112 protein-coding genes and 4 pseudogenes (1 of these 116 running past the window's edge) are annotated in these 111,977 nt (G+C 67.4%); 79 read left to right on the top strand and 37 right to left on the bottom strand.

The genetic code is table 11. The features are described from left to right. Nucleotides 1-1,135, top strand: the 3' portion of a protein-coding gene (tuf, locus tag K9D12_RS03420) for an elongation factor Tu (protein WP_047310397.1). Its footprint begins 62 nt before the window's first position; 1,135 of the gene's 1,197 nt are visible here — the last part of the coding sequence; its start codon lies off the left edge, out of view; it ends in the stop codon at nucleotides 1,133-1,135. A 333-nt stretch (nucleotides 1,136-1,468) separates the two neighbouring features. After that, a complete protein-coding gene (locus tag K9D12_RS03415; RefSeq protein ID WP_223059492.1) occupies nucleotides 1,469-3,469 on the top strand; it encodes a hypothetical protein in 2,001 nt (666 codons plus the stop codon). A 28-nt stretch (nucleotides 3,470-3,497) separates the two neighbouring features. Here K9D12_RS03415 and K9D12_RS03410 read toward each other — a convergent pair whose 3' ends face one another. Then, complete coding sequence (locus K9D12_RS03410; protein ID WP_223059491.1) at nucleotides 3,498-4,460, bottom strand: glycosyltransferase family 2 protein; 963 nt, start codon at nucleotides 4,458-4,460, stop codon at nucleotides 3,498-3,500. Between the two features lie 162 nt (nucleotides 4,461-4,622). On the opposite strand from K9D12_RS03410, the gene K9D12_RS03405 reads away from it, so the two are divergent. The 33 genes from K9D12_RS03405 to truA all read left to right on the top strand — a co-directional run bounded on the left by K9D12_RS03405 (nucleotide 4,623) and on the right by truA (nucleotide 24,164). Continuing rightward, on the top strand, nucleotides 4,623-5,894 hold the full coding sequence (locus tag K9D12_RS03405) for an aminotransferase class I/II-fold pyridoxal phosphate-dependent enzyme (RefSeq protein ID WP_223059490.1): 1,272 nt from the start codon (nucleotides 4,623-4,625) through the stop codon (nucleotides 5,892-5,894). A gap of 436 nt (nucleotides 5,895-6,330) precedes the next feature. Next, nucleotides 6,331-6,639, top strand: coding sequence for a 30S ribosomal protein S10 (gene rpsJ, locus K9D12_RS03400; protein ID WP_006946210.1), 309 nt, complete (start codon nucleotides 6,331-6,333; stop codon nucleotides 6,637-6,639). A gap of 15 nt (nucleotides 6,640-6,654) precedes the next feature. Beyond that, nucleotides 6,655-7,311: a 50S ribosomal protein L3 gene (gene rplC / locus K9D12_RS03395; protein ID WP_193642425.1), complete on the top strand. Its 657-nt coding sequence runs from the start codon at nucleotides 6,655-6,657 to the stop codon at nucleotides 7,309-7,311. Between the two features lie 2 nt (nucleotides 7,312-7,313). Further along, nucleotides 7,314-7,970, top strand: a complete 657-nt coding sequence (gene rplD, locus K9D12_RS03390) for a 50S ribosomal protein L4 (RefSeq protein ID WP_223059489.1) — start codon at nucleotides 7,314-7,316, stop codon at nucleotides 7,968-7,970. Continuing rightward, the gene (rplW, locus tag K9D12_RS03385) at nucleotides 7,967-8,266 is read left to right on the top strand and encodes a 50S ribosomal protein L23 (protein ID WP_193642423.1); all 300 of its coding nucleotides are present in this window, start codon (nucleotides 7,967-7,969) and stop codon (nucleotides 8,264-8,266) included. The genes rplD and rplW overlap by 4 nt, the downstream gene beginning before the upstream one ends. Before the next feature lie 52 nt (nucleotides 8,267-8,318). Then, entirely contained in the window at nucleotides 8,319-9,155 is an 837-nt protein-coding gene (rplB, locus tag K9D12_RS03380; protein WP_047310390.1) for a 50S ribosomal protein L2, read from the top strand. Nucleotides 9,156-9,170: 15 nt separating this feature from the next. Beyond that, on the top strand, nucleotides 9,171-9,452 hold the full coding sequence (rpsS, locus tag K9D12_RS03375; protein WP_047310389.1) for a 30S ribosomal protein S19: 282 nt from the start codon (nucleotides 9,171-9,173) through the stop codon (nucleotides 9,450-9,452). A gap of 47 nt (nucleotides 9,453-9,499) precedes the next feature. Continuing rightward, nucleotides 9,500-9,868, top strand: coding sequence for a 50S ribosomal protein L22 (gene rplV, locus K9D12_RS03370; protein WP_047310388.1), 369 nt, complete (start codon nucleotides 9,500-9,502; stop codon nucleotides 9,866-9,868). Continuing rightward, nucleotides 9,868-10,698, top strand: coding sequence for a 30S ribosomal protein S3 (gene rpsC, locus K9D12_RS03365; protein WP_047310387.1), 831 nt, complete (start codon nucleotides 9,868-9,870; stop codon nucleotides 10,696-10,698). The genes rplV and rpsC overlap by 1 nt, the downstream gene beginning before the upstream one ends. Next, nucleotides 10,698-11,117 carry a 50S ribosomal protein L16 gene (rplP, locus tag K9D12_RS03360; RefSeq protein WP_047310386.1) on the top strand — a complete coding sequence of 140 codons (420 nt, stop codon included), beginning with the start codon at nucleotides 10,698-10,700 and terminating at the stop codon, nucleotides 11,115-11,117. The genes rpsC and rplP overlap by 1 nt, the downstream gene beginning before the upstream one ends. Next, entirely contained in the window at nucleotides 11,117-11,353 is a 237-nt protein-coding gene (gene rpmC / locus K9D12_RS03355) for a 50S ribosomal protein L29 (protein ID WP_047310385.1), read from the top strand. Before rplP ends, rpmC begins: the two co-directional genes overlap by 1 nt. Before the next feature lie 2 nt (nucleotides 11,354-11,355). Next, on the top strand, nucleotides 11,356-11,646 hold the full coding sequence (gene rpsQ, locus K9D12_RS03350) for a 30S ribosomal protein S17 (protein ID WP_223059488.1): 291 nt from the start codon (nucleotides 11,356-11,358) through the stop codon (nucleotides 11,644-11,646). A gap of 191 nt (nucleotides 11,647-11,837) precedes the next feature. Then, nucleotides 11,838-12,206, top strand: coding sequence for a 50S ribosomal protein L14 (gene rplN, locus K9D12_RS03345; RefSeq protein WP_006946197.1), 369 nt, complete (start codon nucleotides 11,838-11,840; stop codon nucleotides 12,204-12,206). Between the two features lie 3 nt (nucleotides 12,207-12,209). Next, entirely contained in the window at nucleotides 12,210-12,572 is a 363-nt protein-coding gene (rplX, locus tag K9D12_RS03340) for a 50S ribosomal protein L24 (RefSeq protein WP_047310383.1), read from the top strand. Further along, nucleotides 12,572-13,135 (top strand): 50S ribosomal protein L5, encoded by a 564-nt coding sequence (rplE, locus tag K9D12_RS03335; RefSeq protein ID WP_047310382.1) that lies wholly within the window; start codon nucleotides 12,572-12,574, stop codon nucleotides 13,133-13,135. Before rplX ends, rplE begins: the two co-directional genes overlap by 1 nt. 2 nt (nucleotides 13,136-13,137) lie before the next feature. Continuing rightward, nucleotides 13,138-13,323, top strand: coding sequence for a type Z 30S ribosomal protein S14 (locus K9D12_RS03330; RefSeq protein WP_047310381.1), 186 nt, complete (start codon nucleotides 13,138-13,140; stop codon nucleotides 13,321-13,323). Between the two features lie 85 nt (nucleotides 13,324-13,408). Further along, nucleotides 13,409-13,807, top strand: a complete 399-nt coding sequence (rpsH, locus tag K9D12_RS03325; protein WP_047310380.1) for a 30S ribosomal protein S8 — start codon at nucleotides 13,409-13,411, stop codon at nucleotides 13,805-13,807. A gap of 24 nt (nucleotides 13,808-13,831) precedes the next feature. Then, nucleotides 13,832-14,371, top strand: coding sequence for a 50S ribosomal protein L6 (rplF, locus tag K9D12_RS03320; RefSeq protein ID WP_118912233.1), 540 nt, complete (start codon nucleotides 13,832-13,834; stop codon nucleotides 14,369-14,371). A 3-nt stretch (nucleotides 14,372-14,374) separates the two neighbouring features. After that, complete coding sequence (gene rplR / locus K9D12_RS03315) at nucleotides 14,375-14,749, top strand: 50S ribosomal protein L18 (protein ID WP_187035886.1); 375 nt, start codon at nucleotides 14,375-14,377, stop codon at nucleotides 14,747-14,749. Nucleotides 14,750-14,786: 37 nt separating this feature from the next. Beyond that, nucleotides 14,787-15,434 carry a 30S ribosomal protein S5 gene (gene rpsE / locus K9D12_RS03310; RefSeq protein ID WP_047310377.1) on the top strand — a complete coding sequence of 216 codons (648 nt, stop codon included), beginning with the start codon at nucleotides 14,787-14,789 and terminating at the stop codon, nucleotides 15,432-15,434. Continuing rightward, nucleotides 15,434-15,616, top strand: a complete 183-nt coding sequence (rpmD, locus tag K9D12_RS03305) for a 50S ribosomal protein L30 (RefSeq protein ID WP_047310376.1) — start codon at nucleotides 15,434-15,436, stop codon at nucleotides 15,614-15,616. Before rpsE ends, rpmD begins: the two co-directional genes overlap by 1 nt. Before the next feature lie 2 nt (nucleotides 15,617-15,618). Further along, nucleotides 15,619-16,089: a 50S ribosomal protein L15 gene (gene rplO, locus K9D12_RS03300; protein WP_047310375.1), complete on the top strand. Its 471-nt coding sequence runs from the start codon at nucleotides 15,619-15,621 to the stop codon at nucleotides 16,087-16,089. 218 nt (nucleotides 16,090-16,307) lie between these two features. Next, complete coding sequence (gene secY / locus K9D12_RS03295; protein WP_187035884.1) at nucleotides 16,308-17,621, top strand: preprotein translocase subunit SecY; 1,314 nt, start codon at nucleotides 16,308-16,310, stop codon at nucleotides 17,619-17,621. After that, nucleotides 17,621-18,199, top strand: a complete 579-nt coding sequence (locus tag K9D12_RS03290; RefSeq protein ID WP_193642422.1) for an adenylate kinase — start codon at nucleotides 17,621-17,623, stop codon at nucleotides 18,197-18,199. Before secY ends, K9D12_RS03290 begins: the two co-directional genes overlap by 1 nt. Beyond that, nucleotides 18,199-19,116, top strand: coding sequence for a M24 family metallopeptidase (locus K9D12_RS03285; RefSeq protein WP_129664302.1), 918 nt, complete (start codon nucleotides 18,199-18,201; stop codon nucleotides 19,114-19,116). Before K9D12_RS03290 ends, K9D12_RS03285 begins: the two co-directional genes overlap by 1 nt. A gap of 191 nt (nucleotides 19,117-19,307) precedes the next feature. Further along, on the top strand, nucleotides 19,308-19,529 hold the full coding sequence (gene infA, locus K9D12_RS03280) for a translation initiation factor IF-1 (protein WP_006946284.1): 222 nt from the start codon (nucleotides 19,308-19,310) through the stop codon (nucleotides 19,527-19,529). An 89-nt stretch (nucleotides 19,530-19,618) separates the two neighbouring features. Continuing rightward, nucleotides 19,619-19,732 (top strand): 50S ribosomal protein L36, encoded by a 114-nt coding sequence (gene rpmJ / locus K9D12_RS03275; RefSeq protein ID WP_007928044.1) that lies wholly within the window; start codon nucleotides 19,619-19,621, stop codon nucleotides 19,730-19,732. A gap of 280 nt (nucleotides 19,733-20,012) precedes the next feature. Further along, nucleotides 20,013-20,387 (top strand): 30S ribosomal protein S13, encoded by a 375-nt coding sequence (gene rpsM / locus K9D12_RS03270; RefSeq protein WP_047310371.1) that lies wholly within the window; start codon nucleotides 20,013-20,015, stop codon nucleotides 20,385-20,387. Nucleotides 20,388-20,452: 65 nt separating this feature from the next. Further along, on the top strand, nucleotides 20,453-20,860 hold the full coding sequence (rpsK, locus tag K9D12_RS03265; RefSeq protein WP_047310370.1) for a 30S ribosomal protein S11: 408 nt from the start codon (nucleotides 20,453-20,455) through the stop codon (nucleotides 20,858-20,860). Nucleotides 20,861-20,907: 47 nt separating this feature from the next. After that, complete coding sequence (gene rpsD, locus K9D12_RS03260; RefSeq protein WP_047310369.1) at nucleotides 20,908-21,516, top strand: 30S ribosomal protein S4; 609 nt, start codon at nucleotides 20,908-20,910, stop codon at nucleotides 21,514-21,516. Nucleotides 21,517-21,671: 155 nt separating this feature from the next. Further along, a complete protein-coding gene (locus K9D12_RS03255; RefSeq protein WP_223059487.1) occupies nucleotides 21,672-22,691 on the top strand; it encodes a DNA-directed RNA polymerase subunit alpha in 1,020 nt (339 codons plus the stop codon). 60 nt (nucleotides 22,692-22,751) lie between these two features. Then, nucleotides 22,752-23,222, top strand: a complete 471-nt coding sequence (rplQ, locus tag K9D12_RS03250) for a 50S ribosomal protein L17 (protein WP_047310367.1) — start codon at nucleotides 22,752-22,754, stop codon at nucleotides 23,220-23,222. 105 nt (nucleotides 23,223-23,327) lie between these two features. After that, on the top strand, nucleotides 23,328-24,164 hold the full coding sequence (gene truA / locus K9D12_RS03245) for a tRNA pseudouridine(38-40) synthase TruA (protein WP_223059486.1): 837 nt from the start codon (nucleotides 23,328-23,330) through the stop codon (nucleotides 24,162-24,164). Nucleotides 24,165-24,166: 2 nt separating this feature from the next. Here the strand turns inward: truA and K9D12_RS03240 are convergent, their stop codons facing one another. Continuing rightward, nucleotides 24,167-24,733 (bottom strand): helix-turn-helix domain-containing protein, encoded by a 567-nt coding sequence (locus tag K9D12_RS03240; RefSeq protein WP_223059485.1) that lies wholly within the window; start codon nucleotides 24,731-24,733, stop codon nucleotides 24,167-24,169. A 250-nt stretch (nucleotides 24,734-24,983) separates the two neighbouring features. Here K9D12_RS03240 and rplM point away from each other — a divergent pair, with 250 nt between their 5' ends. The 4 genes from rplM to K9D12_RS03220 all read left to right on the top strand — a co-directional run bounded on the left by rplM (nucleotide 24,984) and on the right by K9D12_RS03220 (nucleotide 28,790). Continuing rightward, complete coding sequence (gene rplM, locus K9D12_RS03235) at nucleotides 24,984-25,433, top strand: 50S ribosomal protein L13 (protein WP_223059484.1); 450 nt, start codon at nucleotides 24,984-24,986, stop codon at nucleotides 25,431-25,433. 30 nt (nucleotides 25,434-25,463) lie between these two features. Then, nucleotides 25,464-25,973: a 30S ribosomal protein S9 gene (rpsI, locus tag K9D12_RS03230; protein WP_047310364.1), complete on the top strand. Its 510-nt coding sequence runs from the start codon at nucleotides 25,464-25,466 to the stop codon at nucleotides 25,971-25,973. Between the two features lie 115 nt (nucleotides 25,974-26,088). Continuing rightward, nucleotides 26,089-27,444 (top strand): phosphoglucosamine mutase, encoded by a 1,356-nt coding sequence (glmM, locus tag K9D12_RS03225; RefSeq protein ID WP_223059483.1) that lies wholly within the window; start codon nucleotides 26,089-26,091, stop codon nucleotides 27,442-27,444. Between the two features lie 161 nt (nucleotides 27,445-27,605). Next, the gene (locus K9D12_RS03220; protein ID WP_223059482.1) at nucleotides 27,606-28,790 is read left to right on the top strand and encodes an aminotransferase class I/II-fold pyridoxal phosphate-dependent enzyme; all 1,185 of its coding nucleotides are present in this window, start codon (nucleotides 27,606-27,608) and stop codon (nucleotides 28,788-28,790) included. A 142-nt stretch (nucleotides 28,791-28,932) separates the two neighbouring features. On the opposite strand, the gene K9D12_RS03215 is transcribed toward K9D12_RS03220, so the two are convergent. The 3 genes from K9D12_RS03215 to K9D12_RS03205 form a co-directional block, all read right to left on the bottom strand. Beyond that, nucleotides 28,933-29,916 (bottom strand): malate dehydrogenase, encoded by a 984-nt coding sequence (locus K9D12_RS03215; RefSeq protein ID WP_187035871.1) that lies wholly within the window; start codon nucleotides 29,914-29,916, stop codon nucleotides 28,933-28,935. A gap of 223 nt (nucleotides 29,917-30,139) precedes the next feature. Then, a complete protein-coding gene (locus K9D12_RS03210) occupies nucleotides 30,140-30,760 on the bottom strand; it encodes a carbonic anhydrase (protein WP_006946116.1) in 621 nt (206 codons plus the stop codon). Between the two features lie 30 nt (nucleotides 30,761-30,790). Next, the gene (locus tag K9D12_RS03205; RefSeq protein ID WP_223059481.1) at nucleotides 30,791-32,515 is read right to left on the bottom strand and encodes a fumarate hydratase; all 1,725 of its coding nucleotides are present in this window, start codon (nucleotides 32,513-32,515) and stop codon (nucleotides 30,791-30,793) included. 258 nt (nucleotides 32,516-32,773) lie between these two features. Between K9D12_RS03205 and K9D12_RS03200 the strand changes: the two genes are divergently transcribed. The 4 genes from K9D12_RS03200 to K9D12_RS03185 are packed head-to-tail and all read left to right on the top strand — an operon-like array spanning nucleotide 32,774 to nucleotide 37,209. Next, complete coding sequence (locus K9D12_RS03200) at nucleotides 32,774-34,078, top strand: extracellular solute-binding protein (RefSeq protein ID WP_129664316.1); 1,305 nt, start codon at nucleotides 32,774-32,776, stop codon at nucleotides 34,076-34,078. After that, entirely contained in the window at nucleotides 34,075-35,043 is a 969-nt protein-coding gene (locus K9D12_RS03195; protein WP_129664318.1) for a carbohydrate ABC transporter permease, read from the top strand. Before K9D12_RS03200 ends, K9D12_RS03195 begins: the two co-directional genes overlap by 4 nt. Next, nucleotides 35,043-35,909 carry a carbohydrate ABC transporter permease gene (locus tag K9D12_RS03190; protein WP_118912221.1) on the top strand — a complete coding sequence of 289 codons (867 nt, stop codon included), beginning with the start codon at nucleotides 35,043-35,045 and terminating at the stop codon, nucleotides 35,907-35,909. Before K9D12_RS03195 ends, K9D12_RS03190 begins: the two co-directional genes overlap by 1 nt. Nucleotides 35,910-35,937: 28 nt before the next feature. After that, entirely contained in the window at nucleotides 35,938-37,209 is a 1,272-nt protein-coding gene (locus tag K9D12_RS03185; RefSeq protein ID WP_187035866.1) for an ABC transporter ATP-binding protein, read from the top strand. Between the two features lie 96 nt (nucleotides 37,210-37,305). Here the strand turns inward: K9D12_RS03185 and K9D12_RS03180 are convergent, their stop codons facing one another. The 5 genes from K9D12_RS03180 to glpX form a co-directional block, all read right to left on the bottom strand. Then, the gene (locus K9D12_RS03180) at nucleotides 37,306-39,651 is read right to left on the bottom strand and encodes a GNAT family N-acetyltransferase (RefSeq protein WP_223059480.1); all 2,346 of its coding nucleotides are present in this window, start codon (nucleotides 39,649-39,651) and stop codon (nucleotides 37,306-37,308) included. Next, nucleotides 39,644-40,921 (bottom strand): lysine N(6)-hydroxylase/L-ornithine N(5)-oxygenase family protein, encoded by a 1,278-nt coding sequence (locus K9D12_RS03175; protein WP_223059479.1) that lies wholly within the window; start codon nucleotides 40,919-40,921, stop codon nucleotides 39,644-39,646. Before K9D12_RS03175 ends, K9D12_RS03180 begins: the two co-directional genes overlap by 8 nt. After that, a complete protein-coding gene (locus tag K9D12_RS03170) occupies nucleotides 40,918-42,354 on the bottom strand; it encodes an aminotransferase class V-fold PLP-dependent enzyme (RefSeq protein ID WP_223059478.1) in 1,437 nt (478 codons plus the stop codon). Before K9D12_RS03170 ends, K9D12_RS03175 begins: the two co-directional genes overlap by 4 nt. Before the next feature lie 85 nt (nucleotides 42,355-42,439). Further along, nucleotides 42,440-43,378, bottom strand: coding sequence for a carbohydrate kinase (locus K9D12_RS03165; protein WP_223059477.1), 939 nt, complete (start codon nucleotides 43,376-43,378; stop codon nucleotides 42,440-42,442). A gap of 55 nt (nucleotides 43,379-43,433) precedes the next feature. Then, nucleotides 43,434-44,438 carry a class II fructose-bisphosphatase gene (gene glpX, locus K9D12_RS03160; RefSeq protein WP_182434603.1) on the bottom strand — a complete coding sequence of 335 codons (1,005 nt, stop codon included), beginning with the start codon at nucleotides 44,436-44,438 and terminating at the stop codon, nucleotides 43,434-43,436. 116 nt (nucleotides 44,439-44,554) lie between these two features. On the opposite strand from glpX, the gene K9D12_RS03155 reads away from it, so the two are divergent. After that, nucleotides 44,555-45,148 (top strand): DUF4245 family protein, encoded by a 594-nt coding sequence (locus K9D12_RS03155; RefSeq protein WP_129664330.1) that lies wholly within the window; start codon nucleotides 44,555-44,557, stop codon nucleotides 45,146-45,148. Between the two features lie 63 nt (nucleotides 45,149-45,211). On the opposite strand, the gene K9D12_RS03150 is transcribed toward K9D12_RS03155, so the two are convergent. Both K9D12_RS03150 and xseA read right to left on the bottom strand, forming a co-directional pair. Then, on the bottom strand, nucleotides 45,212-45,514 hold the full coding sequence (locus K9D12_RS03150) for an exodeoxyribonuclease VII small subunit (protein WP_047310351.1): 303 nt from the start codon (nucleotides 45,512-45,514) through the stop codon (nucleotides 45,212-45,214). Then, nucleotides 45,511-46,824, bottom strand: a complete 1,314-nt coding sequence (gene xseA, locus K9D12_RS03145; RefSeq protein WP_370633446.1) for an exodeoxyribonuclease VII large subunit — start codon at nucleotides 46,822-46,824, stop codon at nucleotides 45,511-45,513. The genes K9D12_RS03150 and xseA overlap by 4 nt, the downstream gene beginning before the upstream one ends. Before the next feature lie 55 nt (nucleotides 46,825-46,879). Between xseA and K9D12_RS03140 the strand changes: the two genes are divergently transcribed. Then, nucleotides 46,880-47,890: a 4-hydroxy-3-methylbut-2-enyl diphosphate reductase gene (locus tag K9D12_RS03140; RefSeq protein WP_118912214.1), complete on the top strand. Its 1,011-nt coding sequence runs from the start codon at nucleotides 46,880-46,882 to the stop codon at nucleotides 47,888-47,890. Nucleotides 47,891-48,060: 170 nt separating this feature from the next. Beyond that, a complete protein-coding gene (locus K9D12_RS03135) occupies nucleotides 48,061-50,058 on the top strand; it encodes an acyltransferase family protein (protein ID WP_223059476.1) in 1,998 nt (665 codons plus the stop codon). 35 nt (nucleotides 50,059-50,093) lie between these two features. Here K9D12_RS03135 and K9D12_RS03130 read toward each other — a convergent pair whose 3' ends face one another. Both K9D12_RS03130 and K9D12_RS03125 read right to left on the bottom strand, forming a co-directional pair. Beyond that, nucleotides 50,094-51,266 (bottom strand): DNA recombination protein RmuC, encoded by a 1,173-nt coding sequence (locus K9D12_RS03130; protein WP_223059475.1) that lies wholly within the window; start codon nucleotides 51,264-51,266, stop codon nucleotides 50,094-50,096. Nucleotides 51,267-51,330: 64 nt separating this feature from the next. Further along, nucleotides 51,331-52,305 carry a DUF389 domain-containing protein gene (locus K9D12_RS03125; protein WP_223059474.1) on the bottom strand — a complete coding sequence of 325 codons (975 nt, stop codon included), beginning with the start codon at nucleotides 52,303-52,305 and terminating at the stop codon, nucleotides 51,331-51,333. Nucleotides 52,306-52,381: 76 nt separating this feature from the next. On the opposite strand from K9D12_RS03125, the gene ychF reads away from it, so the two are divergent. Then, nucleotides 52,382-53,455 (top strand): redox-regulated ATPase YchF, encoded by a 1,074-nt coding sequence (gene ychF / locus K9D12_RS03120; protein WP_223059473.1) that lies wholly within the window; start codon nucleotides 52,382-52,384, stop codon nucleotides 53,453-53,455. A gap of 529 nt (nucleotides 53,456-53,984) precedes the next feature. Then, nucleotides 53,985-55,172 (top strand): protein kinase, encoded by a 1,188-nt coding sequence (locus K9D12_RS03115; protein WP_129664346.1) that lies wholly within the window; start codon nucleotides 53,985-53,987, stop codon nucleotides 55,170-55,172. Nucleotides 55,173-55,233: 61 nt separating this feature from the next. Here the strand turns inward: K9D12_RS03115 and K9D12_RS03110 are convergent, their stop codons facing one another. From K9D12_RS03110 to K9D12_RS03095, 4 genes and pseudogenes are all read right to left on the bottom strand, one after another. Continuing rightward, entirely contained in the window at nucleotides 55,234-56,157 is a 924-nt protein-coding gene (locus tag K9D12_RS03110; RefSeq protein ID WP_223059472.1) for a toll/interleukin-1 receptor domain-containing protein, read from the bottom strand. 167 nt (nucleotides 56,158-56,324) lie between these two features. After that, nucleotides 56,325-56,567 (bottom strand): annotated as a pseudogene (locus K9D12_RS03105) (transposase); the annotation flags it as partial. A 278-nt stretch (nucleotides 56,568-56,845) separates the two neighbouring features. After that, the gene (locus K9D12_RS03100) at nucleotides 56,846-56,992 is read right to left on the bottom strand and encodes a hypothetical protein (protein WP_223059471.1); all 147 of its coding nucleotides are present in this window, start codon (nucleotides 56,990-56,992) and stop codon (nucleotides 56,846-56,848) included. A gap of 379 nt (nucleotides 56,993-57,371) precedes the next feature. Beyond that, nucleotides 57,372-57,647, bottom strand: a complete 276-nt coding sequence (locus K9D12_RS03095) for an EamA family transporter (RefSeq protein WP_240730144.1) — start codon at nucleotides 57,645-57,647, stop codon at nucleotides 57,372-57,374. A 542-nt stretch (nucleotides 57,648-58,189) separates the two neighbouring features. Between K9D12_RS03095 and K9D12_RS03090 the strand changes: the two genes are divergently transcribed. From K9D12_RS03090 to K9D12_RS03075, 5 genes and pseudogenes are all read left to right on the top strand, one after another. Then, nucleotides 58,190-58,969 (top strand): BPL-N domain-containing protein, encoded by a 780-nt coding sequence (locus K9D12_RS03090; RefSeq protein WP_223059470.1) that lies wholly within the window; start codon nucleotides 58,190-58,192, stop codon nucleotides 58,967-58,969. 259 nt (nucleotides 58,970-59,228) lie between these two features. Next, nucleotides 59,229-59,613: pseudogene (locus K9D12_RS15215) on the top strand (site-specific DNA-methyltransferase); the annotation flags it as partial. Nucleotides 59,614-60,614: 1,001 nt separating this feature from the next. Continuing rightward, nucleotides 60,615-61,448 (top strand): aldo/keto reductase, encoded by an 834-nt coding sequence (locus tag K9D12_RS03085; protein ID WP_223059469.1) that lies wholly within the window; start codon nucleotides 60,615-60,617, stop codon nucleotides 61,446-61,448. 96 nt (nucleotides 61,449-61,544) lie between these two features. Further along, nucleotides 61,545-62,729 (top strand): low temperature requirement protein A, encoded by a 1,185-nt coding sequence (locus K9D12_RS03080; protein ID WP_223059468.1) that lies wholly within the window; start codon nucleotides 61,545-61,547, stop codon nucleotides 62,727-62,729. A gap of 187 nt (nucleotides 62,730-62,916) precedes the next feature. Then, on the top strand, nucleotides 62,917-63,381 hold the full coding sequence (locus tag K9D12_RS03075) for a DinB family protein (RefSeq protein ID WP_225910880.1): 465 nt from the start codon (nucleotides 62,917-62,919) through the stop codon (nucleotides 63,379-63,381). 247 nt (nucleotides 63,382-63,628) lie between these two features. Here the strand turns inward: K9D12_RS03075 and K9D12_RS03070 are convergent, their stop codons facing one another. Continuing rightward, the gene (locus tag K9D12_RS03070; protein ID WP_223059466.1) at nucleotides 63,629-64,309 is read right to left on the bottom strand and encodes a LysR substrate-binding domain-containing protein; all 681 of its coding nucleotides are present in this window, start codon (nucleotides 64,307-64,309) and stop codon (nucleotides 63,629-63,631) included. A gap of 57 nt (nucleotides 64,310-64,366) precedes the next feature. Between K9D12_RS03070 and K9D12_RS03065 the strand changes: the two genes are divergently transcribed. Continuing rightward, nucleotides 64,367-64,726 (top strand): DUF5997 family protein, encoded by a 360-nt coding sequence (locus tag K9D12_RS03065; RefSeq protein ID WP_223059465.1) that lies wholly within the window; start codon nucleotides 64,367-64,369, stop codon nucleotides 64,724-64,726. 557 nt (nucleotides 64,727-65,283) lie between these two features. Then, a pseudogene (locus K9D12_RS03060) lies at nucleotides 65,284-65,484 on the top strand (HigA family addiction module antitoxin); the annotation flags it as partial. Between the two features lie 142 nt (nucleotides 65,485-65,626). Here the strand turns inward: K9D12_RS03060 and K9D12_RS03055 are convergent. The 4 genes from K9D12_RS03055 to K9D12_RS15050 all read right to left on the bottom strand — a co-directional run bounded on the left by K9D12_RS03055 (nucleotide 65,627) and on the right by K9D12_RS15050 (nucleotide 68,095). Further along, on the bottom strand, nucleotides 65,627-66,343 hold the full coding sequence (locus K9D12_RS03055; RefSeq protein WP_205744825.1) for a MerR family transcriptional regulator: 717 nt from the start codon (nucleotides 66,341-66,343) through the stop codon (nucleotides 65,627-65,629). A 65-nt stretch (nucleotides 66,344-66,408) separates the two neighbouring features. Next, the gene (locus K9D12_RS03050) at nucleotides 66,409-66,687 is read right to left on the bottom strand and encodes a hypothetical protein (protein WP_223059464.1); all 279 of its coding nucleotides are present in this window, start codon (nucleotides 66,685-66,687) and stop codon (nucleotides 66,409-66,411) included. Continuing rightward, entirely contained in the window at nucleotides 66,684-67,742 is a 1,059-nt protein-coding gene (locus tag K9D12_RS03045; RefSeq protein WP_223059463.1) for an AMP-binding protein, read from the bottom strand. Before K9D12_RS03045 ends, K9D12_RS03050 begins: the two co-directional genes overlap by 4 nt. Beyond that, on the bottom strand, nucleotides 67,736-68,095 hold the full coding sequence (locus K9D12_RS15050) for an AMP-binding protein (RefSeq protein ID WP_223059462.1): 360 nt from the start codon (nucleotides 68,093-68,095) through the stop codon (nucleotides 67,736-67,738). Before K9D12_RS15050 ends, K9D12_RS03045 begins: the two co-directional genes overlap by 7 nt. 287 nt (nucleotides 68,096-68,382) lie before the next feature. Here K9D12_RS15050 and K9D12_RS03035 point away from each other — a divergent pair, with 287 nt between their 5' ends. From K9D12_RS03035 to gdhA, 8 genes are all read left to right on the top strand, one after another. Then, nucleotides 68,383-69,603: an acetyl-CoA C-acetyltransferase gene (locus K9D12_RS03035; RefSeq protein WP_129662489.1), complete on the top strand. Its 1,221-nt coding sequence runs from the start codon at nucleotides 68,383-68,385 to the stop codon at nucleotides 69,601-69,603. 13 nt (nucleotides 69,604-69,616) lie between these two features. Next, nucleotides 69,617-71,815 carry a 3-hydroxyacyl-CoA dehydrogenase NAD-binding domain-containing protein gene (locus K9D12_RS03030; protein WP_223059461.1) on the top strand — a complete coding sequence of 733 codons (2,199 nt, stop codon included), beginning with the start codon at nucleotides 69,617-69,619 and terminating at the stop codon, nucleotides 71,813-71,815. Next, complete coding sequence (locus tag K9D12_RS03025; RefSeq protein ID WP_129662493.1) at nucleotides 71,812-72,654, top strand: CaiB/BaiF CoA-transferase family protein; 843 nt, start codon at nucleotides 71,812-71,814, stop codon at nucleotides 72,652-72,654. The genes K9D12_RS03030 and K9D12_RS03025 overlap by 4 nt, the downstream gene beginning before the upstream one ends. Before the next feature lie 22 nt (nucleotides 72,655-72,676). Then, the gene (locus tag K9D12_RS03020; RefSeq protein WP_129662495.1) at nucleotides 72,677-73,837 is read left to right on the top strand and encodes an acyl-CoA dehydrogenase family protein; all 1,161 of its coding nucleotides are present in this window, start codon (nucleotides 72,677-72,679) and stop codon (nucleotides 73,835-73,837) included. Between the two features lie 152 nt (nucleotides 73,838-73,989). After that, nucleotides 73,990-74,430, top strand: coding sequence for an anthrone oxygenase family protein (locus tag K9D12_RS03015; RefSeq protein ID WP_129662497.1), 441 nt, complete (start codon nucleotides 73,990-73,992; stop codon nucleotides 74,428-74,430). A 317-nt stretch (nucleotides 74,431-74,747) separates the two neighbouring features. After that, nucleotides 74,748-76,805 carry a multicopper oxidase domain-containing protein gene (locus K9D12_RS03010; protein ID WP_223059460.1) on the top strand — a complete coding sequence of 686 codons (2,058 nt, stop codon included), beginning with the start codon at nucleotides 74,748-74,750 and terminating at the stop codon, nucleotides 76,803-76,805. Nucleotides 76,806-76,904: 99 nt separating this feature from the next. Beyond that, a complete protein-coding gene (locus K9D12_RS03005) occupies nucleotides 76,905-77,669 on the top strand; it encodes an NAD-dependent deacylase (protein ID WP_223059459.1) in 765 nt (254 codons plus the stop codon). 58 nt (nucleotides 77,670-77,727) lie between these two features. Continuing rightward, complete coding sequence (gdhA, locus tag K9D12_RS03000) at nucleotides 77,728-79,077, top strand: NADP-specific glutamate dehydrogenase (RefSeq protein ID WP_370633445.1); 1,350 nt, start codon at nucleotides 77,728-77,730, stop codon at nucleotides 79,075-79,077. A 57-nt stretch (nucleotides 79,078-79,134) separates the two neighbouring features. On the opposite strand, the gene K9D12_RS02995 is transcribed toward gdhA, so the two are convergent. After that, nucleotides 79,135-79,734, bottom strand: coding sequence for a hypothetical protein (locus tag K9D12_RS02995; RefSeq protein WP_223059458.1), 600 nt, complete (start codon nucleotides 79,732-79,734; stop codon nucleotides 79,135-79,137). Nucleotides 79,735-79,805: 71 nt separating this feature from the next. Between K9D12_RS02995 and K9D12_RS02990 the strand changes: the two genes are divergently transcribed. Further along, nucleotides 79,806-81,074 (top strand): alpha-hydroxy-acid oxidizing protein, encoded by a 1,269-nt coding sequence (locus tag K9D12_RS02990; RefSeq protein ID WP_223059457.1) that lies wholly within the window; start codon nucleotides 79,806-79,808, stop codon nucleotides 81,072-81,074. A 31-nt stretch (nucleotides 81,075-81,105) separates the two neighbouring features. Here K9D12_RS02990 and trpB read toward each other — a convergent pair whose 3' ends face one another. Together trpB and K9D12_RS15140 are read right to left on the bottom strand one after the other, a co-directional pair. Beyond that, nucleotides 81,106-82,311, bottom strand: a complete 1,206-nt coding sequence (gene trpB / locus K9D12_RS02985) for a tryptophan synthase subunit beta (protein WP_223059456.1) — start codon at nucleotides 82,309-82,311, stop codon at nucleotides 81,106-81,108. 120 nt (nucleotides 82,312-82,431) lie between these two features. Next, nucleotides 82,432-82,593: pseudogene (locus tag K9D12_RS15140) on the bottom strand (hypothetical protein); the annotation flags it as partial. 342 nt (nucleotides 82,594-82,935) lie between these two features. Here K9D12_RS15140 and K9D12_RS02980 point away from each other — a divergent pair. Further along, nucleotides 82,936-84,267, top strand: a complete 1,332-nt coding sequence (locus K9D12_RS02980; RefSeq protein ID WP_225910879.1) for an MFS transporter — start codon at nucleotides 82,936-82,938, stop codon at nucleotides 84,265-84,267. 20 nt (nucleotides 84,268-84,287) lie between these two features. Here the strand turns inward: K9D12_RS02980 and K9D12_RS02975 are convergent, their stop codons facing one another. Continuing rightward, nucleotides 84,288-85,502, bottom strand: a complete 1,215-nt coding sequence (locus tag K9D12_RS02975; protein WP_225910878.1) for an MFS transporter — start codon at nucleotides 85,500-85,502, stop codon at nucleotides 84,288-84,290. Between the two features lie 36 nt (nucleotides 85,503-85,538). Between K9D12_RS02975 and K9D12_RS14785 the strand changes: the two genes are divergently transcribed. Together K9D12_RS14785 and K9D12_RS02960 are read left to right on the top strand one after the other, a co-directional pair. Then, nucleotides 85,539-86,516 (top strand): DUF664 domain-containing protein, encoded by a 978-nt coding sequence (locus K9D12_RS14785; RefSeq protein WP_225910877.1) that lies wholly within the window; start codon nucleotides 85,539-85,541, stop codon nucleotides 86,514-86,516. Between the two features lie 60 nt (nucleotides 86,517-86,576). Continuing rightward, nucleotides 86,577-87,323, top strand: coding sequence for an SDR family oxidoreductase (locus tag K9D12_RS02960; RefSeq protein ID WP_047310334.1), 747 nt, complete (start codon nucleotides 86,577-86,579; stop codon nucleotides 87,321-87,323). Nucleotides 87,324-87,412: 89 nt separating this feature from the next. On the opposite strand, the gene K9D12_RS02955 is transcribed toward K9D12_RS02960, so the two are convergent. Both K9D12_RS02955 and K9D12_RS02950 read right to left on the bottom strand, forming a co-directional pair. Further along, nucleotides 87,413-88,141 (bottom strand): trypsin-like serine protease, encoded by a 729-nt coding sequence (locus tag K9D12_RS02955; RefSeq protein ID WP_223059454.1) that lies wholly within the window; start codon nucleotides 88,139-88,141, stop codon nucleotides 87,413-87,415. 130 nt (nucleotides 88,142-88,271) lie between these two features. Next, on the bottom strand, nucleotides 88,272-88,673 hold the full coding sequence (locus tag K9D12_RS02950; RefSeq protein WP_129662520.1) for an SMI1/KNR4 family protein: 402 nt from the start codon (nucleotides 88,671-88,673) through the stop codon (nucleotides 88,272-88,274). A 156-nt stretch (nucleotides 88,674-88,829) separates the two neighbouring features. Between K9D12_RS02950 and fumC the strand changes: the two genes are divergently transcribed. Continuing rightward, the gene (fumC, locus tag K9D12_RS02945; protein WP_223059453.1) at nucleotides 88,830-90,227 is read left to right on the top strand and encodes a class II fumarate hydratase; all 1,398 of its coding nucleotides are present in this window, start codon (nucleotides 88,830-88,832) and stop codon (nucleotides 90,225-90,227) included. A gap of 78 nt (nucleotides 90,228-90,305) precedes the next feature. Here the strand turns inward: fumC and K9D12_RS02940 are convergent, their stop codons facing one another. The 3 genes from K9D12_RS02940 to K9D12_RS15210 all read right to left on the bottom strand — a co-directional run bounded on the left by K9D12_RS02940 (nucleotide 90,306) and on the right by K9D12_RS15210 (nucleotide 93,702). Beyond that, entirely contained in the window at nucleotides 90,306-91,250 is a 945-nt protein-coding gene (locus K9D12_RS02940) for an L-lactate dehydrogenase (RefSeq protein WP_223059452.1), read from the bottom strand. Between the two features lie 48 nt (nucleotides 91,251-91,298). After that, complete coding sequence (locus K9D12_RS02935; RefSeq protein WP_129662526.1) at nucleotides 91,299-91,967, bottom strand: HAD-IA family hydrolase; 669 nt, start codon at nucleotides 91,965-91,967, stop codon at nucleotides 91,299-91,301. Nucleotides 91,968-92,058: 91 nt separating this feature from the next. After that, nucleotides 92,059-93,702: a VWA domain-containing protein gene (locus K9D12_RS15210; RefSeq protein ID WP_223059451.1), complete on the bottom strand. Its 1,644-nt coding sequence runs from the start codon at nucleotides 93,700-93,702 to the stop codon at nucleotides 92,059-92,061. Nucleotides 93,703-93,972: 270 nt separating this feature from the next. Here K9D12_RS15210 and panD point away from each other — a divergent pair, with 270 nt between their 5' ends. Next, entirely contained in the window at nucleotides 93,973-94,383 is a 411-nt protein-coding gene (gene panD, locus K9D12_RS02925) for an aspartate 1-decarboxylase (protein WP_118912186.1), read from the top strand. Between the two features lie 50 nt (nucleotides 94,384-94,433). On the opposite strand, the gene K9D12_RS02920 is transcribed toward panD, so the two are convergent. After that, nucleotides 94,434-95,156, bottom strand: a complete 723-nt coding sequence (locus K9D12_RS02920) for a VIT family protein (protein ID WP_047310326.1) — start codon at nucleotides 95,154-95,156, stop codon at nucleotides 94,434-94,436. A gap of 251 nt (nucleotides 95,157-95,407) precedes the next feature. Here K9D12_RS02920 and typA point away from each other — a divergent pair, with 251 nt between their 5' ends. The 7 genes from typA (at nucleotide 95,408) to K9D12_RS02885 (ending at nucleotide 105,440) form a co-directional block, all read left to right on the top strand. Beyond that, the gene (typA, locus tag K9D12_RS02915; protein ID WP_047310325.1) at nucleotides 95,408-97,321 is read left to right on the top strand and encodes a translational GTPase TypA; all 1,914 of its coding nucleotides are present in this window, start codon (nucleotides 95,408-95,410) and stop codon (nucleotides 97,319-97,321) included. 115 nt (nucleotides 97,322-97,436) lie between these two features. After that, nucleotides 97,437-98,384 (top strand): PIG-L family deacetylase, encoded by a 948-nt coding sequence (locus tag K9D12_RS02910; RefSeq protein WP_223059450.1) that lies wholly within the window; start codon nucleotides 97,437-97,439, stop codon nucleotides 98,382-98,384. Next, on the top strand, nucleotides 98,381-98,884 hold the full coding sequence (locus tag K9D12_RS02905) for a flavin reductase family protein (protein ID WP_047310324.1): 504 nt from the start codon (nucleotides 98,381-98,383) through the stop codon (nucleotides 98,882-98,884). The genes K9D12_RS02910 and K9D12_RS02905 overlap by 4 nt, the downstream gene beginning before the upstream one ends. Before the next feature lie 108 nt (nucleotides 98,885-98,992). Continuing rightward, complete coding sequence (locus K9D12_RS02900; RefSeq protein ID WP_223059449.1) at nucleotides 98,993-100,711, top strand: VanW family protein; 1,719 nt, start codon at nucleotides 98,993-98,995, stop codon at nucleotides 100,709-100,711. An 81-nt stretch (nucleotides 100,712-100,792) separates the two neighbouring features. Beyond that, a complete protein-coding gene (locus K9D12_RS02895; RefSeq protein ID WP_223059508.1) occupies nucleotides 100,793-103,705 on the top strand; it encodes an FAD-binding and (Fe-S)-binding domain-containing protein in 2,913 nt (970 codons plus the stop codon). 868 nt (nucleotides 103,706-104,573) lie between these two features. Then, a complete protein-coding gene (locus K9D12_RS02890) occupies nucleotides 104,574-104,831 on the top strand; it encodes a hypothetical protein (protein WP_223059448.1) in 258 nt (85 codons plus the stop codon). Between the two features lie 123 nt (nucleotides 104,832-104,954). Next, complete coding sequence (locus tag K9D12_RS02885; RefSeq protein ID WP_193644331.1) at nucleotides 104,955-105,440, top strand: hypothetical protein; 486 nt, start codon at nucleotides 104,955-104,957, stop codon at nucleotides 105,438-105,440. Nucleotides 105,441-105,479: 39 nt separating this feature from the next. Here the strand turns inward: K9D12_RS02885 and K9D12_RS02880 are convergent, their stop codons facing one another. Genes K9D12_RS02880 through K9D12_RS15205 form a run of 4 tightly spaced genes read right to left on the bottom strand, consistent with a single transcriptional unit; the run spans nucleotide 105,480 to nucleotide 108,844 of the window. Next, nucleotides 105,480-106,346 carry a biotin-dependent carboxyltransferase family protein gene (locus K9D12_RS02880; protein WP_193644330.1) on the bottom strand — a complete coding sequence of 289 codons (867 nt, stop codon included), beginning with the start codon at nucleotides 106,344-106,346 and terminating at the stop codon, nucleotides 105,480-105,482. After that, nucleotides 106,343-106,966: an allophanate hydrolase subunit 1 gene (locus K9D12_RS02875; RefSeq protein ID WP_223059447.1), complete on the bottom strand. Its 624-nt coding sequence runs from the start codon at nucleotides 106,964-106,966 to the stop codon at nucleotides 106,343-106,345. The genes K9D12_RS02880 and K9D12_RS02875 overlap by 4 nt, the downstream gene beginning before the upstream one ends. Continuing rightward, complete coding sequence (locus K9D12_RS02870; RefSeq protein WP_223059446.1) at nucleotides 106,963-107,745, bottom strand: LamB/YcsF family protein; 783 nt, start codon at nucleotides 107,743-107,745, stop codon at nucleotides 106,963-106,965. The genes K9D12_RS02875 and K9D12_RS02870 overlap by 4 nt, the downstream gene beginning before the upstream one ends. 31 nt (nucleotides 107,746-107,776) lie before the next feature. Beyond that, complete coding sequence (locus K9D12_RS15205; protein WP_223059445.1) at nucleotides 107,777-108,844, bottom strand: GNAT family N-acetyltransferase; 1,068 nt, start codon at nucleotides 108,842-108,844, stop codon at nucleotides 107,777-107,779. A 119-nt stretch (nucleotides 108,845-108,963) separates the two neighbouring features. On the opposite strand from K9D12_RS15205, the gene fdxA reads away from it, so the two are divergent. The 3 genes from fdxA (at nucleotide 108,964) to K9D12_RS02850 (ending at nucleotide 111,927) form a co-directional block, all read left to right on the top strand. Then, on the top strand, nucleotides 108,964-109,287 hold the full coding sequence (gene fdxA / locus K9D12_RS02860) for a ferredoxin (RefSeq protein WP_047310317.1): 324 nt from the start codon (nucleotides 108,964-108,966) through the stop codon (nucleotides 109,285-109,287). Nucleotides 109,288-109,427: 140 nt separating this feature from the next. After that, nucleotides 109,428-110,543, top strand: coding sequence for a succinyldiaminopimelate transaminase (gene dapC / locus K9D12_RS02855; protein ID WP_223059444.1), 1,116 nt, complete (start codon nucleotides 109,428-109,430; stop codon nucleotides 110,541-110,543). 121 nt (nucleotides 110,544-110,664) lie between these two features. After that, nucleotides 110,665-111,927, top strand: coding sequence for a citrate synthase (locus K9D12_RS02850; RefSeq protein ID WP_223059443.1), 1,263 nt, complete (start codon nucleotides 110,665-110,667; stop codon nucleotides 111,925-111,927). Nucleotides 111,928-111,977 lie beyond the last annotated feature (50 nt).

Here is a 111,977-nt window from a genome sequence, read left to right as displayed (position 1 = left end):
CGACCACGGCAAGACGACGCTGACGGCAGCAATCTCTAAGGTTCTGCACGACAAGTACCCGGAACTCAACCCCTTCACGCCGTTCGACGAGATCGACAAGGCGCCGGAGGAGAAGCAGCGCGGTATCACGATTTCGATCGCGCACATCGAGTACCAGACGGAGAAGCGTCACTACGCTCACGTCGACTGCCCCGGTCACGCTGACTACGTGAAGAACATGATCACCGGTGCTGCTCAGATGGACGGCGCCATCCTCGTGGTCGCGGCCACCGACGGCCCGATGCCGCAGACGAAGGAGCACGTCCTCCTGGCCCGCCAGGTCGGCGTTCCCTACATCGTCGTCGCGCTGAACAAGGCTGACATGGTCGACGACGAGGAGATCATGGAGCTCGTCGAGATGGAGGTCCGCGAACTGCTGTCCTCCTACGACTTCCCGGGTGACGACCTGCCGGTCGTTCAGGTCTCGGCGCTCAAGGCGCTCGAGGGCGACGCCGAGTGGGGCGACAAGCTCATGGAGCTCATGAACGCTGTCGACGACTCCATCCCGGAGCCGGAGCGCGACATCGACAAGCCGTTCCTCATGCCGGTCGAGGACGTCTTCACGATCACCGGTCGTGGAACCGTCGTCACGGGCCGCATCGAGCGCGGTGTCCTGAACGTCAACGAGGACGTCGAGATCGTCGGCATCCACGAGGGCCCGGCCACCAAGACGACCGTCACGGGCATCGAGATGTTCCGCAAGCTGCTCGACGAGGGTCGCGCCGGTGAGAACGTCGGTCTGCTCCTTCGCGGTGTCAAGCGCGAGGACGTCGAGCGTGGCCAGGTTGTCGTCAAGCCGGGTTCGATCACTCCGCACACGGACTTCGAGGGTCAGGTCTACATCCTCTCGAAGGACGAGGGTGGCCGTCACACGCCGTTCTACGACAACTACCGTCCGCAGTTCTACTTCCGTACGACGGACGTCACGGGTGTCGTTCACCTGCCCGAGGGCACCGAGATGGTCATGCCCGGCGACAACACCGACATGACGGTGGAGCTCATCCAGCCCATCGCCATGGAGGAGGGCCTGAAGTTCGCCATCCGTGAGGGTGGTCGTACGGTCGGCGCCGGTCGCGTCACCAAGATCATCAAGTGATCTGATCCCCGCACGGGGATGATCGCAGGGAAGGGTCCCGAGACTTCGGTCTCGGGGCCCTTTCGTCGTTCACGCCAGGGTGCGGGTGGCACGTAGGATGTGCCGGTGCTGAAACGCAAGGAATTCGTAGTTGCTCTCCTTCTGACGATGCTGGTGTTCGGCACACCCGCACTGCTGGATGTGAGCATCTTGTCCGCCACGCGCTACGCCCTGTGGACACTCGTGTGGTCCGTCCTCGGTTACGCCGTGGTGAGCCGGCGCGTGGCAGGCAAGCTCGAGCGCTGGGTTCTCGGTTCCGTCGTCGGCGTGGCGGCGCAACTCGGGAACTGGGTCGTGTGGCAGACGATCGGTCTTCCACGTTTCACGGTGCTAGGCGCCCTGGTCGCGCTCGTGTGCGCGATTCTGCGGCTTCGTCGCACGTCACGGACTCGTCGCGAGGCCGGCCCGGCGGAGTCTGCCGATGCCGTGACGGCGACGCCCTTCAGTTCCCTGAACCTCCTCGTCGGCGCAACGGCCTGGATGGCCGTCGCCTTCATCGGATTCGCGCGCCACCAGTCCCGTCCGCCGGGTCCTAGCACCATGTATCAGGACCTGTACTGGCACCTCGGCATCGCTGCTGAACTGAAACGGTCTGCCCTCCCCACGATCCCTCAGGCAGAGGTCCTCGGCCGTCTCAACTATCACTGGCTGAGCGACGCGTACATGGCGTCCGGCAGCTTGGGTTCGTTCACTTCCACCGCAGACGTCGTGCTGCGCCTCTGGTACCTGCCCGTGGTCGCCTTGACGTTCGGCCTGTGCCTGGTCGTGGGCAAGCGACTCAGTGGGGGATGGGTTGCGGGCAACGTGACCATCCTGCTCACAGTGATCCCCGCGTCTGTGCTCCCCTTCGCCTGGATGGGCGGCGTGGGCCCCTCGTCCCCGTTCTTGTGGCTCAGCCCGTCACAGATCTTCGGCTTGGTCTTCACGCTCGCGGCGACATGGCTCTTCATTCCGGTACTGCGATCAGGGCGCCTCGGCGCCGGCGAGGCGGCCCTGCTCGTCGTCACGGTGTTCCTGTGCGCCGGAGCGAAGTCGAGCATCCTCCCCGTCTTCCTCGGAGGCGCCTTCTGCGTCGCACTGCTCTTCATCCGGCGCTCGCCGATCCGCCGCGGCGCGCTCATGGTGGGTGGCCTGTGCCTGGTCGGCATCGCGATGGCCGTGCCGCTCTTCGCCGGCGGTTCGGCCGGCTCCAAGATTCGGCTGCTTTCCAGCTTCCGACGCTTGAGCGCCTACCGGCAGTACGTCGGCCTCGACGTCCCGCTGGATCACGGTCCCTTCGTCATGCCGTATCTCGCCACAGGCGGAGTGCTCGTGCTCGTCGCTGCCCTGTGCATCGCACTGCTTGTGCAGTACGCCTATGTGGCAAGCAGCCTTTCCCTCGGTCGCACCTGGGTCGAGGATCCGCTCCCCGTCTTCTTGCTTGGTGGTTTCGCCGCGAGCATCGCAGCATTCCTGCTCATTGATCACACAGGCTTCTCGCAAGCCTATTTTCCGCTCGGTGCCCTCCCGCTGATCGCGCTGCTCGCCGGATGGGGCGTCGCGGCGGCGTGGGAGCGCGGTGGCTCCCGGCATAGGTGGGGTCGGATGCTGGCCGGTGCGGCGGCGGGTGCCGTGGTCATCGCGTTGATGCGCCTCGTCAGCGGATCGGAAGTGCCCGCGAAGAACTCGCTTCCGGCAGCAGTATTCGTCATCGCCTGCCTGGCCCTTGCAGCGGTCGTCGCGGCGATGGTGCTCCGGCGTCGTACGCCCGTGCTCGCGGTCGGTGCCCTGCTCGGGGCCGCCTTGGTGCAGCCGGCGATCACTACGGTGACCGCGTCGGTCGCCGCCGCGTCTTCGTCGCTCACCGACGACAAGCCTTGGACCGTCACCGCGCAGGAAACCGCCGCAGCAGAGTGGCTCAGGGTCCATTCGAACGAACACGACGTGGTGGCGACCAATGTGCATTGCCGCACGGTGACGGCAATCGCCAAGTGCGATTCGCGGGCTTATTGGGTCAGTGCCTTCACCGAACGCCGTGTGTTCATCGAGTCGTGGGGATACACGGACCAGGCCCAGCGCGACGCAGGCAAGGGGGGAGTGGCCGCTACGAACCAACCCTTCGCTGACCACGAGCTCTACATGACGAACGAGAACCTCTTCCACGCGCCGAGCGCGCAGGCCGTCGCACAGCTGAAGAGCCACGGCGTCCGTTGGCTGTTCGGTGATTCACGTGCGAGCAAGGTCTCGTCCGATCTGGACACGTTCGCGGAGCTTGCTCACCGGCAGGGAACCGTGTCGATCTACCGGCTGAGGTGATGTCGCGGAGTCCCCGTCCGGGAGCAGCTCAGAACTCGCGGTTCGCCTCGCTCGTTTCGAGCGAGTCGTAGGCGATGTAGTGCGTCGGCCGGGCCTGGAGCGACGTGTACATCCGGCCGACGTATTCACCGAGGATGCCGAGGCACAGCAGCTGGAACGCGCCGAAAACGCTGATGATCACGATGGTCGAGGCCCAACCGGTGATCGAGTGCCCCGACAGCTTGCTGATGATCGCGAAGAGCATAACGGCGAAGGCGATGACGAACCCGGCCAGGCCGAACCACGTGGCGAACCGCAGCGGTGCGTGGCTGACCCCGGTGATGGAGTCGAGGGTCAGCTTCAGCATCTTGCTCAGCGGGTACTTGGACTCACCGGCGGCCCGCTGCTCGCGCTTGTACCCCACCTCCGACGAGGGGAAACCCAGCGTTGGAACGGCGAGGCGAAGCACGCGGTTCTGCTCGGGCAGGGCGAGGACGGCGTCGACCGTCGCCCGGGACATCATGCGGAAGTCGCCGGCGTTCATCGCTCCCTGTGCGCCGAGCTTGTTCATCACCTTGTAAAAGCCCTCGGCGGTCGTGCGCTTGAAACGGGTGTCGGTGGAACGGTCGGTCCGCACGCCGTAGATGACATCGACATGTTCCCGCTTGCCGGTCTCGAGCATCTCCGCGATGACTTCGGGCGGATCTTGGAGGTCGGCGTCGATCGTGACCATCCAGTCGCCACGGGCGCGGGCAAGACCGGCGCTGATGGCAGCCTGGTGGCCGGAGTTGGCTCGCAGACGAACGACGCGCAGCTGATCCCAGTCCCTGCGGTATCGCTGAAGAAGAACCGCAGTCGCGTCCGCGGAGCCGTCATCCACGCACACGACTTCGTAGGCGACGCCCATCTCGTCCAGGACGGGGCGGAGGCGTTCCACGAAAAGGGGGAGGACATCCTCCTCGTTGAACATCGGCACGACGACGGAAAGCTCAGGTCTCACGTCGACCAGCATATTCGTCGCAGGCGCCACCACCGGTACGCCGCGCGGGGCGCGCTGCCGCGCCGGCACACCAGGCACACCAGGCGCAGCACACCGACAGCGTCGAGACACCCTGGCTGGCCCGGATGCGACGTGGAAGGATGGGGATGCCCGTCAGTGACCGGAAGGAACCCGATGACCCTGGCCGAGATGTCCGCTGCGCAGCTCGCGGACCTGCTTCAGGACCTGCGTGACGAGTACGAGCAGTTGAAGGGACGTGGCTTGTCGCTCGACCTGACGCGTGGCAAGCCTTCCTCGGCGCAGCTCGACCTTGCCAACGGGTTGCTGACGCTGCCGTCGACGACGAAGGACGAGTCGGGAGTCGACGTACGCAACTACGGCGGGCTCGCGGGCCTCCCTGAGATCCGCAGCATCTTCGCCGAACTGCTCGGTGTGGGGCTCGACCAGATCGTCGCGGGCAACAACTCGAGCCTCACGATGATGCACGACACCCTCGTGTACCACCTCCTGCGTGGCGGCCTCGACTCCCCGCGCCCCTGGGCACAGGAGGAGAAGGTTCGCTTCCTGGCCCCTGTGCCCGGCTACGACCGCCACTTCGCGCTCCTGGAGTCGTTCGGCATCGAGATGATCACCGTCCCGATGAACGACGACGGCCCCGACGCCGACGAGTGCGCCCGCCTCGTGGCGACCGACCCGAGCATCAAGGGCATGTGGGTCGTGCCCACCTACGCCAACCCCACGGGGGCCGTCTGCTCGCAGGAGGTCGCGGCCGCGCTCGCCGCGATGCCGACCGCAGCTCCCGACTTCCGAATCTTCTGGGACAACGCCTACGCCGTGCACCACCTCGACGGCGTGGAGGCCAAGACGGCGGACATCGTCAGCCTCGCGCAGGCCTCGGGTCACCCGAACCGCCCGATCATGTTCGCCTCGACGTCGAAGATCACCTTCGCCGGTGCCGGTGTCGCCTTCCTCGCGGGCTCGCGCGACACCGTGGCCTGGTACCTCGAGAACCTGGGCAACGGTTCCATCGGACCGGACAAGGTCAACCAGCTCGCCCACGCCGAGTTCTTCGGTGACGCAGCCGGGGTGCGCGCACACATGGCCAAGCACCGCGACATCATGGCGCCGAAGTTCGCCGCCGTCGGAGCAGCCCTCGAGGCTCGGCTCGGAAGCTACGACGTCGCGCGATGGAACACGCCGCACGGCGGCTACTTCGTCAACCTCGACGTCGTGCCCGGCACGGCCTCACGCGTCGTGGAACTCGCCAAGGAAGCCGGCATCGCGCTGACACCCGCCGGCTCGTCGTTCCCCTACGGCAAGGACCCGAAGGACGAGAACATCCGTCTCGCACCGTCGCTCCCTCCGCTCGACGAGGTACGCACGGCCATGGAGGGTGTCGCCCTCTGTGTGCTGCTCGCAGCGGCCGAGGCGAAGAACACAGCCTGAACACGACACACGACCGAACCACGGTCCTGTGCCGGGGTTCGACAGAACGGGCCCGCCCGGGGCGCACCGTGCTCGAACCGAGCGGTGCGCTCCGAGGTGGGCTCGGTCGGTGTGTGAGGGCAAGGCGCGGTGTGGCCATCGCCACGGCCGCCCCGATTTGGCCATCGCCGGGGCATCTGGCACTATGGACAAGTTGCTTGACGCGTGGTGAAGGTCCGTACCTGCACTGCCGCCTCTGAAACGCACCTGTTCTGCGCCTCCTGAAGGTGCGACCACCCCGAGCGGGTGACGTGCGATTCAGGGAAAGCGCAAGCACCGGCTGAAAAGCCCTCGCCTCCACGACGGAGGCGACGGCCCGAAGGGGTCGCGACACGCCCGAGCGCGTGGGTGGGGAGCCGGCACTGAACATGATTGGCGAGAAGAGAGACTCACGCGAATGGCGGGACAGAAGATCCGCATCCGACTGAAGTCGTATGACCACGAGGTCATCGACAGCTCGGCGCGCAAGATTGTCGACACGGTGACCCGTGCAGGCGCAACGGTCGTCGGACCGGTGCCGCTGCCGACGGAGAAGAACGTTTTCTGCGTCATCCGGTCGCCGCACAAGTACAAGGACAGCCGCGAGCACTTCGAGATGCGTACGCACAAGCGCCTCATCGACATCGTTGACCCGACGCCGAAGGCCGTCGACTCGCTCATGCGACTCGACCTTCCGGCTGACGTCAACATCGAGATCAAGCTGTAAGCGAGGGTTTGACTCATGACTGCAACCACTGAGCGCTCCGTGAAGGGGCTCCTCGGCGAGAAGCTCGGCATGACCCAGGTCTGGGACGCCGACAACCGCCTCGTCCCCGTCACGGTCGTCGCCGTCGGTCCCTGCGTCGTCACGCAGGTCCGTAACGCTGACGCCGACGGCTACAACGCGGTCCAGATCGGCTACGGCCAGATCGACCCGCGCAAGGTCACCAAGCCGCTGACCGGCCACTTCGAGAAGGCCGGCGTCACGCCGCGTCGTCACCTGGTCGAGCTGCGCACCTCCGACGCCGGCGAGTACTCGCTCGGCCAGGAGATCACGGCCGAGGCTTTCGAGGCCGGCCAGAAGGTCGACGTCGTCGGCCGCACCAAGGGCAAGGGTTTCGCCGGTGTCATGAAGCGTCACGGCTTCGCCGGTGTCTCGGCCTCGCACGGTGCGCACCGTAACCACCGCAAGCCGGGCTCGATCGGTGGCTGCGCCACGCCGGGTCGTGTCTTCAAGGGCATGCGTATGGCCGGTCGCATGGGCGGCGTTCGCCAGACCACCCAGAACCTCCAGATCCACGCCGTCGACGCCGAGAAGGGTCTGCTGCTCATCAAGGGTGCCGTTCCCGGCCCCGCGGGCGCTGTCGTTCTCGTGCGTACGGCACTCAAGGGAGCCTGAGCATGACTACCGTTGACATCCTGAGCCCTGAGGGCAAGAAGTCCGGTTCTGTCGAACTGCCGGCTGACATCTTCGACGTTGTCACCAACGTGCCGCTGATCCACCAGGTCGTGGTGGCTCAGCTCGCAGCAGCTCGTCAGGGCACGCACGCCACCAAGACCCGCGGCATGGTCCGCGGCGGTGGCCGCAAGCCTTACCGCCAGAAGGGCACCGGTCGCGCCCGCCAGGGCTCGACCCGCGCGCCGCAGTTCGCCGGCGGTGGCACCGTCCACGGCCCGCAGCCGCGTGACTACGGACAGCGCACGCCCAAGAAGATGAAGGCCGCCGCTCTGCGTGGCGCCCTGTCGGACCGTGCACGCTTCGAGCGCATCCACGTTCTCGAGTCGGTCGTCGCGGGCGAGACCCCGTCGACGAAGGCCGCCGCGAAGTTCCTCGCGTCGCTGTCCGACCGCAAGAACCTGCTCGTCGTCATTGATCGCTTCGACTCGGTCTCCGAGCTCAGCGTTCGCAACCTGCCGAACGTTCACGTTCTGTGGGCCGACCAGCTCAACACGTACGACGTGCTGTGCGCCGACGACATCGTCTTCACGAAGGCTGCGTTCGACGGCTTCGTCGCCGGCGGCGCCGCCGCTCAGAAGGTGGAGGAGGAGAACAAGTGAGCACGCTGAACAAGGACCCGCGCGACGTCATCATCAAGCCGGTGGTGTCGGAGAAGTCTTACGCGCTCCTCGACGAAGGCAAGTACACGTTCATCGTTGACCCCCGTGCGAACAAGACGGAGATCAAGATCGCCATCGAGCAGATCTTCGACGTCAAGGTCGCTTCGGTGCACACGCTGAACCGCAAGGGCAAGACGCGCCGTACGCGTTTCGGCATGGGTAAGCGCAAGGACACCAAGCGCGCCATCGTCTCGCTCACGGAAGGCAACATCGACATCTTCGGTCAGGCTTCCTGACCAATAGATGACGATCGCCGAATCAATCCAAGACTGAGGACGACTTAGACCCATGGCTATTCGCAAGTACAAGCCCACGACCCCCGGTCGTCGTGGCTCGAGTGTGGCCGACTTCGTCGAGATCACTCGCTCCACGCCCGAGAAGTCGCTGGTGCGCCCGCTCTCCAAGACCGGTGGCCGCAACGCTTCCGGTCGCATCACGACCCGTCACATCGGTGGTGGCCACAAGCGCGCCTACCGTGTGATCGATTTCCGCCGCGCGGACAAGGACGGTATCCCGGCCAAGGTCGCTCACATCGAGTACGACCCCAACCGCACCGCCCGCATCGCGCTGCTTCACTACGCCGACGGCGAGAAGCGCTACATCATTGCGCCGAACCGCCTCAAGCAGGGTGACCGCATCGAGAACGGCCCCGAGGCCGACATCAAGCCGGGTAACAACCTGCCGATGCGTCACATCCCCGTCGGTACGGTCATCCACTGCGTCGAGCTCCGCCCCGGCGGTGGCGCGAAGATCGCCCGTTCCGCGGGCGTTCGCGTTCAGCTCGTCGCCAAGGACGGCCCCTACGCCCAGCTGCGTATGCCCTCCGGTGAGATCCGCAACGTCGACGTCCGCTGCCGCGCGACGATCGGGGAGGTGGGTAACGCCGAGCAGAGCAACATCAACTGGGGTAAGGCCGGCCGCATGCGTTGGAAGGGCAAGCGCCCGACCGTCCGCGGTGTCGCCATGAACCCGGTGGACCACCCGCACGGTGGTGGTGAGGGTAAGACCTCTGGTGGTCGTAACCCCGTCAGCCCGTGGGGCCAGAAGGAAGGCCGCACCCGCCGCCCGAACAAGGACAGCGACAAGCTCATCGTGCGTCGCCGTCGCACTGGCAAGAAGCGCTGATAGGAGCCTTTCGAAATGCCTCGTAGCCTCAAGAAGGGCCCCTTCGTCGACGATCACCTCGCGAAGAAGGTCGAAGCCCAGAACGCCGCCGGCACGCAGAACGTCATCAAGACGTGGTCGCGCCGCTCGATGATCACCCCGGACATGCTCGGCCACACCCTGGCCGTGCACGACGGCCGCAAGCACGTCCCGGTCTTCGTGACCGAGAGCATGGTCGGCCACAAGCTGGGTGAGTTCGCTCCTACTCGTACCTTCAAGGGTCACGAGAAGGACGACAAGAAGGGTCGCCGTCGCTGACGCGGCGGGGGTACTCCACCATGACTGACGAAAGTAAAGGGACAGCGATGGAAGCCAAGGCGCAGGCGCGGCACGTCCGCGTAACGCCGATGAAGGCCCGCCGCGTCGTGGACATGATCCGTGGCAAGCAGGCCGCTGACGCGATCGCGCTGCTGCAGTTCGCTCCGCAGGCGGCCAGCGAGCCGGTTCTCAAGACGCTCAACAGCGCCATTGCGAACGCACGATTCACGGCGGACAAGAACTCCGTGGCCTTCGACGAGAACGCGTTGGTCGTCAAGACCGCGTTCGTCGACGAGGGTCCGACCATGAAGCGATTCCGTCCGCGCGCTCAGGGTCGCGCAAGCCGCATCCTCAAGCGCACGAGCCACATCACGATCGTTGTGGGCGAGCGCGACTCGAAGGGAGGTAACCGCTGATGGGTCAGAAGATCAACCCGAACGGTTTCCGCCTCGGTATCACCACCGAGCACAAGAGCCGCTGGTTCGCCGACTCGACCAAGCCGGGTCAGCGCTACAGCGACTACGTCAAGGAAGACGTCGCGATCCGCAAGCTCCTCTCCGAGGGCATGGAGCGCGCCGGCATCGCCCGCGTCGACATCGAGCGCACGCGTGACCGCGTTCGCGTCGACATCCACACCGCTCGCCCGGGCATCGTCATCGGTCGCCGCGGCGCCGAGGCCGACCGCCTGCGCGGTCGCCTGGAGAAGCTCACGGGCAAGCAGGTCCAGCTGAACATCCTCGAGGTCAAGAACCCCGAGGCCGACGCTCAGCTCGTCGCCCAGGGCATCGCCGAGCAGCTCTCGGCACGCGTGTCCTTCCGACGCGCGATGCGCAAGGGCATCCAGTCCGCACAGCGCGCCGGCGCCAAGGGCATCCGTGTCCAGTGCTCCGGCCGTCTGGGCGGCGCAGAGATGAGCCGTTCGGAGTTCTACCGCGAGGGTCGTGTGCCGCTGCACACGCTGCGCGCGAACATCGATTACGGCTTCTTCGAGGCCAAGACGACGTTCGGTCGCATCGGCGTCAAGGTCTGGATCTACAAGGGTGACCTGACGGCCAAGGAGCTCGCTCGCGAGCAGGCCGCCGCCCCGCAGCGTCCGCAGCGCGGTCGTCGTGGCGACGGTCCCCGCGGTGAGCGTGGAGAGCGCGGTCGCGGTCGCGGCCAGCGTTCGGAGCAGACCGCACAGGCGAACGACGTGGCCACCGAGACCACCGAGTCCGCCCCGAAGACCGAGGGAGCTGAAGCCTGATGCTTATTCCCCGTCGTGTGAAGCACCGCAAGCAGCACCACCCGAAGCGTACGGGTATGGCCAAGGGCGGCACCGAGGTGACGTTCGGCGACTACGGCATCCAGGCTCTCGAGCCGGCCTACGTCACCAACCGTCAGATCGAGTCCGCTCGTATCGCCATGACGCGCTACATGAAGCGTGGCGGAAAGGTGTGGATCAACATCTACCCGGACCGTCCGCTCACGAAGAAGCCGGCCGAAACCCGCATGGGTTCCGGTAAGGGTTCGCCGGAGTGGTGGGTCGCCAACGTCAAGCCGGGCCGCGTCATGTTCGAGGTCAACGGTGTGTCCGAAGAAGTTGCTCGTGAGGCCATGCGCCTGGCGATGCACAAGCTGCCGATGAAGTGCCGCTTCGTCGCGCGTGAAGGTGGTGACATCTGATGGCCAAGGGTTCGGAGGACCTGCAGCCGCAGGCACTGCGCGAGATGACGGACGAGGTGCTGGCTACGAAGCTCGCAGAGGCGAAGAAGGAACTCTTCAACCTGCGCTTCCAGTCGGCTACCGGCCAGCTCGAGAGCTCGGCACGTCTGCGTTCCGTCCGCACGGACATCGCGCGTATCTACACGGAGATGCGTGAGCGCGAGCTCAACATCGGCCGTGACGAGAAGGTTGGCTGAAGATGAACGACAAGCAGGAGACCGCCGTGAGCGAGAGCGTCGAGCGTAACTACCGCAAGACGCGCCAGGGCTACGTCGTCAGCGACAAGATGGACAAGACGGTCGTCGTCGAGGTCGAGGACCGCGTCAAGCACGCGCTCTACGGCAAGGTCATGCGCCGTAGCAGCAAGGTCAAGGCCCACGACGAGCAGAACAGCGCCGGCATCGGCGACCGTGTGCTCATCATGGAGACCCGCCCGCTGTCGGCAACCAAGCGCTGGCGCATCGTCGAGATCCTCGAGCGCGCCAAGTAAGCCGGATGGCACAGCCGGAGCCGGGGAAGTTCTGAGCCACGCACACCGCGGGGGACGAGGCAACTCGTCCCCCGCGGGAGGGCGCAGATTACCCCGGTTTTTGGCTGTGCGGACCGGTATGAGACCATTAAACGTTCCGCAAGGCTCGCTCAGGTAGGGCGAGAACCAGTGAGACGACAGGAGTAGAAACTGTGATTCAGCAGGAGTCGCGACTTCGTGTCGCCGACAACACCGGTGCCAAGGAGATCCTGTGCATCCGCGTGCTCGGTGGCTCTGGCCGCCGGTACGCCGGCATCGGTGACACCATCGTGGCCACCGTCAAGGACGCCATCCCCGGTGGCAACGTCAAGAAGGGTGACGTCGTCAAGGCCGTCATCGTTCGCACCAAGAAGGAACGCCGTCGCGCAGACGGTTCCTACATTCGCTTCGACGAGAACGCGGCCGTCATCCTCAAGGGCGACGGCGACCCGCGTGGTACGCGCATCTTCGGCCCGGTCGGGCGCGAGCTGCGCGACAAGAAGTTCATGAAGATCATTTCGCTTGCCCCGGAGGTGCTCTGAACCATGGCGGCCAAGATGAAGATCAAGAAGAACGACCTCGTCCAGGTCATCAGCGGCCGTTCCGAGAAGAACGGTGGCGACAAGGGCAAGCAGGGCAAGGTCATTGCCGTGTTCCCGGAGACGCAGCGAGTCCTCGTCGAGGGCATCAACCGCGTCACGAAGCACGTCAAGGCCGGTCAGCCCGGTGCCGGCACCGGCGGCCTCACGGTCGTCGAGGCGCCGATCCACGTCTCGAACGTGGCCCTGGTCGACCCTGAGACGAACAAGCCCACCCGTGTGCGCACCCGCGTCGAGCAGGTCGAGCGCGACGGCAAGACCAAGAACGTGCGTACCCGCGTGGCCGTGCGTTCCGGTAAGGACCTGTGATGTCTGAGACCACCAAGACCACCCCGCGTCTCAAGACGCGCTACGCCGACGAGATCAAGGGCCAGCTGCAGGGCGAGTTCAACTTCGCCAACGCGATGCAGGTTCCGGGTGTCGTCAAGGTCGTCGTCAACATGGGTGTCGGCGACGCCGCGAAGGACAGCAAGCTGATCGAGGGCGCCATCCGCGACCTCGAGGCGATCACCGGTCAGAAGCCGGCCGTCACCAAGGCGCGCAAGTCCATCGCTCAGTTCAAGCTGCGCGAGGGTATGCCCATCGGTGCGCACGTCACGCTGCGTGGCGACCGCATGTGGGAGTTCCTCGACCGTCTTGTCTCGGTTGCGCTCCCGCGTATCCGTGACTTCCGCGGCCTGTCGCCGAAGCAGTTCGACGGCAACGGCAACTACACGTTCGGTCTGAACGAGCAGTCGATGTTCCACGAGATCGACCAGGACAAGATCGACCGCGTGCGCGGCATGGACATCACCGTTGTGACCACGGCCGCCAACGACGACGAAGGCCGCGCCCTGCTGCGCGCCCTCGGATTCCCGTTCAAGGAGAAGTGACGATGGCGAAGACCGCACTGATCAACAAGGCGAACAAGAAGCCGAAGTTCGGCGTCCGTGCCTACACGCGCTGCCAGCGCTGTGGCCGTCCGCACTCGGTTTACCGCAAGTTCGGCCTCTGCCGTATCTGCCTGCGGGAAATGGCGCACGCCGGCGAGCTGCCCGGCGTCACCAAGTCCAGCTGGTAAGAACTCACAACTCCCACAATTCTCTCTACACCGTAGGTCGACCAGGACTGGTTGAAACCCCGGTGAGGAAGGGCGGAGAAGCCCAATGACCATGACCGACCCGATCGCGGACATGTTGACGCGAGTCCGGAACGCCAACTCGGCGCACCACGACTCGACGTCCATGCCGTTTTCGAAGCTGAAGTCCCACATCGCTGAGATTCTCGAGCGCGAGGGTTACATCGCCGGCTGGACCGTCGAGGACGCCCGCGTCGGCAAGACGCTCACGATCAACCTGAAGTACGGCCCGAACCGTGAGCGCGCCATTGCCGGCGTGCGTCGCGTGTCGAAGCCCGGTCTTCGCGTGTACGCCAAGTCCACGAACCTCCCGCGGGTTCTCGGTGGCCTCGGTGTTGCCATCATTTCCACGTCGTCCGGCCTCCTGACCGACAAGCAGGCAGCCGCGAAGGGTGTGGGCGGGGAAGTCCTCGCCTACGTCTGGTAAATCAGGAATTAGGAGGAGAAACAGATGTCACGTATTGGACGTCTCCCGGTTCCTGTCCCGTCCGGTGTCGAGGTGACCATCGACGGCCAGGACGTCACGGTGAAGGGCCCCAAGGGTACCCTCGACCTGACGGTTCCCGCGCCGATCACCGTCGCCAAGGGCGAGGACGGTTCCGTCGAGGTGACGCGTCCGAACGACGAGCGCGACTCGCGCTCGCGTCACGGCCTCACGCGTAGCCTTATCAACAACATGGTCGTCGGTGTCACCGACGGCTACACCAAGAAGCTCGAGATCCACGGCACGGGTTACCGCGTCACGGCCAAGGGCAGCGACCTGGAGTTCGCCCTGGGTTACTCGCACCCGATTCTCGTCAAGGCGCCCGAGGGCATCACCTTCGCCGTCGAGAACCCCACGCGCTTCTCGGTCTCCGGTATCGACAAGCAGCTCGTCGGCGAGATCTCGGCCAACATTCGCAAGCTGCGCAAGCCCGACCCGTACAAGGCGAAGGGTGTCCGCTACGAAGGCGAGCACATCCGCCGCAAGGTCGGAAAGGCTGGTAAGTAAGCCATGGCAAAGATCGTCAAGCGTTCTTCGTCCAAGTCCGCAGCTCGTGGCCGTCGCCACCTGCGTCTGCGCAAGAAGGTCACGGGTACGGCTGTCCGTCCCCGTCTGGTCGTCTCGCGTTCCAGCCGTCACGTCTTCGTCCAGGTCGTCGACGACACCGTCGGTAAGACGGTTGCGTCCGCTTCCACCATGGAAGCCGACCTGCGCACCTTCGACGGTGACAAGTCCGCCAAGGCCCGCAAGGTCGGTGAGCTCGTCGCCGAGCGCGCGAAGGCTGCCGGCATCGAGGCCGTCGTCTTCGACCGTGGTGGTAACCGGTACGCCGGTCGCGTCGCCGCGATCGCCGACGGTGCCCGCGAGGGTGGCCTGAGCCTGTGATGACCAACAAGAACAACGCCGAGAAGAGGAATGTCTGATGGCTGGACCCCAGCGTCGAGGCGCCGGTACCGCTCAGACGGGCGGCGAGCGCGACAACAACCAGCGTGACAACCGTCGTGACGGCGGTCGTCGTGACGGCGGCCGTGGCCGCGGTCGCGAGGAAGAGCGCAACCAGTACGTCGAGAACGTCGTCACCATCAACCGTGTCGCCAAGGTCGTGAAGGGTGGTCGTCGCTTCAGCTTCACCGCCCTCGTGGTCGTCGGTGACGGTGACGGCACCGTGGGTGTCGGATACGGCAAGGCCAAGGAAGTTCCGGCCGCCATCGCCAAGGGTGTCGAGGAGGCGAAGAAGAACTTCTTCCGCGTCCCGCGCATCCAGGGCACCATCCCGCACCCCGTCCAGGGTGAGGACGCCGCAGGCGTCGTCCTGCTGAAGCCGGCTTCGCCGGGTACCGGTGTCATCGCCGGTGGTCCGGTTCGCGCCGTGCTCGAGTGCGCAGGTATCCACGACGTCCTGTCGAAGTCCCTGGGTTCGTCGAACTCGATCAACATCGTCCACGCGACGGTCGCGGCCCTCAAGGGTCTCGAGCGTCCGGAGGCTGTCGCCGCCCGCCGTGGTCTGCCGCTCGACGCGGTTGCCCCGGCAGCGATGCAGCACGCGATGTCGGCAGGAGCTGATGCGTGATGGCTAAGCTCCAGGTGACCCAGATCCGTTCCGAGATCGGTGGCAAGCCGCAGCACCGCGAGACCCTGCGTTCGCTGGGCCTCAAGCGCATCGGCCACACGGTCGTCAAGGAGGACCGCCCCGAGTTCCGTGGCATGGTCCGCGCGGTCGCGCACCTCGTGACCGTCGAGGAGGTTGACTGACAATGGCTGACACCAAGGCAGCTACGGGCGGTTCGACCCTGAAGATCCACAACCTGCGTCCCGCCCCGGGAGCCAAGACCGCGAAGACCCGTGTCGGTCGCGGTGAGGGCTCGAAGGGTAAGACCGCAGGCCGTGGTACCAAGGGTACGAAGGCTCGTTACCAGGTTCCCGCCCGCTTCGAGGGTGGCCAGACGCCGCTGCACATGCGTCTGCCCAAGCTCCGCGGCTTCAAGAACCCGTTCAAGGTCGAGTACCAGGTTGTGAACCTGGACAAGATCTCGGCTCTCTTCCCGAACGGTGGCGACGTCGACGTCGCTGCGCTCGTCGAAAAGGGTGCGGTCCGCAAGGGCCAGCCGGTCAAGGTGCTCGGCACCGGTGACATCACCGTCAAGGTGAACGTCACGGCCCAGAAGTTCTCGGCTTCGGCCAAGGAGAAGATCGAGGCCGCCGGCGGTTCCGTCACCGCTGAGTGACGCACTGTTCGACCGATGAACCCCGGTCCGGGGGAGTCACGATGTGACCGCCCGGGCCGGGGTTCTTCGCATTACGGGGGAACGGACAGGTATCGTTCATCCGTTGATGCTTGCGCCCGGCGTACCCGCGCCCGAGTCGCGAACTCACCTGACGGCCTCCTGGCCCGACGGATCGATCCAAACACCTGCCACGTAAGCGCGTGGCGCAGGAGGTTGTAGTGCTCACCAGTTTTGGACGCGCCTTCCGGACGCCCGAACTGCGGAACAAGATCCTGTTCACGCTGGCCATCATGGCGCTGTTCCGGCTCGGGTCGCACATTCCGACGCCCGGCATCAGCTTCGACCTGGTGAAGAAGTGCCAGGAGGCGGCTACCGGATCGGGCAACCTCCTCGGCCTGGCCAACCTGTTCTCCGGTGGCGCGCTGCTCCAGCTGTCGATCTTCGCGCTCGGCATCATGCCGTACATCACCGCGAGCATCATCGTTCAGTTGCTCACCGTGGTCATTCCCCGCTTCGAGCAGTTGAAGAAGGAAGGCCAGAGCGGCCAGGCCAAGATGACGCAGTACACGCGTTATCTGACGATCGCTCTCGCTCTGTTGCAGAGCTCGACGCTCATCACGGCGGCCCGCAACCCGTCCTCGATCCTGGGTGGCTCGCCGGCGACGTGTTCGACGATCATGCCGGACGACTCGATCCCGACGATCCTCATCATGATCATCACGCTCACGGCGGCCACGGGCCTCATCATGTGGCTCGGTGAGCAGGTCACGGAGCGTGGAATCGGCAACGGAATGTCGCTGCTCATCCTCACCGCCGTCGCCGCCAGCGTGCCGCAGAGCATCTGGGCGATCCGCGATCAGGGTTGGGGCAAGTTCCTCATCGTCGTCGTCATGGGTTTGGCCATCACCACGGCCGTCGTCTTCGTCGAGAACAGCCAGCGTCGCATTCCGGTGCAGTACGCCAAGCGCATGATCGGTCGCCGTTCCTACGGCGGGACGACGACGTACATCCCGCTCAAGGTCAACATGGCCAACGTCATCCCGATCATCTTCGCGACGTCGTTGCTCTCGTTGCCCATGCTCGTCGCGCAGTTCCAGGGATCTTCGACCAACCCGCCGAAGTGGGTGGAGATCATCAACACCTACTTCGCGCGAGGCGACCACCCGCTGTACATGGCCGTGTACACGGTGCTCATCGTGTTCTTCACGTTCTTCTACGTCTCGATCACGTACCAGCCCGACGAGGTTGCCGACAACCTCAAACAGGCCGGCAGCTTCATCCCGGGCGTGCGCGCCGGATCCTCGACGGCGAAGTACCTCAGCTACGTGCTGAACCGCATCACGACGGTGGGTGCCATCTACATCGCGGTGCTTGCGCTCATTCCGCTCATCGCCCTCGCGCTCGTCAACGCGAACCAGAACTTCCCGTTCGGTGGCGCGTCGATCCTCATCCTCGTCGGTGTGGGTCTTGAGACCGTCAAGCAGGTCGACTCCAAGCTCCAGCAGCACAACTACGAAGGGTTCCTCCGATAATGCGACTCATCATTCTCGGCCCTCCCGGGGCCGGCAAGGGAACTCAGGCCGAGCGACTCGCGGCCGGACGCGGTATCCCGCACATCTCGACCGGTGACATCTTCCGGGCGAACATCAAGAACGAGACCGAGCTCGGTCTCAAGGTGAAGGACATCCTCGCCTCGGGCGGTTACGTCACGGACGAGATCACCAACGAGATCGTCAAGAACCGTCTGGCCGAGGACGACGCGAAGGCCGGCTTCCTCCTCGACGGCTACCCCCGCACGGCGAACCAGGTGGATGCTCTCGACGCCATGCTCGCGGAGAAAGGTGAGGCGCTCGACGCCGTCCTCGAGCTCACGGTCGACGCGGAGGAAGTCGTGCAGCGACTCGTCAAGCGCGCCGAGACCTCGGGTCGTAGCGATGACACCGAAGAGGTGATTCGCGAGCGCCAGGAGCTGTACGTGCGTGAGACTGCACCGCTCGCGGAGGCGTACACGCAACGCGGGTTGCTCGTGCAGATCGACGGCATGGGTTCCATGGACGAGGTCGAGGCTCGTATCAACGCGGCGCTCGATCAGGTTTCCTCGGCACGCTGATGTTCGGACGCACTCGCCTTCCCCTGAAGTCGAGCGACGACATCCGCGCGATGCGCCGGGCCGGTCTCGTGACCGGCTCGGCGCTTCGTGCGTCCGCGCTCGCCGCCCGTCCCGGCATGACGACGCAGGACGTCGACGCCGTCGCCCACGACCACATGCGTGAGCGTGGCGCCACGCCCTCCTTCCTCGGCTACCACGGCTTCCCGGCCACCTTGTGCATCTCGGTCAACGACGAGGTTGTTCACGGCATCCCCGGGCCCCGGGTCCTGAGCGAGGGCGACGTCGTCTCCCTCGACTGCGGTGCGATCGTCGACGGCTGGCACGGCGACTCCGCGCTGACGTTCGTCGTCGGCGCGAGCGACGACAACCCGGCCGGCGCCGCACGGGTTGCGGCTCGTCACGCGGGGGAGGACCCCCACCTCGACGAAGCAGGGCTGATCGCGGCCGCCGGGGGCGATGCCGTGCGTTCCCTCGTCCTCGCGACCGAAGGTTCGATGTGGGCCGGCATTCGAGCCCTTGCCGCCGGCAAGCGCCTCAACGACGTCGGCTCCCAGGTCGAAGCCGCCCTGCGCACGGGGTACGCCGAACTGGCCGACTTCGAGATCGTCGACGGGTACACGGGCCACGGCGTCGGGCGCGAGTTGCACCAGGAGCCGACGGTCTACAACGAGGCAGTCTCGGAGCGGCTGCCGAAGGTCGAGACCGGCCTGGTTGTCGCCGTCGAGCCGATGGTGACGCTCGGAACGTACGAGACCCACGAACTCGACGACGGCTGGACGGTCAAGACCGACGACGGCTCGCTCGCCGCCCACTTCGAGCACACGGTCGCCGTCACCGAGCGCGGCCTGTGGGTTCTCACCGCGCACGACGGCGGGCGCAGCGCGCTCGGCGACCTCTACGGAGGGCTCGACGACTGAGGTGTCCGTGCGCCCTCGCAGGCGTGTGCCTCGGCGCCCGCCGTCCCCGATTTGAGGATGGCGGACGCTGATCGTAGACTGGTGAACGGTCTGTTTGTCACACCCTGCCCGAACCTGGGTCACGGCGTGTCGCGGACCTGCACGAGATCACACCCAACCGGGGTGGGATCGCTCAGCGAAATGCGGAGGACATGGCCAAGAAGGACGGTGTCATCGAGATCGAGGGCACGATCGTCGAGGCTCTCCCGAACGCAATGTTCCGGGTCGAGTTGACGAACGGTCACAAGGTGCTCGCTCACATCTCGGGCAAGATGCGTCAGCACTACATCCGAATCCTCCCTGAGGACCGGGTCGTGGTGGAGCTCTCGCCGTACGACCTGACCCGCGGCCGTATCGTTTTCCGTTACCGCTGATTCAACCCAGTCCCTGGCCGGCGCGCTGCTCCCTCGCGGATGCAGCGCGGCTCGCGTGTCAGGGGCGCGATCGACAAGACAGCAGGCAGATGAAGGTTCAGCCGAGCGTCAAGAAGATCTGCGACAAGTGCAAGGTGATTCGCCGTAACGGGCGCGTCATGGTGATCTGCGACAACCTGCGCCACAAGCAGCGCCAGGGCTGATCATCCCCTAGAGCATCTTGCTCGCAGCGTCTTCCACAGGACGCAGCAAAAACAACTGCAGCACCCGGCCCCACTGGGCTCTGACGAGATCCGCACGCGGATCGTCGTCGAGATCTCATCAGAGCGATGGAAACAGCGATCTGTTCACGAGACACGCCAGTGGACGTCACCCCCGGCGCGGAGGCCGGGGACCCGCGGACCCGCCGACATCGGCAACGGGGTTCACGCCATAGCGGGACCGGTGTTGCTCCAGACCTCCGCTCATGATTCAGGAGAACTCATGGCACGTCTCATCGGTGTCGACCTGCCGCGCGAGAAGCGCGTCGAGGTCGGCCTCACTTACATCTTCGGCGTCGGACGCACCCGCGCTCAGGAGACGCTGGCAGCAACCGGCGTCAACCCGGACACCCGTGTCCGCGACCTCACCGAGGAAGATCTCGTCAAGCTGCGTGACCACCTCGAGGCCAGCTTCCGCCTCGAAGGTGACCTGCGCCGTGAAATCGCCGCCGACATCCGCCGCAAGGTCGAGATCGGTAGCTACGAGGGTCTGCGCCACCGCCGTGGCCTGCCCGTGCACGGTCAGCGCACCAAGACGAACGCTCGTACCCGCAAGGGTCCGAAGCGCACCGTGGCCGGCAAGAAGAAGGCCAAGTAAGTCACTCAGCTCACGCTGAGCACGACTACTTCCTCTAACGAGCGTCGAAACAGGAGATTCGAACTATGCCTCCCAAGAGCCGTACGGCCGCGGGCGCCAAGAAGGTGCGCCGCAAGGAGAAGAAGAACGTTGCTGCGGGCCAGGCCCACATCAAGAGCACGTTCAACAACACCATCGTTTCCATCACGGACCCCACCGGTGCCGTGATTTCGTGGGCGTCCGCGGGCCAGGTTGGCTTCAAGGGCTCCCGCAAGTCGACCCCCTACGCAGCGCAGATGGCCGCCGAGGCCGCCGCGCGTCGTGCCATGGACCACGGCATGCGCAAGGTCGACGTCTTCGTCAAGGGCCCGGGTTCCGGTCGTGAGACCGCCATCCGCTCGCTCACCGCAACCGGCCTCGAGGTCGGCGCGATCAGCGATGTCACGCCCACGCCGCACAACGGCGTCCGCCCGCCCAAGCGTCGTCGCGTCTGATCACCAGATCCGCACGACCTTCCTGACGAACTAGGAGACAACCCACCATGGCCCGTTACACCGGCCCGATCACCAAGAAGTCGCGTCGACTCAAGACCGACCTCGTCGGTGGCGACAAGAACTTCGAGATGCGCCCCTTCCCGCCCGGACAGCACGGCCGCGGCCGCGTCCAGGAGAAGGAGTACCTCCACCAGCTGCAGGAGAAGCAGAAGGCTCGCTTCACCTACGGCGTCATGGAGAAGCAGTTCATCCGTTACTACAAGGAGGCCGCGCGCCGTCCTGGTAAGACCGGTGAGAACCTGCTCGTCATCCTCGAGTCCCGCCTCGACAACGTCATCTACCGCGCAGGCCTTGCCCGCACCCGTCGTGCCGCTCGTCAGCTCGTGACGCACGGTCACTTCGAGGTCAACGGCAAGCGCGTCGACGTTCCGTCCTACCGCGTGGAGCAGTACGACATCATCACGGTCCGTGAGAAGTCGCGCGAGGCTTTCCCGATCCAGCTCGCTCGCGAGACGTTCGGCGAGCGTCCGGTTCCGGCGTGGCTGCACGTCGTGCCCGGCACGCTGCAGGTGCTCATCCACCAGCTGCCGACCCGTGAGCAGATCGACAGCCAGCTCACCGAGCAGCTCATCGTCGAGCTCTACTCGAAGAACTGATCCTTCTTCACGTCGGACGGCGGCAGGCCGCACCCAGTGCGCCCGCCGCCGTCCACCGGCCGGTTCGAGAGACAGAGCTCGTTCCGGCGCAGGACTCGATTCCTGCTCGTTCACCCGGCGTCAAATAGCGGTCGCCGTAGGAAAGGACATCGACAGTGCTCATCGCACAGCGCCCCACCCTGTCGGAGGAAGTTGTCTCCGAGAGCCGTTCGCGGTTCGTCATCGAGCCCCTGGAGCCGGGCTTCGGCTACACGCTCGGCAACTCCCTGCGTCGCACCCTGCTCTCGAGCATCCCCGGTGCCGCCGTCACCAGCCTTCGCATCGACGGTGTGCAGCACGAGTTCTCGACGATCCCGGGCGTCAAGGAAGACGTCACCGAGGTCATCCTCAACATCAAGGGTCTGGTCGTCTCCTCGGAGCACGACGAGCCCGTGGTGATGTACCTGCGCAAGCAGGGCCCCGGAGTGGTCACCGCCGCTGACATCGCGCCCCCGGCCGGTGTCGAGGTGCACAACCCGGACCTCGAGATCGCCACGCTCAACGACAAGGGCAACATCGAGATGGAGCTGACGGTCGAGCGCGGCCGCGGTTACGTCTCGGCAGCGCTGAACAAGTCGGCGGAGCAGGAGATCGGCCGCATCCCGGTCGACTCCATCTACTCGCCCGTGCTGGCCGTGACCTACAAGGTCGAGGCCACGCGAGTCGAGCAGCGCACCGACTTCGACAAGCTCATCGTCGACGTCGAGACGAAGACCTCGATGGCTCCGCGTGACGCCATGGCTTCGGCCGGTTCGACGCTCGTCGAGCTGTTCGGTCTGGCCCGTGAGCTCAACGTCGAGGCCGAGGGCATCGACATGGGCCCGTCGCCGACCGACGCCGCGCTCGCCGCGGACCTGGCTCTGCCGATCGAGGACCTCGACCTCACCGTCCGCTCCTACAACTGCCTCAAGCGCGAGGGCATCCACACCGTGGGTGAACTCGTGTCCCGCAGCGAGGCCGACCTGCTCGACATTCGTAACTTCGGTTCGAAGTCGATCCACGAGGTCGCCGACAAGCTCCGTGACATGGGCCTCCAGCTGAAGGACAGCCCGCCCGGGTTCGACGCCAGCGTCATCGCCGACCGCTACGACGAGGACGCCGACGGCGCGGACCTCGCCGAGGACGAGCAGTACTGAGCAGCTTTTCGGATCGCTCCGAGCCCACTCGGAGCGGACCGGTAGACCAAGGAGAAACACATGCCTACCCCCACGAAGGGTGCCCGCCTCGGCGGTAGCCCGGCGCACCAGCGGCTGATCCTGGCCAACATGGCCACGCAGCTGTTCGCCCACGACCGCATCACGACGACGGAAGCCAAGGCCAAGCGCCTGCGTCCGTACGCCGAGCGCCTCGTGTCGTTCGCCAAGCGCGGTGACCTCGCCTCGCGTCGTCGCGTCATGCGTTCGATCGGCGACAAGGGCGTCGTCCACCGCCTCTTCACGGAGATCGCGCCCGACATGGCCGAGCGTCCGGGCGGTTACACGCGTATCACCAAGATCGCTCCCCGTAAGGGCGACAACGCCCCCATGGTCGTCATCGAGCTCGTGCGTGAGGCCTACTCCGCCAAGCAGTCGACGGTCAAGGAGGCCGAGGCTGCCACGCAGCGTGCGGCCAAGGACGAGCAGGCCGCTCCGGCCGCGACTGAGGCTCAGAAGGTCGACGAGGCCTGAGCATCACGCTCGTGATTCCCGCCTTGCGGTGATCATCTCGGACGGAGCCCACCCTTCCTCTTCGGAGGTCGGGTGGGCTCCGTCGTTGTCGGTAGGCTTTCGCCCATGCGCTTTCGGATCGACTTCGCCTACGACGGCACCGAGTTCAGCGGGTGGGCGGCGCAGCCGGGGCGCAGGACGGTCGAAGGCGAACTGACCTCGGCGCTCGAGACGGTGTGCCGCGTCGACGGCCTCAAGCTCACCGTGGCCGGCCGGACGGATGCCGGTGTCCACGGCCGTGGGGGCGTCTGCCACGTCGACCTCGACCAGGTGGTGGCTGAGCGTCTTCCGGGACGCAGCGATCGCACGCCCGCCGAGGCGCTCGTCACCCGCCTCAACGGAGTTCTCGCGCCTGACGTCGTCGTGCGACGCGTGGCGAACGTCTCCGAAGACTTCGACGCGCGCTTCTCGGCGACACAGCGGCGCTATTCGTATCGCATCCTCGACCGACCGGAGCAGCTCGACCCGTTGCGCCGCCACGACACGGTCGTCGTGAAGCGGGGCCTTGACGTCGAGGCCATGAACGAGGCAGCCGCGCGACTCGTCGGGCTGAACGACTTCGCGGCGTTCTGCAAGAAGCGCGAGGGAGCCACGACGATTCGCACTCTCCTGCACTACGGCTGGAGCCGGGACGACGAGGGTGTCGTCGTCGGGCGGATCGAGGCCGATGCCTTCTGCCACTCGATGGTGCGGGCCCTCGTCGGCGCGGTGGTGCCTGTGGGGGAGGGGCGCAGGGATGTCGGCTGGCCACGCGAGGTGATGGCATCCGGCCGTCGTGACCCGGGCGTCGTCGTCATGCCGGCGCACGGCTTGTGCCTCGAGGAGGTCTCGTACCCGCCGGCCGAGGAGTGGGCAGCGCGCGCGGAGGCGTCGCGTGTCATGCGCGAGCTGCCACACGCCTGAGCTCAGCTCGGCGGCAGGGGCAGCGGGATGACGGTGACGGCCACCCGGCGAGCGCCGGGTGTACCTGCACCCATGCGGCGGTAGCGCCCGAGCAGCGCCTCCATCTCGGAACGCAGCGCGCTCATCTGCTCCTCGCTCACCAGGACGGGAGCGTCGAACGCGCGGCACTCCTCCTGCCACACGTAGGTCCAGCCCTCCTGCTCGTCGACCCAGGCGTGGGCGCGTTCGCTGACGTGGGTGACGTAGTCGTGCTCGAGCCACCGCGCGTCCTCCGCGTCGGCCTCGTCGATGAAGCCGAGAGCATCGGTCGTCGGACCGTCGTCATCGTCGGATTCGTCGTCGGCGATCGCCCACACCCGGGTCTTGGCGCTGCCGAGCCCGGTGTCCTCGACGAGGCCCGCCGATTCGAGGACACGCACGTGGTAGCTCGTGGCGCCGGTGTGTGTGCTGAGTGCGCGGGCGAGCTCGGCGGAGGTCGAGCCACCGTGCAGACGCAGATGGGCGAGGATGCGTGAGCGCAGAGGGTGAGCGAGCACTCGGTAGGTGTCTGCGGCAGCCGTGGGCTCCATGGCATCCAGGGTACGACGCGTGAAGATTTTGCACAAAAGTTGTGCAAAGAGTGACTCGTGCGCGGAGGTGGCCCACTGAGCGGCGATGAAAAGCGTTGGGCCGCAATGGTTGTCACGGTTTGCGCTCGATTGGTTCAGGTCAGCAGGGCCGCGTAACATTGACATCTGTTGCTTCGCAGCGCGCCCTGCACAGGGTGTGACGTGCGAAGTGGCCGCCCCCATCGTCAACGACAGAACGAAGGGAACGACCGTGCGTACGTTCACCCCCAACCAGGAGTCGGCTCAGGCCGACCGCGCCTGGCACGTCATCGACGCCACCGACGTCGTTCTGGGTCGCCTCGCGTCCCAGACCGCGGCGCTGCTGCGCGGCAAGCACAAGCCGACGTTTGCTCCGCACATCGACACCGGTGACTTCGTCATCATCATCAACGCCGACAAGGTTGCCCTCACCGGCGCCAAGATCGAGAAGAAGAAGGCCTACCGCCACTCCGGTTTCCCGGGTGGTCTGACGGCGACTTCCTACACCGAGCTCATGGCGAAGGACCCGGAGAAGGCCGTCGAGAAGGCCGTCCGAGGCATGCTGCCCAAGACGAAGCTGGGCCGCGCCCAGATCGCCAAGCTCAAGGTGTACCGCGGTGCCGAGCACCCGCACGCCGCGCAGCAGCCCAAGCCGTTCGAGATCACCCAGGTCGCGCAGTAATCGCGCCTGCCAAGAATTCTTAGGAGAAACGTGGCAGACCAGAATGTCGAGCTCGACGCCCTCGAGACGGACGAGCCGCAGCTGACGGAGTACACGAGCGAGTCGACCGGCCCGGTCGGCGAGGACGGCGAGGTTCGTCGTCCGTCCGCATCCGCACCGGGTGCGGCCACGGGCCGTCGCAAGCAGGCCATCGCCCGCGTGCGCATCGTCCCGGGCACGGGTGAGTGGAAGATCAACGGCCGCTCGCTCGAGGAGTACTTCCCGAACAAGGTGCACCAGCAGATCGTCAACGAGCCCCTCGTTGCCCTCGAGCTGAACGGCGCGTACGACGTCCTCGTGCGCGTGCACGGCGGTGGCCCCTCGGGCCAGGCCGGTGCTGTTCGCCTCGGTGTCGCTCGTTCGCTGAACGGCGTCGACGAGGAGCTGAACCGTCCGGTGCTCAAGAAGGCCGGCTTCCTCACGCGTGACGCACGCGTGCCGGAGCGCAAGAAGGCCGGTCTCAAGAAGGCCCGCAAGGCTTCGCAGTTCAGCAAGCGCTGATCCACGCGCTGCACTGCTCGAATCGCTCCGTATCCGGCCCATGCGCCGGGTGCGGAGCGATTCGCGTACCGCCGCGTATTGTGGAGAGAGATTCCGAAGACCTCAGGAGGGGCACATGGGCCGCATGTTCGGCACTGACGGTGTGCGTGGCGTCGCCAACCAGGACGTCACGGCAGAGCTCGCACTCGGGCTGTCCGTCGCAGCAGCACGGGTACTCGTCGAGGCCGGGGAGGTCTCGGCCGATCACGAGCGTCCCGTCGCCGTCGTCGGACGCGACCCGCGCGCGTCGGGGGAGTTCCTCGGTGCGGCCACCGTCGCCGGGCTCGCAAGCGCGGGCGTCGACGTCTACGACGCGGGCGTGCTGCCGACGCCGGCCATCGCCTACCTGACGGCGACGATGAACGCCGACCTCGGCGCGATGCTGTCCGCCTCGCACAACGCGATGCCCGACAACGGCATCAAGTTCTTCAGCCGCGGCGGCCACAAGCTGCCCGACGCGCTCGAGGACGCGATCGAGGCGCACCTGCATGAGGAATACGAGCGTCCGACGGGTGCGTCGGTCGGTCGTGTGCATTCCTACGCCGAGGGCGGTGAGAAGTACATCGGTCACCTGCTCGGGGCGCTTCCGCACCGCCTCGAGGGCCTCAAGATCGTCGTCGACTGCGCGCACGGCGCGGCCTCCGTCGTCGGGCCCGAGGTGTTTCGCCGCGCGGGCGCGGACGTCGTCGTCATCGGTGCGACGCCGGACGGGCTCAACATCAACGACGGCTACGGCTCGACGCACCTGGAGAAGCTGCAGGAGGCGGTCGTCGCGAATGGAGCCGACTTCGGTGTGGCCTTCGACGGTGACGCGGACCGCTGCCTCGCCGTCGACGGAACGGGTGAGGTGGTCGACGGTGACCAGATCATGGCGATCCTCGCGCTCGACCTCAAGGAGCGCGGCGTGCTCGCCGAGGACACGCTCGTCGCGACGGTCATGAGTAACCTCGGCATGATCAAGGCGATGGAGCGCGAGGGCATCACCGTCAAGCAGACCGGTGTCGGCGACCGCTACGTGCTCGAGGAGATGCGCCGCGGGTCGTACTCGCTCGGGGGCGAACAGTCCGGGCACGTCATCGCACTCGACCACGGCACGACCGGTGATGGCGTGCTCACCGGCCTGCTCCTCGCTGCGCGCGTGGCCTCGAGTGGGCGCTCGCTCGCCCAGCTCGGCGCCGTCATGCAGCGGATGCCGCAGAAGCTCATCAACGTCAAGGGCGTCGACAAGTCGGCCGTCGATTCGCACGAGGGCGTCCAGGCCGCTGTGCGCGCCGCCGAGAGCGACCTCGCCGGCGCCGGGCGCGTGCTGCTGCGCAAGTCGGGCACCGAACCGGTCGTGCGCGTCATGGTCGAGGCCGACACCGCCGAACGCGCGCACGCCGTCGCCTCGCACCTCGCCGACGTCGTCAAGCGCGAGCTGTCGATGGACTGAACTGCCGGCTACGCGCTTTCGTCCTGCGCCCAGATGCACCGGGTGCATCTGGGCGCAGTCGTCTGCCTCCCAGTCGTGTGGTGGCCCGGCGAGCTATCGACGGGAGCTGACGAACAGCGCCGACGGCCGTCACGCGTGCGGGGTGTGTCACAGTGGCAGGCATGAGCCTGCCAGCCGCCCAGCCGAGTCGACGCAGCGACGTCGAGCCGTTCCACGTCATGGAGGTGCTCGCCGCGGCAGCGGAACGTCAGCGCACACGTGGCGACGTCATCAGCCTGTGCGCCGGCCAGCCCTCGACGGGCGCGCCCCGTGCAGCCCGGGAGGCGGCCGTCGCGGCGATCGAGGCCGATGCGCTCGGGTACACCGAGACGGTCGGCATCCGGCCGCTGCGTGAGGCGATCGCCGCGTATCACCGCGACCTCGGCGTCGACGACGTGAGTGCTGACGACGTCGTCGTCACGACCGGGTCGTCGGGCGCGTTCACGCTGCTGTTCCTCGCTGCGTTCGACGGCGGCGACGAGGTGTGGATGACCCGCCCGGGCTACCCCGCCTACCGCAACACGCTGCGGGCGCTGGGGACGTCCGTCGTGGAGCTCGCGTGCGGCGCCGAGGTGCGCTACCAACCCACCGTCGCGATGCTCGAGGCGGAACGTGCCGCGCGCGGCGCCGCGCCGAAGGGGCTCGTCGTCGCGAGCCCCGCCAACCCGACGGGCACGATCATCGACGCGGACGAACTCGCAGCTATCGCGCGCTGGTGCGACGCACACGGCGTGCTGCTCGTCAGCGACGAGATCTACCACGGCATCTCGTTCGGGCGCGCGACGTCGAGCGCGTGGCAGACGTCGCGCCAGGGCGCCGTCATCGGTTCGGTGTCGAAGTTCTTCTCGATGACGGGTTGGCGCGTCGGGTGGATGCTCGTGCCCGCGCACCTGCGCCGACGCGTCGCCATTCTCGCCTCGAATCTCACGATCTGCCCGCCGGCCGTGTCACAGCATGCGGCGCTCGCGGCCCTCGGCGAGGCGGCACGCGGTGAGCTGGAGGAGCACGTCGAGACGTACCGGCGCAATCGTGAGTTGGTGCAGCGGCGCCTTCCCGAGATCGGGGTGACGACCTACGCGCCACCGGACGGCGCGTTCTACGCCTGGTGCGACGTCGCGCACCTCACCGACGACTCCGCGCGCTGGTGCGCCGACGTGCTCGCCGCGACGGGCGTCGCCATCACGCCAGGGGTCGACTTCGACCCCGCCGACGGGCACCGGTTCATGCGGATGAGCCTCGCCGTCGCGAGCGATGAGCTCGACGAGGCGTTCGACCGGATGGTGAGGTTCGTCGATAGCTCGTCATGACGCTGTGACGTCCTGCGGTTCACCAGTCGTGCCGGCTACGTCAGACGGCCCCGGTCGCTCGGGCCCTACTGTTCGTGGGATGCACGTCGGCGCGTCAGGAACCCCCCTGGTCTCCTGACGCGCCGACGCGCGGTCTCGACGCTCAGATGAGCCCGAGGGCTCGGACGGCGTCTCGCTCACTCGCGAGTTCGGCGACGCTCGCATCGATGCGGGCGCGGCTGAACTCGTCGATCGTCAGGTCCGGCACGATGCGCCAGGCGCGGTCACGCACCGTCACGGGGAAGCTTGACACGAGGCCCTCGGGGACCCCGTAGGAGCCGTCCGACGGAACGGCCATCGAGACCATCGCCTCGGTGCCGAGCGCCCAGTCGCGCGCGTGATCGATGGTTGCGCTCGCCGCGCTCGCGGCCGAGGACGCTCCGCGCGCCTCGATGATCGCGGCACCGCGCTTGGCGACGGTGGGAATGAAGACGTCGTTGAGCCAGGCGTCGTCGCCCACCTCGAGGCGCGCGGCACGGCCATGGACCGTCGCGTGCGTGACGTCCGGGTACTGCGTCGCGCTGTGGTTGCCCCAGATGATGACGTCGTGGATGTCGGTGACGCTCGCACCCGTCTTCGTGGCGAGCTGCGCGACGGCGCGGTTCTGGTCGAGGCGCGTCAGCGCGCTGAAGCGCTCGTTCGGGATGTCCCGCGCGGCGTGCATCGCGATGAGGCAGTTCGTGTTCGCGGGGTTGCCGGTGACGGTGACCTGCACGTCATCGGACGCCGCGTCGTTGAGCGCCTCACCCTGCGGGCCGAAGATCCGGCCGTTGACCTCGAGCAGATCACCGCGTTCCATGCCCGGGCCGCGCGGCTTAGCCCCGACGAGCAACGCGTGGGAGACGCCGTCGAACATGCGGCGCGCGTCGGAGCCGGTCTCCATGCCCGCGAGCAACGGGAACGCGCAGTCCTGCAGTTCCATGACGGTGCCCTCGAGCGCGCCGAGCGCCTCGTCGACCTCGAGCAGGCGCAGCTCCACCGGCTGATCGGGCCCGAGCAGCTCACCCGCCGCGATGCGGAACAGGAGGCTGTATCCGATGGCACCTGCAGCTCCGCTGACGGCGACGCGGACGGCGGGCTTGGGCATGACGGCTCATTTCGTCGGCGGGTTCTCGGACGAGACCTCGGGTCACCACTGACGGTAGGCCGAGCCGGCCCGCCGCGTCAGGGCCGAACGTCCCTGCGGGCCCGCCCGAGGCCCCCGAGTGTGCGAGTGGCCCGGGAGGGGCGCACAGCAGCCTGTGCGTGCCGCGACATCAGGCGTGCCGCCACTCGCTGGGGGACGGCGGCACGGTGACAGCGTCGGACGATCAGGCCGTGATGTCACCCAGGGTGCCGACGACGTGCGCCTCGCCCTCACCGATGTCGTAGTGCACGGCGACGACGGCGAGCCGGCCGGCGTCGATGCGATCACGGATCAGCTGACTGCGCTGGGGGAGGAGCTCGCTCGTCGCCCGGGCATGCTCGGCCTCGAACTGCTCGCCGGTCGTCAGCCCGTGCTTGCGCCCGTGCAGGATCGACGGCATGACGCGCTCGATGATCGTGTGGAGGTATCCCGGCGGCATGTCGCCGGTCTCCTCGGCGGCGAGCGTCGCGTTGATGGCGCCGCAGCTCTTGTGCGCGAGCACGACGACGAGCGGTGCGCGCAGCACCTCGGTGCCGAACTCGATCGAGCCGAGCACGCTGGGGTCGAGCACGTGGCCCGCGGTGCGCACGACGAACAGATCGCCGAGGCCCTGGTCGAAGATCATCTCGGCTGGCACGCGGGAGTCGCCGCACCCGAAGATGACGGCCTGGGGTGCCTGCCCGGCGACGAGCTCGCGCCGGCGCTCGCCGTCACTGTGCGGGCGCTGCGTCGTGCCGGAGACGAAGCGTCGGTTGCCCTCGACGAGGGTGTCCCAGGCCTGCTGCGGCGTGAGGGTGCTGCTCATGGTGGCTCCTTGGTGATGTCGCCGACGCCGTCAGCTCAGGCCGGGGCGGGTGGTGATGGTCATGGCGGTGGGCTTCGCGGTGGCCGCGAAGAAGTCGTCGCCCTTGTCGTCGACGACGATGAAGGCGGGGAAGTTCTCGACCTCGATCTTCCAGACGGCCTCCATGCCGAGCTCAGGGTGCTCGAGCACTTCGACCTTCGTGATGCAGTCCTGCGCGAGGCGAGCCGCGGGGCCACCGATCGAGCCGAGGTAGAAACCGCCGTGCGCCTTGCACGCCTCGGTCACCTGGGCGCTGCGGTTTCCCTTGGCGAGCATCACCATCGAGCCGCCGGCGGCCTGGAACTGCTTGACGTACGAATCCATGCGGCCGGCCGTCGTCGGCCCGAACGAACCGGACGCCATGCCCTCCGGCGTCTTCGCGGGGCCTGCGTAGTAGACCGGGTGGTTCTTTAGGTAGTCGGGCATCTCCTCACCCGCGTCGAGGCGCTCCTTGATCTTGGCGTGCGCGATGTCGCGCGCGACGACGAGCGTGCCGGTCAACGACAGGCGCGTCTTGACGGGGTGCTTTGTCAGCTCGGCCAGGATCTCGGGCATCGGGCGGCTCAGGTCGATGTCGACGGCGGCGCCCTTGCCGGTCGAGCCCGCGCCGATTGCCGCGTCGCCGCTCTCGATGAGGTGCGCCTCGGTGACGTCGGGCAGGAACTGCGCCGGGTCGGTCTCGAGTTGCTCGATGAAGACGCCCTCGGGCGTGATCTTCGCGAGGCACTGACGGTCGGCCGAGCAGCTGACGGCGATGGCCACCGGAAGCGACGCACCGTGACGCGGCAGGCGCACGACGCGTACGTCGTGGCAGAAGTACTTGCCGCCGAACTGGGCGCCGATACCGAAGTTACGGGTGAGCTCGAGGATCTCCTCCTCGAGCTGCGGGTCGCGGAAGCCGTGACCCGTGGCCGCGTCTCCGGACGTGGGCAGTTCGTCGAGGTACTTGGCGCTCGCGTACTTGGCGGTCTTGAGCGCGAACTCGGCGCTCGTGCCGCCGATGACGACGGCGAGGTGGTAGGGCGGGCACGCGGCCGTGCCGAGGCTGCGCAGCTTCTCGTCGAGGAACTCGAGCATGCGCTTCGGATTCAGGATCGCCTTCGTCTCCTGGTAGAGGAACGACTTGTTCGCGCTGCCGCCGCCCTTGGCCATGAAGAGGAACTTGTAGGTTGTCTCGTGCCCCGGCTGGCTGTCGGCGTAAACCTCGATCTGTGCGGGCAGGTTGGAGCCGGTGTTCTTCTCGTCCCACATCGTCACCGGAGCCATCTGGCTGTAGCGCAGGTTGAGCTCGGTGTACGCGTCGAAGATGCCCTTCGACAGTGCCTCTTCGTCGGGCGCCGACGGGCTGTCGACGAGCACCTGCGAGCCCTTCTTGCCCATGACGATGGCGGTGCCGGTGTCCTGGCACATCGGCAGCACGCCCGCGGCCGCGATGTTCGCGTTCTTCAGCAGGTCGAGTGCGACGAACTTGTCGTTGTTGCTCGCCTCGGGGTCGTCGAGGATGCGGCGCAGCTGGGCGAGGTGAGCGGGGCGCAGGTAGTGGGCGATGTCGTGCATCGCCGTCTTCGCGAGCAGTTCGAGGGCGCTCGGGTCGATCTCGAGGAAGGTTCGTCCGCCGGGGCCCTCGACGGTTCGGACGCTCTCGTCGGTGAGCTTGCGATAGGTCGTCGTGTCCTCGCCGATCGGAAGGAGGTCCGAATACGCGAAATCTGCCATGCGCGGAGCCTATCGGAGCGGTCGTCGTGTCCCCGGTGCGCCGCCATCCCGAATGCCGTCGTCGCGAGGGCGCGCCGAGGGCGGACATCTGTCCACAACTCACCCCTTGGAGGGTGACTGTTCGACCCTTATCGCCGCTCGCATAACGGGCCGGTTGCTTCTGCGTAACCGTTTGGTCTCGGTGCTCACCTGACTATGGCGATCGTCACATGAGCAGGTGATCATGAAACGTCAATCATCAAGGATGGAGCGGTGTTCATGAACACATCCAAGTCTCGCCGACGGGTAGCCGTCGCAGCATCGATGGCGATGCTCGCGACGGGCGTGCTCGCCGGTTGCGGCGGGGACAGCGGCGGGGGCAGCACGCCCACGCTGACCTGGTACATCAACCCTGACGTCGGTAACTCCGACGCCAGCAAGGGTGGCCAGGCCACGTTGGCCGCTAACTGCACGAAGAACTCGGGCGGCAAGTACAAGATCAAGGTCGAACTGCTGCCGAACTCGGCCTCGGATCAGCGCACGCAGCTGCTTCGTCGTCTCGCGGCGGGTGACAGCTCCATGGACATCATGAGCGCCGACCCCGCCTTCGTCACGGAGTTCGCGGCCGCGGGTTACCTCGCGCCGATTCCGGCCGGGATGGAGAAGAACTTCACCGAGGACCGTGTGCAGAGCTCCATCGACGCCTCGATGTACAAGGGCAAGCTGACGTCGGTTCCGTTCTGGGCCAACACCCAGCTGCTCTGGTACAAGAAGTCCGTCGCCCAGAAGGCCGGCCTCGACATGAGCAAGCCCGTCACCTGGGACCAGCTCGTCAGCGCCGCGCAGAAGACGAACACCAAGGTCGGTGTCCAGGCCAAGCTCTACGAGGGCTATGCGGTGTGGATCAATGCGCTCGTCGCGGGTGCCGGTGGCAAGCTCGTCGAGAACCCCAGCGCCACGTACGAGAACATCAAGCTCGGTCTCGACTCCGAGGCGGGCAAGAAGGCCGCCACGATCATCAACAAGGTCACCACGAGCGGCGTGGGTGGCCCGGCCGTCGGCTCTTCCGACGAAACGGCCTCGCTGACGCTCTTCCAGGCACCCAACGGTGGCTTCCTCGTGAACTGGCCGTACACCTACGGCGCGTACACGGGTGACAAGAAGGACGTTGCCGCGGCGATCTACCCGCGCACGGTAGCGGACAAGGACTCCGCGCCGCCGTTCGGTGGAATCCAGCTCTCGGTCGGCAAGAACTCCAAGCACACGGACCTCGCCTACCAGGCCATCGACTGCATCACGAACCAGGAGAACACCACGGCTTACATGGTGGCCTCGGGCAACCCGAGCAGCCGCAAGAAGTCGTACGACGACGCCAAGGTGAAGGAGGCCTTCCCGAACGGGATCGCCGCCCAGATCCGCACGTCGCTCGACAAGGCCGTCCCGCGTCCGCTCTCGCCTTACTGGGGTGACATCTCCGGTGCCCTTCAGCTGAAGTTCTCGCCGCCCAGCGCCGTCAACCAGCAGACCCCGGCCACGGCTCAGAAGTACATCCTTGACGTTCTGAAGGGGAAGGCACTGCTGTGAGTTCCGCTGCTGTAGACACCAAGAAGTCGGCCGCAGCCGACTCGGGAAAGCCCAAGAAGGCGCGCCTTTCCGACCGCGCGAAGGCCGAGCGCAATCTCGGCTGGAAGCTCGCGGGCCCGGCGTTCGTCGTCATGGTTCTCGTGACGATGTACCCGATCCTCAACGCGCTGTACCTGTCGTTCTTCAAGTACCGTCTCACCGACCCGGCGGGAAAGAAGTTCGTCGGTCTGCAGAACTACGTCTCCGCTTTCAAGGACTCGCTGTTCTGGGAGGCCATGTGGACGACGCTCATCATCACGCTCGTGACGGTCGTCGTCGAGCTGATCCTCGGCTTCGCCATCGCGATGCTGATGAACAAGATCGTCATGCCGCGTCGCACGCTGCGCACCGTCGTCCTGCTGCCGTACGCGATCATCACGGTCGTCTCCGCGTTCGCGTGGAAGTTCGGCTTCGACGTCTCGACGGGCTTCGTCAACCACTGGCTGCACACGCTGTCGTTCGGTAGCTTCCCGCTCGACTACGACTGGTTCGGCGACCGCTGGAGCGCGCTGTTCGTCATCTGCCTGTCGGAGATCTGGAAGACGACGCCGTTCATGTCCCTGCTGCTCCTCACGGGTCTCGCCCAGGTCGACTCCTCCATGGAGGAAGCGGCCAAGGTCGACGGCGCCACGTGGTGGCAGCGCCTCACGAAGGTGATCCTGCCGAACATGAAGGCCGCCATCATGGTCGCCCTGCTGTTCCGCACGCTCGACGCCTTCCGCATCTTCGACAACCCGTACGTCATGACCGGCGGTGCCAACAAGACGACGTCCCTGTCGATGCTCGTCTCGCGTGAAGCCATCGACCGAGTGGAGATCGGCATGGGCTCGGCCCTCGCCGTCATCCTCTTCCTCTGCGTGCTCATCATCGCGGCGATCTTCGTCAAGGGCTTCAAGGTCGACCTGGCCGCTGGGAGGAACAACTGATGGATACCAACGTCTCCAACAAGGCCAAGTGGGGAATGCTCGGCTTCGCCATTCCCGTCATGATCTGGACGCTGCTGCCGCTCGTGTGGATCTTCGCCCTGTCGCTCAAGAGCGACAAGGCCCTGACCGACACGACGGGCAAGGAGAACACCTTCGGTAACTTCTTCCCGACGAACCCGAGCTTCGAGAACTACGAGCTGATCCTCAAGGGCGGTGCGTCCGACCTGTTCATGCCGGCGCTGCGCAACTCGATCATCGTCTCGCTGCTCGCCACGGTCATCTCGGTCATCCTTGCGACGTTCTGTGCGTACGCGATCGCCCGCCTGGACTTCCCGGGCAAGAAGGTCATCCTCACGATGGCCCTCGCGGTCTCGTTCTTCCCGGTCATCGCCATGGTGACGCCGCTGTTCAACATGTGGCGTCAGATCGGCCTGTTCGACACGATCCCCGGCCTCGTCATTCCGTACCTCGCGCTGACGCTGCCGCTGTCGATCTGGACGCTCTCGGCGTTCTTCCAGCAGATCCCGTGGGAGATGGAGCAGGCGGCTCAGGTCGACGGCGCCTCCTCGTGGGAAGCGTTCCGCAAGGTCATCGCTCCGCTGGCCGGCCCGGGCGTCTTCACGACGGCGATCATCACGTTCTTCACGGCGTGGAACGACTTCGTCTTCGCCATCTCGCTGACCTCTGGCAACGCCCGCACGGTTCCCGCCGCGCTGAGCTTCTTCACCGGTGCCAGCCAGTTCACGCAGCCGACCGGCGCCATCGCCGCGGCGGCCGTCATCGTGACGATCCCCGTCATCATCCTCGTCCTGATCTTCCAGCGTCGGATCGTCTCCGGCCTCACGTCCGGCGCCGTCAAGGGCTGACGCCCGGCCCTCTTAGGAGAGACAGAAAATGTCAAGCATTCAGCTCAAGAACATCGTCAAGAAGTACGGCGACGGCTTCCCGGCCGTGAACGACGTCAGCCTCGACATCGCCGACGGCGAGTTCATGATCCTCGTCGGTCCGTCCGGCTGTGGTAAGTCCACCCTGCTGCGCATGGTCGTCGGCCTCGAGGACATCACCTCCGGTGACCTCGAGATCAACGGCAAGCGCGTCAACGACCTGGCCCCGCGCGACCGCAACCTCGCTATGGTGTTCCAGAACTACGCCCTCTACCCGCACCTGACGGTCTTCGAGAACATCGCGTTCCCGCTGCGCCTTTCGAAGGGCACGCACTCCGAGGACGAGATCCAGCGCAAGGTGCGCGAGGCGAGCAAGATGCTCGAGCTCGACGACCACCTCGACCGCAAGCCGGGCAACCTCTCCGGTGGTCAGCGTCAGCGAGTCGCCATGGGCCGCGCCATCGTCCGTGAGGCCGAAGCGTTCCTCTTCGACGAGCCGCTGTCGAACCTCGACGCCAAGCTGCGTGGCCAGATGCGTACCGAGATCGCTCGCATGCAGCGTCGCCTCGGCATCACGACGATCTACGTCACCCACGACCAGACCGAGGCCATGACGCTGGGTGACCGCGTCGCCGTCCTCAAGAAGGGCGTCCTGCAGCAGTGCGCGAGCCCACGTGAGCTGTACGAACAGCCCGTCAACCTCTTCGTCGCCGGCTTCATCGGCTCCCCGCCGATGAACTTCGTCCCGGCTCGCGTCGAGGGCGACCAGCTGCGTCTGCCCTTCGTCTCGGTTCCGATGACGCCGCAGCTCGCTGCCGACGTCAAGGGCAAGGACGTCGTCATCGTCGGTATCCGCCCCGAGTACATCAAGGACGCCGAGGTCAACCCGGTCTCCGGCGGTGCCACGTTCCGTGCGCTCGTCGACCAGACGGAGTGGCTGGGTAACGAGCAGTACGCCTACATCCCGTTCGAGCAGGACGCTTCGGTCCAGGGCCACCTCGACAACCTCGAGAAGGAGCTCGACGGCGAAGGCGCTCGCAGCCAGATCGTCGTCAACCTCGACGCTCGCTCGCAGATCTTCGAGGGTGACGAGGTCGAGTTCGCGTTCGACCCGGCACACATGCACGTCTTCGACCCGGAGTCGGGCCACAACTACACGCGCAACGAGGAGAAGGCGGCTCGCATCGCCGAGGCCTCGGAGAAGCAGCGCAAGGCTGCTCTCAAGCGCGCGCAGGAGCGTGACGCCAAGGGCGCCATCTCGCGTGGCAACGACGTCGCCTGAGTGGTGAACGCCGATCGCCTGATCCACTGACGAGGGCCGCATCCTCCCGAAGGGGAGGGTGCGGCCCTCGTCATGCCCGGTTGTGGCTCGGGGCGATCAGCCGGCGATCGGGTTGGCGATCTCTCCTGTCTTGATGAGCGAGCCGACGGTGTCGTCGAGGCTCACCATCTCGAGCGGGTTGCGCAGCTGGAGTCGGTTGAGGCAGCTGCGGGCGAACGACGGCGCTCGCAGCGGCAGCGACGTGGGGTACTCGGGGTGCTCACGCTCGTACGTGGCGACGACGTCGCTCACCTCGTTCCAGAATTCGACCTCGGTGAGCAGCCCGTCCTCGACGAGGATCGGCGCGAGGAAGCGCAGGAATCCGTCGAAGACGTCGGTGAAGAGCCCGAGCGCGATGTCGGCGCTGCTTGCCTCGACGACGATGCGGCGGATCTCCGCGGGGAGAGCCTGGACGCGCTCGGGTGAGGTGCCGTCGTCCATGAGGCCGACCTCCTCGCCGATGTCCTTGAGGAAGGCGCCGACGACGCGGTGATCGCGAAGACGCAGGATGATGTTCTCGCCGTGCGGGATGAACGCCAGTCGGCGCGCCGACAGCATGTGCACGACCGGCAGGACGTACGCGTCGAGGTATCCACGCAGCCACTCGCGTGCCTTGAGGCCCGACGCTTCGACGAGTTCGGTGACGAACGCCCGCCCGTGCGGATCGCGGTGGAGCAGCGCCGCCATCGTCATGGCCTGCTCTCCCTCGGGGGTGCGGGAGGCAGCGGACTCGCGCCACAGCCCCGCGATCATCTTCGTCTGCGGGCCGGTGAGGTTCTCTCGGTGGAAGACGTCGCCGGTGTAGCCGATGGCGGCGAACTCGGTGAGGACGTCGAAACCGGCTGCTTCGAGCGTGGCGTCATGGCGGACGATGCGCGCGACGTAGTCGTTGATCGCAGGCGTCGCGCGCATGTAGGCGGGTGACAGCCCACGGACGAACCCCATGTTGCGCACTGCCAGGGCAGTCTTCACGTAGGGACGGGCCGGGTCGTCGACGTTCGTCCAGGTTCGGATCGACTGGCAGGCGCGGTGGTTGTCCGTGTCCTCGCCGAGCAGGACGATGCGCCGACGCGCCACGTCCTCGGCGAAGGTCGTCCGGACCCGCTCGCTCCACTGCCACGGGTGCAAAGGCATGACCCGGTGGGTGCTCGGCTCCACGCCAACCTCCCGCATGCGCTCCTGCAGACGCTCGTACTGCGCGTCACCGAGCGCGAGACGGTAAGCGCGCTCCTCGTCGAGCTGATCGCTGTGCGACAGGTGTGAGACGTCCTTCGGTACGGCAGCCCACAGCGGCCGCACGTCCGCTCCGGCCTCGGGGGAGTAGGCCGCGAGGTCGTCGGCGGAGAAGCCGATGCGCCCGTTCGTCGCGACGAAGCACGGGTGGCCCTCGGCCATGGCCGCCTCGACGACGTGGGCGGGGGCATCGAGCAGGTCCGCGCTCGTCGGACGCGACGGGTCGCTCGTGCGCACGCGGTGAGCGACGGTTGAGGAGAGTTCCTCGAGATAGGTGGTGAGCAGGTCTCCGTCGAGGGTCAGAGCGTCGCGCAGGTCGAGGACGAGCGTCGTGGCGCTCGCCGGGCCGATGCGCCCGTCGAGGGTGCGGCGTTCGATGCTGCGCGGGTCGACGTGCCAGTGCTCGAGCGCGTAGCGCCGCGCGCGGAAGTACCAGTCGACGGCTTGCCGGTCGTCACTCGCGGGGATGCGGAGGGCGTAGGCGCCGGATTCGAGCGGCTCTGGAGTGATGAGCAGCTCGTGGGCGAACTCGCCGATCGCCTTGGCTGTGACGAGGCGTTCGGCTTCGTCCCACGCACGGTTCGTCGGGGAGCACGCGCGGGTGAACGCGTCGCGGGTGCAGACGCTGAACGCAGCCCGCTTGTCGGGAAGCTGAACGTCGGCCACGCGCTCGAACCCGACTTCGGCGTTCTTCGCGTGGACGGCGGTGTTGCGCACATCGGGTTCGACGACGATGCGGTCGGCGCCGCGGGAGAAGCAGAACCCGACGACGGCTTCCATGACGGCGCTCGTCAGGCCGCGGCGTGTTTCACCCTCCGGCGGGGCGACGAGCAGGTGTATGCCGAGGTCACCGTCACGCACATCGGCGCCGACTGCCGGGTCGGAGAGGGGGTGGTGCGCGGGATCGTACGTCTCGACGAGAACGATCGGCATGCCGTCGATCTCTCCGATCCAGGCGTCCTCGTGCGGGGATTCGGCGGTGCGGCGGTAGCCGGCAGCAACGTCGTCACGCGTGGCCTCCTGCATGTCCCAGAAGTGCGAGCGCGGGTGAGTCAGCCAGCTGTGCACGAGCGGGACGTCCCGCTCGACGTCGAGTGGCCTGAAGTCGACGTCCTGGGCGCGGACGCTCTTGCCGGCGTGGCGGTTGGGGCTGGTCTGGGTGTCAGTCATGGAGCGGACCGAACGTCTGGAACGCGATGCGCTCTTCGACGCGGTATGCCTCCCGTCCGAGGATGCGGTTGAGGATGACGCTGTTGCGGTGGGCACCCATGCCGAGGTCGGGCGCGGTGAGCGAGTGGGTGTGCTCCTCCCCGTTCTGGACGAAGATGCGCCCGCGGCCGTCGTCGAGCGTGAAGTCGCGGGTGACGGCGGGGCGACCCCGCTCGTCGAGCTGTACGTTCGGCAGGCCCTCGACGAGGGAGTCAACACGGGAGGCGTAGCCCGTGGCCGCGACGATGCGCTCGCTCGTGAGCGTCGAGGTCTCGTCGGTGTCGAGGTGGCGAAGCTGAAGGAGCTGGCCGTCCGCTGTCGTCTCGGCGGCGACGACCTCCTGTGCGGTGCCGAGCCGGGCCGGCACGCGTCCGTGCAGCGACGCCTCGTAGAGCGTGTCGTAGATGGCGTCGATGAGGTCACCGCTGATGCCCTTGAACAGGTTGCGCTGATCGCGCCCCAGAGCGTCACGACGAGCGCTGGGCAACGCGTGGAAGTGGTCGACGTAGTCGGGCGACGTCATCTCCAGCGTCAGCTTCGTGTACTCCATCGGGAAGAAGCGCGGAGACCGTGTCACCCACGTGAGGTCGCCGGGAGCGTCCTCACCGCGCCGCACGAGCAGGTCGTGGAAGACCTCCGCGGCACTCTGGCCACTGCCGACGATGGTGACGCGTTCGGTTTCGGCGAGCTCGTCGCGGTGGTCGAGATACTCGGCGGTGTGAATCACGCCGTCGAGGTCGGCCAGTGATTCCGGCACGTGCGGCGCGGTGCCGACACCGAGGACGAGATGCCTTCCGTAGCGGGTGACCTGAGTGCCGTCGGCGAGAGTGCAACGGGCCTCGAAGGCGTCGCGTCCTTCGTCGTAGGTCACGCGATCGACGTGGTGCCCGAACTCGACGGACTCGAGCTCGCTCGCGACCCAACGGCAGTAGGCGTCGTACTCGGCGCGCAGCGGGTAGAACGACTCACGGATGTAGAAGGGGTAGAGCCTCTCGTGGTGCTTGAGGTAGTTGAGGAACGACCAGCGCGACGTGGGGTCGGCCATCGTCACGAGATCGGCCATGAACGGAACCTGGATCGTGGCGCCCTCGAGCATCATGCCGGGGTGCCAGGAGAACTCGTCGCGTGCCTCGAGGACGGCGACGTCGAGGTCAAGTGGTTCCGCAAGGGCCGCGAGGCCGAGGTTGAACGGTCCGCAGCCGACCGCGAGGACGTCGTGAACCGTGCTCATGCGCTCACCTCCGCACTCAGGTCACCGGCCAGGAGGTGGCCGGTGCGCACGACGTCGTCGAACGTCGCGCGCAGATCGGCCGCGTCGGCCATCGGGTTGAGCAGCGTGAGCTTGAGCCACGTCTCACCGCCCCAGCGGGTGCGGGCGATGACCGTGCGGCCCTCCATGAAGAGGGTCTCGCGGATGGCGTCATTGACGTCGTCGCGCTGTTCGAGGTCGACGGCCGTGAAGCGGAAGAGCAGCATGTGGGTCGACGGGCGCTCGAAGACCTCGAGATCGGGCATTGCCTCCGCGATCGTGTGGGCCTCCTGCGCGAGGTCGAGCGAGGCGTCCAGCCACGATCCGATGGCGTCGGCGCCGTGGGTGCGCAACGTGATCCACGGCTTGAGCGCATCGAAGCGACGCGACGTGGCGAGGCTCTTGTCGACGAGGTTGGGCACACGCGCGTGCTCGGGGTTGAGGTAGTCGGCATTCATGCGCGAGTGCGCGAACATGCGGCGGTCCCGCACGAGCAGGGCGCTCGCGGCCACGGGCTGGTACCACGTCTTGTGGAAGTCGACCGTGACCGAATCAGCGCCACCGATCCCGTCGAGCAGCGAGGAGTGGCGGCTCGACGTCACGAGCGCGCCACCGACGGCGGCATCGACGTGCAGCCACAGCCCGCGTCCGTGCGTGATCTGTGCCAGCGCGGCGAGCGGGTCGACGGCCCCGCGGTCGGTCGTCCCCGCAGTGGCAGAGACGGCCATGACCGTGAGGCCAGCTTTCTCGGCGTCGTCGATGGCGCTCTCCACGCCGTCGGGGCGCAGGCGGCCGCGCTCGTCGGTGGGGCAGTGGACGACGGCGTCGGCTGCGAGGCCGAGGGTTCGGGCGGCCTTCGTCACGCTGAAGTGGGCCTCGGGTGAGGTGAGGATGCGTAGCGCGTCGAGGGGAGTGCCGTCGGCGGTGGAGTGTTCCCGAGCGAGCAGGAGCGCCTGGAGGTTCGACGCCGTGCCGCCGCTCGTGAAGACGCCGTCGGCGAGATCGCCGAGTCCGAGTCGGCCGGCCAGCCACTCGAGCAGATGCGTCTCGATGTGGGTGGCAGCGAGGCTCTGATCCCACGTGTCCACCGACGTGTTGACGCTCGAGGCGATGACGTCGGCCGCGATGGCGGCCGTGGCGACGGGGCAGTTGAGGTGGGCTTGGTAGCGGGCGTCGTGGAACCACACCGCGTGCTCGAGGAAGAGGTCGCGTGATTCCTCCAGTGCCGAACTCAGCTCACCGAGGGGGCGATCGAGGTCGACCTGGCGGACGACGGAGCGCAGGTGAGCCGGTGGCCGTGGTGTGGCCGGGTGGTTCGCCGAGGCCACGGCGTCGGCAACGACGGCCCCTGCTTCGCTGATCGCCTGCTCGTACTCGGGCAAGCTCTTGCCGCTGAAGAGTGCGTTGGGACGCACGGCACCTCCTGAATTAGTTAGGTAAGGCGAACCTAACTAAACCAAAGGGTGGAATGCATCCGTGGGAGGCGCGGGGTGAGAAGTCTCACGACTCGTCGGCGACGACCTCGTGGCGGTGAGGTGGGTTCGAACCGGCGCGCGTCACCGTCGTGGCCGAGGTGAGGAGGGCGCGCTCGAGGGCGGGGCGCACGTCGTCGGCCTGCGCCATCTCGAGGCGGCTACGGGCTTCCGCGCCACCCAGCAGGCCGGCGTCGAGGAGGCCGGAGATGAGACCGGACATGAACGAGTCGCCGGCGCCGACCGTATCGGTGACCTCGACGGAGTGGCCCGCGAACTCGAGCTCCTCGCCGTTGCCCACGACGACGAAGGCGCCGTCGCCACCGCGCGTGATGACGACGAGTCGCGGGCCGAGTTCGGCCCAACCGTGCGCGATCTCGCGCAGGCTACGGTCCGGGTAGATCCACTGTGCGTCCTCGTCGGACGACTTCACGACGTCGATGTGGTGGAAGAACTCCTCGACGCGAACCCGCTCGTCCTCGGGGGACTTCATGAGGGAGGGCCGCACGTTCGGGTCGAACGACGTCGTCGCGGCGCTGCGCGCAGCCTTGAGCGCGTCGAGAACGGAAGCGGCCCCCGGGTCGAGAGAGGCGCCGATCGAGCCGGTGTGGAGGTGTTCGGCGTCGTGCGGAATGCCGGTGACTGGAGGCCACTCGATGGCGAACTCGTACTCTGCGGCACCGTCCTCGCCGAGCGTGGCCTGGGCCGTCGAGGTCGACTCGAGGTCGAAGCTCGACATCGTGACGTCGACGCCCTCGTCCGTGAGTAGGTCACGGATGCGCTCGCCACGTGCGTCGTTGCCCAGGTGCGTGGCAAGCACGGCGGTGTGCCCCAGCCGAGCGAGGCCCACGGCGACGTTGAGCGGGCTGCCGCCGACGTGCTCGGTCACGTCACCGTCGAGTGCGTGGACGACGTCGATGAGTGCCTCGCCGATGACGAGCGTGGTGCGGGTGTTCGGCTGGGACATGCGGCTCCTCGTGGGGGCGTGAACCCCCACGAGGGGCGCGGGGGACGGGTCGTGCTTACTGGTACTGCTCGGAGGCGTACTCGGCCACCTTGCTCAGGCGGTGTTCGCCCTCGATGGCTCGTACGGTACCGCTCTTGCTGCGCATGACGAGGGAGCTGGTCGTGCAGCCGTCCTCGCGGTAGCGCACGCCGCGCAGCAGTTCGCCGTCGGTGACGCCGGTGGCGACGAAGAAGCAGTTGTCGCCGCGCACGAGGTCGTGCGTCGTGAGGACGCGGTTGATGTCGTGGCCGGCGTCGAGAGCGCGCTGCTTCTCCTCGTCGTCCTTCGGGGCGAGACGGCCCTGGATGACGCCGCCGATGCACTTGATCGCGCAGGCGGCGATGATGCCCTCGGGGGTGCCGCCGGTGCCCAGGAGCAGGTCGACGCCGGTGTTCGGGCGGGCGGCCATGATGGCGCCGGCGACGTCACCGTCGGAGATGAACTTGATGCGGGCGCCGGCGTCACGGATCTCCTGGGCAAGGCCCTCGTGGCGCGGGCGGTCGAGCAGGACGACGGTGACGCCGTTGTTCGAGGTGCCCTTGGCCTTCGCGATGCGCCGGATGTTCTCGGCGACAGGCAGGCGGATGTCGACGACGTCCGCAGCCTCGGGGCCGGTGGCCAGCTTGTCCATGTAGAACACGGCGCTCGGGTCGTACATCGAGCCACGCTCGCTCACGGCGAGCACGGAAACGGCGTTCGGCATGCCCTTGGCAGTGAGCGTGGTGCCGTCGATCGGGTCGACGGCGACGTCGACGTCCGGGCCCGTACCGTCCCCGACGCGCTCGCCGTTGAACAGCATCGGCGCCTCGTCCTTCTCGCCCTCACCGATGACGACGGTGCCGTTCATGCTCACCGTCGAGATGAGCGTGCGCATGGCCTCGACGGCGGCACCGTCGGCTGCGTTCTTGTCGCCGCGGCCCACCCACGGGCCGGCGGCCATCGCGGCGGCCTCCGTGACGCGCACGAGTTCGAGCGCGAGGTTGCGGTCGGGGATCTGATAGGTCGGCAGGGACGTGGTCACGTCGATGTCTCCTCGGGGTTGGAATGACGGCGTCGAACGGCTCGGCATCGCACCGCCGTGAGCGCTCGGACGGACCCGGTTCGCTCCGACGGGGCATTGTCGGAGACCATAGGGGCGTGAGCACGCCCCCCGAAACCGCCACGAACGACAACCCGACACCCCAGCCGCCGAAGCGGCGTGGGATGCAGGGCAATGCCAAGAGCATGGTCCTGTCCATGATCGCCTGTATCGCGGGGTGTTTGGTGCTTTTGGCCCTGATTCCTCGTCAGGGTGCGACGAAACTCGCCACGGTCGACGCGGCAGGCGTGGCCGGGCAGGTCTCGCAGTCGAAGAAGTGGGACGTCGCTGTTGCCGACGGCCTCGGTTCGCCCTGGCGTCCCGTTCACGCGGCGATGATCCCCGGCGACAAGGAGAACCCGGAGCGTTGGCGCGCCGGATACCAGGGTGCGGGCGAGGACTACCTCTCGATCCAGCAGCGCAAGGACGGTGGCGCGGCGTGGTTCGCGAAGGTCGCCAAGGGCACGAACTCCGGTGAGCTCAAGGCTGGAGGTGCCACGTGGCGCAAGGTCGAGATGGACGGCGACCAGAAGGCGCTCGTGCGCACGACGCCGCTGGCGGGCCTCGACACCGTCGTCACCGGCAAGGGCACGTGGAATCAGCTCGAGCAGGTCGCGAAGTCGGCCAAGCCCATCAGCGCCGTCACGAAGTGACGCTGCGGCTCGGCCGTCGTCGGTCGAGCTGAATCTCGGAACTCCGACGCCCGGCCGGTCAGCTCACTTCTGCTCGGCGTCACCCTCACCGTCGCGGCCCTCGCGCCGCGCCACGGCGTCCTCGATGCGTGACTGTGCACCGTCGAGCCACGTCGAGCAGTGATCGGCGAGAGCCTCGCCGCGTTCCCACAGGCGCATGCTCTCCTCGAGTGGGGTGCGGCCACTCTCCAGCGTGGACACGATGGACGCGAGTTCGTCGCGCGCCTGCTCGTAGCCCATCTGGGCGATGTCGCTGGTGTCGACGGCCGTGAGTGTCGAGGCGTTGGTGCCGGTCGCTTCGCCTGCGTTCTGTGTGTCGTCGCTCATGCGTCGTCTCCTCGTGTCTTTCGGGCGGCGTTCGTCTTCTTCTTCGGCGTGGGCGCCTTCGAGTCTCGCGTCGGGGGTGCCGACACCGGGGTGGCGGCGAAGTTGCCGTCGGCCACCGTCACCTTGAGCAGGTCGTCGGCGCTGACGCTCTCACGCGAGGTGACGAGGGTGCCGTCGACCTGCTGGACGACGGCGTACCCACGATCGAGCGTGCGTTGCGGTGAGAGCGCGACGACCTGCGCACGGGCGTGAGCGACTTGGTCGTGGGCGCGCGAGAGGCGTTGGCGCAGGGCGTAGGCGCTGCGGTTCGTCATGCGGTCGAGGTCGTCACGTCGGTCGGCGACGAGCGAACTCGGGTCGGCCAACGCCGGCCGGGAAACGAGGGCGTTGAGGTGGCGCCGTTCGGCGGCGAAGCGCCCGCGCAGCCCCTGGCTGAGGCGCACCCGCGCCTCACGCAGCGACGAGCTCTCGAGGGCCAGGTCCGGCACGATGCTCTTGCCCGCGTCCGTGGGCGTCGACGCGCGCAGGTCGGCCACGTGGTCGAGCAAGGGCGTGTCGACGTCGTGGCCGATGGCACTGACGATCGGCGTGCGGGCTGCGGCGACGACGCGCACGAGTGCTTCGTTGCTGAACGGCAGGAGGTCTTCGAAGGAGCCGCCGCCGCGCGCGACGACGATCACGTCGACGTCGTCGATCTCGTCGAGTTCGCGGATGGCACCGCCGACCTGCTGCACCGTGTCGGGGCCCTGGACGGCGACCTGCCGAATCTCGAAGCATGCTGCGGGCCATCGTCTGCGAGCGTTCTCGACGACGTCGTTCTCTGCGGCACCCGCTCGGCCGGTGACCAGACCGATGCGGCGGGGGAGGAACGGAAGGGCCTTCTTGCGGTCGCGGTCGAAGATGCCTTCGGCCGCGAGCGTTCGCTTGAGTTGCTCGAGACGGAGCAGCAGTTCGCCCTCGCCGACGGGACGCATGACGCGACCCTCGAGCATGAGTTGGCCACGTTTCGGCCAGAACGTCGGTTTCGCGTGGACGACGACTCGCGCCCCCTCGCGCACGAGCGGCCCCATCGCGTTGAGCGTGTTCGTCGGGACGGTGAGCGACAGGGACATGTCGACGTCGGCATCACGCAGGGTGAGGTAGGCGGTGCGGGCGCGCACGTTGAGCTGGACGATCTGGCCCTCGACCCACAGCGGCGACATGCGATCGACGTACTCGGCGATCTTCATGCTCAGCACGCGCACGGGCCACGGCGATTCGGCGCTCGTGTCACCCGCCAGCTGAGGAAGGTGTGGGGGAACGTTCGTCACCCCGCCCACTGTAGGCGTCAAGGCGGCACACAGCGCGGGTCGTTACCATGGGGTTGTGGAAACTCAGACGAAGCGTGTCCTGCTGGCCGCCCCGCGCGGGTACTGCGCGGGCGTCGACCGTGCCGTGATCACCGTCGAGAAGGCTCTCGACCTCTACGGCCCGCCGGTGTACGTGCGTAAGGAGATCGTCCACAACAAGCACGTCGTGACGACGCTCGAACGTCGCGGCGCGATCTTCGTCGACGAGACCGACGAGGTGCCCGAGGGCGCCACCGTCGTCTTCTCGGCGCACGGTGTGGCCCCCGTCGTTCACGACGAGGCCAAGGCGCTGTCACTCAAGACGATCGATGCCACGTGCCCGCTCGTGACGAAGGTGCACCGCGAGGCCATCCGGTTTGCGGATGCCGATTACGACATCCTCCTCATCGGGCACGAGGGGCACGAAGAGGTCATCGGTACTTCCGGCGAGGCGCCCGAGCACATCACCCTCGTCGACGGCCCCGACGACGTGAAGAACGTCGAGGTTCGCGACCCGGAGCGCGTGGTGTGGCTGTCGCAGACCACGCTTTCCGTGGACGAGACGATGGAGACGGTGCGCCGTCTGCGCGAGAAGTTCCCGAAACTGCAGGATCCGCCGAGCGACGACATCTGCTACGCCACGCAGAACCGTCAGCTCGCGGTCAAGGAGATGGCGGCGGACACCGACCTCATGATCGTCGTCGGCTCGCGTAACTCGTCGAACTCGGTGCGTCTCGTCGAGGTGGCGCTCGAGCACGGTGCCAAGGACGGTCACCTCGTCGACTACGCCGCCGAGATCGACCCGGCGTGGCTTGACGGCGTCGGCACGGTCGGCGTCACCTCCGGAGCCTCGGTTCCCGAGATCCTCGTGCGCGAGGTTCTCGAGTTCCTCGCCGAGCGCGGTTACGAGGACGTCAAGCCGATCATCTCGGCCGAGGAATCGCTGACGTTCGCGCTGCCGATGGAACTGCGTCGCGACCTCAAGGCGCGCGGTCTTCCGGACGGTGCCAAGGTCGTCGGTCAGGGTTTCGTCGCAGACCTTCACTGACCTCACGGCGTAAGGCGATTTGTGGCTCACCCCCGCGGGTGAGCGTTGTCAAATCGTGACCGGAATGCCCCGGAATTTCAGGGGGCATTAAGAGTCCTTTCTTATGGTCGGACCACGCGGTGGGCGGGGAACTCCACCGTGGTGAGTCGATTTTTGAAGTGAGGACGCCGGTGCCACGGCCCACAGACGCGCGCGCTGCTTATTACCCGGGGTTGGACGGCCTGCGTGCCATTGCCGTCGCCCTCGTCATCGCCTACCACGTGGGTGTGCCACACATGAGTGGTGGCCTGCTGGGCGTGGGTGTGTTCTTCACCCTCAGCGGGTACCTCATCACGTCGCTGCTCATCAGTTCGTGGCAGCGCAAGGGCAGCCTGGGGCTGAAGAAGTTCTGGATCCGTCGTGCCCGCCGACTTCTGCCGGCCGTCGTGCTCCTGCTCGTCGTCGTCATGATCGCGGTTGCGTTACTCACGCCCGACAAACTCGGTGAGCGAACGAGCGAGGCGCTCGCGGCTCTCTTCTATGTGGCGAACTGGCGCACGATCCTCGAGGGCGACACCTACTTCAACCGCTTCGAGGGGCCTTCGCCGCTGGAGCACCTGTGGTCGCTGTCGGTGGAAGAGCAGTTCTACGTCCTGTGGCCGCTGCTCCTGCTCGGTCTCCTCACGGTGTTCAAGGGGCGTTTCAAGCAGGTCGCCGGTGTGACGTTCGCGCTCGGGCTCGTCTCGATGATCCTGCTCGCCGTCGTCGCGCCGACGGGCAACGCCGACGCCACACGGGCCTACGAGGGCACGGACACCCGTGCCGGCGGGCTCCTGTGGGGTGCTGCCCTGGCCTTCCTGTGGCACCCGAGCGTCGCCGAGCGTTTCGCGAGTGCTGCTCATCGCGCGGGCGTGGCCCTCATCGGCGCCCTAGGTCTCGTCGGCATCGGCCTGCTCGCGGCGTTCACGACGGAGACGTCCCCCTTCATCTACCGCGGTGGCATCGCGCTGCTCACGATCGCGACGTGCATGGTGCTCTTCGCCGCGGCACACCCGAACAACGTCATCGCGAAGGTGCTGTCGGTGCAGCCGTTGCGCTCGCTCGGTGAGCGTACGTACGGCATCTACCTGTGGCACATGCCGGTTGCGGCGTTTCTGCCCGAGCGTTCGTTCTACGGCAACACCCTCCTGCGAGGCACGATCGTCGTCGTGTTGACGCTTGTCATCGCGTCGCTGTCCTGGGTCGTGGTCGAGGACCCGATCCGTCGTTACGGGCTCGTCGGGGCGTGGAAGCGCGGCACAGCGCCGATGCGTGCAGGTGCGAGCCGACGTGTGCTGCCGCCGTTCATCGTCGGTGGTGGGGCTCTGACGGCGCTCTCCGTCGGCGCAATGGCGGCGGTCGGCAACCTGCCGCAGATGTCGGTCAAGGAGATCGCGGCGAAGCAGAATGCGGACTCGGAGAAGAAGGCCGCTGCGGCTCCTGCCGTTGCCTACCCACAGCCGGGGAAGCCGCTCAAGACGTCGTGCGAGAAGGTTGTGCACATCGGTGACTCGTCGTCGCTCGGGCTCGAGGACGGCGCCTCGACCAACATCACCGATCCGGCCAAACGCATCCGCGCGCGCTACCAGGGCGTTGGGGTGACGACGGTGCTCGAGGACATCAAGGGCGGCCGCAACATCATCGAGCACTTCGGTAGCGACACGAACGGCAAGGAGGCCGTGGCCCAGCACGTGCGCGAAGGCTTCGACGGCTGCTGGGTCATCGCGCTCGGCATGAACGATGCCGCGACGATGGCGAAGGGCGAGTCGCCGTTCACGGCCGACATGCGCGTCGATGCGCTGCTCAAGCAGATACCGAAGAACGCCAAGGTGCTGTGGGTGACGTCGGTGACGCAGGCCTGGGTGAACAACCCGCTGTACGCCAACAAGAACATGGCGGCGTTCAACGAGAAGGTCGTGGCGGCCACGAAGCGCTACCCGAACCTGCGCGTCTACGACTGGGCGTCGGAAGCCCTGCCGCACCCCGAGTGGTTCCTCCAGGATGATGCGAACCACAACAACGGCACGGGGTCGTCAGCCAAGGCGCGGGGCATTTCTCGGGCGCTCGCGGTGGCGTACCCGAAGGGTGGCGACCCGCTCGACGTGTCGACGGTGTACGCCGACAAGCCGAAGGCGGCCGCAGCCAAGTAGTCGGCTGTTCTCGTCTCGTCGTTCGCGGCCCGGCTTCAGGCTCGGCGGCGTTCGTCGTCCTCGGGGTCGTCGTAGATCGCCTCGAGGAGCGATTCGTGGGTGAGCGGACGCGGCACCGAGGTGAGGGGGGTGACCTCGGGCGCCGGTGCGGTGGCGAGGTCGAGCTCGTGCATGCGGCGCGACGTCACGAGGACGCGAGATTCGAGGGAACCGACGAAGAGGTTGTAGGCCTCGACGCTGCGGCGCAGTGAGCCGCCGAGGTCGTGGGTGTGCTTGGCGAGGGTGCCGATGCGCTCGTGGAGTTCGCGACCGAGCGTGAGGAGTTCGCGGGCGTTGTCTTCGACGGTGGCGTGCTGCCACAGCACCGCGACGCTGCGCATCGTGGCGAGCAGGGTGCTCGGGGAGGCGAGGACGACGCGCCGCTCCATGGCGCTCTCGAGCAGGCCAGGTGAGGCGTTGAGCGCAGCGGCGAGCATGGCATCGCCGGGCACGAACGCGATGACGAAGTCGGGGGAGGTGGCCACGGCGCTCCAGTAGCGCTTCGACGCGAGAGTGTCGACATGCGCCGCCAGGGCCTTGCCGTGGCGTTTGAGGGCTGCGGCGCGCAGGGCGTCGTCGGTGTCCGTGGCCTGCGCCTCGAGGAACGCGCTCATGGGTGCCTTGGCGTCGATGACGAGCTGGCGGTTGGCGGGCAGGTGGACGACGACGTCCGGGCGCACGGGGCGGCCTTCGTCGTTGTGTCCGCGCCACTGCTCGTCGAAGTCGCAACGGTTGAGCATGCCGGCGAGTTCGAGGATGCGGCGCAACTGCGCCTCGCCCCACTGCCCGCGCACGTTCGAGGCGTTGAGCGAGCCGGCGAGCGACGACGTCTCGCGCCGCAACAGCTCCGTGCTGGCTCGCACGTCCTTGAGCGCGACGTCGACGTGGCTGTACTGCTCCACGCGGTCACGTTCGAGCGTTGCCACCTGGTGTTCGACACGGGCCAGGGTGTCGCGCAGCGGCAGCAGCGCGGCGGCCGTCTGGGCGTCGTCGCTCACGGTGGCTTCGAGGTCGACGACGCGTTCGCGCAGCACGTCACGCTCGGCACTGACGGCGGCGAGGTCGTCGCGTGCGCGCCCCGCGGTGACCAGCGCGGTGAGGCGCCAGGCGACGATGGCGCCGAGCGTCAGCCCGAGGGCGAACAGGGAGACGGCGAGAAGCGGGGACATGCCCTCACGATGGCATGGGCCACCGACAACCGCGGAACGACGGGGATTTCGGTGGCCCCGCGCGTCAGCGGTGTGCGCGGTTGAAGTGCCGTTGCGTCAGGGTGAATCGGCTCTCCTCGCCGAGCTGGCGCCACACGAGGCGCTCGACCACGAGCGTCACGACGCCGGCAATGAGCATGCCTGCGATGTTGAGGCCGAGTTGTGCCAGCGAGCCGCGGATCTCCTGCCAGTCCCAGATCGCGAGGCCGAGCGCCACATTGCCGGCGGCGGGCACCGTCGTCACGCTGATGAAGACGCCGACCATGGCACTCGACTTGTCGATGGCCATGGCGAGCACCCCGGCCGCGCCCGCGAGAAGAGCGACGATGAACGACCACTTGTCCGGCCGCCAGATGAAGTTCGTCTGCGGTCGCTCGCGCGTCACCATGTCGGCGTCGAAGAGCCCGACGTGGAGGCCGACCCACGCGAGCGCCGTGATGACGGCGATGGCGGCGCAGAAGGTCCAGACGAGAAGCGCGAACGAGCGGCCGGCGAGGTGCCACTCGCGCATCGCGAGGCCGACGCAGGTGGCTGCGACCGCGGCGAACTCGGGGCCCACGACCATCGCTCCGACGACGAGCACCGACGAGTCGGTGAGAACTGCGATCGAGGCGAGAGCCGTGGCGATGACGAGGAACGCCAGGTAGTTGACGGTGATGTGGCTTGCGCCCTTCGCCCGCTCGACGAGGAGGCGCCAGATGACGGCGTCGTCGGGGTCGCCGTGGGCCGCACGCTCCACCGATGAGGCGCGCTGGAACGGGGTGGCGAGGGGCTCGCTGAGGACGATGCCGCCGGAGTCGCCGAGACCCATGTCGGTGAGGTCGTCGATGACGAAACTGACGGCCTCGCGGGCGACGTCGGCCTCGATGAGGTCGCCTTCGGGCTTGAGTACCGCACCGGGGGAGACAGTGACGTTGGTGACGGCCTCGTCGTCGACGAGGCGGGTGCGAACCTGCGACGACAGTGCGCTCGGCACGGTGAGGCGCAGGTGCATCAGCATGCGCTCACGATACGGCGGCCGCAGGGTACGCCCGGCGAATAGGTCGACCGATGGTCGGTCGGTAGAATCGTCGATCGTGGCACTCACCATCGGAATCGTCGGTCTCCCCAACGTCGGCAAGTCGACGATGTTCAACGCACTGACGAAGAACAACGTCCTCGCAGCCAACTACCCGTTCGCAACGATCGAGCCGAATGTCGGCGTCGTTCCGTTGCCGGACCCGCGCCTCAAGGTGCTCGCGGGCATCTTCGGCTCGCAGGCGATCCTGCCGGCGACCGTGTCGTTCGTCGACATCGCGGGCATCGTCAAGGGTGCCTCGGAGGGAGAGGGCCTCGGCAACAAGTTCCTCGCGAACATCCGTGAGGCCGACGCGATCTGCCAGGTCGTGCGTGCGTTCGTCGACGACGACGTGCACCACGTCGATGGCAAGGTCTCTCCGAGCTCCGACCTCGAGACGATCAACACCGAGCTGGTGCTCGCCGACCTGCAGACCCTCGAGAAGGCCGTGCCGCGTCTGGAGAAGGAGGTCAAGGGCAAGAAGACCGAGAAGTCGGTCTACGAGGCTGCCCTGGCCGCGCAGAAGGTGCTCGAGGAGGGCAAGACGCTCAGCTCGGTCGGTTTCGACACGAGCGAGATCCGCGAGCTCGGGCTGCTGACGGCGAAGCCGTTCATCTACGTGTTCAACGTGGACGAGTCGCAGCTGACGGACGAGGCGTTCCAAGCCGAGATGCAGAAGCTGGTGGCTCCGGCGGACGCGATCTTCCTCAACGCGCAGCTCGAGTCCGAGGTGGCCGAGCTGGACGAGGACGAGGCGAAGGAGCTGCTCGAGTCGGTCGGCATCACCGAGCCGGGCCTGGAGCAGTTGGCGCACAAGGGCTTCAACACGCTCGGGCTGCAGACGTACCTGACGGCCGGGCCGAAGGAGACGCGCGCCTGGACGATTCACAAGGGTTGGACGGCCCCGCAGGCCGCGGGCGTCATCCACACCGACTTCCAGAAGGGCTTCATCAAGGCCGAGATCATCAGCTTCGACGACCTCGTCGAGTGCGGATCCGTTGCCGAAGCCCGCGCCAGGGGTAAGGCCCGCATGGAGGGCAAGGACTACGTCATGGCCGACGGGGACGTGGTCGAGTTCCGCTTCAACGTCTAAAAAAGCGCGTCTGACCAGGGGTTTTTCCTTCGCAGTTTCCGATCTGGCTCGGCGGACGAGTTCCGATCGACCATCAGTTGCTAAGCATTTGCCCCGCTGACCGGGGACTTTGGTCGGCCTCTGCGGGGCTCTCGCAGGGGCCGGCTGCCTTCCTTCGGGTGTGCGCGCGGAGCAGGCAGGCGGCCTCGAAGGGCCTGTTCTGGGGGCAAGTTCTAATTGTTCGGCGGGCGATTGCTCGGCACGAGCGCTGACTCATAAATCGCCCTGACTCAAAAGTTGGTTGCCCGGGAGGTCGAATCTCTTCGGCAGGCGGGCCATCCTTCAGGACGCAAACGCCGGAGGCCGCAGATGGACGTGGGGCCACGAGTGGTTGCGGGCGAATGACTGAGAGGCTCTCGACGGCGAGAGCAAGCCGTGACCGGGCCTGGATGCCATAGTAGTCAGGTCGCACCGGCTTCAGTGACTCCTCGGGATACGCCGCATGGAGCAGCTTGGGAAGTCTGTCATAGGTCATCGATAGCCTCGAGGTATGAAGACCATGGAGCAGGAGCGGGTGGAGCGCTTTGAGCGCACGTTCTATGAGAGAGACATCGACTCGACCTACCTCGAGTTATACCGCCGGGAGCAGGTCCTGCCCCGCGCCTTCGCCTACATCCACGCTGGCCTCGACGCCGAGTTCAAGCACATGAACTACAAGGCCCGTGGCGGCAGCAGCGGACACTTCAATGCTGACAACTCGAGGAACTTGCTAGGTCTCATCGACCTTTTGACAGAAGCCCGCACGTTACTCAACAAGGCCGGTCACTCGCTTACCATGACTCCCGAGTACCAGCGGGTCATCGAGAACGCGCCGGCATGGCTCGTTGATAGTGGAGGGAGCCCCATCCCAGAAGGCTTCACTCCCGTCGAGGTCGAAAGCTACGCGCCAGTCTTCAGCCTCGGTGACCAAGCCGTATCAGTGTCCGATTCCCACATCGTGAAGCTGACGCCCATCGGCGAGGGTGCATTCGCTTTGGTCCATCGGTTCACTGATCCGAACTACGGCATGACCTTGGCAAGGAAGAAGCTCAAACCCGGTGCTGATGATCGGGAGAAGGAGCGCTTCCGCCGCGAGTTCGAGCTGATGAAGGAGCTTCAGTTCCCGTACGTCCTTGAGGTCTACAACTTCAAGGAGTCGGACTGGACGTACACCATGGAACACTGCGACACCTCGCTGGAGGACTACATCGCAAAACGCAACAACCAGCCAGGCTTCGGCCCGACCACCCGCAAGCGAATCGCGCTGCAGTTCCTCTACGGCCTCAACTTCATCCACTCCAAGGGGCACTTCCACCGGGATCTGAGCACCAGGAACGTCCTGCTCCGCACCTTCGGCGGTTCAGCCGTGCTGGTTAAGCTGTCCGACTTCGGCCTGGCCAAGCTCAAAGGGTCCGAGTTCACGACGACGGAGACCGAACTCAAGGGTACGAAGATCGATCCAGCTCTCGGCTCGTTCAAGGACTTCGGTGCTGTCCATGACATCTTCGCGGCTGGCTTCGTACTGCTGTACATCTTCACTGGGCGGAAAAACATCGGGCGGAACGATGCAACTCCGATCGAGCAGATCATCCACAAATGCGTCGATTCTCAGCCTGGCCGGCGCTACCAGTCGGTGATGGAGCTGATCGCTGACGTTGAGGCACTGGACACGACCGTGACTGGTGAAGCCCCGGCGTAGATTCCACCCTTCATACCGGCAACCGACGGCGATACGAGCTTCTTTGTATGCGGAGTGACTGTCAGGACGATTCGACGACTCTCCAGCGAAAGTCGACGAAGGGCGGAACGTATTGACTGCCGCTGGTGTCCTCTTGCTGTACCCGGAGGATTTCGACGACGGCCAGTCGCCCGTGCGCATTCATGAGAACGACGCTGTGGCCAACCTGTGGAGCGACAGACCGTCCGGGTGTGAGGTGCTGCGCGAGATCGGCGTCGTCGACGTCGATGCCTCGGATCAGGCCGACGGACTTGATTGGGTCCTTGTACACGTACACCGAGTCGTACGAGCGTCCGCTGATATGGAGCGCGAACTCAGAGGCTCCACAGCCCCAATGGAACCTGTTACCGGGCGCGTCTTCGTACATGAAGTGCGTCTCGCCGACGAGATTTGGACTTCTCCATTGGGCTGGGGAACTGCGCAGTTCCTGCCGCTCGAGCCGTGTGGCTCGCTCACGTAGAGTCGCGATAGGCGTAGCGCTGTCGCGGTTGGCCGGCAGCCCTGCGACCCAGCGCCACAGATCCTCGATCTGCCCTGCCCCGGGGAACTCCTGCTGGCTGCCGGGGGAGTGATTGAAGTCGAAGCCCTTGGGCATCCGTTCGCCGAGCCATGCTGGCAGGGCGCACGAGGCGTTGTCGACGAAGAGGGTGGAGAGCCAGGCAGGGGCGCGGTCCTCGTAGACCTCGGCTATCCAGCGGCTCTCTTTGCCCACACCCGACTCGGGCTTGGTGTCGGCTCGTTCGACGTAGTTGTGGTCCACGACTAGCAGAACGTGCTCGCAGTCCGTGACTCGGCGCATGAATCCGTTCAGGTCGTCGCCGTAGTCGACGTCGGCATCGATCAGGACGTCGAACCCGAGTGCCGTGAGCTGCGCAGCGAGCAGGCGCACCCACTCGCGGTGCCCCTCCGACGTCCAGGCGTACGAGATGAACAGGTCTGCGCCCATAGATATCCTCATTCCGGTCGGCTGAGTGCTGCTCTCACGTGAGCAGCTGTCATCAGGAGACTACGGTCGGCGAGGGACAAACTGGGGCCATGGCCAGATTCGGCACCGTGTTGGCGGCACCGGCAGCGACCGGTTGGCGTGGAGCAGGGCCTCGACTACCTCATTCACTAGGGCAGGTCTCGTTCCGCCAGAGCGCGAGTGATCTCGTCCCACTGGGAGCTCGCCACCAGTTGGTTGTGCCGGCGTAAAGCGGTCTGCCATGACCCGAACTCTGCTGGGAGCTCGCGCCACGGGATACCAGTGCGGGTCTTGTAAAGAGCCGCGTCGACGATCTTGCGTACGTCAGTGCGTGGCCGCCCGCGGAGAGGGCCCTCTTCTGTGTGAACGATGTGCTTGATCCAGCTCCATTGCTCATCTGTGAGTCGTTGATAGTCAGACTGGAGGCCCTCGGTGACGCTGCTGTCGTCGCCATCCGTCGCCTGGTCCCAGGTTCACGGTTCCTCGCGACGCGGACGACGTCGTCCCGGAACTCCTGGGGATAGGAAGCAGGCATGGTACACATCCATCCCTGCAACGCTCTCCAGCGCCACAGATCATGTGACACCTACACGTGCGTCTGTCCCTATGGCTATGGTGATCGCTTCTATGTCGTACCAAAAACGAAAGTAGTAGCTCGTTGGGGGATCCCTCAGCGGGCATTCATTCGGGCAGGGCTTACGTACGCCAGGAACTTGAGCCCCACCACCCACCGCGCCTTCAGCTCGTCGTTGACGAATTCTTCGCCTTCCGGTGCGCGTACCATGCTGACCCGACACTCGTGCAGGGCGATAACCATCCCCGATTCCTCCATGCCGAGGATCGCAAGCGACCGCGCGAGCGGGAGATTTCTTCCTCGACTGACCTCAGTGCAGTCTTCAGTAAACGGTTCGCGTTCGCCAGGAGGGAATCCTGCAGTGCGATGACGTGAGAGGTAGAGAGGACATCGGGGAGGTGCTACTTGCGTGTCATCCGTACAGTCTGACGCAGCCCAGCGACACCGTTCGGCGGCGCGTGAACGCCACGAGCGGAGACGTTATTTGGCTACGGAACGCGGTGGAATTTCGTTTCGCCATCTAACCCCTCCACGGACCTTATTGGGCCGGACCCAGTGATTTCATCCCGGTACTGGGGCGCATCTCCAGGTCTTACCCGATGTCTATCTCAGGCTGACTGATTCAAGCTTCCTGACGTATCGGGAGCTCGCGCGAACGTGACGGTTCGGCGGCACACTCCTGTGTCGCAGGTGCGAGCGAGAGGACCAGAAGCGAGGCGCAGATGCCCGCGAGACCAGCCCATCCGATGGCGGGGAGGCGCTCACCGACGAGGACCACGGCCAGGAGGGCGGCGATCGAGGGTTCAGCGAGCGTGAGCGTTGTCTCGGCGCTTGGAGTGACGCGCGTGAGGCCATACCCGAAGAGCAGATAGCCCAGGAGCATCGGGACCAGTGCCATGTAGATCCCGACCATCATCGGTTGGGCGGAAGCGGTGCGCCGGTCAGCAGGAGTACAGGCATGAGGGCAATGCCGTCCAGGTCGACGACAGCGCCCATCGCGGCGGCGCGCCCGACGCCGGGATTCGTGAGGCGGTGAGGCGCCGCCGAGAGTCCCTGTCGCTGGGCTTGAAAGGGCGGTCCCGGTGGAAGGAGCGGGTCGTTGGATGGGTAGCCGCAAAAGCTCGAATTGCGCTGGGCCAACAAGGACGTGGCGCTTATCCCCACGACCGCCAACCGGTACGCGTACTCGTGGGCCGAACCCAAGGACCCGGGCTACTGCGAGCCCCACATCCTCGTGTGCGAAGAGACGGTCACCCCTCCCCGGCGTCGAAACTGGACCTGCAGACTAACTTTGAGCCAGCCGACCAGGCTGCGTGACGATCCAATGTCACCCATCCGAGCAGCAGCCCCTGACTTCGGGGCGCATTCAACGATCAGAGGCCAGGAGCAGGCTGCACCGGTCGCTTCGGGCAGTGGACCAAGCCCACCTAGCATTGAAGTATGGGTACGTTCGAATCACCTGCTGGACGGTCGCGCCGGTCGGTCCTCGCTGGGCTGCTGACGGTCCCTTTCGCTGGGCTAGCGAACGGATGTGCACCCATCAGCAGGAACGACGACGAGACTTCGGATGCGCGGATCGCCCTGGTGTACCGCGGACCGGCGGGGTGCGCAGGATGCTCGGAAACTCTTGCTGAGCGACTGTCGCAATCACCGCTTGGTATGGACGTTGCGTTTATCGGCCCGCACGAAGAATTCCCTCTCGAATCAAGCGCCCTTTCTGGAGTCGCTCTTTACGCTCAGCCGGGCGGTGGAGACGATATTCGTGCCGCTGCCCAGAGTTTTCCTGCGGATTTCATCCGCGGGGTGAGTGACTTTGTGGCCACCGGCGGTAGCTACCTCGGCATCTGCATGGGTGCATATCTTGCAGGGAGCGAGGGCTTCGGCTTTTTCAGTGAATCCGTCGAGGGGGAGGTGGGCGTTCCCGACTTCCCTGTGAAAGATAGTGCGGATGATGTGGTGGCAGTCACGTGGGGCGACACGTTGCGATGGACCTACTTCCAAGAGGGCGCGCGGTTGCCTGTAGACGGCGCTGAGGCCTACGCCCATTACGAGACAGGCGACCTCGCCGCCGCGTGTTATCGGTTTGGCGATGGCAGTGTGGGCTTGATTGGCCCTCATCCGGAGGCGGACGCAACCTGGTTCGAGGACGCCGATCTCTCTGATCAAGACGGCGACGACTGGCGATATGCGCTCCCGCTCGTCAAACGGATTCTCAGTTGACCGTCGGGACGGCCAAGTGCGAGACAATTGGCCCAGGGGGGAGCAACAAAGCCCACTCTTGTCCTCTAAAGGCTCACTCCTCGCACCACGGAATAGGTCTCCGGCCGGCCAGCGACCGGCGACTCCTTGCGCTTCTCGAACCGAAAATTGCCGTGTTCCTGACAAGACTTTTAAGACTGAGCAACTACCAATGCTGTCATGCACTCCAGCTGCGAAACGCCGTCGAATTTAGGACGGGTCTCACGTCTGGAGGTAGGAAGTGATCAGGGACGCGCACGACGCGAACGAGACAACGAAGACGAACGACTTCGAGCTGACACGCCTCCGCGCGGCCCTGCCCGAGTACTTCGACAAGGACGGTGGCTTCAGGCTCGACCGCCTTCAGGACGCGCTCAGTTCGACCGATGTCTCGATGACCCGCGAGGCTACGACCTCAAGTCCCTCGGGAAGTCCTACGCCAAGTACCTGACCTCGACGCGGACCGAGACGGTATGGTGCCTGACCTTGAGCACAACGCCGACGCGACGAACGCTGAGTCGGAGAATCTGTACATCGTCGGGGACAATCTAGATGCGCTCAAGCATCTGCTGGGGTCCTACGCGGGCCAGGTCAAATGCATCTACATCGATCCGCCGTACAACACAGCACCGCGGCCACGGTTACGTAGACGAGATCCTCGAGTGCATCACCCGATTCCATATCGGGGATGGAGCTCGACGAATTACCGCGACCACAGATGCGGTCAATACCCCGATGGCGGCGGCGTTCGACCCGGGCCGGTTACAAGCTTGGTCGAGGTGCGCATCGACCTGGAGCCGTCCCAGATGTACTGACCGGCGACGACGGCACCCGCCAGCGGGCGAGGACTATTCTTCGCAGACCCCGCTGATCATCCGGTTCGGCGAAGAGTTCGCCGCGTGTCCTGTGAAATGTTCGATGCCTCTGACAGGCGATCAGCAGGCCAAGAACCTCGAGCTCGCGGTGGGCTAGCCCGTGCAGGTCCTCGCAGGGTGAGAGCACGACGACCAGGCTCAGGTGGCGGGGAGCGTCTTGAGGCATGCCCAGAGCCATGACGCGCAGGTAGCCGCCGGGTTCGGTTGGCGCGGGCAGCAGGAACGAGGTCCGCGGTCCGCCGAGCATCGCGCGGGGCCGCGGCCAGTACTGGCGAGCGGGGGCGGAAAGTGGGGTGGTCGGGCAGACCGAGCAGGGCCATAACGTCTCGTGACCGGCTGGAGCCTGACTCATTCCCCAGCATCCGCACCGACCTGCGCAACACCGGCGCGAATGTGGTGGACCATGGGGGTGGCTCGAGACGGGAACCTGGTCACCAGCCGCTCACCCGATGATCTCTTCCCTCTGTTTCGCCGTGGGAGTACTGTTCAGTCCACCGACGCCGGAAACTGCTCGTGAGCAGCCCGGTACGCCACATGGCGCAGGCGGGGCTGACTAGCAGCTCGACACCCGGCACCTCGGTAGCTCCAACCCTCCTGGAGGTAGGTAGCGCATGAGATGAGCTGCGTCCGGGCCGTCTTCCAAGTCGACCGATGACCCACGCAGTAAGCCAGCACCGGTCGCGGACGCGCTGGCACTTCGAGGATCTCAGCCCACGTCCCACCTCAGGACAACCAGAAGGAAGTGATCGCGGATGCGACGGATAACGCTGCCGAGCGGGGAGTCCATCCCTGTGCTGGGCCAGGGCACCTGGGGCTGGGGAGAGGACCCCGGCCGCCGCGGCGACGAGGTCTCAGCGCTGCACGCCGGCCTCGAGCTGGGCATGACGCTGGTCGACACCGCCGAGATGTACGGCGACGGCGGCGCGGAGGAGGTGGTCGGTGAAGCATTGGCGGGTCGCCGCGACGAAGCATTCGTGGTCAGCAAGGTCCTTCCGTCCAACGCCTCCCGTTCCGGCACGATCGCGGCCTGCGAACGCAGCTTGAAACGCCTGGGCACCGATCGGATCGACCTCTACCTGCTGCACTGGCAGGGCGGGTACCCGCTGCAGGACACGGTCGCGGCCTTCCAACAGCTCTTCGAGGACGGGAAAATCCGATACTGGGGCGTCAGCAACTTCGACCACCGGGCCCTCGCCGACCTGCGGGACGTGCCGGGCAGCAGCGGGCTGGCCACGGATCAGGTGCTGTACAACCTGTCGCGGCGAGGACCGGAGTACGACCTACTGCCGTGGTGCACCGACCACCAGCTGCCGGTCATGGCGTACTCGCCGATCGAGCAGGGCCGCATCCTTCACGACACGACGCTGAACGACGTCGCGGCCCGCCACGGCGTCAGCCCCGCGGCGGCGGCCATCGCCTGGGTGCTGCGTCGCGACTCGCTCTGCACGATCCCCAAGGCGAGCAGCCCGCAGCACGTGCGCGACAACGCCACAGCACTGGACGTGGAGCTGACCCGCGAAGACCTGGATGCTCTGGACCGTGCGTTTCCGCCCCCGAGCGGACCGCGACCATTAGAAATGCTGTGACCCTGCCCAAGGGCGCAGCCCGGTCGTTCCGGGCAGCGCTCCGGACAGCGCGGCAGCACCGTCGGTGAGGGTGGCAGTTGCCGGGCTTGAAAGGGGATGATTTCGCGGATGTCAGAGAACTCTGAGCCGGGCAGCGAGGCCGACGCGCGGGACAGCGGCAGCGGGTCGGTGGGCAACCTCGAGCTGTTCTTCGACCTGGTGTTCGTGTACGCCGTGGCGCAGCTGACCGAGCTGGTGCGGGACGACGTTTCGTGGCGGGGTTTCGGTCATGGTGTGCTCGGCCTACTGGCGGTGTGGTGGGCCTGGGTCTGCTACACCTGGCTCACCAACACCTTCACCACGAATCGGGTGGTATTTCGCTGCCTGGTCATCGCCGCCATGGCTGCGATGCTGCTGGCCGCAAGCGCACTCCCGACCGCGTTCAGCACCGGAGCCCTCGTCTTCGGGCTTGCCCTGCTCGCCATCCGCGTCATCCACCTGGTCTTGTTCGTCGTGGACGCCTCCCACGACGACGAACACCTCCGTGCAGGCCTCCTGCGGCTGGCCCCGAGCCTGCTCATCGCACCAGTCCTGATCGCCGTCGCCGCCGCCTTCCCAGCCCCCTACCGAGAGCTGCTCTGGATCGGTGCAGCCATCATCGACTTCGGCGGACCCCTGGTCGCCGGGGTCGAGGTTTTTCGGGTAGTGCCCTCCTACTTCGTCGAGCGCCACGGCCTCATCATCATCGTCGCGCTCGGTGAAGCCGTCGTCGGGCTGGGCACCGGGGCCAGCGAGCACCTGCAGCAACCGGTCGTGCTCGCCGCCGCCGTCCTCGGAGTCCTGATCGCCTCCTCGTTGTGGTGGACCTACTTCGGTCTGACCGCCGGTGCCGAGCAACGCCTCGAAGACGCCGACGGGCCCGAGCGCGCCCGACTGGCCCGCGACGCCTACAGCTACCTCCACCTTCCCCTGGTCGCCGGGGTCGCCTTCTTCGGCTTCGGCGCCAGCGTGGCGCTTGAGCACGTGTTCGACCCGTTACCGCTGCTGCCGGCCATCGCCCTCAGTGGCGGGGTGGGCCTGTTCTACGCCGCCGATGTCGCCTACCGATGGCGCGATCACCATCAGCTCGTGCCGGACCGTCTCCTCGCGGCGGCCGCATCCCTGCTCATCATCCCGCCAGCGCTGATCATGCCCGCATGGTCAGTGCTGGCGGCTCTCACCGCGGTCGGCGCCCTGCGCCTGACGTGGGAACTCGTGCGACGGCCGCGGATCGGTCCCGCAGCCGCCGGCCAAGTCGACTGAGGCCAGCACGCCTAGGGCGTGTCTGACAATGAATCCAGGGGTCGGCTGGCACCTTCGAAGACGTGTCCGCAGTTCCCTACTCGCGGAAGCTCAAGGGTGCCGCTTTGTCGGCAGGGGCCTGCGGGACGCAGCGGCGCGCTGAGGACGCCGAGGGACTGCGCGGGGCCCGGGGCGCGGTGGAAGGCTCATGGCGCCAGGCGACCGACCGCGCATCGGCGCTCCCGGACGGCGCAGTCGACGTCTCGGTCGAGGGAGAGTGGTGCCTCTCCCAGACCCTGCGCCACCTCGTCTTCGCGACCGGCGCCTGGCTGAGCCGGGGGATTCAGGGCGCCGAGGAGCCGTTCCTCCCGCTCGGCCAGCCCCGCGCGGGTGCGGAGGACGATGGTGTCGACCTCGCCTTCTTCGCGTCTACGCCCCGCCCTACGAGGAGGTGCCCGCGGTGCGGTCCGAGCGCCTGGCCCAGGTCCGCGAGTTCCTGGCGTCCGTGGACGACGCCGGCCTGGACGAGGAACGCCGCCACCCGTGGAGCCCCGAGTATCCGGAGACGGTGCGCTCGTGCTTCCACGTGATCCTCGAGGAGGAGTGGGAACACCTGCGCTACGCCCTGCGCGACCTGGACGCCCTCGACGACGTCGCGGCCCAGGGGCGCTGAACGACCACGGTCGTCGCCGCATCAGTCCCTGACTGCGGCAGTGGGAGTGCCGCCTGGATGCTTCTCGCTCACCCGCGCCAGGATTTTCCGGCCGGCCGGGCCACCACCGTCCTCCGCACCCCGCTCACGTCGGCGTCGAGGAGACGCGCGTGAGTCTCATGCTGGCCGCCCGCCGGCCCCGGTGCGGCACGGCGACGTATGAGGCGCTGTTCGATTTGGGCCGACGGGTTCCACGTCGAAGGGTCGCTCAGCGGCCCCTCCGCTTTCTCTTTGTCGCCGACGGTCGGCCGTCGCGGGAGCTCGCGCGGTTCGCGGACGTGCGGGTGGGTTTGCCGCGATCATTCTCGGCGGAACCGCGGGCCGGGGAGGCAGGCCCATTCTGGGTCGTTCGCGAGCTGTTGACCGTGCGGCCTCGGACCACGCCGATGAAGTCCTCGAGGCATGCGTTCTCATCGTCCATTCGCCAGGCGAGGGCGACTGGGGCGGGTTCAGCGTCGATGATCGGTCGGTAGGTCAGGTCGCGCCGGCTGGCACCGCGGGCAATGGACATCGGCACGACCAGCACAGCGCCGCCCAGCACGAGATCTGTTGCTGCGGCGTTAAGCTCGGTGACCACCTGCTCGTCTTCGAGGTCTGCGAGCCTCACGTCGTCCACAGCCGAGATGGGGTGCTCCTTGGACACCCACGCCACCATCTGCTCCTCGTAGAGCGGGATCGCGTGGAGACCCTCTCGGTCGATGGGCAGACGTACGAAGCACATGTCGAGGCTTCCGTCGCGCAGGCCGACGAGCTGTTCGGCGTCGGCCACATCGCTCACGGCGAGGGGAGCCTCGAAGCGCTCGCCCCACACCCGCTGCCACTTGGTGAGAGTGACGCCGCGCACCTTCCCGATCCGTAGTGCCGCGACCTCGGGGCTGTTCTCGCTCACGGGGGCAGGCTACCGCCGTCGCATGCTCAAGGAGTCGGTGTGCCATAGGCTCTTCGGGTGAGTCAGACCCTCAAGCCGTCCACGGCAGCCCAGAAGCTCGGCATTCTGCTGACCGCCGCGCCGGAAGACTTTCAGAACACCCCGATCACGCGCGCGCAACTCGACGCCCTGCGCGCGGACCCGCCGGCATGGCTGATCGACCTGCGCCGTAACGGTCCGTTCCCGCGTGAGGTCACGGCTGCGAAGCTGGGGATCTCCCACTCGGGGTTGCGGCGCAGCGGTGTCACCGAACCGTTGAACGCCGACCAGGTGGGTGAGCTCCTCACCGACCCGCCGGAATGGCTCGTCCACGAGCGTCAGGTTCACCGCAAGGTCATCGCCGAGAACGCCAGGCTGAAGGAACAGCAGAAGGGCTGAGCCCGAGACGGCGGGTGGTCCGGCAGCGGTCGTGATCGGGCCTGGCCGAAGCTGGCCCTCGCCCGGAACTCCGAGAGAACCTGCGCGTTGCGTACGGGCAACTCGACGGCGCCGAACGGGGAGCCCGATCGACGTGACGGCCGCGCTCGGTGACATGGTGACCTACAACGGCGGCCGGCCGTTGGCCTGCCTGGCCTGAGTCGTGTGCTCAACGTTCGCATACCTGGGGAGCGGTGACGCTCGACGTGAAGCGCCTGGGTTTGGTTCCCGACCTTCCAGAAGGCGAATCGGGTCATGCCCAAGCACTACACGCCGGAGTCTTGTGAGCATGCGGTCAGGATGAAGCGTTCGGGAGCTGTTGCCGCTTCCAGGCGGTGGGTCGAGGCTGCCGCGAGGAGTTCCTGCGCGAGTTTGACCGGTGAGATTGCTCGGTGCCGTACGCGATCAGTTACGTCTCCTCGGCGGCAAAGGCCATACGGACACTCGGCGGGCCAGCGATCCGCCGATTGTGCTCGGCAAGGCGCCGATACGGCCTTCGGATCCGCTGTTGAAAACGTGTCGGTGTTCCGCCGCGTCGGATCAACGAGATCGTGCACGGCAAGCGGGGTATCACCGTTGATACCGCCCTGCGGCTCGCGAAGTACTTCGGCACATCAGCCGAGTTCTGGGTCAACCTCCAGAGCCATTACGAACTGGATCGTGCGGAGGACCGCGGAAGCGAGCAGATCGCCGCGATCACCCCTCTGAACGTCGCCTAGCCTCGCGGCGCTGCGGGGAGCCATCCGGCGACGTTCGACGAGCGCGCCGTCACGTGCGGGTGGCGTGCCTTCTGGGGCGAGGCGTAAACGATCGCGGTCCAACCAGTGATCACATCTGTTGGCGACGGCGAACGCACCGGCCTCAGCGGTCGCTGGATCTCGCTGGGCGGGGCCTGCGCAGGTGGCGTTCGGCCGCTGCGCGCTTGTTCTCGTCGACGGAGCGTTCATAGGCAGCCACGAAGCTCTGGACCGTGAGGGGCCGGAAGCTGTTCACCGAGTCCCGCACGTCCGCGGCGGGCACGCCCGTCGCCTTGTACGCCGGCCAGACGTCCTCGCGGAAGATGTCGGTCAGTTCCTCCGCGAGCGCTCGCGCGTGACGTTCGATGCTGGCCTGGGCGCGCTGAGCCGCGCGGAGCGGCAACCCGAAATCGAGCATCTGCACGCCGAGTGACAACAGGGTGGGGGAGACCTCGAACGTCTCATCGGCCGTCGGTTCCAGGATGCCGATGGCGGCGAGCACCTCGAGGTCGTCTTCACTCAGCGGTCGTCCGGCACGCTCGCTGAGTTCCGCGCGCTCCAAGGTCTCGGGTCGGTCCGACATCCATGGCGCGAGCAGGGTGCGGTGGAGGCGAATGGCATCCGGCGAACCGTCCGTCGGCACCTTGGCGAGGTAGCTCGTGATCGCAGCGAGGGTGAAGCCGTGTGCCTGGAGCTCGCGGATGAGCTCCAGACGCACGAGATGCTCGGCGCCGTACATGGCGATGCGACCCTCGCGGCGTGGCGGCGGAAGCATGTCCCGGCCCGTGTAGAAGCGAATGTTGCGGGCAGCGACACCGGAGCGTTCCTCCAGCTCGTTCAACGTGTACGCCTGCGCCGCCCAATCATTCACACCCCAGTTTCGCACGGGCTGGAGTGCTGACGTCGTCACTGGTGCGAGCTCTCCTCGACGTACTGTGCGGCGATGTCGCCCTCGAAGCTGCGCTCGACGGCCTTGCGCCGCAGCTTCATGCTGGGTGTCAGATCGCCGGCCTCGATCATCAGCTCCCGGTCGAGCAGGACGAACTTCTTGATCTGCTCCCACCTGTTGAGGTCGAGGTTGAGCTCGTCGACGTAGCCCTGCGCCAGCGCTTGCACCTCGTCGGTGCGCATGAGCTCCGCGAAGTCGCTGTACGTGACGCCGCGCTCCTGCGCCCAATCCTTCATCGCGACCGGGTCGAGCGCGATGAGTCCGACGACGAACCGGCGGCTCTCACCGACGACGACGAACTGTGCCGCGTACGGGCACACGGCCATGAAGCGCGCCTCGATGACGCTCGGTGCGACGTACTTGCCGTTCGCCGTCTTGAACACGTTCTTCTTGCGATCGGTGATGCGGATGTCGCCCCGATCGGTGAGCATGCCGACGTCACCGGTGCGCAGCCAACCGTCGTCGGCGAACGTCTCGGCCGGGCCTCGGGGTTGCCGTGGTACTCCTTCATCACGCTGGCGCTGCGCACGAGGATCTCGCCGTCGGTGTCGAAGGCCACCTCGGTGCCCGGCAGCGGCTTGCCGACGGTTCCGTACTCCACCTCGCCGATGCGGTTGAGGCTCGTCGTCGACCCGGCCTCGGTGAGTCCGCACCCCTCGAGCACCGTGATGCCGGCGCCGCCGAACCACTTGGCGATCGCCGGGTCGAGCGCCCCCGAACCGGAGCTGAGGAAGCGCAGACGTCCACCGAAGGCCCCACGGATCTTCTTGAGCACGAGGGCATCGGCCACCTTCGTCTGAACGCCCAGCTTGCGCGGCACGCGCTCCCCGGTCGTCTCCAACTCCTGCGTCGTCATCGCGACCGACGCAGCCCAATCGAGGAGGCGACGCTTCACCGGGCTGGCCTCGGCACCCGTCTTCACGCGGGCGTGGATCTTCTCCAGGATGCGGGGCACGGAGCACATGAAGGTGGGCTTCACCTCGTCGAGGTTGCTCGCGATGCGGTCGAGGTTGCCGTCGATGTAGGTGAGGTAGCCGGCACGAACGGCCATGAGGGAGAGGGCCTTGCCGAAGGCGTGCGCGAGCGGCAGCCACAGCAGCGTGACGTCGTCCTCGTGGAGCAGATCGACGGCGATGAGGGATTCGAGCGTCGCGTTCCAGCTGCGGTGCGTGAGCAGCACGCCCTTGGCGCGCCCGGTGGTGCCGGAGGTGTAGAGGATCGCCGCGATGTCGTCCCCGGTCAACGCCTCGTAGGGCTGCGCCGCCAGCACGGACTCGCCGCGGCTCACCACGCCCTCGAGCGGGACGAGCCAGTCACCCTCGCGTGAGCCGTCGAGGCTGATGACGTGAGCTCCGGCAGGGCCGAACGCAGGTCGCGAAGGGCATCGATCTGTGCCGCGCTCTCGGCGACGACGACGCGGGCACTCGCGTCGCTCAGGATGTGCTCGACGTCGGCGGGAAGGCTCGACGGGTAGACGGACGTCCTGACGCCCCCGGCGCAGATGGCCCCGTAGTCGCACCAGAGCCATTCGTAACGCGTGCCGGACATGATCGCCACGCGCTCGCCGTGCTGCAGCCCCAGGTCGATGAGAGCCGCCGCGAAGACGCGCGCACGACGGCCGGTGTCGGCCCATGTGTCGCTCACCCAGGCGTCGTTCGCGTCGCGGTGAAGGACACCTTGTTCACACTCTGCTCCGCGCGCCACTGCAGCAGGTGCGCGAGGCTCGGATGAGGCAGGGGCGGCAGCGGGCCTCCGTCGGACGCAGCGGTGATGGTGCTCGCGGGCTGGCGGTCATGGACTCGTCCCTCGTCAGGTGTTTGTGAGGCATGTCACGTCATCGACCCTAACACTGACACTGTCAGTGTTAGGGTCGTTCACGTGATGAGGTTCCACCACCTCCGCCTGATGTCATCCCCACTGAGGAGAGTTCCATGACAGCCCAGCCCGAAGCGTTCGTCTTCGATGCCGTTCGCACCCCGCGCGGCCGGGGCAAGAGCTCCGGCTCCCTGCACGAGGTCAAGCCGATCGACCTCGTCACCGGCCTGATCGACGCGCTCAAGGAGCGCAACCCCGACCTCGATCCGAACCGCATCGACGACATCGTCCTCGGCGTCGTGACGCCCATCGGTGAGCAGGGCATGGACATCGCCAAGACGGCCGCGCTCGCTGCGGGCCTGCCGAACACGGTCGCCGGCGTTCAGCTCAACCGCTTCTGCGCCTCTGGCCTCGAGGCCGTCAACCAGGCCGCCGCACGGATCCGCTCCGGCTTCGAGCACCTCATCGTCGCCGGCGGCGTCGAGTCGATGTCGCGCGTGCCCATGGGCGCGGACGGCGGCGCCTGGCCCATGGACCCGGCCACCGCCTTCGCCACGAACTTCGTTCCTCAGGGTGTCGGCGCGGACCTCATCGCCACCCGAAACGGCTGGAGCCGCGACGACGTCGACGCCTACGCCGTCGAATCCCAGCGTCGCGCCGCGGCCGCTCAAGCCGAGGGTCGTTTCGACGGTGCGCTCGTTCCCGTCAAGGACGCGAACGGCATGACCATCCTCGACAAGGACGAGACGGTCCGGGGAGACACCTCGGCGGAGAGTCTCGCGAAGCTCAAGCCGTCGTTCGCCATGATCGGTGACCTCGGAGGCTTCGACTCCGTCGCGCTCGAGCAGTATCACGAGGTCGAAGCCATCGACCACGTCCACCACGCGGGCAACTCCTCCGGCATCGTCGACGGGGCCGCCCTCGTGCTCATCGGTGGCGAAGCCACCGGCAAGGAGCTCGGCCTCACGCCCCGCGCCCGCGTCCTCGCCACCGCCGTCAGTGGAGCCGACCCGACGATCATGCTCACCGGCCCGACGCCCGCCGTCCGCAAGGCGCTCGACATCGCCGGCCTCACACCTGAGCAGATCGACCTGTGGGAGATCAACGAGGCGTTCGCCGTGGTGCCGATGAACGTCATGGCGGAACTCGACATCCCCCACGACAAGGTCAACGTCAACGGGGGCGCCATCGCGATGGGCCATCCGCTCGGCGCCACCGGTGCCGTGCTCGTCGGAACGTTGGTCGACGAATTGCACCGTCAGAACAAGCAGTACGGCGTCGTGACGCTGTGCGTCGGCGGCGGTATGGGTATCGCCACGGTCATCGAGAAGATCTGAGGGATCACACACCATGAATGCACAGACCACGAGCAACGCGGCCGTCTACTCCGAGAAGGACGCCGACGGAGTCGTCACCATCTGGCTCGATGACCCCGAGGCTAGCGCGAACACGATGAACCAGCGCTACATCGACGCGATGGGTGACGTCGTCGACCAACTCGAGAAGGACATCGAGGCGCGTGCCGTCAAGGGCGTCGTCGTCGCATCGAAGAAGAAGACGTTCTTCGCCGGCGGCGACCTCGTCGGCATCCAGAAGATCCGGGCCGACCAGGCTCATGAGGCCTTCGACATGGTCGAGAAGGTCAAGAGCCAGCTACGTCGCCTCGAGACCTGCGGCGTGCCGGTCGCGTCCGCCATCAACGGTGCTGCGCTCGGCGGTGGTCTCGAGATCACGCTCGCCACCCACTATCGCGTCGCCGTCGACGACCGTTCGGTCAAGCTCGGCCTGCCCGAGGTGACCCTCGGCCTTCTGCCCGGTGGCGGCGGCGTGACGCGTACGGTCCGCATGTTCGGCCTCCAGAGCGCGCTCATGGACTGGCTGCTGCAGGGGCAGCAGCGTGACCCGAAGCGCGCCCTGGAGAAGGGCCTCATCCACGCTGTCGTCGCGACGAAGGACGAGCTCCTGCCCGCCGCGCGCGCCTGGGTGCTCGAGAACGCAGACGACCCCGAGGCCGCCAAGCAGCCCTGGGACCGCGAGAAGTTCCGTCTGCCCGGTGGCGCGCCGTCGTCGCCGAAATTGGCCGCCGTTCTGCCGTCGTTCCCCGCCAACCTGCGCAAGCAGCTCAAGGGCGCCGACTACCCGGCGCCGCGCGCCATCATGTCGGCTGCGGTCGAGGGGGCGGGCGTCGACCTCGACACCGCCTCTCGCATCGAATCGCGCTACTTCGCCACGCTCGTGGCGGGCAAGAACTCCAAGGACATGATCCAGGCGTTCTTCTTCGACATGCAGGCGCTGGGCGCGGGTTCGCTGCGCCCGAAGGGCGTCGAGAGGTCGAAGGCGAAGAAGGTCGGCGTGCTCGGCGCCGGAATGATGGGCGCCGGCATCGCCTACGCCTGCGCCTCACGAGGCGTCGACGTCGTCCTCAAGGACGTCAGCGCCGAGAACGCCGAGAAGGGCAAGGACTACTCGAAGAAGATCCTCGACAACAAGGTCTCCCGCTCGCAGATGACGCAGGAAGCTGCCGACGAGGTGCTGGCTCGCATCACGCCGACCACCGACGCGGCCGACCTGAAGGGCTGCGACGTCATCGTCGAGGCCGTCTTCGAGGACCCCGAGCTCAAGGCCAAGGTGTTCGCCGAGGCGGAGCAGCAGGTGGACGAGAAGACGCTCCTGTGCTCGAACACATCGACGCTCCCGATCACCGGTCTGGCCAAGGGCGTCACGCGCCCGAAGGACTTCATCGGCCTGCACTTCTTCTCGCCCGTCGACAAGATGAAGCTCGTCGAGATCATCGTCGGCGAGGAGACGAGCGATGAGACGCTGGCGCGCGCCATCGACCTCGTGCAGCAGATCGGCAAGCTGCCGATCGTCGTCAACGACAGCCGTGGCTTCTTCACGAGCCGTGTCTTCGGCACATACGTGCTCGAGGGCCCGGCGATGCTCGAGGAGGGCATCGACCCCATGTCGATCGATCGAGCCGGCACGTCGGCGGGCTTCCCGACCGGACCGCTGGCGCTGCTCGACGAGGTGACGCTGTCGCTGCCGCGCCACATCGCCGAGGAGACGAAGAAGGCTGCCGCGGCCGAGGGCGCCGAGGTGCCCGAGCCGGCCGGTCTCGATGTCCTCGCGACGATGCTCGACGAGCACGACCGCCCCGGCCGCGCGGCCGGCAAGGGCTTCTACGACTACGCCGACGGCAAGCGCGGCAAGCTCTGGCCCCAGCTGCGTGAGACATACACGAAGAGCGACGTCACCACGCCGTACTCCGACCTGCAGGATCGTTACCGCTTCGCGATGGCCATCGACGCGGCCCGCTGCTTCGAGGAGGGCGTCATCACTTCGACGGCCGCAGCGAACATCGGCTCGATCTTCGGCATCGGCTTCCCCGCCAACACGGGCGGCGTGGCGCGGTTCATCGAGACGTACGAGGGTGGCATGAAGGGCTTCGTCGCCCGCGCCAACGAGCTGGCCGACGCCTACGGCGAGCGCTTCCGCCCGTCGCAGTGGCTCACCGAGCGCGCGAACGCGGGCAAGGGTCTCGTCGAATGACTGGGAACAAACCGCTCGACGGCGTCGTCGTCGTCAGTCTGGCCCCCAACCTGCCCGGCCCGGCGGCTGCCCATCGCCTGAGCGTGCTCGGCGCGAGCGTGACGAAGGTGGAGCCGCCGAACGGCGACTTCCTCGCCCTCGGCGCGCCCGATTACTACGCCGAGCTCACGGGCGGCCAGCGGATCGTCACGATCGACCTCAAGAACGAGGACGGTCGTGCCGAGCTGGAGTCGATGCTCGAGGGCGCCGACGTGCTCCTCACGTCGGCGCGTCCGAGCGCGCTGGCAAAGCTCGGACTCGGCTGGGACGAGATCCACGCACGTCTACCGAAGCTCATCCAGGTGGCCATCGTCGGCCACCCGGGTGAGGAGGCGGAGCTCGCGGGCCACGATCTGACGTACCAGGCGGGCTACGGCACACTCGATGCGCCGTCGATGCCGCGCGTGCTCATGGCCGACCTCGGCGGCGGCGAGCGTGCCGCCGCCGCGGCGGCCGCGGCGCTCGTGGCCCGTGCCCGCACGGGTGAGGGGTCGTACGAGGAGGTCGCGCTGAGCGACGTCGCGGCCGACTTCGCTGCCCCGGTGCGCCACGCGCTCACCGTGCCCGGCGGTGTTCTCGGTGGCGCGTTGCCCCAGTACCGCCTCTACCCGGCCTCGGACGGCTACGTCGCCGTCGCGGCGCTGGAGGGCCACTTCTGGAAGCGCCTCCTAGAAGCCCTGCAGACGGTGAGTGACGACGGCACCGGCCTCGCCGACGTGCTCAGCACCAAGACGGCGAACGAGTGGCAGGAATGGGCGCGCGAGCGCGACATCCCGCTCGCCGCAGTCGTCACCCCCTGACAACCTTCGAGAGGCATCTGACATGTTCACGATGACGCCCTATCGCTCCCCGTGGCTGAACGAGGAGCTCGACGACCTGCGCAAGCTCGCTCGCACCTTCTTCGAGCGCGAGTCGAAGCCGAATCAGGCGCAATGGGCCGAAAACCACGAGGTCGACCGCGAGTTCTGGAACAAGGCCGGAGACGCCGGGCTGCTGTGCATCTCCATCCCGGAGGAGTACGGCGGCGGTGGCGGTACCTTCGCGCACGAAGCGATCATCCTCGAGGAGCAGGCAGGGGCCGGCGACGACGCGTTCGGCAACAGCGTTCATTCGACGATCGTGGCCCACTACATCCTCAAGTACGGCACGCAGGAGCAGAAGAAGTCGTGGTTGCCGCGCATGGCGAGCGGAGAGATGGTTGCGGCCATCGCGATGACGGAGCCGGGCGCCGGTTCCGACCTGCAGGCTCTGAAGACGTCGGCGAAGCTCGACGGTGACGACTACGTCGTCAACGGTGCGAAGACGTTCATCACGAACGGCTCGCACGCCGATCTCGTCCTCGTCGTGTGCCGCACGGGGGACGAGGGCGCTTTGGGCTTGTCGCTGCTCGGCGTCGAGGTCGACAAGGTCGAAGGGTTCTCGCGTGGGCGCGTGCTGAGCAAGATCGGCATGCCCGGCCAGGACACGCGTGAACTCTTCTTCAGCGACATGCGGGTGCCCAAGGAGAACATCCTCGGCGGTGAGGCGGGCCTCAACCAGGGCTTCATCCAACTGATGGAGCAGTTGCCCCAGGAGCGTCTCACCATCGCCGTCGCCGCCGTCGCGTCCAGCGAGCTCGCGCTGCGGGAGACGATTGCGTACGTCAAGGAGCGCAAGGCGTTCGGTCGTGAGGTTCTCAAGTTCCAGAACACCCGCTTCGTGCTCGCCGAGTGCCTGATGGAGACGCGTGCTTCCCGTGCGCTCGTGGATTGGTGCATCGAGCAGCACGTCGCCGGCACGCTCGACGCCGCCAGCGCGTCGATGGCGAAGGCGCACTCGACCGACAAGCAGGTCGAGGTCATCGACCGCTGCCTCCAACTGTTCGGCGGATACGGTTACATGCTCGAATACCCGATCGCGCGTCTGTACGCGGCAGCGCGGGTGCAGAAGATCTACGGCGGAACGAACGAGATCATGAAGGAACTCATCGCCCGCTCGCTGTGAGGGCGTGATTCCCGCTCGACGCTGGGGCCGACTCCTCATCGGAGTCGGCCCCAGCTTTCGGTGGGAATGCGGGGAGAGGCGAACTCAGGGAGGCGATAGTAGAAGGACCCGCTTCAGTTGTTCTGCGCCGTCGCGCTCGGAGGGAGCCCGCCATGCACCTGCTCGAGATCGCCGCGATTCTCGTCGTCGGCTTTGTCGGATCCGCGGAGTTCGGCTCCGCCGCCTTCGTGCACCCGGTCATTCGCAAGCTGTCACCGGACGATCAGCTGACCTTCGAACAGTGCCTGCTGAAGACCTTCGGCCGCGTCATGCCGGTGGGAATGACGGCTGCCGTCGTGCTCGGCGTCAGCGTGGCCGTGGCGCGCCCCACCGGCTGGTTGATCGCCGCTGCCGTGAGTCTGGCGGTGGCGCTCGTCGTCACGATCGTCGGCAACGTGCCCATCAATGCCCGCACCGGCCGCATCGAGGGGAAGGCCGCGCCTGAGGGGTTCATCGCGATGCGCCGGAGATGGGACGTCTTTCAGCTGGTACGAGCGTCGCTGCAGCTGGTGGGCTTCGTGCTGATGGTCGTGGGAGTCGTGACGGACCTGTAAGCGGCCTCGACCTGTCACGTGATCGACGAGGACGCTGGCGGGACAACCGCTCGATTGCGGTGTCGGCACCGACCGGCCTCCCGTACGAGGTCGGCGGGGCGACGACGGGCCCCGCTCGAGCGGCGGCGTGTTGCGTCGGAGGTGTTTCGAGCGGCGAAGAGCCCTAGCGGCTCGAACCACCTCCGGACGTTCACGTGTGATGCGCAGGCCTGCAGCCCGCGTTCTCCCGGAGGAGACACACAGGAACCGGGCTTTCCATGCTGAGCGTCATACCGATGCCGGGTCGCAGAAGGGCGGCCCCCAGGGGAGGGAACACCATGAGCACCATCGAGAACCAGACACCACCGATCGACTCACCCGAGTACGCCGACCTGGCCCACACGGGCAGTCAGCCACCGGTGGAGGTCGAACCGAGTGAGGCACCGCGCGTCGACGAACGGCTGAGCGTCCCGGAAGGGTACGCACGAGAGAAGAGCAAGCCCCCGCTCGGGCTCGCCAAGTTCAAGGACCGGTTGCCGCAGCCGCCCGTCATCCGGGCGTGGCGACGGTTCGGCGAACAGCCCATTCGTATCCGCGCCGAGAAGGCCTTCGTGCGCTTGCATGCCGATCTGCCTCGCACGGTGGCGTGGACGTACGAAGGCTCGATGCCCGGTCCGACCATCGAGGTCCGCAGCGGCAGGGAGGCGCGCATCGACTGGGAGAACTGCCTGAGTGACGAGGACGGCCCCCTGCATCTACCGTTCGACGTCGTGCGGGTGCCCTCGAGCGGGGGCAACCCGAACATTCCGGGGGCACTGATCTCGGGCGGACGGGTCGGCACCGACCCGGCAGCGGGCGCCTTCCCTCGGATCGAGGGCACGAAGGAGCTGACGGCGGCCACCGTCGTCCACCTGCACGGAGCCCTCACGGACGGGCACAACGACGGCTGGGCCCACAACGTGGCGCTTCCGGGCAACGTCACCCGGTGCGCCTACCCGAACAAGCAATCGGCGAGGACGCTCTGGTACCACGACCACGCGATGGCCGTGACGCGGTACAACGTGCACGCCGGGCTCGCCGGTTTCTACCTCATCCGTGACGAACGGGAAGAACGACTCCGTCTCCCGAGCGGAGAAGCGGAGCTCGTGCTCGCGATCACCGACCGCAACCTCGAGACGGACGAGCGAGGTTGCTTCACCGGTCGCGTGCTGTACAAGCAAGCGGGCTTCGAAGAGCAGGGCAACCCGGGGGAGATCCCGTTCATCGGCCCTTACACGCTCGTCAACGGAAAGATCTGGCCGACGACGAACGTCGACGCGCGCTGGTACCGCCTGCGGCTGCTCAATGCCTCGAACTCGCGTGTCATGCGGCTGGCGCTGCACGACACCACCGACGAGCGCCCGGACGCTGAGCCCGTGCTGAGCACCGATCCGGCCTTCGCACGGAACCGGATCGAGGACGCGCTCGTCGTCATCGGCACCGAGGGTGGCTTCCTCGGTGCCCCCGCCCGCCCCGAGGGTGGCGTGCTCGAGATGGGACCGGGTGAGCGAGCTGACGTCCTCGTCGACTTCTCGGCCCTGCGCGGTCGCACGGTCGAACTGAGGAACGAGAGCGGCACCGTGATCGACGCGGGCCAGGGCCAGGCCGAGGCGAGCGTCATGCAGTTCGTCGTAGACCGGCGACGCGTGCGCGACCCGTTCGTCCTGCCACCCGTACTCGACAAGGGGTACTCGCGCTGGGTGCACCGCCCAGACGGGGTCCTCGAGGTCGGCCAGGGGCGCACCGTCGATCATCACGCGCACGCCTGGGTGGCGATCATCCCATCGCGCATCCGCGGCGCGGTGCACCCGCAGATGTGGGAAATGGAGCAGATCGACGGCTACCTACCGATCGACACCCCGGACATCGTGCGGGTGACCGGCAGCGACGGCGAAGTCGTCACGCTGCGCCCGGTCGCCAAGCTCTTCGACGACACCACGACGATCCGTTTCGCAGAGCAGGACTGGGCGGTGTGGAACATCCTGCACCTCGGCGGCCCCGATCACCCGCTGCACATCCACATGACCGACTTCCAGATGATCTCGCGCCGCCAGTGGGAGGTCGAGAACGGTGCGGTGAAGGGCTTCGACAAGGAGCTGGCTGCCACCCCGGCGCCCCTGCCGACACCCGCGCCGGGCCGTGCCATCGATGCCATCGACGCCGGTCAGAAGGACACCTGGGTGATCAAGAGCGGGGAGTGGGTGAGCATCCTCGGCCAGTTCGCCGGTGCGACAGGAAGCTTCATGTACCACTGCCACATCCTCGACCATGAGGACCACACGATGATGCGTCCGTTCGTCGTGCTGCCGAAGTCGATTCTCGCCTTCCACACGGGCCACGCAGGCGGTCACCACTGAGCGAGGGGTGGGGGTGTGTGCTGACGACGGTCCACACCCCCACCCTCGTGGAACGCCGGGCGTTCGGTATCGGGGCGCGGCCCCGATACCGTGGGCTCCATGCGTGTTCCCCCGGACATCGTCGAACTCGCCGAAGTGGCGCATGACATCACCGTTCTGACCGGCGCCGGAATGAGCGCCGAGAGCGGTCTCGCCACCTTTCGCGATGCACAGACCGGGCTGTGGGCGCAGCAGGACCCTTCGGAACTCGCCACCCCGGAGGCGTGGGAGGCCGACCCCGCCCGTGTCTGGGCCTGGTACCGCTGGCGCATGACCCTCATGACGCAGGCCGAGCCGAACGCCGGTCACCGAGCCCTCGCGCAGTGGAGCGACCTGCCCGATGCTCACCTGTGGGTCGTCACCCAGAACGTCGACGACCTGCACGAACGCGCCGGCAGCGATGTCCTCGCCCACCTGCACGGCAGCATCTTCGCGGTGCGCTGCTCCCGCTGCGGGCAGGACGCCGACGCCGTCGGCGAACCGCTCACCGAACCAGTCGAGCGCCTCGACCCGCCCGTCTGCGTCCACTGCGGCGGCCTCGTGCGGCCCGGCATCGTCTGGTTCGGCGAAGCACTCCCGCAGGATGCTCTGGAACGAGCCGAGGCCGCGACGCTCTCCGCCGACCTGGTCCTCGTCATCGGCACCTCCGGGATCGTCTACCCCGCAGCCGGCCTGCCGATCATGGCGCACCACCGCGGTGTTCCTGTCGTCGAGATCAACCCTGAGGAGACCGACCTCAGCGACATCGCCACCGCCACATGGCGCGTCCCAGCGGGTGAAGCCCTACCCGCGCTGCTCACGGCTCTTCGTGAGAACACGGCATAATCGATCAAAACCCCACACGATCCGTCGGCGTGATCCGTCGGCGCTTAGGAGGCACGCCATGTCCCCGACTCTGCACACCCGGCTCGAGCCGGTCCGCGCGACGATCCTCAAGCGCAACCCCGGTGAGGCCGAGTTCCACCAGGCCGTGGACGAGGTGCTCATGAGCCTCGGCCCGGTGCTCGAACGGCGCCCCGACTACGTCGAGGCCAGCATCATCGAGCGCCTCGCCGAGCCCGAGCGTCAGATCATCTTCCGTGTGCCGTGGGTCGACGACCAGGGCCGCGTCAACGTCAACCGCGGCTTCCGCGTCGAGTACAACTCGGCCCTCGGTCCGTACAAGGGCGGTCTGCGCTTCCACCCGAGCGTCTACCTCGGCATCGTGAAGTTCCTCGGCTTCGAGCAGATCTTCAAGAACTCCCTCACCGGCCTGCCCATCGGCGGCGGCAAGGGTGGCGCCGACTTCGACCCCAAGGGCAAGAGCGACGCCGAGGTCATGCGCTTCTGCCAGTCGTTCATGACGGAGCTCTACCGCCACATCGGTGAGTACACCGACGTCCCGGCCGGCGACATCGGCGTCGGTGGTCGCGAGATCGGCTACCTCTTCGGCCAGTACAAGCGCATCACCAACCGCTACGAGGCGGGCGTACTCACCGGTAAGGGCCTCTCCTGGGGCGGCGCCGCGGCGCGTACCGAAGCCACCGGCTACGGCACGGTCTTCCTCACCCAGGAGATGCTCGCGACGAAGGGTCGCTCCTTCGACGGCACGAAGGTCGTCATCTCCGGCTCCGGCAACGTGGCCATCTACGCCGCGCAGAAGGTCGCCCAGCTGGGCGGCACCGTCATCGCGATGAGCGACTCCGGCGGCTACGTCGTCGACGAGAACGGCATCGACCTCGAGATCGTGCGCGACCTCAAGGAGAACAAGCGCGCCCGCATCAGCGAGTACGCCGACCTGCGCAAGCAGTCGACGTTCGTCGCCGACGGCTCGATCTGGGACGTCGCCTGCGACGTCGCGCTGCCGTGTGCCACGCAGAACGAACTGCCGGCGGACGCCGCGAAGACGCTCGTCAAGAACGGCTGCGTCGCCGTCGCCGAGGGCGCCAACATGCCCACGACGCCGGACGCCACCGACATCCTCCAGGAGGCCGGCGTCCTGTTCGCGCCGGGCAAGGCTTCCAACTGTGGAGGTGTGGCCGTCAGCGCCCTTGAGATGCAGCAGAACGCCTCGCGTGACTCGTGGAGCTTCGAACACACCGAGAAGCGTCTCGAAACCATCATGAAGGGCGTCTTCGAGCGCTGCCAGAGCACCGCCGACGAGTTCGATGTGCCCGGCGACTACGTCAAGGGCGCCAACATCGCCGGCTTCGTCAAGGTGGCCGACGCGATGCTCGCCCTCGGCGTCGTCTGACCCGGACGCTTCGCCGCAGAGCCCGCCCGAACCTTGCGCTCGGGCGGGCTCTGCGCGTTACAGCCGCCAACCGGTGCGGTAGCCGTGCAGCGCCGCCCGAAGGATCTCGGGCAGCTCGCGCTGGTACTTGAAGATCGTCGGCACGGTCCACACCTGGGTACCGACGACTGCCGCGTCGGCCCGGGCCAGGCCCCGCGCGACCGCCCCCGACGTCGCACGCCGGAGATCGGCCGCCTCGGGCGTGAGGACACAGTTGGTCATCGACGTACTCCGGTGACGTAACTGGCTGACCTCAGCGACGTTCTGCCACGCCAAGGCTGCAACCTGGCGCCCATCGCCGCGCAGCACGCGTACCCCCTCGCGTTCGATGACGAGCGTTTGACGACGTAGGAACTGGATCGTCAGCGAGGGGATGCCGAGCACCCCGAAGAACAGCACCGCGACGAGGCACACCCACGAGCCCGGTGTGCTCGTGAACGCGCCGACCACGCCGCGCTCGCCGATGACGACCGCGAGGCCGGCGCCGCCGATGACCGTGAATCCGAGCGCGCCGACCATGCACGCCACGAGCTTGCCGGTGCTCGACGCGATTCGCGTCGCGCCCGTACGCCACAGCTCCTGCACGTGGGCGTCGACGATCTCGGGGCGCGCCTTCATGCCTTACAACCTAACGAAGCAGTAAGCGCCTGCGGCCCCGCTGCAGGGGAGTGACTTCTACCGTGGGTGGCATGGACGCGATCAACCTCGGACGCAGGATTCAGGGTGCCATCTACGGCGCCGGTGTCTACGGACGCACCCCGGTGGTTCCCGTCGAACCGGGGCGACTGCGCGAGGCCGCCCGCAAGGCAATGAGTGATCGTGCGTTCGCCTACGTCGACGGCAGCGCGGGGCGGGGACGCACGAACGACGCCAACGTCGAGGCCTTCGGGCGCTACCGCGCGGTGCCCCGCATGCTGCGCGACGTGCGTGAACGCGACCTCGGCGTCGACCTCTTCGGCCGTCGCTACGCGCACCCGCTCCTGCTCGCGCCCATCGGCGTCCTCGAAATGGCGCACCCGCAGGCCGAGCGCGCCGTGGCGAAGGCCTCCGTGGCCACACAGACGCCGATGATCCACTCGACGCAAGCCAGCGTCGCCATGGAGGAGGTCGCCGCCGAACTCGCCGAGACGCCGCACTGGTACCAGCTGTACTGGAGCAACGACGACGACCTGGCCCGTTCGCTCGTCCAGCGCGCCGAGGCGTGCGGTGCGGAGGCAGTCGTCGTCACGCTCGACACGCACCTCATGGGGTGGCGGCCCGAGGACCTCAACCTCGGGCACCTGCCGTTCGCGCGTGGCCAGGGCCTCGCGCAGTACCTCAGCGACCCGGTCTTCATGGCGCGGGTCGAGGAGCGCGCAGCCCGCGGATCGGCCCGACCGACCGAACGTCCGACGCCCGCGGCGGCCCGCTCGCTGGTGTCAATCGCCCGGCACTACCCGGGCGACCTGCGCGAGAACCTCCGTTCGCCGCTGCCGCGCGCCGCGGTCGAGACGTTCCTCGACGTGTTCCCCTCGAGCGGTCTCACCTGGGACGACCTGGCCAAGCTGCGCGAATGGACGTCGCTCCCGATCCTGCTCAAGGGCATCCAGAGCGTCGACGACGTGCGCCTCGCCGCCGATCAAGGGCTCGACGGCATCGTCGTGTCGAACCACGGCGGCCGGCAGGTCGATGGCGCCGTCGCCTCGCTCGACGTCCTCGCGAGCCTGGGTGACGAGGTCGGCGATCTCACCGTGCTCTTCGACTCCGGGGTGCGCTCGGGCTCGGACGTTTTCACGGCGCTCGCGCTCGGGGCAGACGCCGTCATCCTCGGGCGGCCCTACGTCTACGGTCTGGCGCTCGCGGGCGCCGAAGGGGTGCAGGCCGTCGTCGAGCACACCCTCGCCGAGCTCGACCTCACGATGGCGCTGACGGGTCACGCGTCCGTGGGCGAGATACACCGCGGCGCGCTCGCTCGGTGACCGAACGAACGCGCCGCGACGAGGCTCGCGCTCAGGAGCGCGGGTGCTCCGCGAGGTACTCGGCGACGTAGTCGACATCCTTGTCGCCGCGCCCCGAGAGATTGGCGACGACGATGCCGTCCTCGCCCAGCTCCCGAGCCAACTTCATGGCGTGGACGATGGCGTGCGAGCTCTCCAGCGCCGGGATGATGCCCTCCACTCGCGAGAGGGTGCTGAAGGCATCGAGACATTCGTCGTCCGTGGCCGTCACGTACGTGACGCGGCCCAGCGACGCGAGGTACGCGTGCTGCGGGCCCACGCCCGGGTAGTCGAGACCTGACGCGATGGAGTGCACCGCCGACGGCTCACCGGACTCGTCCTGCAGCACCGTGGTGGCCATGCCGTGCAGGGTGCCGGGGGTGCCCTTCGTCATCGTCGCGGCGTGACGGCCGGGCACCTCGACGCCCTCGCCGGCCGGCTCGACGCCGTAGAGCGCGACGCCCTCGTCGTCGAGGAAGCCGCTGAACAGGCCCATCGCATTCGACCCTCCACCGACGCACGCGACCGCGGCGTCCGGCAGGCGGCCCTCGAGCGACAGGATCTGCTCGCGCGCCTCGCGCCCGACGACCGACTGGAACTCGCGCACCATCGACGGGTACGGGTCGGGGCCGACGACGGAGCCGATGCCGAAGAAGACGTCCTCGAAGTCACGGGCGTAGGTGTCGAACGCCGAATCGACGGCCTCCTTGAGCGAACGCCCGCCGAACTCGACCGGCACGACCTTCGCGCCGAGCATCTCCATGCGCACGACGTTCGGGTGCTGCTTGGCGACGTCGATCGCACCCATGTGGATCTCGCACTCGAGACCCATGTACGCGGCCGCCGTCGCGAGAGCGACGCCGTGCTGGCCGGCACCCGTCTCCGCGATGAGCTTCTTCTTGCCCATGCGCTTCGCGAGCAGGGCCTCGCCGAGGCAGTGGTTGATCTTGTGCGACCCGGTGTGGTTGAGGTCCTCGCGCTTGAGGTAGATGCGCGCGCCGCCGACGTGGCGCGTCAGGTTGTCGGCGGGGAACAGCACCGACGGGCGGCCCGCGTAGAGCCTGAGCAGACGCTCGTACTCGCCGAGGAACGTCGGGTCGGCCTTCGCCTCGGCCCACGCGCGTGCCACCTCGGCCATCGGCTCCTCGAGGTGCGGCGGCACGAAACGGCCGCCGTACTCACCGAAGAAGCCTTCGGCGTTCGCGTCGTATGAGGTCATGGTCGAACTTCCTTTCGCGGGTGGGGCGTGGCACGACCGTAACCGGCATAAGGATGCTCGCCGCACCCTCGAGCCGCGGACGGGCCGGCCGTCTCAGCCCGTGATCGTCATGGGGCTGCGTCAGGCGGTGGTCAGGCCTGAGAGGCCGAACTCAGCGTTTGCTTGACGTCCTCTTGAGCACCTTGCCGACCTCCGAGAGCTCAGGCCGGGCCACACGGAGACCTCCTTGGGGGCCTTCACGCTGCTGATGCGTTCCTTCGTGAAGGCCGCCACCTGCGCCGGATCCGGGTTAGCGCCGGGCGTCGGCTGGACGACAGCGACGACCCACTCGCCCCACTTCTCGGGGCGTCAGCCGTGTTTCGATGCCTTCGCGTTCTCCTTCCGAGGTCTTCCAGCACCCGGGCACGGTCCAGTCGCTGCTCGAGCCGGCCCCGCGTGAGGAGGTCGCCGCCATCTACGCCCGGTTGGAATCGAGCGGGCGCGTGTGCTCCTCGACGCGCTGGTTGCTCCGTCGACAACGTGACGCACCAGACTTTTCCTCTTGTTGACCAAAAGGGGTTCGATCGGGCTACTCTTTCTCCGGCACAACTTTGTGCCTAACTGACGAAAAGAGTGCCCATGCCCATGACGACCGAACACCGAACTCGCGAGGAGCGCCTCGACGCCCTGCCGTTCAACCGTCGTCACCGTTCGTTGCTCGTCGGCTCCGGCATCGGCTGGGCGCTCGACGCCATGGACGTCGGCCTCATCTCCTTCCTCATGGTTGCCGTGAAGAAGGAGTGGGGCCTGTCGACCACCGACCTGTCGTGGCTCGCGTCGATCGGCTTCATCGGGATGGCGATCGGCGCCGGTGCCGGTGGCGCCCTGGCCGACCGCATCGGCCGCCGCACGGTCTTCGCCGGCACGCTCGTCGTATACGGCCTTGCAACGGGCCTGTCAGCCCTCGCACCGACGTTCCTCGTGCTGTGCGCTCTGCGCTTCGTTGTCGGTCTGGGCCTCGGCGCCGAACTGCCCGTCGCCTCGACGCTCGTCAGTGAGTACGCGCCGCGCCGACTGCGGGGCCGCATGGTCGTCGCTCTCGAGTCGTTCTGGGCCGTGGGCTGGCTGCTCGCCGCCGTCATCGGCTTCACCGTGGTGCCGCGCGAGAACGGGTGGCGTTGGGCCATGCTCCTCGGCCTCGTGCCCGCGCTCTACGCGGTGTGGGTGCGTCGAGGCCTGCCCGAATCCGTGCGCTTCCTCGAACGCGCCGGACGTGAGGAGGAGGCCGAGCGATCCGTCCGCGAGTTCGAATCGGCGTCCGGCATCGAAGCTCCGAAGCGCGCCGCCGTCGCGCCGACAGACCACGAGGCTGCGCCCAAGCCGAAAATGACCGATGCCTTCGCGCCGGCCTACCGCACCCGCACCGCCGCGCTGTGGACCACGTGGTTCGGCGTCAACTTCGCCTACTACGGCGCGTTCCTGTGGATTCCGACGTTCCTCGTCGCCGGTGGCTACCCGGTGGCCAAGTCGTTCGGCTTCACGCTCATCATCACGATCGCGCAACTGCCCGGGTACCTCGCGGCCGCGGTGCTCGTCGAGAAGATCGGCCGACGTCCCACGCTCGCCGCCTTCCTCGCCGGCTCCGCGCTCTCGGCGCTCGCGTTCGGCAACGCCGGCTCCGAAGCCACGATCATCGCGGCCGGATGTGCACTCAGCTTCTTCAACCTCGGCGCCTGGGGTGCGCTCTACGCCATCACGCCGGAGATCTACCCGACCGCGATCCGCGCCGCGGGTGCCGGAAGCGCGACGGCGTTCGGCCGCATCGCGTCGATCGTCGCGCCGCTCATCGTGCCGGTCGTCTTCACCGAGCACGGCGAGGTGTGGACGTTCGTGCTCATCGCGTTCGCGTTCGCCGTCGCCACGGTGGCGTCACTGCTCCTGCCCGAACGACGTGGCGCGAGCCTCGAGGAGGCCTGAGCAGGCTCGTTGGGTGTCGCTCAGGCGCCTACGCGCTCGTCCTGCGGATCGCGCAGGGCGGGCGTGAACGTCAGCGCGGTGAGCAGCAGGCCCGCCACGAGCGGTAGGAGCATCGCGCGCTGAATGTCGAAGTGTGAGCTGAGGTAGCCGATGACGCCCGGCCCGGCCAGGAACGCGGTGTACCCGAAGCCGGTGACGATGGCGAGCACCCGACCGCCGCCGATGTGGCCCGCGATCGCGTAGATCTGCGGCGCGATCATGCCGACACCCAGGCCCACGAGCAGCCAGCCGGCGAGGATGACGGGCAGGGACGACGCCACCACCGTCACCGCGAAACCGGCGACGGCCACCGGAGCTCCGAATCGGACGACCGCGACGCGTCCGTAGCGGCGCACGAGCGCGTCGCCGACGAGGCGGATGACGACCATCGTCGCCGACACCGCGACGAGACCTGCTGCGCCGGTGCCGGCGTCGACCTTCGCGACGTCGGTGACGTGGATCGAGGCCCAGTCGATGGCCGTTCCTTCGGTGAAGCCGAAGAACAGGGCCATGACGCCGAGCAACCACGCCTGCGGCGGGATGCCCGTGGCCTTCGTGGACGCCGAAACGTCGGCCTCATCCGTCGCCTGCGCGCCTGCGTCGTCGTGGGGGGCCTTGGGGGTGCGGGACAGCAGTGCGGCGAGCGCGAGGAGCGCCGCGACGGCGATGACGATGAGGGCCGAGCGTGGATCGGCGTCGTCCTGCATGCGGGCGAACGCCACGACGATGACCGCGCCGACGAAGCCACCGAGCGAGAAGAACGCGTGGAAACGACTCATCGCCGGTATGCCGGAGGCCTTCTCCGCGTCGATGCCGAGGGCGTTCATCGCGACGTCCATCGTGCCGTTGCTCGCACCGATGAGCGCTCCCGCGAGGACGAGAGCCACATAGGTCGGTACGAAGGCGAGGAGTCCGACAGCCGCAGCCATCGCGACGCCGCTCACGAGAGACGGCAAGCGTGGGGTGATGCGGTCGGAGACGCGCCCGCCGATCTGCATCGAGACGATGGCGCTCGCGCCGGTGACGAGGAGAACGGCGCCGATGCCGCCCGCGTCCGTACCGACGCGCTCACGCAGGCCCGGCAGCGAACCGCCCCATGCGCCCATCATCACGCCGTTGACGAAGAAGATCGCGAAAACGGCGCGCACGAGCGCACGTCCCTGCTCGCGCGTGAAGGCTGTGGGGGATTCAGGCATACCGACCATTGTGACGCGCGGCCCTAGGCTGGTCGAATGGACGACAAGGCGATGCTCAAGACCTACCTCGACTCATTGCGTTCCGCGGTGTTGTGGAAGCTCGAGGGGCTCGACGAGTGGCAGGCGCGATGGCCCATGACGTCGACGGGCTCGAACGTCCTCGGCATCGTCAAGCATCTTGCTGCGATGGAGTACGGCTACCTCGGCACCGTCTTCGCCCGCCCCGGTGAGGAATTGCCCTGGATTGGGCCGGGTGCAGAGCCCAACGCGGACATGTGGGCGACCGGTGAGGAGTCGATCGAAGACGTCGTGCTCCTGTACCGCCGCGCTGTTGCCCACGCCGACGCGACGATCGATGCCCTCGATCTTGAGGCTCCGGGCAGCGTGCCCTGGTGGCCCCAGCCCGACGTGACGCTGCACCGGATTCTCGTTCACCTTGTCGTCGAAATCGCTCGGCACGCAGGGCATCTCGATATTCTGCGTGAGCAGCTTGACGGACGCGTGGGGTTGCGTGAGGCGAACCCGAACCTGCCGTTCGGTGACGACGCGTCGTGGGCCGACCACGTCGATCGGCTGCGCGACGTTGCCATCGAGGCCCAGTGGCCGGGAGCTCGCGCCGGCCTCTACGCCTTCCCGGGTCCGCTACGCGACACGCTGCTCGCCGCCATCATCAGCGGTACGAAGAGTTCCACGTCGGCATTGCTGGAGGGGTACCGCGCGGACGGTGAGCCGTTGCCCGTCGTGGGGGAGCGTGAGGTGCTCATCTCCTCGACCGGCCTGCCGGTCGGCATCACGGAGACGACCGAGGTGCGCGTCGTCAGCCTCGACGAGGTCGACCTCGATCACGCCCTCGACGAGGGTGAAGGCTTCCGGGACGTCGCCGAATGGCGGGAAGCGCACGAACGCTTCTGGACGAGTGACGACGTGCGCGCCGAGTTGGACGACCCGAACTTCACGGTGAACGACGACACCCAGGTTGTCCTCCAGCGCTTCGCGCTCGTGAAGAAGCTCTGAACGCGCCCTCTGGTTGACTGGGCACAGCCGCTCGATTCCACCGCAACGCAAGGAGAAGTCATGCGTGTCGCCATCGCCGGCTCGACCGGCCTCATCGGAACCAAGCTCGTCGAGCTGGCTCGCTCCGACGGTCACGACGTCGTCGAGGTGTCGCGTTCCTCCGGCTTCGACCTCACGGACGAGGCCGTCCTGCCCCGCCTCGCCGAGGCGCTCGCGGACGTGGACGCCGTCGTCGACGTCACGCAGGGCGCGAGCTTCGAGGAGGACGAGGCGGTCAGCTTCTTCCGTTCGGTGGCCGGCCATCTCGGCCAGGCAGCTCACGAGGCCGGCGTGCGACGCACGGTCGTGTTGTCGATCGTCGGCATCGAGGAGAGCCCCGACTACGGCTACTACGTCGGCAAGGTGGCACAGGAGAAGGCCCACCGGGAGAACTCCCCGGGCGTCCTCGTTCTGCGCGCCACCCAGTTCCACGAATTCCCGGGCCAGATGGTCGAGTGGTTCACCACCGACGGCGTGGCCGACGTCATGGACGTGGAATTCCAGCCGGTCGACTCCGCCGAGGTCGTTCGTCTGCTGCTCGAGATGGCGACGGGGTCGTTCGACGACGATGTCCAACTCGCCGGGCCGCGCACCGAGAGCCTCGTCGGCCTGGCCCGCGAGCACGTTGCGGCCAAGGGGCTCGATGCCACGGTGAAGCCGGGCGAAGCGCCCGCATCCATGGCCGAGGGCGGCATGTTGCCGCGGCAGGAGGACGCCGTCATCGTGCGTGGCCGCTCGTGGCACGAGTGGATGGATCAGGAGAACTGACGCTCCCGCGCTGATTTCGGCGCGTGGCGCGAACAAGGGGCGCCGCACTCGTCGTGAGTGCGGCGCCCCTCGTCAATCGTGGTCGTGGCTCAGACGCCCGCGGTCTGACGGATCCAGGCGCGGTGGCCGGTGATGTTGGAGTAGTTCGAACCGGCGTGGATGTTGCTGCCCGGGTCGGCCGTGTCGCCCGTCGAGCAGACGCCCACGATCTGACCGTTGATGACGAGCGGGCCTCCGGAGTCACCGTGGTTCGAGGCGCCGTCGATGCCCTGGACGTGGATCGCGCGGCCGCGGTAGGCATCCGTGCTCGAGCCGAGGACGGTGACGTTCGCCTTGAACAGGCCGGTGGACTGCCGGCTGTTGGCGCGAAGGCCGTAGCCGCTGATGACGCCCGTCTGCCCACGCTGCGCCGTGTACGAGTTGGCCATCGGCATCGGGTTGACGCCGACCGGCTTGGCGAGGTGGACGAGTCCGACATCTCCGTAGGGGGAGTTGACGAGGCGGTCGCCGGAGACCGGCGTGCCGGGATTCGTCGTCGAGTTGGAGGTGTAGACCTTCATCCGGCTGCTGCCCTCGGTGCAGTGACGTGCGGTGAGGACCCACTGCGCGGCGATGACCTCGCCGGTGCAGCCGTACTGACCGCCGTCCTGCGTGAAGACGAGTTGTACGACGGACGGGTTGGAGGCCTGGGAGCCTCCGACGATGTACTCGGGCTTGTCGACCGTGGGGGAGGCGCCTGCCGTGGGGGTGAGCGCGAAAGCCATGGTCGTGCCGGCCGCGGCAGCGGCGAGGCGGAGCGTCGGTCGGGTCATTTTCATGCCTCTCTTTCGCGTCGACCCCGGGAGGTGGGGTCGTGAGTGCCCACAACGCTTACATAGGCGATGCAAAGAGAGTGCGTGAGCGAGGTCACAATAAAGTTACAAATTATGTTCCGTGGAACTATGTTGGTCAGTCGAGGAGATTGTTTTCCGTCTCGAACTCGACGCGCAGCGACTCGAGGAAACCGACGAACGTCGCGCCGAGTTCGCTCAGTTCCTCACCCGTGCCGCGCTCGACGTCGACCCAGCGCGTCGGGTGGCCGGGAACGACACCGAAATCCCAGTCTTCACCGCGACCGAACACGCACGCCTCGCCCACCTTCGTCACCGAACTCGGGTGCAGCACACGCAGGTACGGGCCAGGACCGCCGTCGGCGGTGAGTACCTGGCCGTTGAAGGTGGCTGACGTCAGCCAGAAGGCACGCAGGTCGTCGGGGAACGTGACGCCGAGGGCCTCCTCGGCGTGAGCGATCTCGTCCTCGGTGGCGGGGGTGTCGAGTTGGTCGGACGCGAAGTACTCGGAGTAGGACATGGCGCCAGTCTGACATTCCCTGAGCCTTCCCGCGCCACGTCGTTCGAAGCGCTCTGGGGTCCTTGCCGAAGACTATCGGGGCGAGCTTCTCCGTCGCCCGGCCGCAGGCCGCACCGCGTGTGGAAGTGGGGGCTGGAGCGTGCCTAGAGTGAAGGTATGGCTACGCGTACTGAATCCGACAGCATGGGGCAGATCGAGGTCGACGAGGCGGCGTACTGGGGTGCTCAGACCCAGCGCAGCATCGAGAACTTCGACATCGGCCGCGACACCTTCGTGTGGGGTCCGGTGATGGTGCGGGCCCTGGGCATCCTCAAGAAGGCTGCAGCCCAGGCGAACGCCGAACTCGACCAGCTGCCCGCCGACGTCGCCGAACTCATCGAGCGTGCGGCTGACGACGTCATCGAGGGGCGTCTGAACGATCAGTTCCCGCTCGTCGTCTTCCAGACGGGCTCGGGCACGCAGTCCAACATGAACTCCAACGAGGTCATCTCCAACCGCGCCATCGAACTGGCCGGCGGCGAGCGCGGCTCGAAGAAGCCGGTTCACCCCAACGACCATGTCAACCGCGGCCAGTCGAGCAACGACACGTTCCCGACGGCCATGCACATCGCCGTCGTCCTCGACCTCGTGGAGCGCCTGTACCCGGCCGTCACCGAGTTGCGTGACGTGCTCGCCGCCAAGGCCGACGAGTTCGCGGACATCGTCAGCGTCGGCCGTACGCACCTGCAGGACGCGACGCCGATCATGCTCGGCCAGGAGTTCGGCGGCTGGGTGGCCCAGCTCGACTTCGCGCTGGGGCAGGTGCGTCAGGCGGAGCAGGCCACGCGCGCTCTCGCGATCGGCGGAACGGCCGTCGGCACGGGCCTCAACGCCCACCCGGACTTCGGCAAGCTCGCGGCGAAGAAGATCTCCGAGATCTCCGGCCAGGAGTTCCGTCAGGCCGACAACCTCTTCGCCTCGCTGTCGGCCCATGACGAACTCGTGGCCGTGTCCTCGGCGCTCAAGCTGCTCGGCGGCGCGCTCATGAAGATCGCCAACGACGTGCGCTGGCTGGCCTCCGGCCCGCGTAACGGCATCGGCGAACTCAACATCCCCGAGAACGAGCCGGGCAGCTCGATCATGCCGGGGAAGGTCAACCCGACGCAGGCCGAGGCCATGACGATGGTCGCGACGCGCGTGTTCGGCAACGACGCCACGGTGGGCTTCGCCGGCTCGCAGGGCAATTTCCAGCTCAGCGTCTTCAAGCCCGTCATGGCGCACGCCGTGCTCGAGAGCATCCGCCTCATCTCCGATGCGTGCCGCTCGTTCACCGAGCACTGCGCACGCGGCATCGAGCCGAACCGCGAGCGCATCGAGGCGAACCTTGCCTCCAACCTCATGGTCGTCACGGCCCTCAACCGCCACATCGGCTACGACAAGGCGGCCGCCATCGCGAAGAAGGCCCACAAGGAGGGCACCACGCTGCGCGAGGCCGCAGTCGCCTCCGGTGAGGTCTCGGAGAAGGACTTCGACGCCTGGGTCGTGCCTGCCGACATGACGCACCCGTCGGCCTGACCCGCACACGCGAAGCCCCGGAGACGCCAAGGCTGTCTCCGGGGCTTCGTCGTGGCTGCTCGGCCGCCGCGGCGTTCGTCAGGTCGCGCGCAGGTTCGCGTCGTCGACTATGCGCCCGAGCACCTCGGCCGAGTGGGCGAGGCCGGCTGCTTCGGCGTCGGTCAGGCTGAGTTCGACGACGCTGCGCACACCCTTGCGCCCCAGTACCGCAGGCACACCGAGGTAGAGATCGGTGACGCCGTAGGGCCCTTGCAGGTACGTCGAGATCGGGATGGCTGCGTACTCATCGCGAAGGAGCGCCCGGGTGATCCGCGCAAGGGCCATGCCGATGCCGTACGACGTCGAGCCCTTGGCGTCGATGATCTGGTAGGCGGCGGTGCGTGTTTCGTCGAAGATGCGCTCGATCTCGTCGCGTCGGCCGGGCACGGCGTCGAGGTCCCGCGCGAGGGGAGCACCGGCCACGTTCGCCGACGACAGCGCGGGCACCTCGGTGTCGCCGTGCTCCCCGATGATCGCGGCGTGCACCGACGTCGGTGCCACGTCGTACAGCTCACCGAGCATGTAGCGCAGGCGCGCGGTGTCGAGCGCGGTGCCGGAACCGATGACGCGCTCCGACGGCAGGCCGGAGAACTTCCACGTCGCGTACGTCATGACGTCGACGGGGTTCGTGGCGATGAGGAAGATGCCGTCGAAGCCTGTCTCCATGACCGAGGCGACGATGGAACGGAAGATTTCGACGTTGCGGCCCACCAGGTCGAGGCGGGTCTCGCCGGGCTTCTGTGCGGCGCCCGCCGTGATGACGACGACGTCGGCGTCCGCGCAGTCGGCGTATTCGCCCACGGTGACGCGGGTCGGTGTCGGTGCCCAGACGACACCGTGGTTGAGGTCCATGACCTCGCCGAAGACCTTCTGCTCGTTGATGTCGATGATCGACAACTCGTGCACGAGGCCCTGGTTGACGAGGGCGTAGGCGTAGGCGACGCCGACGTCTCCGGCACCGATGAGAACGACTCGATCACTCATGAATCCACCGTAGGTGGGCCGGGTGAACGCCAGGTGATCGACCGGGCGTCAACGGGATTCGAGCGCGACGCCCTCCGAGCCCGGAACGAACTGTACGGACGCCAGGGATTCGACGACGGCGTCGGCGTCGAGCACGTCGGCGGGCGTCGTCGACGTGAGCGCGAGCGTGGCGCATCCGGCGGCCTTGGCGGCAGCGAGACCGCTCGGCGCGTCCTCGACGACGAGGCAGTGGGTGGGGTCCACGCCGAGGCGCTCGGCGGCGAGCAGGAACGGATCGGGGTGCGGCTTGCCGCGCTCCACGTCGTCGAACGTGACGACGACGTCGGGCAACGGAATGCCCGCTGCGGCGAGTCGGGCGAGGCCCAGCTCGCGCGTCGCCGACGTCACGACGGCGCAGCGCTTCGGGCCGATGGCCTCCACGGCCTCGATGGCGCCCGCGATCGCACGGACGTCGTCGGTGTCGGCGACCTCGAGTTCCGTGATGCGCGCCAGCGCGGCCCGTGCGTCGAGGTGCGGGGCGATGCTCGCGATGATGCCGGCCGCAGGCACCCCGTGGTGGCGGCCGAGCAGGGTGGGATCGATGTCGTATTCGCGAGCCCACGCGAGCCAGGAGCGTTCGACGGCCGGCGTCGAGTCGACGAGCGTGCCGTCGTTGTCGAAGAGGACCGCGGCGAAGGTGGGCCCGGTCAGAGCGGTGAGGTCGTCGAGCGTGGGCATGGGCTCATCCCATCATGTCGACGCGGGACGCTGAAGGGCACGCACCGCGAGCTGCGGCGCGTGCCCTTCGGCGAACGATCAGCGGGAACGATCAGTTGCTCGAGCGGTTCTGCAACGACGCGGCGAGCACGGCCGACACGTCCTGCGGCGTCTTGGCCGTGTAGACCGTGCCACCGCTGCCGGTGATCTTCGCGATGTCGCTCAGTTCCTTCGTGTTGACGTCCTCGCCGATCGCGAGCGTCGAGATGTCGACGGGGCGCTTCGGGTCGACGGCGTCCCGCAGCTTCTTCTTGAGCTCGCTGAGCGACAGGCCGCCCTTCGGGTCGTCGTTGCGGCCGTCCGTGACGAGCAGGACCGTGCTGATCTGGCCGTCCTTGTAGTCCTTCTGGGCGGCCTGGTAGGTGGCCCAGATGGTGTCGTAGAGAGCGGTGTCGCCCTTGACCCGCTGCGGAAGGGTGTCGATCGAGGCCTGGATGCGCTTGAGCTTGGCAGGGTCGGAGATCGGCGACATCGGAATGCGCTCCTCGTAGTCCTTCTTGCCGTCGAGCTCCGTCGAGAACTCCCACACGGCGATGGACGTCGATGCGGGCACCAGGGAGAGTCCGTGCTTCGTCGCCTTGGAGACAGCCTCGATACGGCTGACGCCGCGGGTCTTCTCGCGCATCGAACCGGACACGTCGACGACTGTGGTCAGACGCAGCGGCTTGGTGGCCTCGGCCCAGCTGGCGACGACCTGGCTGACCGTCTGGTCGCTGGCACCGGAGGTGGTGCGCACCGAGTCCGCGCCTTGGGGCGCGTTCGACGGCGGCTTCGAACCGTCGGCCGAGCGGTATCCGGCGCCGGCGAAAGCCTTCTGTCCCTCGGCGGAGGTGAGGCGCGTCATGAGTTCCTCGTAGGCTGCGTCGGTCTGGGGGTCGTCGGCGATCATCTTGGCCGCGCTCACCTTGACGAGCGGTGATCCACCCTCGAGCCCGATCTCGGCGAGCTTGGTGGAGCTCTTCGCGTTTCGGGCAGCCAGTGCGGCCTCCGAAGTGACGTACGGGGCGTTGGACGGGATGCTGTCGCGCGCCGTGAGAGCCAGCTGGCCGAAGGCCTCACGCGCCTTCTGGTTGTCCGTGCCGAGCGCCTGGGACGCAGCGGTCACGGCGAGGGCGCTCGCACGATCACGCGTGATGTTGGCGACGGTCAGCGGTGGGTTGGCTGACAGGATCTTCGTCCATGCCGCCTCGTCCGTGCCCAGCTTCTTCAACTGCGCGCTCGGCCCGCTGATGATGGCAGGCGATGAGGCGAAGGCGGTGCCCGGCGTGATCTTCGTCCCGGCGGCCTCGGAGGCTTCGTCGAACGAGCCGGGGTTGTCGCTCACCCAGATCTGGGCACTGGGGGAGCCGCTCTTGATCTGCTGCAGGGTCTCGGAATCCGTGGCGGCCTGCACGGCGTATGTGCGTTCGCAGCCCTGCTCGTCCTGGCCGCCCTTGTACCCCTCAAGGGCCTTGGTGAGGGGGCCGGACAGCGTCGGGTTCGCGGTGATCGTGATCTGGGCTCCGGCGCACTTGTCGCCACTGGCGGCGGCGTTCTCACCGTTACCGCCGTTGTCGTCACCCGCCTTGTTGCAGGCCCACGCTCCACCGCCGATGGCGAGGAGGGCAACGACCACCGCAGCGACGGTCTTGCCTGAGTTGGAGCGCGCGGACTCGCGACGGCGCGCAGAACGGCTCGTGTAGTCGGCCTCAGTCACGATGAACCTGCCTGGGGAGCGAAGCGACGGCGGCTGCTGCACCCACCGGCGCGTCGCCCGCACGGCAGTGCTTCGTGAGACGACTATGTCGTGCGTCTCACGCCGGTAGTCTAGGGCGTCGGCGTGATCGAACCTCGAGCACCGGCTGTCGGGGGCTCACAGGGCCTTCCCGGCGGGGGTGGTCAAGCTCACGGCACAAACCGGTGAGCCGTGAGCGTTACGTCAGTACTGTCACGCTCGACCCGCAAGCCAGCAGGAAGGCTCCTTGACATGCTCCGCACGATGATGCGCGCCAAGATCCACCGGGCGACGGTCACCCACGCAGACCTCCACTACGTCGGCTCCTGCACGATCTCGGCCGACCTCATGGAAGCCGCCGACCTGCTCGAGGGGGAGCAGATCGACATCGTCGATGTCGACAACGGCAACCGCCTCACCACCTACGTCATCGAAGGGCCGCGCGGTGAGGGCCGCATCGGTATCAACGGCGCGGCGGCGCACCTCGTGGGCGTCGGTGACACGGTGATCCTCATCGCGTACGGCCAGTTCGGCCCGGACGAGCTCGCCGCCCACGAACCCCGCGTGGTGTTCGTCGACGGCGACAACCGCATCGTCGAGAAGGGCAGCGACCCGGCGCACGCGCCGCAGGGCTCCGGCCTCGTCGACCCGCGCGAGGGCTGACCGGTCGCAGGTGCCGTGTCGCAGACGTGACACGACGGGCAGTGTCGGGCTCAGCCGACGCCGGTGCCGACGAGCGCGCCCACGCCGAAGGTGATGGCCATGGCGAGCAGGCCGCCACCGACGTTGCGTACGACGGCGCGCTGGGGTGCCGCGCCGCCGAGACGGGCACTGACGAAACCCGTGACGGCGAGCGCCAGGACGACAGCGACGACGGTCACCGGCACCCGCAGGTTAGTCGGGGGCATCAGGATGGCGAGCAGCGGCACGAGAGCACCGAGCGCGAAGGCGAGGAAGGATGCACCCGCGGCGCTCCACGGGTTCGTCAGGGCCTCCGGATCGAGGCCGAGTTCGGCCTCGGCGTGGGCCTTCAGAGCGTCCTTCGCCGTGAGTTGCTCCGCGACCTGACGGGCGAGCTCCGGCTCGAGCCCCTTGTCGACGTAGATGTCAGCCAGCTCGTCGAGTTCCTCGTCGGGAAGGTGTGCCAGTTCCCAGCGCTCCTTGGCGATGAGGGCCCTCTCGCTGTCGCGCTGCGTGGAGACGGAGACGTATTCGCCTGCTGCCATCGACAGCGCGCCCGAGACGATGCCCGCGATGCCGGCGACGAGAATGGGCGTGCGCTGCGTCGTCGCGCCGGCCACTCCCATGACGAGACCGGCGACGGACACGATGCCGTCGTTGGCGCCGAGCACCCCGGCACGCAGCCAGTTCAACGTCGAAGCGTGAGTGGCATCATGCGGCTCTCCGGCATGCGCGGCAGGTGCGGAACTCGTCATGATCGTCAGTGTGAAGAACGAGCCTGCCCGCGCCAAGGTAGGAAAGCCTTGTGTAATTCGCCGGAGCGCCGACATGGTCACCACAGCGGCCGCAGCTCACGCCGCCGACGCCAGCGCCTCCGCCACCTCCATCGGCCGCGTGCACTTCTGAGCGTTGCGTGCGGTCGCGGCAGGTGTCGGACGATGTGTGCCTCGTCATGCTCCGAACGACGTGTCCTCAAGCACGGAAAAACCCTGCGACAATGGGAAGTATGGCTTTGAAGTCCCGTAACGACGTCCGAAACGTCGCGATTGTCGCCCACGTTGACCACGGTAAGACCACCATGGTCGACAAGATGCTCTGGCAGGCCGGCGTCTTCGCCGAGCGCGCCACGGTCGAGTCGACCGGTGAGCGAGTCATGGACTCGGGTGACCTCGAGCGCGAAAAGGGCATCACGATCCTCGCGAAGAACACCGCGATCCACTACAACGGCCCGGCGGCCAAGGAAGTCGCCGGGCTCGCTGACGGCGAATTCGTCACCATCAACATCATCGACACCCCCGGCCACGCCGACTTCGGTGGCGAGGTCGAGCGCGGCCTTTCCATGGTCGACGGCGTCGTCCTGCTCGTCGACGCGTCCGAGGGCCCGCTGCCCCAGACGCGCTTCGTGCTGCGCAAGGCACTCGACGCGAAGATGCCGGTCATCCTGTGCATCAACAAGGTCGACCGCCCCGACGCGCGCATCGGCGAGGTCATCGACGAGGTCTACGAACTCTTCATGGACCTCGACGCCGACGAGGACCAGATCGAGTTCCCGATCGTGTACGCCTCGGGCAAGAACGGCATCGCCTCGATGACACGCCCCGAGGACGGCACGCTGCCCGAGGGTGACTCGGTGGAGCCGCTGTTCCGCACGATCCTCGACACGATCCCGGCGCCGACGTACGACGACGAGGCGCCGCTGCAGGCGCACGTCACGAACCTCGACTCCGACAACTTCCTCGGCCGCCTCGCGCTGCTGCGCGTGTTCAACGGCGAGATCGCCAAGAACCAGCAGGTCACGTGGTGCAAGGCCGACGGCACGCAGCAGAAGGTGCGCATCACCGAACTGCTCATGACCGAGGGCCTCGAGCGCAAGCCGTCCGAGAAGGCCGCCGGGCCCGGCGACATCATCGCCGTCGCCGGCATCTCCGACATCACGATCGGTGAGACGCTCGCCGACGCCGAGAACCCGATCCCGCTGCCGCTCATCACGGTCGACGAGCCGGCCATCTCCATGACGATCGGTACGAACACCTCGCCGCTCGTCGGCAAGGAGCGTGGCACCAAGGTGACGGCGCGCCTCGTCAAGGACCGCCTCGACAAGGAGCTCATCGGTAACGTCTCGTTGCGCGTTCTGCCCACCGAGCGTCCCGACGCCTGGGAGGTCCAGGGCCGTGGTGAGCTCGCGCTCGCCATCCTCGTCGAGCAGATGCGTCGTGAGGGCTTCGAGCTCACCGTCGGCAAGCCGCAGGTCGTCACGCGTGAGATCGACGGCAAGCTGCACGAGCCGACCGAGCGCCTCACGATCGACACCCCCGAGGAGCACCTCGGTGGCATCACGCAGCTGCTCGCCGCCCGCAAGGGCCGCATGGAGCAGATGACGAACCACGGCACCGGCTGGATCCGCATGGAGTTCGTCGTGCCGGCGCGTGGCCTCATCGGTTTCCGTACCGAGTTCCTCACCGAGACCCGCGGTACGGGTATCGCGCACAGCATCCACGAGGGATACGAGCCGTGGTTCGGCGTCATCACGACGCGCGTCGCCGGCTCGCTCGTCGCCGACCGCAGCGGCCCCGTCACGTCGTACGCGATGGTCAACCTGCAGGAGCGTGGCGTCCTGTTCGTCTCCCCGGGCACCGAGGTGTACGAGGGCATGATCGTCGGCGAGAACAGCCGCGCCGACGACATGGACGTCAACATCACCAAGGAGAAGAAGCTGACGAACGTTCGCGCGTCGTCGGCCGACAACTTCGAGAAGGTCATCCCGCCGAAGCAGCTCTCCCTCGAGCAGAGCCTCGAGTTCTGCCGCGAGGACGAGTGCTGCGAGGTCACGCCGACCGCCGTGCGCATCCGCAAGGTCGTGCTCAACGCGAACGAGCGTGCCCGCGCCACGTCCCGCGCGAAGAACGCGGCCAAGAGCTGACGCTCCGCGCCTGACGAAGGCGGTCACCCTCTCGGGGGGTGGCCGCCTTCGTCGTTGCCGGGGACGCTTCACGAACGCTTTGCGTTTCGATCGATCCCGTACGAAGGTTGACCTCATGGCCCGTCTGCTCTTCGTTCACGCACATCCCGACGACGAATCGCTGTGGACGGGCGTCGCGTTGGCCCATCATGTCGCCGCGGGCGACGAGGTGCACGTGCTCACGTGCACGCTGGGGGAGGAGGGCGAGGTCATCCCCGACGACCTCAAGCACCTCGAACTTCCCGCAGGCGACGCGCGTGATCCTGACGCAGCCGACCCGCTGGCCGAGGTGCGCCGCGACGAGTTGCGCGCCGCAATGGAGGCCATGGCCGTCACCTCGTCGGTCGTCCTCGGCGACGAGGAGTTCCGTCGCCTCAGCGGGCGCGAGTCGGCGCCTGCGTTCCGCGACTCCGGCATGGCCGGCACGCCGTCCGCCGCGCACCCGCGCGCCTTCGCGAGCTGTGACATCGACGCCGTGGCGGCCGATGTTGCGGCCTACGTCGATGCGCTCGCCCCGGACGTCGTCGTCACCTACGACGAGCAGGGCGGCTACGGCCACCCCGATCACATCCGCACCCACGACGTCACCGTCGCCGCCGTCGCGGCGTCGCGAACACAGCCGCAGCTGTTCATCACGCTGACGCCGCGCTCGTGGGCCGTCGAGGACCGGGCCTGGCTGCACGCGATGTGCTCCCCGCAGTTCCTCGAGGAGACAGGCTTCCTCGTGCCCTCGGCCGACGACCCGTTCCCGCCGTCCGTCGCGGAGGACGCCGAGGTGACGCACGCCGTCGTCGACGAGCAGGCCGTCACAGCGCAGATCCGGGCGCTTCGAGCCCACCGCACGCAGGTCACTGTCGCCGACGAGGTGTACGCCCTGTCCAACGACATCGCTGCGCGACTTTCCGGACGTGAGGGGTACGCCCGCTATGACGCCGAAGCGCGTGCACGTGTCGGTGCCGCGGCTCCCGGCGAGCACGCCGGGCCGGGAACCGACGGCCACCGAGCACCCCTGGTGACGCGATGAGCAGCCACCACGAACCGGTCGACCCGGACCACTACCGCAAGGCCATCGGGCGATTCGCCACGGGCGTCAGCGTCGTCACGACGAAGGCCGGCGGTCTTGATCACGCCATGACGGTCAACTCCCTCACGAGCGTTTCGCTCGAGCCCGTCCTCATGCTCATCAGCGTCGAGCGCGAGGCACGCTTCTGGGATGCCGTCATGGAGTGCGGCGAATGGGGTGTGTCCCTGCTCGGTGCGGACGCTCAGAAGACCGCGAGTTGGTTGTCGACGCGTGGCCGCCCCCTGCACGGGCAGCTCGACCGCGTCCCGCACCACCGTGGCGAGGTCACCGATGTCGCCCTCCTCGACGGTGCGCTGGCAGAGTTCGAGTGCCGCACGACCAGCACGCTCGACGCCGGCGACCACACGCTCGTCGTCGGTGAGGTGCTGTCGCTGGCGATCGGCGACGACCCCGGCGATGCCCTCACGTACTACCGCGGGGCCTTCGGTCGCCTCGTATGACACTCGTTCGGGTGAACGGCGGCGCGTCGAGCGTCAGAGTGCACGCCGCAGCCTCGAACTCGTGTTGCAATGGGTGTTCACACGACGAACGGTATTCAAGGGGTTTCAGTGAGCGACGACGCACGGAACGCATCTGCGCGCCGAGGGAAGAAGGGCCTGCTCATCGGCAGTGGCGTCGGTGTCGTCGCTCTCGCCGCGGCCGCCTACGTCGGCGCGTGCTACCACTACAAGGACGCCATCCCCGAGGGCACGACCGTCGCGGGTAAGAGCATCGGTGGCATGACGTCCGAACAGGCCACCCGCCAGGTCCTCACGCTCAAGCACCCGAACGCCTCGACGAAGGCGAACGTCACGGCCGGCGATCAGTCCTTCGACCTGGCGCCGGCATCCGCGTGGAAGCCCGACGCCGAGAAGACCCTCGACGGCGTCACCGAGTTCAGCCTCTCCCCGAGCCGACTGCTCGATCAGATCAACGGCGGAGGCGAGAAGATCGAGCCGGTGTACACCGTCGACAAAACCGCTCTGACCACCTTGGTCAAGAAGGCCGCGGAGTCGAAGATCGACGGCGCTCCGAAGCAGGGACGCGTCAAGTTCATCGGTGGCAAGGTGTCCATCGTCGACGGGGCACCGGGCCACGGCGTCGACGAGAAGAAGGTCGCCGACGACATCGCGAACGGGTGGCCGAAGAAGACGGACTACACGACCGAGCTCGTCGAGAAGAACTCCGACGCCTCGGACAACGCCGTGCAGGCTTTCGCGGAGGGCGACGCCAAGAAGGCGATGTCTGCCCCGCTGGAGGTCAGTGCCAACGGACAGAGCGTCACCCTGACGCCGGCTCAGGTCTCCGACGTCATCTCCTCCACGACCGGGGCCGACGGCAAGCCGACGATCAAGGTCGACACCAAGGCTCTGCTGACGACGGTTCTCTCGCGCGGCGACAAGATGCGCGTTCCGGCAGTCGACGCCAAGGTCGTCTGGAAGGACGGTCAGCCGTCCGTTGTCGAGGGTCGCTCGGGTAAGGAGATCGACGAGTCGAAGGTCGCCAAGATCGTCGGTGACGCCCTCGTGGGCGATCACAAGGCCACGCTCGCCATGAAGGAGCAGAAGCCGGCGGTCATGGCCAAGGACGTCAACGTCGAGGCACTGCCCAGCACCTCCATGGCTCACTTCGAGTCGCCGTTCCCCACGGGCCCCAGCCAGCAGGCTCGCATTCACAACATCACGACGGCCATCAACCGCCTCAACGGCATCGTCGTCCAGCCGGGCGAGCAGTTCAGCCTGCTGCGCGCCCTCGGGTACGAGTTCACGAAGGAAGCCGGCTACGTCGAGGCGGGCACGCTGCAGGGTGGGCTGCACCTCGACGGCATGGGTGGCGGCGTCTCGCAGGTCTCGACGACGATGTACAACACGGCGTTCTTCGCCGGGGTCCAGCTCGATGAGCACACGGCGCACGCCGTGTACATCTCGCGCTACCCGATGGGTCGCGAAGCGACGATCTGGAACCCCGGTATCGACAACAAGTGGACGAACGACACCGGCAAGCCCATTCTCATCAAGGCCCACGTCGAGTCGAACAAGGTCGTCATGGACTTCTACGGCACGAAGAAGTACGACGTGGCCACCCGCACGAGCGGCAAGTACAACATTCAGCCGCCCAAGCACCGCACGGTCAAGAACGTCAAGGGTTGTGAGAACACGGTCGGTGGCGGTGTTCCGGGCTTCGACGTCGACGTCTACCGAGAACTGAAGTCGGGCTCGACGACCGTGCGTACGGAGAAGATCCACACGAAGTACAAGCCGGACGACATCATCACGTGTCAGAACTGAGGCGCGCGCAGGCGACGTCTTGACTCGTGACAGGGTGACGCGTCCACGAGCGTGCTCGGGGACAATGGCGACGTGACCACGATGCCGAAGCCTGCCGCCGAAGTGACCGCTCACGCCGCGACGATCGACGTCGAGACGATCGCGCACGAGCTGCGTCACCACGAGGTCGGCGACGTTCTCGTCGACGGGACGAATCGTGCCGCCTACTCGAGCGATGCAAGCCTCTACCGCGTGCTGCCGCGGGCGATCGTGCGTCCGCGCAACACCGACGACGTGCTGGAGACTCTCGCCGTCGCACGCATGCTCGGGGTGCCGATCACGCCCCGCGGCGCCGGTACGTCCTGTGCGGGCAACGCCGTGGGCCCGGGCATCGTGCTCGACTTCAGCAAGCACATGAACAAGGTGCTCGACTTCGATGTCGCAGCAGGCCGGGCCGTCGTCGAGGCGGGCGTCGTGCACCAGAGCCTGCAGAAGGCCGTCGTGCCGCACGGCGTGCGATTCGGGCCGGACCCGTCGTCGCACACCCGGTGCACGATCGGCGGCATGATCGGCAACAACGCGTGCGGCTCGCGCGCGCTGGCGTACGGCAAGACGAGCGACAACCTCCTCGGCATCGAGATGGCCACGGCCGCAGGGGAGTTGCTGCGCCTCGACCATGGTGCGCCGCGCGATCAGCTGACGTCGGCTCATCCCTACCTCGAGCGGCTCGACGCCCTCGTCGGCGGCAACCTCGCCACGATCCGTCAGGAGTTCGGTCGCTTCGACCGCCAGGTCTCCGGCTACGCCATGGAGACGCTCCTGCCCGAGCGCGGCTTCGACGTCACCCGCTTCATGGCGGGCACCGAGGGCACCCTCGGCGTGCTCACGGAGGCGACGGTGCGTCTTGTCACCGACCCGACGCACCGCGTCCTCGTCGCCCTCGGCTACGAGGACATGGCGAGTGCCGGCGACGCGGCACCGCTCGTGCGCGCCTTCGACCCCATCGCGTGTGAGGGCATGGATCGTCGCTTGGTCGACGTGCTCATCGCTCGCCGCGGCGCGCAGGCCGTGCCCGCGCTGCCGAAGGGCTCGGGGTGGCTGCTCGTCGAGATCGCGGGTGACGACCACGCCGAGGTCATGGCGCGCGCTGAGGCCTGCCTCGTCGGCTGCAATGCTCTCGACGGACGCGTCGTCACCGATGTCGCCGAGTCGACGGCCCTGTGGAAGGTGCGCGAGGACGGCGCCGGCCTGGCCGGGCGCTCGCCCAAGGATCTGCCCGCGTGGCCGGGTTGGGAGGACGCCGCCGTCCCGCCGGAGAAGCTGGGTGCGTACCTGCGTGACTTCGACGAACTCATGGCCGGCTACAACCTCTCCGGCCTGCCCTACGGTCACTTCGGCGACGGGTGCCTGCACATCCGCATCGACTTCCCCCTCGGCGCCCCCGGCGGCACCGACGTGCTGCACGAGTTCCTCGGTGAGTCGGCGAAACTCGTGGCCCGTTACGGCGGTTCGATGTCCGGCGAGCACGGCGATGGGCGGGCCCGCAGCGAGTACCTCGCCTCGATGTACTCGCCGGAGGCACTCGGGCTGTTCGCCGGCGTCAAGGAGATCTTCGACCCGACGAACCTGCTCAACCCCGGTGTTCTCGTCGACCCCAATCCTGCTGCGGCCGACGTCCGGATGGCACACGTCGCGCCCCTGACGAGGAACCTGGCTCTTGCCTACGCCCACGACGGCGGCGACTTCGCGAAGGCCGTCCACCGGTGCACCGGTGTCGGAAAGTGTCGCGCCAGCACGCTCGGCACCACGAACGTCATGTGCCCGAGCTACGCCGCCACCGGTGACGAGAAGGACTCGACGCGCGGTCGTGCTCGTCTGCTGCAAGAGATGGTGAACGGCGGCCTCGACGGCGGTTTCGTGCGCGACGGCTGGAAGTCGAAGGAGGTGCACGACGCGCTCGACCTGTGTCTGTCGTGCAAGGGCTGCACCTCTGATTGTCCGACCGGTATCGACATGCCGGCGTTCAAGTCCGAGGTGTTGCACCAGACGTACAAGGGGCGCGTGCGGCCGCGCTCGCACTATGCGCTCGGTCAGCTGCCGCGGTGGGTTCGCCTGGGCCGTCGCGCGACGGGGCTGTTCAACCTCGCGCTGGCCACGACGCAGAAGGTGCCGGTGCTCAAGAAGGTGGCCGGCGTCGACCCGCGCCGCAGCGTTCCCGCGATGGCGCGTGAGTCGTTCCGCGACTGGTGCCGCACCCACGACGTGGGCTTCTTCGAGGACGCCGACCGCGCCGGCACGGTGAGTGAGAACGCCGTCGTCATCATGGTCGACACGTTCACCGACCACTTCTCGCCCGACGTCGGTCAGGCCGCCGTGCGCGTGCTGCGTCGTGCGGGATGGGAGCCCTACATCGTCGAGCGCGCGGGCTGCTGCGGGCTGACGTGGATCTCCACCGGCCAGCTCGACGGGGCCAAGAAGCAGCTTCGCGGCCTCGTGGGGGATCTCGCGCCGGTCGTGCGCCGCCACGTGCCCGTCATCGGGCTCGAGCCGTCGTGCACAGCTGTTCTTCGGGGTGATTCCGCCGAACTGTTGCCCGGTGACGAGGACGCTGCTCTCGTCGCGCGATCGACCTCGACGCTCGCGGAGTTCCTCGCCGGGGACGACGCCTGGACCGCGCCCGACTTGAGCGGCACCGACGTCGTCGCCCAGCCGCACTGCCACCACCACGGCGTCATGGGCTGGTCGCCCGACGCGAAGCTGCTCAAGGACGCCGGCGCGAACCTCCAGCAGCTCGGCGGGTGCTGCGGGCTCGCCGGCAACTTCGGCGTCGAACAGGGGCACTACGAGGTCTCCGTCAAGGTCGCCGAACAGCAGTTGCTCCCGGCCATGGATGCCCGTCCCGACGCCGATGTGCTCGCCGATGGGTTCTCGTGCCGAACACAGATCGCGGACCTCACGGAGCGTCGGGGCATCCACCTGGCGCAGCTGCTCGATCGCGCCCAGAGCAAGCAGTAGGGCAGTTCGGCGCGTTCGCGCCGCGTGCCCCTGCCACGCGTCTACGGTGAATCCACGAGCGAAGGGGCAACCGATGACGCATTGCACGGCCACCGAATCGAGGGTGCCTGCGCTCCGCAGTGAGCCGGGGCGGTCGTCGTGAGGCGCGGTACGTCGATCCCCGCGGTGCTGCTCGCGGCCGTCGTCAGCTTCTTCATGGCTTGGTTCGGGTTCGTCGCGATCTTCGCCACGAACAACGGGTTCGACGGCCCGTCGGCCCTCGGTTCGACGCTCACGGTCGTGACTTGCGTCGGCACGGGCGTCGTAGCGCTCGTGTGCGTGTTGCGACTGTGGACCTCGCGCGTGGGCGATCTCGGCCGTGCCTTCGCCACGATCCCGTTCGTCCTCGTCATCGTGGCGGCGATCTGGTTCCTCGTCAGTGCGTTCGGCGGCGAGCAGGGCCACGACTTCGGCCTGGCCGGCCCCGATGGCGCCTGGCTCGCACTCGTCCTCACCTGCTTCAACCTTGCCCTCGCGGGCGGTTTCGTGGCCGGCCTCGGGGCGATCGAGCGGCACGCCGACCGGCGGTCGCAGACCCTGCTGGCCCCGCACAGTGCCGTCGAGAGTGCCCCCGTGGCGCCGAGTTCGTCGGCCGTGCCTGACGCCGGCAACCCAGTGCTCCGCGGCGTCGGCCAGGTGTACGAACTGCCGACGTGGTTCGGGTGGAGCAGCGCCGTCGCGGCGGTTGTCATTGCGATCGCCCTGGCCCTCGTCAACCGCTACGTCGCGCTGTCCACCGTCAGTGGAAGCGGGAGCGCTGGAGCGTCGGGCCAGCGGGTTGTCATCGGCCTGATCGCCACTGCCCTCCTTCTCGTCTCGGCGATCGGGTGTGTTCGCGCTGCGGGGACAGCCCCTCGGTTTCGGTACGCGCGCCGTTGCCTTCTTCGCCTACGGCCTCGCAGCGTTCGGCCTCAACATGGGGCTGCTCTCCGAGATCGTCGCCTTCGTCGCGCTTCCCACCGCGGGCGGTGGGGACGGCGGATCGGGGGACTACGCGGCGCTGCTTCCGGCGCTGCTGTCGCTCGTCCTGCCGCGGTTCGTGCGAGGTGGTGCCCGCACCGACGTCACGCAGCTTCACGCCGGCTGACTCGAGCCCCGCGCAGCAGTTCCCACGCGATGCAGATCGGTTGCAACCGAACGGGGCGTCCCTGCGTCCTAGGGGTTGAAGGCGGTCGGCGAACGCCGAGCGAACAACTGCAGGGGGTTGGTCATGGCCATGTGGGAAGCCACGCAGGAGCACGAGACGTCGTTCACCGAGGAGTTCGGGCGCGACCTGCTCGTCCTCGCCGCTGGAATGGGCGTCGCTGCGACGCTCGGTGCCGTTGCCGTCTGGGTCGTCGAGCCCGTCGGTCTGCTCACCGGGTGGAACCGTAGCGCCGCGCTGTGGAGCCTCGTGCCCGCGCTCGCGCTCCTCGCCGCGCACTGGCAGGTGGCCAAGGCCTGGACGGGCGGTTCGCGGGTTCCCGGGGTCGATTCGCGCGCCACGATCCTCGCGGCGCTCATGCTGGCGCCCGCCGTCCTCCTCCTGAGCGGAGCCCTCGTCGCGGCTCTCGTCGGTCTCGTGGGTGGGCCGAGGCACACCAACCTCGTGGCCGACGACCTCACGACGGGCGCGCACCTCTTGCGCGCCGGGGTGGGCGTGGTGATCGGCGTCGGGGTCGCCCTCGCCGCACGTCGCCTCACGCACCGTCGCTGAGGGAACCTCCGACCTCCGCGGTCACTCGGCCAGGCTCGGTCAGAGCGTTCGGCGCTCGCAGACGAAGCGCACGCGGGTGCCGGGCCGAGCCTGAGCGAGATGGTCGACGTCCTCGTCGCGGATCACGGCGATGACGGGGTAGCCGCCCGTCGTGGGGTGGTCGGCGAGAAACACGATCGGCTGACCGTTCGCGGGTACCTGGATCGCTCCGCGCACGAGTCCTTCGCTCGCCAACTCGCCAACGCGCGACCGCTTCAGAGCTGACCCCAGCAACCTGACGCCGACTCGATCACCCTCGGCGCTCACCTCCCACGCCTTCGCCGTGAACGCGGCGCGAGCTTCGTCGGTGAACCAGTCGTCACGTGGCCCCCACACCGCGCGGAGCAACAGGTCACCGGAGCGCACGAACGCGGTGCCGGCATCGACGCCCGGTACGTCGCCTGCGGTGTCGTCGCCGAATGGCAGTTCGTCGCCGACCGTCACCGGGGCGGGCCCCAGACCTGTCGTCGGGTCGCTCGAACGCGATCCGAGCACCGGCACCACCGCGAAGCCACCGCGAACGGCGAGGTAGGTACGCAGGCCGTGCGTCGGCGCACCGACGGCGATGTCGTCACCCGCCCGCACGTGCACGGCCTCGCCGAAGGCGACAGGACGCCCGGCCACGTTCACTGCCGCGGGCGCTCCGGTGAGCGCGATGACGGCATCGGTCGTCACGCTCGCGCGCAGACCACCGAGAAGCACCTCGAGGGTGGCCGCACCCTCTGCATTGCCGACGAGGGTGTTCGCCAGTCGGTGGCTCGCTCGATCGGCCGCGCCGGAGGGACACACCCCGAGGTGGCCACACCCGGGGCGTCCGAGATCCTCGACGAGGGCCAGCGGCCCGAGCGCCTTCACGACGAGGCTCATCGGTCCTCCTCGACAAACCGCACCCGCGTGCCTGGTACGAGCACAGCCGGCGGCGTGCGATCCGCGTTCCACAGATCGACGTCGCTCATTCCGATGAGCTGCCAGCCACCGGGGGAGGAGCGGGGGTAGAGGCCGGTGAAGTCGCCGGCGAGCGCAACCGAACCGGCAGGAATCCGGGTTCGAGGTGACTCGCGGCGGGGAACGGTGAGGCCGCCGTCAGAGCCGATGAGGTAACCGAACCCCGGCATGAACCCTGCGAATTCGACCGTCCAGAGCTGGCCGGTGTGGCGCGACACGACCTCGTCGGCGTCGATGCCCAGGTGCTCTGCCACCCAGTCGAGATCCGCGCCGTCGTAGCGCACCCTGAGCTCGACGACGTCGCTCGTCGCGTTGCCATGAGCTTCTTCGGTCAGGTCGAGCGCCCGCACAGCCGCTGCCACTCCGGCCACGGCGTCCGGATCGGTGCAGCGCACGAGCACGGTCGTCGCTGCCGGAACGTGCTCGACGACGCCGTCGATCGACGTGCGGCGCAGAGCCGCGTCGACCCTGCGACGTTCTTGGGCATCGATGAGGTCGATGAGGAAGGCACGCTCCCCGACCGGGCGCAGCTCGAACGTCACACGAACGCCGCGATCGCCGCGCCGGCTCCGGTGAGCGACTCCTTGACGCGTACCGCCATGTCCACGGCACCGGGCGAATCGCCGTGGACGCAGATGGACTCGGCGTCGACGCGCACCCGCGAACCGTCGATGGCTTCGACCTCGCCGGTCGTCACGAGCGAGAGCATGCGCTCGGCGACGAGGGCGGGGTCGTGGAGGACGGCGCCGGGTTCGCGCCGCGGGACGAGGGTTCCTTCGGCGGTGTAGGCGCGGTCGGCGAAGGCCTCACGCACGGCGCGGATACCGCGGGACTCGGCGAGGTCGAGCACGACGCCACCGGGCAACCCCAGGATCGCGAGCGGCTGCCGCGCGGCCGCGTTGAACCGCTCGACGGCTCGGACGACGGCCTCGGCCTGCGCTTCGTGGTGGACGATGGCGTTGTAGAGCGCCCCGTGGGGTTTCACGTAACCGACGCTCGTGCCGTGCGCGCGGGCGACGCCGTCGATGGCGGCGAGCTGGTAGAGCACCTCGGCCTCGAGGCGGGCGGGTTCGACGTCGACGAAGGTGCGCCCGAAGCCGGCGAGGTCGCGGTAGGCGACGTGCGCGCCGATCGTGACGCCCCGCTCGGCTGCTGCGGCACACGTGCGGGCGAGGACGAGGGGGTCGCCGGCGTGAAAGCCGCAGGCGACGTTCGCCGAGGAGACGACATCGAGGAGGGCCGCGTCGTCGCCCATTGTCCAGGCCCCGAAGGATTCGCCCATGTCGGCGTTGAGGTCGATGGTGCGCGCGTCGGCAGACATGCAGGCAGAATCGTCGACTCGCACGGGCGCGTCAAGCGGTTCGCGGGCTCGCCGGTTCGGGCGTGCGAAGGTAGACGTAGGTGTGGTGCACCGTGAACCCAAGGCTCTCGTAGAGCGCAACGGCAGGCGTGTTTTCGGCACCGACCTGAAGGTAGAGCGAGCGCGCACCGCGGCGAGCCGCTTCGTCGGCACACCGCCCGACGAGGGCTCGCGCGAGACCGCGTCGGCGCCGCTCGGGCGTGACGGCAACCTCGAACAACCCGCCCCAACCCTGGGCGAGGGCCATGCGCCCGTGCGCCACCGTCACGCCTTCCTCGCGCACTGTGACGAAGGCCTGACTCGGCGAGCCGGTGAGGATCCGTCGTGCCACGGCGTCGTGCGAGCGGGCGCGCTCATCGGCGAGTTGCCACCACTCGTGCGTGATGTCCGCGTCGACCTCGACGTGCAGTGACCTCGCCGAAGGCTCGGTGCCTCGGTCGCTCACCTCGGCGCTCGCCGCCGTCATGACGAGCGTCGGGGAGGTCACCTGCCACCCCAGGGCCGTGACCTCACGGACGAAGTCGTCGTCCTGCGGTCCGAAGCCCGGTGCGAGCGGTACCCGGAGCAGGGGCGGCAAGCCTCGTTCGCGGTACCAGGTGATGATGTCGTCGAGCGCCGTCACGGTTTCCCGCTCGGTGGGCCCGAGAACGAGGCACGAGTTGGCCCGCCGCGTGTAGCCCTCGCCGGCTCGAAGCAGCCAGCGCCCACGGCGTTCGACCTCGAGCGGGCGCCAGCCGTCCACCATGAGTTCCTCGAGGTCGCTCACCGTGACGGCCCGGTGTGGGCGGCCTCGCCGCCCGGGCGACGGCGGAATCTCCTTGGCGGCCACGACATCCGACACCGCGATCTCGACGTCCGGCCCGCGCCGCGGTTCGACGACGAGCGTCGAAACATCGCGACGCACGAGGGTGCCGACGACGTCGGTGAGGGTGTGCCCGGCGTCCGGCGTCCCGGCGGCAGAGGCCCTCTCGGCGTCGCTCAACCGGCGGCGCACCATGACGCGGGTGCCCTCCCGCAGCGCGGACGTGGGGTCGGGCCGATTTCCAGGCGAGTTGCTCACATCGGCATACTAGGAGTGGGACTCGGAACGTTGGTAACGTAATGTTCTTAAATGCATAACGTTCGCTTTTGCTTCCGCAGTCGAAAGCGCAACGCACGACGATCAGCGAGGAGCTATTCGTGACCTACGTCATCGCCCAGCCCTGTGTCGATGTCAAGGACAAGGCCTGCATCGAAGAGTGCCCGGTCGACTGCATCTACGAAGGTGAGCGTTCGCTCTACATTCACCCTGACGAGTGCGTCGACTGTGGTGCCTGCGAGCCGGTCTGCCCGGTCGAGGCCATCTACTACGAGGATGACACCCCCGAGGAGTGGGCCGACTACTACAAGGCGAACGTCGAGTTCTTCGACGACCTCGGCTCGCCCGGTGGCGCCGCCAAGATGGGCGTCATCAAGAAGGACCACCCGATCATCGCGGAGCTGCCTCCGCAGAACGAGGAGTGAGGCGAAGCCTCTTCTTCGTGACCGACGCGCTGCCCGTCGTCCCGTGTGGGGCGGCGGGCTTCGCGTATTCCCGAGAGCGTGGTCACCCGGATGCGTGGACAGTGTGAATCCCGCGTCGCACCCGGTGAGAGGATGGACGCATGGCGCTCGATCTCCCCGATTTCCCCTGGGATTCCTTGGCTGCGGCCAAGGCGAAGGCCCAGGAGCACCCCGACGGCATCGTCGACCTCAGCGTCGGCACGCCCGTGGACCCCACGCCCCGCGTCCTCCAGGAGGCGTTGGCGGAGGCCGCCGACGCGCACGGCTACCCCCAGGTCTGGGGCACGCCGCCCCTGCGCGAGGCCATCGCGGGCTGGTATGCGCGCCGGCGCAACGCAACCGGCGTCAACCCGGACGGCGTCCTGCCGACGATCGGTTCGAAGGAGCTCGTCGCCTGGCTGCCGACGTTGCTCGGTCTGGGCCCCGGCGACGTCGTCGCCTTCCCCGAGGTGGCCTACCCGACGTACGACGTCGGTGCGCGCCTCGCCGGCGCAACGCCGCGCCCGATGCGCAACCTCACCGAGTTCGGCCCCGAGGTGCCGAAGCTGCTGTGGCTCAACAGCCCCGGCAACCCGACCGGGCAGGTGCTGCCCGTCGAACACCTCGCCAAGGTCGTCTCGTGGGCGCGTGAGCGGGGCGTCATCGTCGCCAGCGACGAGTGCTACGCCGAGCTCGACTGGCGCGAAGGTGCCGCCAGCCCCGGCAACCTCACAGCGCCGAGCATCCTCGACGACCGCGTGTGCGGTGGTGACCACTCGGGCCTGCTCTCGGTCTACTCTCTGAGTAAGCAGTCGAACCTCGCCGGTTACCGGGCGAGCTTCGTCGCCGGGGACCCGGCGATCGTCGGACGCCTCGTCGAGGTGCGCAAGCACGCGGGCATGATCGTGCCCCGTCCGGTGCAGCGGGTTCTCGAGGTGGCCGTCGGGGACGACGAGCACGTGGCCGCGCAGAAGAAGGTTTACGCCGCGCGTCGCGCGATGCTGCGTCCCGCGCTCGAGAAGGCGGGCTGGCGCATCGATCACTCCGACGCCGGGCTGTACCTCTGGGCCACCCAGGGCCGCCCGTGTCGCGAGTCGGTCGCCGACCTCGCCGAACTCGGCATTCTCGTCGCGCCCGGCGACTTCTACGGCCGCGCCGGGGAGGCGCACGTGCGCATCGCGCTCACCGCGACCGACGAGCGCATCCAGGCGGCTGTGACGCGCCTCACAACACTTTGACAGTCCGTCAACGATTTCCGACTACGTACGAGTAGCGGATTAAAAGCAGGGGAAATTCTCGGGTAACGTCGTGCTCGCTACTCCGGTACAACCCTGCCGGTCCGCAAGGAGGAACAACCGAATGACTTCACAGGGCAACGCCACGTTCTCGGCCGACGGCAAGGAACTCGAGTTCCCGCTCGTGCCCGCGGTCGAGGGCTGCAGTGGTTACGACATCTCGTCCCTCATGAAGGAGACCGGCAACGTCACGCTCGACGTCGGCTTCGTCAACACGGCGGCGTGCAAGTCCGCCATCACCTACATCGACGGTGACGAGGGCATCCTGCGTTACCGCGGCTACCCGATCGACGAACTGGCCGAGCACGCCACCTTCCTCGAGGTCGCCGCTCTGCTGTTCGACGGTGAACTGCCGTCCCAGGAGCGCCTTTCCACCCTCAAGGAAGCCGTGCGCGAAGCGTCCGTGCTTCCCGAGGGCCTCGAGAAGATCTTCGACGCCTTCCCCGAGGGCGCGCACCCGATGCACATCCTCTCCTCGGTCGTCCCGGCGCTCGGCACCTACTACGCCGACTCGCTGTCGATCAAGGACGAGGCCGCTATCGAGAGGGCCTCGGCCGCTCTCCTCGGCGCCATCCCGACGCTCGCGGCCTACGCGTACCGCAAGTCGATCGGCGAGAGCTTCATCGCTCCCGACCCGTCGCTCGAGTACGTCGAGAACTTCATGCACATGATGTTCGGCAAGAAGGAGGACAAGGAGACGGTCGATGCACTGGCCATGCTCTTCGTCCTGCACGCCGACCACGAGCAGAACTGCTCCGCCTCGACGGTGCGCATGGTGGGCTCCTCGGAGGCCGACCTCTTCCAGTCGATCACCGCAGGCATCGGCGCCCTGTCGGGTCCGCTGCACGGCGGCGCCAACTCGGCCGTCCTCGAGATGCTCGAGACAATCCAGTCGACGGGCGACACGGCAGAGTCCTTCATGGACAAGGTCAAGAACAAGGTCGACGGCGTGAAGCTCATGGGCTTCGGTCACCGCGTCTACAAGAGCTACGACCCGCGTGCGGCCATCATCAAGAAGACGACGCACACGATCCTCGAGAAGAACGGCAAGGACGAGCAGCTCGAACTCGCCATGGGCCTCGAGGAGACCGCGCTCAAGGACGACTACTTCGTCCAGCGCAAGCTCTACCCCAACGTCGACTTCTACACCGGCCTCATCTACAAGTCGATGGGCTTCCCGACGGACATGTTCACCGTACTGTTCGCCATCGGCCGTATGCCCGGTTGGATCGCGCAGTGGCGTGAGCAGAACCAGGACCCGGCCAAGAAGATCGGCCGACCGCGTCAGGTCTACACCGGCGCCACCGAGCGCAGCTACCCGGCCTGATCGCCGAGTTGCCGAAGCGGGGGGCGCCCCCCCCCCCCGGGGGGGGGGGG

The sequence above is a fragment of the Dermacoccus sp. Tok2021 genome (genome assembly GCF_019895135.1).
GTDB lineage: Bacteria > Actinomycetota > Actinomycetes > Actinomycetales > Dermatophilaceae > Dermacoccus > Dermacoccus abyssi.
The sequence above is the reverse complement of the archived record's forward strand: the minus strand, read 5'-3'. Positions and strand labels throughout refer to the sequence as shown.

Coding starts and splice junctions, on each gene's coding strand:
- rplQ (WP_047310367.1), top strand. CDS start 22,752: ATGCCTACCCCCACGAAGGGTGCCCGCCTCGGCGGTAGCCCGGCGCAC.
- K9D12_RS03100 (WP_223059471.1), bottom strand. CDS start 56,992: ATGGTTATCGCCCTGCACGAGTGTCGGGTCAGCATGGTACGCGCACCG.
- rpsE (WP_047310377.1), top strand. CDS start 14,787: ATGGCTGGACCCCAGCGTCGAGGCGCCGGTACCGCTCAGACGGGCGGC.
- K9D12_RS02935 (WP_129662526.1), bottom strand. CDS start 91,967: ATGCCCACGCTCGACGACCTCACCGCTCTGACCGGGCCCACCTTCGCC.
- rplV (WP_047310388.1), top strand. CDS start 9,500: ATGGAAGCCAAGGCGCAGGCGCGGCACGTCCGCGTAACGCCGATGAAG.
- K9D12_RS03090 (WP_223059470.1), top strand. CDS start 58,190: ATGGGTACGTTCGAATCACCTGCTGGACGGTCGCGCCGGTCGGTCCTC.
- rplD (WP_223059489.1), top strand. CDS start 7,314: ATGACTACCGTTGACATCCTGAGCCCTGAGGGCAAGAAGTCCGGTTCT.
- K9D12_RS03025 (WP_129662493.1), top strand. CDS start 71,812: ATGACTGGGAACAAACCGCTCGACGGCGTCGTCGTCGTCAGTCTGGCC.
- K9D12_RS03095 (WP_240730144.1), bottom strand. CDS start 57,647: ATGGCACTGGTCCCGATGCTCCTGGGCTATCTGCTCTTCGGGTATGGC.
- K9D12_RS03180 (WP_223059480.1), bottom strand. CDS start 39,651: ATGACTGACACCCAGACCAGCCCCAACCGCCACGCCGGCAAGAGCGTC.
- K9D12_RS03285 (WP_129664302.1), top strand. CDS start 18,199: ATGTTCGGACGCACTCGCCTTCCCCTGAAGTCGAGCGACGACATCCGC.
- rplE (WP_047310382.1), top strand. CDS start 12,572: ATGTCTGAGACCACCAAGACCACCCCGCGTCTCAAGACGCGCTACGCC.
- K9D12_RS03150 (WP_047310351.1), bottom strand. CDS start 45,514: ATGAGCGACGACACACAGAACGCAGGCGAAGCGACCGGCACCAACGCC.
- K9D12_RS02995 (WP_223059458.1), bottom strand. CDS start 79,734: ATGAAGGCGCGCCCCGAGATCGTCGACGCCCACGTGCAGGAGCTGTGG.
- K9D12_RS03290 (WP_193642422.1), top strand. CDS start 17,621: ATGCGACTCATCATTCTCGGCCCTCCCGGGGCCGGCAAGGGAACTCAG.
- trpB (WP_223059456.1), bottom strand. CDS start 82,311: ATGACCTCATACGACGCGAACGCCGAAGGCTTCTTCGGTGAGTACGGC.
- K9D12_RS03405 (WP_223059490.1), top strand. CDS start 4,623: ATGACCCTGGCCGAGATGTCCGCTGCGCAGCTCGCGGACCTGCTTCAG.
- rplP (WP_047310386.1), top strand. CDS start 10,698: ATGCTTATTCCCCGTCGTGTGAAGCACCGCAAGCAGCACCACCCGAAG.
- K9D12_RS02880 (WP_193644330.1), bottom strand. CDS start 106,346: ATGAGCCTCGTCGTGAAGGCGCTCGGGCCGCTGGCCCTCGTCGAGGAT.
- K9D12_RS02920 (WP_047310326.1), bottom strand. CDS start 95,156: ATGACGAGTTCCGCACCTGCCGCGCATGCCGGAGAGCCGCATGATGCC.
- K9D12_RS03035 (WP_129662489.1), top strand. CDS start 68,383: ATGACAGCCCAGCCCGAAGCGTTCGTCTTCGATGCCGTTCGCACCCCG.
- rpmD (WP_047310376.1), top strand. CDS start 15,434: ATGGCTAAGCTCCAGGTGACCCAGATCCGTTCCGAGATCGGTGGCAAG.
- K9D12_RS02870 (WP_223059446.1), bottom strand. CDS start 107,745: ATGTCTGCCGACGCGCGCACCATCGACCTCAACGCCGACATGGGCGAA.
- rplR (WP_187035886.1), top strand. CDS start 14,375: ATGGCAAAGATCGTCAAGCGTTCTTCGTCCAAGTCCGCAGCTCGTGGC.
- K9D12_RS03220 (WP_223059482.1), top strand. CDS start 27,606: ATGAGCCTGCCAGCCGCCCAGCCGAGTCGACGCAGCGACGTCGAGCCG.
- K9D12_RS02980 (WP_225910879.1), top strand. CDS start 82,936: ATGACGACCGAACACCGAACTCGCGAGGAGCGCCTCGACGCCCTGCCG.
- K9D12_RS02910 (WP_223059450.1), top strand. CDS start 97,437: ATGGCCCGTCTGCTCTTCGTTCACGCACATCCCGACGACGAATCGCTG.
- panD (WP_118912186.1), top strand. CDS start 93,973: ATGCTCCGCACGATGATGCGCGCCAAGATCCACCGGGCGACGGTCACC.
- truA (WP_223059486.1), top strand. CDS start 23,328: ATGCGCTTTCGGATCGACTTCGCCTACGACGGCACCGAGTTCAGCGGG.
- rpsQ (WP_223059488.1), top strand. CDS start 11,356: ATGAACGACAAGCAGGAGACCGCCGTGAGCGAGAGCGTCGAGCGTAAC.
- K9D12_RS03205 (WP_223059481.1), bottom strand. CDS start 32,515: ATGGCAGATTTCGCGTATTCGGACCTCCTTCCGATCGGCGAGGACACG.
- K9D12_RS02960 (WP_047310334.1), top strand. CDS start 86,577: ATGCGTGTCGCCATCGCCGGCTCGACCGGCCTCATCGGAACCAAGCTC.
- K9D12_RS03010 (WP_223059460.1), top strand. CDS start 74,748: ATGAGCACCATCGAGAACCAGACACCACCGATCGACTCACCCGAGTAC.
- K9D12_RS03080 (WP_223059468.1), top strand. CDS start 61,545: ATGATTTCGCGGATGTCAGAGAACTCTGAGCCGGGCAGCGAGGCCGAC.
- glmM (WP_223059483.1), top strand. CDS start 26,089: ATGGGCCGCATGTTCGGCACTGACGGTGTGCGTGGCGTCGCCAACCAG.
- rpsC (WP_047310387.1), top strand. CDS start 9,868: ATGGGTCAGAAGATCAACCCGAACGGTTTCCGCCTCGGTATCACCACC.
- rpsK (WP_047310370.1), top strand. CDS start 20,453: ATGCCTCCCAAGAGCCGTACGGCCGCGGGCGCCAAGAAGGTGCGCCGC.
- K9D12_RS03020 (WP_129662495.1), top strand. CDS start 72,677: ATGTTCACGATGACGCCCTATCGCTCCCCGTGGCTGAACGAGGAGCTC.
- K9D12_RS03185 (WP_187035866.1), top strand. CDS start 35,938: ATGTCAAGCATTCAGCTCAAGAACATCGTCAAGAAGTACGGCGACGGC.
- K9D12_RS02950 (WP_129662520.1), bottom strand. CDS start 88,673: ATGTCCTACTCCGAGTACTTCGCGTCCGACCAACTCGACACCCCCGCC.
- K9D12_RS03410 (WP_223059491.1), bottom strand. CDS start 4,460: ATGCTGGTCGACGTGAGACCTGAGCTTTCCGTCGTCGTGCCGATGTTC.
- rplC (WP_193642425.1), top strand. CDS start 6,655: ATGACTGCAACCACTGAGCGCTCCGTGAAGGGGCTCCTCGGCGAGAAG.
- typA (WP_047310325.1), top strand. CDS start 95,408: ATGGCTTTGAAGTCCCGTAACGACGTCCGAAACGTCGCGATTGTCGCC.
- rpmC (WP_047310385.1), top strand. CDS start 11,117: ATGGCCAAGGGTTCGGAGGACCTGCAGCCGCAGGCACTGCGCGAGATG.
- K9D12_RS03175 (WP_223059479.1), bottom strand. CDS start 40,921: ATGAGCACGGTTCACGACGTCCTCGCGGTCGGCTGCGGACCGTTCAAC.
- rpsJ (WP_006946210.1), top strand. CDS start 6,331: ATGGCGGGACAGAAGATCCGCATCCGACTGAAGTCGTATGACCACGAG.
- rpsD (WP_047310369.1), top strand. CDS start 20,908: ATGGCCCGTTACACCGGCCCGATCACCAAGAAGTCGCGTCGACTCAAG.
- K9D12_RS03085 (WP_223059469.1), top strand. CDS start 60,615: ATGCGACGGATAACGCTGCCGAGCGGGGAGTCCATCCCTGTGCTGGGC.
- K9D12_RS03015 (WP_129662497.1), top strand. CDS start 73,990: ATGCACCTGCTCGAGATCGCCGCGATTCTCGTCGTCGGCTTTGTCGGA.
- K9D12_RS03130 (WP_223059475.1), bottom strand. CDS start 51,266: ATGTCCCCGCTTCTCGCCGTCTCCCTGTTCGCCCTCGGGCTGACGCTC.
- K9D12_RS14785 (WP_225910877.1), top strand. CDS start 85,539: ATGGACGACAAGGCGATGCTCAAGACCTACCTCGACTCATTGCGTTCC.
- K9D12_RS03210 (WP_006946116.1), bottom strand. CDS start 30,760: ATGAGCAGCACCCTCACGCCGCAGCAGGCCTGGGACACCCTCGTCGAG.
- K9D12_RS02975 (WP_225910878.1), bottom strand. CDS start 85,502: ATGCCTGAATCCCCCACAGCCTTCACGCGCGAGCAGGGACGTGCGCTC.
- K9D12_RS03165 (WP_223059477.1), bottom strand. CDS start 43,378: ATGTCCCAGCCGAACACCCGCACCACGCTCGTCATCGGCGAGGCACTC.
- K9D12_RS02895 (WP_223059508.1), top strand. CDS start 100,793: ATGCCGAAGCCTGCCGCCGAAGTGACCGCTCACGCCGCGACGATCGAC.
- K9D12_RS03030 (WP_223059461.1), top strand. CDS start 69,617: ATGAATGCACAGACCACGAGCAACGCGGCCGTCTACTCCGAGAAGGAC.
- dapC (WP_223059444.1), top strand. CDS start 109,428: ATGGCGCTCGATCTCCCCGATTTCCCCTGGGATTCCTTGGCTGCGGCC.
- K9D12_RS03125 (WP_223059474.1), bottom strand. CDS start 52,305: ATGCTGATGCACCTGCGCCTCACCGTGCCGAGCGCACTGTCGTCGCAG.
- rpsM (WP_047310371.1), top strand. CDS start 20,013: ATGGCACGTCTCATCGGTGTCGACCTGCCGCGCGAGAAGCGCGTCGAG.
- K9D12_RS03005 (WP_223059459.1), top strand. CDS start 76,905: ATGCGTGTTCCCCCGGACATCGTCGAACTCGCCGAAGTGGCGCATGAC.
- rpsS (WP_047310389.1), top strand. CDS start 9,171: ATGCCTCGTAGCCTCAAGAAGGGCCCCTTCGTCGACGATCACCTCGCG.
- K9D12_RS02940 (WP_223059452.1), bottom strand. CDS start 91,250: ATGAGTGATCGAGTCGTTCTCATCGGTGCCGGAGACGTCGGCGTCGCC.
- rpmJ (WP_007928044.1), top strand. CDS start 19,619: ATGAAGGTTCAGCCGAGCGTCAAGAAGATCTGCGACAAGTGCAAGGTG.
- K9D12_RS03050 (WP_223059464.1), bottom strand. CDS start 66,687: ATGAAGGATTGGGCGCAGGAGCGCGGCGTCACGTACAGCGACTTCGCG.
- K9D12_RS02955 (WP_223059454.1), bottom strand. CDS start 88,141: ATGAAAATGACCCGACCGACGCTCCGCCTCGCCGCTGCCGCGGCCGGC.
- fumC (WP_223059453.1), top strand. CDS start 88,830: ATGGCTACGCGTACTGAATCCGACAGCATGGGGCAGATCGAGGTCGAC.
- K9D12_RS03240 (WP_223059485.1), bottom strand. CDS start 24,733: ATGGAGCCCACGGCTGCCGCAGACACCTACCGAGTGCTCGCTCACCCT.
- K9D12_RS02905 (WP_047310324.1), top strand. CDS start 98,381: ATGAGCAGCCACCACGAACCGGTCGACCCGGACCACTACCGCAAGGCC.
- K9D12_RS03330 (WP_047310381.1), top strand. CDS start 13,138: ATGGCGAAGACCGCACTGATCAACAAGGCGAACAAGAAGCCGAAGTTC.
- K9D12_RS03075 (WP_225910880.1), top strand. CDS start 62,917: ATGGCGCCAGGCGACCGACCGCGCATCGGCGCTCCCGGACGGCGCAGT.
- rplF (WP_118912233.1), top strand. CDS start 13,832: ATGTCACGTATTGGACGTCTCCCGGTTCCTGTCCCGTCCGGTGTCGAG.
- rplO (WP_047310375.1), top strand. CDS start 15,619: ATGGCTGACACCAAGGCAGCTACGGGCGGTTCGACCCTGAAGATCCAC.
- rpsH (WP_047310380.1), top strand. CDS start 13,409: ATGACCATGACCGACCCGATCGCGGACATGTTGACGCGAGTCCGGAAC.
- K9D12_RS02885 (WP_193644331.1), top strand. CDS start 104,955: ATGGCCATGTGGGAAGCCACGCAGGAGCACGAGACGTCGTTCACCGAG.
- rplX (WP_047310383.1), top strand. CDS start 12,210: ATGGCGGCCAAGATGAAGATCAAGAAGAACGACCTCGTCCAGGTCATC.
- K9D12_RS02990 (WP_223059457.1), top strand. CDS start 79,806: ATGGACGCGATCAACCTCGGACGCAGGATTCAGGGTGCCATCTACGGC.
- K9D12_RS03200 (WP_129664316.1), top strand. CDS start 32,774: ATGAACACATCCAAGTCTCGCCGACGGGTAGCCGTCGCAGCATCGATG.
- K9D12_RS03115 (WP_129664346.1), top strand. CDS start 53,985: ATGAAGACCATGGAGCAGGAGCGGGTGGAGCGCTTTGAGCGCACGTTC.
- K9D12_RS02850 (WP_223059443.1), top strand. CDS start 110,665: ATGACTTCACAGGGCAACGCCACGTTCTCGGCCGACGGCAAGGAACTC.
- gdhA (WP_370633445.1), top strand. CDS start 77,728: ATGTCCCCGACTCTGCACACCCGGCTCGAGCCGGTCCGCGCGACGATC.
- rplB (WP_047310390.1), top strand. CDS start 8,319: ATGGCTATTCGCAAGTACAAGCCCACGACCCCCGGTCGTCGTGGCTCG.
- K9D12_RS03190 (WP_118912221.1), top strand. CDS start 35,043: ATGGATACCAACGTCTCCAACAAGGCCAAGTGGGGAATGCTCGGCTTC.
- K9D12_RS03215 (WP_187035871.1), bottom strand. CDS start 29,916: ATGCCCAAGCCCGCCGTCCGCGTCGCCGTCAGCGGAGCTGCAGGTGCC.
- K9D12_RS03110 (WP_223059472.1), bottom strand. CDS start 56,157: ATGGGCGCAGACCTGTTCATCTCGTACGCCTGGACGTCGGAGGGGCAC.
- infA (WP_006946284.1), top strand. CDS start 19,308: ATGGCCAAGAAGGACGGTGTCATCGAGATCGAGGGCACGATCGTCGAG.